Below are 96,985 nucleotides of genomic sequence, written 5' to 3' on the forward strand. Positions count from 1 at the left end.
AATCCCGAACCAGCCCCGAATCCGCTTTCCGCGGCCCTCCAGGCCTCCGGTAGGGATTCCCCTTACGAGCAGAACAGCCGCGATCAAGGCCGCACGGCCTGAGCCTGACGGGCAGCACCCACACTCAGCACCGGCCCGGTCGGCAGCAAATCGAGCAATCGCATCGACACCGCAACCGCCGCCGATTCCGTATAACCCAGCGCGGCAACGGTCTCCGCATCAGCCAAAGGATATTTCTCCCCCACTTCGGTCACCAGATACATCACACCCAAGGACGCATTCGGTGCGGGCACATCCCGGGCGAGAACACCCCTGCCTGCCGATATCGAGACCCGGTCGGAGAAGCCGGAAAGTTCTGTGCACACCGTCCATGGGCCGTCGCGGTGCGACTGAACGTGGACTTCATGAAGTCGACCCTCAAGATGGACGGAGCGCGTCAGCTGGGACCGAGGGGCGACCTCAGCCGACGCGACACTCAGCCGGAAACAATACGGTGAAGCTCGAATTCGAAGTCGATCCAAAGAAACTCTTCGCCACGCGGCACCATGGCATGGCTGCAGTCCAGAAAGTCCTTCAGGTCTTCGGCTCCGATAGTGAAGCTGGCGGCGCCGTCAGGTGTCTTCAGATCGATCCGCACCCCTTCGGGGTTCGTGGTCGACGGGCTGATCCGGACGTCGCCCTCTCCCGAGGGCGCGAGCAGGCCGGCAACCAGGAGTTCACGCGAAAACAACCAGTCGATCTCGTTCGGGGTCTCACGCAGGAAACGCGCCCTGATCGCGAAAGGATCCGTGGTGTCGTAGCGCAGTTCGACATCGACGAGCACATCATCCACGTTCGGAATCGCCCTTACGAAGACGACGTCGTGACTGTGAGCCACGTGCTTGATCGAGACGTTCGCGGACGTTGATGGGGTTACCTCGTTGTTCATGGTCCCCAGTGTTGCCATCGAGACTTCATTTCCCCTAAACACGCCGTTCCTGGCCACGGAACCGCCAGTCGGGTACCGACCCGCTACGCTGAGTAGGTGGCTGCCCCGCTTCGGCGGCCGCGGCGATTCGGACAGGTTGCCGAGGCCCAGGGCGGTCCGACCGCGCCGGACGCAGACACTGAGGCAAAGTAACCGAACGGACAGCCGACGCTGCGGATCATTTGCCTTGCCGAGAGCCATGGTGAACGGTCTGTGCAGTCGAACCGGCGCCGGATTCGGCCAGGTCGGAATGACGAGAGGTGTGCCGACACCGTCCTCGGTGACGGCCTGCGGCCCGGGAAGCGGACGCCGGCCGGATCATCCTCGTGGGGAGGCACGTGTGTCAGGCTGGCGGCAGCGTGAAGGACCCCTCCACTACCTTCAGGGTAGGCAAGTAGGCCTTCACAGACCCGGCGAGCGCGATGTCCAGCACCCCACATGCGCCTTACCCTTCGAGAACTGAGGTTGGGTAAGTATCCGGGTGGCTGTAGCCTGCCACTGCGCCCAAGTCCACGAACGGCCGCCATCGGTCACGGCGACCGAAGACGGGTTCGGGGTGGACGCCGCGGCGAACAATGCCGGGAAGGTGAGCCCCAAAGGCTTTCCGGTGGAAGGCATCGATGCTCGGGCAACTGCGGTGGTGTTCATCGTCCACTCCGTTCGAGCTGTGCGCTCGTGAGCGCCAGGAGTTCGCCCAGGCAGGGTTCGCAGAGCGGTCACCACACGTGTGCGTCGTGGTTCTCGCCCAGTGACGCCAAGTGAAGGTTTGCTGTTCGTGTAGCCGCGCGCTACTTCGTGCGCGTCGGTGTGCCCGAAGGACTCCACGAGTGTGTACTTTTACGCAGCAGCAACCACAGGCCAGTCGCAGGCAGCCTCGGTGCGGATCGCGGTGACCAGCGCGGCGTCGATCGGGTCGGCCGGATGACCTGAGCCCCTGTTCCGTAATCAGGTGGATCACGCTACGACTGTCAGGCAGCTTCCGTGCCCGAAAGTCCCCAGTGTCGAAGTCACCTAGGCGGCCGGATGCTCTACTTGACTTTCTTTGACACTTACCCGGGCGAAGCGTCGATGACTATTCGGCAATACCCGAAGATTGTGCTTTCAAGTGAGCGGGAGGCTGCGGCCCAGTCCGGTTCAGGCCCCTGAAACAGAAAGGCGACTGTGGCGACTCCTGACACCGTTCCCGCGAAACCGGACATGACGTTACGCGTGGACCGGTTGACTCGTTCTTTCATGTACATGCAACATATCTGCGCGCCGACCGACCTTTACTTCGGCGCCCTGCTTCAACTGCGGGGCTTTGCACCCAGCGTGGACATGTTGCGGGCGCTGGTCAGCGAGCACCTCGACACCCCTCCTGTGCTGACTCACCGCCTTGCCTCCACACACGACGGTGATCTGCGCTGGGAGCGCGATCCCCACTTCGACCTGCGAGCGCATGTCGGCGAATTGGCTGATCTGGCGGTGCGGCCCGAGCCTGCGCATATGTGGCTGGAGTCGGATCCGGGCCGGCAACGGCCGCTGTGGCGAATGTGGCTGTTGCCCGGAGACGGCGACAACTGGGGACTCGGCTACGTCGTCCACCACGCCGCGCAGGACGGCACCTCGATGATTCGCACTCTTGAACAGCTCTTCGGGGACAGAAAAACCGCTACCGCGAACGCCGGGCAATCGGACAAGCGTCGATCCCGACCGTGGCGAGCGCTGCGCGCCGTTCCCATCCTGCTGGCGACCCGGAAACCCGCGGCCGGCATCGCCACCTTGCCTACCTTCCCGGGCGCCGGGCGCCACCTGACGTCGCGCACAGTTCCCCTTTCGGACCTGCGCACCATCAGCGCGGCGAGCGGGGCGACGGTCGGCCAGGCGCACTTGGCCGCATTGAGCGGAGCGATCCGGCGGTGGAGCCCGCTGGATTTCACCGGAAGGTCCGAGCGAGACCGCCGTCGTGTGCTGCCTGTGTGCGTCCCGGTGGACACCAGAGAACCAGCAGAGGGAGACGTGACGACCGGGAACCTGATCGGCTTGATGCCAGTCGGATTGCCCTGCGGCGAACCGGACCCTTGGCGTCGGCTGCGGCGGGTGATGTCACGCGCGTCGCGTAACAGGATCGTGACCGGAAAATCCGCGTTGAGGGCATTGACCGATGACGTGCCCGTGCGGATCGCATTCGCCTGCCTGGCTCGGCTCGGAGACCGCCGCACTGTCGCGTTGACCGCATCCAGCTTCCGCTCCATCGCACCGCTGACCGTGGCGGGCACCCCAGTGGACAACGTCATCGCCATCCCGTGGCTGCCACCCCAGCACGGTTGCTTCAGCATTCTGACCCGCTATAAAAACCGGGCGACGCTCTCGGTACTCACGGCTGGTGGTCCAGACACGTCGGCAGCTCTCGCCGACCACTGGGTAGAGGCCGTCAGCGAACTGCGAGAGGCGTGCCGACGGGTGAGCAATGGCACGTAAGCCGGAGAGGTTCGTGCGGTCGTTGGAGCCGGAGAAGGTACAGCGGCTGGTGAAGCCGGTGCCGCGAAGGACAGTGGACGGACCAAACGCGCGAGCGTGAAGGTCCTAATCGGACTCGGAAGAGCCCGGTCCTGGTTCGTGCGGCTTCGGGGCAGAAGCGTCCTCTGCCGAAGGCTCCTACAGGACAGTCTGAGGAGACCAGGCCTCCGCTGGTGGGGATCGGTCACCAGCAGAGGCCCGGCTCGCTTCACTTAATCATGCGCCGGGCGGTGCCAGCAGCGGGACCCCGGGGATTGTCTGATCCTGGGGAAGGACGCCGTCGGCGAGATAGCTGTCGACGATGTCGTCCAGTCGCTTGTTGGGGACAGGGGTGGCCGCGTAGAGGCCGTGGTCACCTTCGTCGGAGACGGTGATCATCCGGGAGCCCTCGAACCCCGCGTGCGCGAGGCGGGCGCCTTCGATCGGCGTCGCCGGGTCCTTCTCCGACTGGATCATCAGGACCGGCGGAACGCCCCGGCCGTTCACGACCTGCGTCGGCGTTCCCTGCTTGTTCCAGAAAATGCACGCCTGGTAGTGCCGCGACGGGCCGAGCAGCATCCACCCCTTGTCGATGTAGCGCTGCGACTCCGCGACGACGCTTTCGCGGTCACCGGGCCAGGGGCCGTCGTTGCACTGGATCGTCCAGAAACTCGCCTGGTACGAGTCGTCGACGACCGCGGCGGGCCGCGGCCCGAGCTGGTCGGCAGCCAAGTTCTGCTCGGCCTGCTTGAGCTGCCGGACAGCCGCGTCCTTCTGCTCGGCCGTGGCCTCCTGACGGGTCAGCTCGCGGATGTTGACCAGCGAGGTGGCCGCCCAGTGGAACCGGTTCTTGTTGTACACCCCGGTTACGGCGAAGGAGCCGAAGTCGTCCGGCGTGATCGTTGTTCCGCCGTACTCGACCGGGCGGGCAGCCACGGCCGCGCGGATGTCTTCGAAGGTCTGCAGAGCCTCTTTGGCGGTGGCGCCCAAGTGGTAGACGTTGTCGTACTTGGCCAACCAAGGCAGGAAGTCCTGCTGCCAGCGCCGTTCGAAGCCGAGCGCCTGCTGGCGGAACATCGCCTCACGCCAGCTGACGGCGGTGAAGTTCACGGCGGAGTCCAGCACGAACCGCCCGACGTGCTGCGGGAACCGCTGCGCGTAGTGGGCGCCCAGCCACGTGCCCGCCGAGTAGCCGACCCAGTTGATCTTCGATCGCTTCAGCAGCAGCCGCAACAGATCGATGTCCCGAGTGGTCTGGTCGGTGTTGATCAGTGGGCCGAGGTCACCGGAGTACTGCTGGCAGGCCTCCGCCGCGCGTTGCTGGTTGTCGAGGGCGCGTCGCAGGTTCGCGGGGGACCGATCCCGTGAATCGACATTCGGGATCGAGGCGGGTACGCCGCCGCAGGAGATCTTCGTGCTCATACCGGTTCCGCGCGGGTCGAAACCGATGATCTCCTGGTTGACCCGCACCCGCTTCTGGTTGCGCAGCCGGGAGATGAAAGACCGGCCGTCCGCGCCGGGTCCGCCGGGGTTGACGAACACCGACTCCGTCGCCGGGCCGGACGACGGAAGCCTGTTGACCGCGATGGTGAGGTCCCGCCCCTCTTCGGGCCGGTACCAGTCCCGCGGAGTCACATAGGTCGCGCACTCCATGTTCTCGGCTCCAGGCGGCGGTGCCGACGGCAGTTCGTCGGCGGCGCATGGATGCCAGTTCAGCTGCTGACTCGCGTATCGCGATGGAACAGGGGTGGAGTTGAGCGCCCCGGCTCCTTCGGCGGGATCCGCGAAGGCGGGCGTCAGCCCGGCCAGCATGGTGCCTGCGATGGCCGGAATGGCCACCGCATAACGGATTCTCTTCATTTTTCGTAGCCCCAGTTTTGGTTGTCGACCCCAGTGAGGACCGCGCTGTCACACGGCCGTACGTAGTGATATCAACATTTTCCTTCGCTGGCAAGCGATTCCGGACGCCCGCCGGACGCTGGGCTTGATCGCGGGCGGGGGGATCGAATCCAACCAGACGCGCGGCGAACACTGCTTGGGATCAAAGGTCTTTGGCGCGTCCCACGATTTTGGCAGCGCGATGGCAGATTCGCCGAACACGTTATCGAGAGCATCGTCGTCCGCGCTGATTGACACGTCGATATCTGAACCGGCAAGGGTGCTGTGTGAGCCGAAAAGGAGGTGTACTGGCTTCCAGAGTCGGAACGTGAATCGTTTGTCCGCCCGCCGGCTCTTCCGACAGTCACGTAGACAGCCATCATGCTGAACCGCAGCCAGAAGTCACGGCCGTCCCGCGGGAGCCAACGTCCACTCTCGCGAACCCCAGGGGCTCCTTGAGTCGGACCCGTCGTCACCACTCACGACCCATCCCGGCCACCGCCGCAGAGGCAAGAATCGCGCCCTGACGGTCCGGCCAGGATGGCCGGCTGCGCCCGTCGAAGTACGATAAATAAGGATGTCCGCCGCCCAGGTGGTGGAAAACGGCCCGCGAATGCGTTTTCGCGACCCGATCCGCTGTGGCCAGGCCGGTTGGCGACAGAGCAGGTAGGCGGGACGAGGGAGAGCATGACCGAACTGGGCAAGCCGGATGATGCGGCGGCCGCGCTTGAAGCAATCGAGGCCGCGCGTAAGGAACGGGCACGGTTGAGCAAGCTGGGCCGATGGTGTGAAGCCAACGAGGCCGCTTTGAGCACCTTGCACCAGGTCCTCTCGATGGGCTCCCCCGACATCGTCGGACCGGACCTGGGTGGGCTGGTCTACGTCGCGGGCAGTCCCCGACCTGGGCCGCAGACCTCCGGCCGGCACGGCTATCCCGTTCCGCCGGAGCGCCTGAGCGCGACGCAAGCGATGTTGCTGGTGAACCAAGGAAACCAACCTCTGGAAGCGGCCGAACTGGCCCACCGGGCCCTGAAGTCGTTCAACTGGCGAGATGTCGGCAGTTTCTGGTATTCTGTTCTGTCGTTTGCATACCTCGACGACGGTGATACGGCTCAGCGCTATTGCGAGCGTGCCACGACACGTTTGGGATGGTCGACTTCGTCGACGCTCACAGTGCTCCGAGCTCGTGTCACGGCTCTCAACGGAGACTCTGTCACCGCCGTGCGACTGCTGCTTCCTGCTATCGCCGACGGTGTCGGGGAGCAATTCACCGAGGTCGCGGTGGCCTGGGCCATCGAGGCCTTGGTCGATCTCGGTGATCTCGATCGTGCGGACGATCTGATGCGCACGCATGGTCTCAGCGGCACCTTGGACGGCGTCATCGATCGCGCTGAAGTCCTCGCGGCGCGCGGTCGCCTGAAGCGGGCGATCGGGCAACCGGAGTCGGCCTTCGAGGACTTCATCGCCTGCGGCCGAGAGCTCGCCGACTGGGGGGTCACCAATCCCGCCGTCATCCCGTGGCGGTCACGCGCGGCGCTCTGCGCCGCCGCGACAGGGCGCGGGACCCTCGCGCTCGCCCTTGCCGAGGAGGAACTCACCCAGGCGAGACGCTGGGGTACCGCGCGCGTCATCGGTACTGCCTTGCGTGCGGTCGGCCTGGTGTCCACCGCGGGCCGGGATATCGAGCTCTTGAAGAAGGCGGCCGGACTGCTGGCTCGCAGTGGTGCGCGGAACACCCTGATGGAAGCCCAGTACGAACTCGCGGTGAAGCTGAAGCTGGAAGGGCGCCACGATGCGGCCCGGACCGCCCTCCTGGACTCCCGGGAAACAGCGATCGCGATAGGCAACAGGGCATGGGAGGTCCGTGCTGACGACGCGATAAGACGGTGGACGGCAGCGGGCGTCACCTCGAAATTGTCTTCGAAAGAACGTGAAGTCGCAAACCTCGCCCAGACCGGGTTGAGCAACGAAGAGATCGCCAAGAGCTTGCGCTTGGCGATCTCGACTGTGGAGTTTCACCTCTCGAATACGTACCGCAAGCTCGCGATCTCCGGACGAAGCGAACTACGTTGCCTCATGGTGCCCATTTTGTAGGCCTCCAGACGTCGGCGGCCGGGCCCTGGTAGTGACCCTTTCAGTGAGGTCGCAGCCCTGGTGGCCGGCGGGACGGCCTGCTGGCTGCGGTGCGACCGGGAGGATCGTGGTCCACGCGGAGTCGGCGTTCTTCACGGCAGTTCAGGACAGATCCGAGTCCCGCACTGAGGCCGACGACCGATCACAAGGTTCAGCGCGTCCCCGGATGTGGAGGGCGAGCATGAGGTTCAGCAGAGCGGCGATGCTCATGATCACGCAGGTGGCCAGAACTATGTCCTGAGCCGGAATTCGCGTCGCGGCGAGCGCGCCTCCGTAGGCCGGGCCGATAATGCCGCCGATGCGGCCGAGCGCGATGACCCATCCGACTCCAGTGGTCCGAAGCGGACCAGGGTACCTCGACATGGCCACGGCCATGAGGCCGTTGATCGAGGCGATCAAGCACATCCCGATACCGGCCAGGGCGATCAGCAGACCGACGTGACTCAGGGGCACCCGCGCCGCGACGAGGAGGAGGCCCGCGCCCAGCCCCGCGGTCGCGACGATCACGGTGGCCGCCGGAAAACGGGTCGTCAGCAGGACCAAGACCGAGCCACCGAGCATACCGCCGAGACCGAATGCGGCGATCGCGAGCGGAGCTTCGGTAGGCCGCAGCCCATAGTCGGTCGCGAGCACCGGCGCCCAGGTGGTGATGACACTGATCGTGGTAACGACCAGCAGGGAGATCGCCCAAAGCCGCAGTGTCACCGGACGAAGGCTTACGACGAAAAGGTTCCGAACCGCCGCTTGGCCTCTCTCGGGTCGCCCTCGCGCACTCTCGGCAGGTTCGCGCATACCCCACCACAGGAATGGCATCAGCAACGCCGGAAGCGCCGCTCCGACCCACAGGACCGACTCCCAGCCATAAGCGCTCATCAGGCTGCCCGCCGTGACCCCCGCGATGGTCGGCCCGACGGCAAGGCCGAGGCTGACCAGCACCGTGATCGTCTCCCGCCGATGGGAGGGACCGTTGTCGGCCGCCAACGAGGTCACCGGTGGCACGATGATCCCGAGTCCCACCCCCGTCAACAGCCGCGCCATCGACAGTGGCGGCAACGTTGTGATGACGGCTGTCCACGCCGATCCGACGGCGAAAAGCGCCGTGCCGGAGAGAATCACGCGACGTCGTCCGACTCGAGCACTGGCCCAGCCTGAACTCGAATACCCGATGACCAGCCCGATGTTCGCGATGACCAGCGGGAGGGTGAAGGCGGCCGCGTCGATCCTCCACTCGCTCACGAGGGTGGGAATCACCAGGCCGAGCGTGACGCCGTCGAAGCCGTCGAGGACGACGACCAAGAAGCCGAGTATCACCACACGCCATTGCACGGCTCCATCGCTCCGGGCAGCCGTTACGCTGGAATCCCGCCTGCGCCAGTCCCCGCTCATTGCACCGAACTGTCCGAGGACGTGAATACTGTCGTCACCCGGGACGGCCGCGACGGCACCGGCCGGGCCAGCCCCGTCCACATCGAACTCCGCTGCATCCCAACCTCTCGAAACCCATGACAAATAACCAGAGAGCCCCTTGACTCACTGCCCGACGATCCCGTGGCCGCAGCACACTACCTTGCCGTGCCTCGACATGCCGCTCGAAGTTCCCGGCGAGACTCGCGAAAGGGCGGCCTGCCGGTTTCCATCGACGCGGCTAGCGGGATGTCTTTATGCGTCTCCCACCGTGAAGTATTCTCTGAGCGCGACGAAATAAGAGGACACAAAGCGGTCGGAGTCCTTTGCCCGAGCTCAATCGTGAAGCGCGCAGGATCATGATTCCCAATCCCACCTTTCTTGGAGCGGTACATCAGGGCCGGACGGCGGCGGCCGGGCACCTACTTCTCCTGCAAGCGGTGACCTTCGGGGCGGGTCTCCAGCGTCTTGTGCATCAACGCGCGTCGACCGGAGATCCGGAGCTTGCGGTATACGTTGGAAAGGTGGAATTCGATCGTGCGCACGGTGAGCACCAACCGTTCCGCGATCTGCTTGTTGCTGTAGCCTGCTTGCGCCATTTCCGCGATCTTCAGCTCCTGCGCGGTCAATGACGTCTGCTGCAGATACTGTGTAAGCTCGCTGAGCATCTTGTCGGCCATTTCCGCGACCTTCGTATTGCCCAGCCGCCGGGCCAACTGTCCGACTCGCTTGAATTGCTCTCTCGCTGCGGTGTCGTCGCCGGATTCCATCAGCCGGACGCCCTGCTCGTAAAGGGTCGCGGCGAGTCCGGCAGGTGACAGGGTGGCGTCCAGCAGGTCGATGGCGTCATTGAGTAGCCTGGACGGTCTATGGGGTTCTTCGACCATGGCGCGCACATACTGCGCCCAGCCGACGTAAGCCAGCCCGCCCCAGCCCCGAGCGGCCTCTTCCTCTTCTTTCGCCAACGCGGAGGCCAACTCGAACCGCCCATCAGCAGCGGCGGCCAGTGCCGCCACTCCCCGGCGACGCACGAGCGAGGAATGGGCGGCCACATCGGAGACGGGGCCCCGCAAGCATGCCAGCATGTCCGTCAAGGCCGCGGCGGGACGACCCGCCACCAGATGGAGCTCTCCCCGGATGGCCAGCAGCAGAGGACGGACGGCGGGCCGTCCTGCGAGCAGCTCATCGAAATCGTACTCATCGAGAACGGCCTCAGCGGCTGCGACTTCTCCGGCTGTAGCAAGCGCTTCGACGAGAAAAGGCATCGCAAGATCATGGGCAAAGCGGTGGGGCGACGAGGAGATGAGCCGATCCAGCAGTTTCCTCATGCCCAGCACGTCCCCGACGTGCTTCGCGTGCTGAGCCCGTAAAAGGGTAACGACATCGTCCAGCGGGTCGTCAGAGAGGTTCTCGAGCTTCCTGAGGTGCGTGTCCGCCCTCATAAGCTCGCCGGCACAGATCAGCACCGACACCCCGTACCAAACGCAGCGTGCGTACTTCGTACAGGAATCGTCGGCGAGCGCGATTTCCGCCTCCCGGACGGCTCCGGGCCGGTCGGTGCACTGAAGCAGTTTCGCGAGGGCGGCCGTAGCCGGGCATCCTTCATGAAGCTTCGGCAGGGGATCCCAGATGGACTCGACTTCGACACGAACCATGGAGTCCCGTACCGCGCGCGGCCCCGTTACCTGCCGGGCCTCCCCGCTCTTCCAGGAGTTCTCCATGGCCAGGACGATAACCGCCCGCGGTCGCTGTTCCCTGACCCAAATGGGACACAACCAGAGCATCACACGATCGTGGTATGGATTTGCGCCAAATGGGTCAACCCGCGGCTCGACCAGTTTACTGTAGGCATAGCCAAGATCGGCATACTCTGAGGACTTGCCCATGCGAGGCGTCGTCTCCTCATCACCGCCCCACGATCCGCATTAAGAACGTCTGGAGACGGGCCGGGCGACCTTTTGCGTATCCTCGTCCGATCGCCAGACCTAGAGGGAAGGTGTGCCGATCATGCCGAGCCCCACACTCTGGCAGGAACCGACCGGGCCGTACCCGAAGTCGTGCTTCTCTCCAGTGGTCTGCTCGCGGTGGCCATGCCGCCGGGCGCGGCGAGCCGCAGGGCACTTCTCGACGGCGACCGACTACTGGACGTAACACCCATGCGGACACCCAGGCACCCGGGAGCCGCACTTTCGCAGGTCGACCGCTGTTACGGGGAGACTGCCACCCGCCACCGTTGACGGATACGAAGGCTTCGCGGATTCGCTCGCCGACCTAGGGTTCGACCACAGTATCCGGCCCTGGTGTTACACCTACCAGACGTAGTCAACAGATCGTTCAACAACACCGGTCCGTGACCATCCGATACGCCATCAACCGCCTGCCGAACTCGAAGGCCGCCCGCCTGAGCGCCCTGGCCGCAATAAGGGGGTTGACCTGTTGGAAATGGCCTGTAACCGCAAGAGCGGCTGGGCGCTGCAGCCCAGTGAGCGGCACCGCGATGTTCGTGACTTTCTGGACGACGTCGTCTACCTGCGCGAGCCCGATACGGCGGATCTCCCACAATTGGTCGGCCGTCGGCGCAGAGGGGTGTCCGATGTCCTGCCCCACCTGATATGCGCGAAGCACCTGGCCTATCGCGGTTTGCGGAAAGCGCGAAGTGGCTGAGACCATATTCGGCAACCTTGGCGTCCGGTGCCCGAAGATCTGATTCACGACTTGAGCCGACTCATCGGCCAGTACGCTGATACTCGCGGTATGACCGGTCATCTGATGGAGATCGACAAGATAAGGTGTGGCGTGCTGGCGGAGCGAAGCGACGAATCCATCGTCGCCACTGCGATCGGGCTGCACCATCCCACCTGGATAGTATTTGTCACCTGTTCTGACGATCATGCCGTGGGCCAGGAGCGCAGCAAGTACCCTGTGCACTGTCGCTTTCGCGAGGCGGTTATGCTGGCTGAGTTGGGTAAGGCTAAGTGGAACTTCGCTTGTGATCAACGACGCTAGGACGACCATCGCCTTGTCCACGGCCGAATGACCTATGCCGCCGGCGAAAGTGTCCTCTTCCGACTTGCTTGCCAAAGACGCGTTCATGGGAAATCCAAGGGATCGGCGATCGACATCTTGTTGCCTACTGGCGACGATCCTAAGTCGATACCTGACCATCACGACCGCGGTCGACTTCGACCGAGTTTTTCGTCTAGTGAATCTGCCTCGACCGCCCAGGCACATCGAGCGATGTTGACATCTCATGGAAGTGCACGCCACCCGCCACGCCGGTCAAACCACGGCAGCGGTTGCTGCACGTGGCTCCGGGACAGACCCGGCCGGAACCCACCGACGTGTCCGACGCCGCCCGGATCGTTCTGGCACCACGGGCCGCTGCGCCGCACGGGACGTCCGCCCGGTGCAGGAGGGTGGCAATCTGGACAGATTCTCCGGTGATATCGGGCAGTCCGCGCATCTCGCGGTGTACACGACTGTCAGCGACGGACATTCTTGGCCATGCACACTGTCGACCAAGCCTCTATGTCCACATCATTCTGAGCCAAAGGGAAAGAAGATCGAATCCCCTGATATGGGCGCGATTTTTCTTCCCTAGGGTTTTGCCCGTGTCGACGACCGGAGCCTGGGTGCGACGGGAACATATTGAGACCTTCGGGGCAGGGACCCGGTCCGCCCCGACTGCTCACTTCCAGTGCACAGGGCAGACTCTGGCAGGCCAGATGTACGGCGAGGGTGCCTGACGAGGATGACGAGCAGCCACGACCGCAAGCTCGGCATGGTGTTCATGTCAGCCAGCAGATGAAAGCGGTCGCCGACCTGAAGGCCTGGCTCACTGATCCGGCATCAATCACCTGACCGCGACGCTCCACGCCGCCTGGGCCTATGGCCGCGTTGCGGCAACGTCCGGTATTGCCGATTTGACGGCGACGGCGTCCTCGCATCGTGACAGATGGCAGAGGTGTGCCGATGGTGATCGCCCCGAGGACGGTAGTAGTGCTGCCCTCGGGGCTCTATCGGGTCGCCAGCCGCGGCCGAGGATCGGCAGAAGCGAGAGGCCGTCGAACAAGACCAGGGAGTGGCGGCCCAGGTTGGGACGCCCTGAAAGATCGTCAGCTCGTACCACTTCTGGATTGAATAGTCAATACTGCGGGGGTGGATTGGCTGAAAGTGGAAAGACCTCAGGGTGAACTCGGGCAGCCCTTGATTGGAGCGCGGTTTGAAGCGGGTTCGTCTGATTGAATCGGCGTCGCGCAGCCAGTTTCTGATCGGCGCTTGGTGACGGGCGGCGAGACACATTCGTTGAGCTGACCGCAATGCGGGCTTCGCTGGTGGAACAACCATGCCTCAGGGAGGAACAGTGCGAAACCAAGGCATAGGTTCCTGGCCTGCCAGACGAGCCCGAATGAGTCCAGCGAACGTGGCGATCTGGTATGAGGATCAAGTCACCACGTTTGCCGAGCTCGATGTGCGAGTCACCACGTTGGCGGGCCGGCTGCGTGCCCTCGGTATCGGCCGGGGCGACCGGGTCGCCTATCTCGGTCCGAACCATCCGTCGTACCTCGAAGTACTTTTCGCGACCGGAATGCTCGGCGCGGTGTTCGTTCCGCTGAACTTCAGGCTCCCCGTCGGGGAACTCGACGAGATTCTTGTGGACTGTGCGGCCAAGATCGTGGTCTACGGCGAAGGCATGGCCGAGAAGATCGCCGGAATCGACCGGGAACGGTGTGGTGTTCGCCCCTTGGCGTGCACCGAACTCGACGGCATCGGCCACGCTGACCTTCCCCCCGACGAGCACGTAAGCCTGGAGGACGTGTGCCTGATCCTCTACACCTCGGGCACCACAGGAAAGCCAAAGGGCGTAATGCTTACGCACGGCAATCTCACGTGGAACTGCTTCAACGCCATCGTGGAAAGCGATGTGGCGAGCGATGAGCGGGCACTGATCGTCGCGCCGCTCTTCCACGCGGCCGCACTGGGCATGACATGCCTGCCGGTTCTGTTGAAAGGGGGCACAGCCTTCCTTGTCGCCTCTTTCGACCCGGACGCGGTGCTCGCATTGATAGAGCGCGAACGCATCACGATGATGTTCGGTGTGCCGACGATGTTCGAAATGATGGCGAGTCGGCCACGTTGGGCGGACGTCGATCTTTCCAGCGTCCGGAGACTGGTGTGCGGTGGCGCGCCCGTACGGTTGACGACGATCCGCCGATATCTCGACCTTGGACTGCACTTCGCCCAGGGATACGGCCTCACCGAGACAGCGGCCGGCGTGCTGATGCTCGACCGCGCGCATCTTCACGTCAAGGCCGGGTCTGTTGGTGTGCCTTCGTTCTTCACCGATGTGCGAGTAGTCGACGCTGATCGACTGGAGGCCCCCAGCGGAGTTCCAGGGGAGATTATGGTCAGTGGTCCGAATGTGATGCCGGGTTACTGGGGACAACCCGAAGCCACTGAGGAAGTCTTCGAGGACGGATGGTTTCGCACCGGAGATGTGGGTGTCGTCGACAAAGATGGCTATTTCTTCATCGTCGACCGAATCAAGAATGTGATCATCTCCGGCGGCGAGAACGTCTACCCCGCGGAGATCGAAGACGTGTTACACGACATGGACGGCATTGCGGCCTGTGTCGTAATCGGTGTGGCGGATGATAAATGGGGTGAAATCGGTAAGGCGCTGGTCGTCGCCGATCCCGATGCCCGCATCACCGAGGCGGCGGTGCTTGCTCATTTGCGACTCCGGCTGGCCAAGTACAAGGTGCCGAAGTACGTGCAGTTCGTCGATGCCTTGCCCACCACCGCGTCGGGCAAGATAGCCAGGTCCGAGGTCCGCCGACGCCACGGCGCCGGCGAGCAGACCAGTTATTCGGCACGCATGCGGAATCGACGTGGTTAGGACAAGACCCGTTTAGGAGTGAGCATGCGCTACACACTTCCCTCGTTGTTCGCCGAATCCGCGGATGCCGGGCGGGACGAGCCTGCTGTGTTCGCCGACGGACGCTACCGTTCCTGGGCACAATGGCATGCGGAGGCGAACGCGCTTGCTCGGGGGTTGCAGGAGTCGGGAGTCGAGCAGGGCGACGTGGTCGCCGTCCACCTGTCCAACTGTTGGGAATTCCTCACTCTTCACGTCGCTATCGCCACCGCCGGCGCGGTGATGCTTCCGCTGCACCTCGGCCTCGGGGTGGCCGAACTTCGCTCGCTGCTCGAACGCACGGGCGCCGGCACGATCGTGCTCCCTGCCGACAACCGAGGGCGATCCGGCATCGAGCTCGGCAGGCAGCTGCTCGCGAACTCGTCGGCGCTCAGGCAGGTGCTGATCTCAGGAGAGCCGGACGGCGTACTCGGCGACTTGCGCCGGCTCGACGACCTGAAACGACGATGGCAGGGTGCGGCACCGCTGCCGGTACGCATTTCGCCGGACGATACGTTCGTCTTGTTGCCCTCTTCGGGGACGACCTCGCTACGCCAGAAGATCTGCGTGCACACCCACGACAGCCTTCTGTCCAATGCCGCCACGACCGCCGCTGATGGCCAGGCACTGGGTACCGACGAAATCATCAGCGCCGGCCCGCTCACCCACCTGTTCGGTCTGCTCTCCGTCCACCTGAGTCTGGTCACCAGGGGCAGGCAAGCGCTGCTGCCCAGCTGGGACGTCGATGACTTTTTGCGATTGACGCGGCAGGTCGATCCGACGGTGCTCTTCGCGGTACCCACCCAGATCCGGGATGTCGTGTCGCGGCTGGACACTGTCGGACACGCGAACGAATGCGCGCTGCGAGAGGTGCGGATCAGTGGCGCGGCGGTGCCTGCCACCCTCGTCGAGCAGACGCGCCGCCTGATGAAGGCGCGGGTGATCGTTCACTGGGGCATGTCCGAACTGGGTGGGGGCCTGTACACCCGGCCTGCCGACCCGCCGGAGACCGCGAGCGAGAGCGTCGGCCGTCCCGTATCCGACGGTGAAGTACGGATCGTCGGGGACAACGGCGGCCGTTGTGGCATCGGACAGACCGGTCAGTTGCAGTTTCGCGGTCGATCTCTGTTCAAGGAGTATTTGGCGGACCCCGAACTGACACGCGCCGCGTTCACCGCCGACGGCTGGCTGCGGACCGGCGACCGGGCCGGCCTGAACGAGGACGGCACGATCGCTTTCCGCGGTCGCGACGCGGATCTGATCAACGTCGGCGGCGTGAAGTTCAGTGCGACGGAAGTCGAGGCGCTGCTCGCGGATCTCCCGGGCTTGCGGCAGGTCGGGGTCGTCGGCCGCCAAGACGATCGGCTCGGCGAGTACCCCTGCTTGGTCGCGACGGTCCGCGACGACGCGTCGGTCACCCTCGGAGACGTCGTCGAGCATCTGGTTGCGAAGGGAACGGCGGAGTACAAGATTCCCGCCGAGCTGATCGTGGTCGAGGAGATGCCTTGCACACCGACCGGAAAGATCGCGAAGAGCCGCCTGGCCGCGATGCTCAGCAGCGGCGATTCAGCCGCGGCGTCGACGTGGTCCCAGCGACTCGTGGCGCTGAGCCCCGCAGAGCGGTTCGCCGCGGCGCTGGAGCTGGTGCGGACGCGGGTCGCCGCGGTGCTCGGAGGCGCCGATCAGATCGGGCCGGACCAGGTCTTCACCGACTATGGCTTACGGTCACTGACCGCGGTCAGGCTGCGTTCGGAACTGGTCGACGCGACCGGGCTCGACCTGCCGACGACCGTTGCCTTCGACCTGCCGACACCTCGCCGGCTGGCTGAGTGTCTGATTAGCCTGGTCGCCGCAGGCCGACCCGGTCCGGACCGGGTCATCGCGCCGCGATCAGCACGTCCGAGCGACGAGGACCCCATCGTCGTCGTGGGTATGGGTTGCAGGCTGCCAGGCGGTATCACGTCACCGGCCGGGCTGTGGGACCTGCTCACGACAGGCGGGGACGCTGTCGGCGACTTGCCCGCCGACCGTGGCTGGGACCTCGGCGCGGTCGCGGCGTACGCCCGCGGCGGTGGCTTCCTGACCGACGCGGCCTGGTTCGACGCCGAGTTCTTCGGTATATCGCCACGCGAGGCCGCCGCGATGGACCCGCAACAGCGGCTCTTGCTGGAAACATGCTGGGAAGCGCTCGAACATGCCCGGATCGATCCGCGTTCCCTGCGCGACGGTGACACCGGGGTCTTCGTCGGCATGATGGCCTCGGACTATCTGCCACGCCCGAACGAGACGACGCAGGGCTTCGACGGCGCCGCGATGACCGGCAACCAGAGCAGTGTCGCGTCCGGCAGGATCTCCTACGTGCTGGGGCTTCGGGGCCCGTCGCTCACCGTCGACACCGCATGTTCGTCTTCGCTGGTTGCCATCCAGCTCGCGGCGCACTCGCTGCGCGACGGTGAGTGTTCGCTGGCGCTGGTCGGTGGCGCCACGGTCATGTCGACTCCGGCCACCTTCGTGGAGTTCGCCGCGCAACAGGCCCTTTCCGCCGATGGACGGTGCAAATCCTTCGCCTCATCGGCGGACGGTACCGCGTGGTCGGAAGCCGTCGGCATGCTCGTCCTCGAACGTCTCTCGGACGCGCGCCGCGCCGGTCACCAAGTACTCGGTGTCATCAAGGCCTGCGCCGTCAATCAGGACGGCACCTCGAACGGGTTGACCGCACCCAACGGTCTGGCTCAGCAACAGGTGATCCGCAGGGCCCTGGCCGACGCCGCGCTCTCACCCTCCGATGTGGACATGGTGGAGGCGCACGGCACGGGCACGAAGCTCGGCGACCCGATCGAAGCAACGGCGGTGCTGGCGACCTACGGACAGGACCGGACTCGCCCACTGCTGCTGGGTTCGGTGAAGTCGAACCTTGGCCATACCCAAGCCGCCGCCGGTGTGGTCGGCGTTATCAAGACGATCCTGGCGATCCGCCATGGCGTGGTACCGATGACCCTGCATGTCGACCAACCGTCGCCCCACGTGGACTGGACCACAGGAGCCGTGCGCCTGGTCACCGAACCGGTGCCATGGCCGGCGACCGGACGGCCGCGGCGCGCCGGCGTCTCGGCGTTCGGGATCAGCGGCACCAACGCGCACGTCATCCTGGAGCAGGCACCAGTCGAGAGTGCTGCGTCCGTCGCGCGGACACCACTGCCGGCAGTGCCGTTGATCCTCTCGGCGGCGACGTCGGCGGCTCTGAAAGATCAGGCTGCGCGGCTGCTCGCCGGCCTGGACGCGGGTGCCGACCCCATGGACACGGGGTATTCATTGGCTACGACACGGGCGAGGCTGGAGCATCGTGCCGTGGTCGTCGGCGCCGATCGCGCCGAGTTGGCCGCACTGGCTCTCGGCGAGCCCGGCGCGGCGGTGACCGGCCGCTCGGACTTGCCTGGCCAGACTGTGTTCGTCTTTCCGGGCCAAGGTGCGCAATGGGTCGGTATGGGGGTCGAACTGCTCGGTTCCGCCCCAGTGTTCGCGGATGCCATGCGCGAGTGCGAGAAGACGCTGAACGAGTTCGTCGGATGGTCCTTGACCGAGGTCATCGCGGACGAGTCCGCGCTGGAGCGCGTCGAGGTCGTCCAGCCGGTCCTGTTCGCGATCATGGTCTCGCTGACCAGGCTGTGGCAGTCCCATGGTGTCCTGCCCGACGCTGTCGTGGGCCATTCCCAGGGTGAGATCGCCGCCGCGCACATCGCCGGTGTTCTTTCGTTGCGCGACGCTGTCCAGATAGTCGTGCGTCGTGCCGTGCTGTGTTCCTCGCTGATCGGTACCGGTCTGTTGCTGTCGGTCGAGTCGACCAGGGACCTCGAGCGACGAATCTCGGGACGGCCCGGTGTGAGCGTCGCCGCCTACAACGGGCCGTCTTCGGCGGTCCTTGTCGCGGATGCCGCCACCATCACCGAGCTGGCCGAGGAATACCGGGCCGAAGGTGTCCGGGCCCGCGTTGTCCCGGCCAGCTTTCCGTCGCACTCCGCACACGTCGAGTGCGTCCGAGACCGGCTACTGGAAGACCTGTCCGGTATCGACCCGCAGCCCGCGGACATTCCTTGGTACTCCACGGTTACCGGCAGGTCGATGCGCGGGCAGGAGGCCGGCGTCGACTACTGGTACGAGAATCTGCGCCAACCGGTGCGGTTCGCCTCGACCGTGGAAACCCTGGTGTCCGCGGGATTCGCTCACTTCATCGAGATAAGCCCGCATCCCGTGCTCCTACCGGCGATACAGGAGACGGTGGGCGAGGCCGGATCGGCAGTCGGAACGTTGCGACGCGACCAGGGCGGTATCCGCCGGTTTCTGACTTCGATGGCCCAAGGCCACGTGCGCGGCTTGGCCGTCGACTGGGCAAGTCTGTTCGACGGCAGCGGAGCACAGCACACAGACCTGCCCACCTACGCCTTCCAAAGTCGTCGTTTCTGGCGTGGCCGCACGACACGGGCGGGTGCGGCTGGGCTCGGTCAGCAGGGCATCACCCACCCGCTGGTCTCGGCCCTCGTCGAAGATCCCGAGCAGGACGGTTCGGTGTTCACCGGCCGGATCTGCCTGGCCGAGCTCGACTGGCTGGGCGATCACCGCGTGGACAACACGGTGGTGATCCCGGGAGCGGCCCTGCTGGAACTGGCGCTCCAAGTCGGTGACCAATTCGGCCACGGGCGAGTGAACGAGCTGACCGTGCTGACCCCACTGGCGGTGCCTGACCACAGTGGTGTCCAGCTTCAGGTTCGCGTTGGCGACGAACGAGACGGCTGCCTCGCGTTCACCATTCATTCCAGGGTCGAAGGTCACGAGTCGTGGACGAAGCACGCGACCGGAGAGCTCGGACCGGATACGGCCGCACCCGGATTCACCCTCGCCGCTTGGCCACCACCGGGAGCCCACGTGGTGGATCCGGACACCATCTATGACGCACTTGCCGGCGCCGGCGTGGTGCACGGGCCGATGTTCCGCGGCCTGCGCGCGGTCTGGCAGCGCGATTCCGAACTGTTCGCCCAGGTTGAGCTGCCGGACAGGCTGCTTGGCGAATCGTCCGCCTTCCGGCTGCACCCGGCGCTGCTGGACGGGGCCCTGCATCCGGCGGCGTTGCTCGGCGACCATTCCGGTGGCCCGCTGTTGCCGTTCTCATGGCGGGGAGTGAGCCTGTTCGCCACCGGGGCGACGGCACTGCGGGTCCGGCTACGACCCGGTGAAGACGCGGCCGGTGATTTCGCCATCGACATCGCCGATGACCGAGGTGTTCCGGTCGCGCGGGTCGAATCTCTGGTCCTTCGCCGGCTGGCGGATGGTCTTTCCCGGGCGGACGCGGCGCGGGAGTCGCTGTTCCGGATCGACTGGACCGCCTTGCGGCAGGATCAGTGTTCGCCGCCCGACCATGCCGTGCTGGATGTGCGGGCGGAACGGGATCTGCGGGCCATCCTCGCCGACGTGGTCACAGCCTTGCGGAACGGTGCGGCCACCGAGACCCGATCGGTGGTTCTGACCAGCCACGCGGTGACCACCGGTAAGGACGAGGACACCGATCCGGTCCAGGCCGCGGTATGGGGTCTGGTCCGTTCGGCCCAGCAGGAGAATCCGGGCTTGTTCGTCCTGGTCGACACAGCTGACCCGGTGACGTTCCCGCCGATCCTCCCCTCGGGGGAACCCGAAGTCGCCCTCCGGTCCGGCTCGATCATGGTGCCCAGGCTCGCCAGGCAACCGGCGCACAGCGGGCCGGTGACGCTGGACCCCGACGGCACCGTAGTGATCACCGGTGGGACCGGCACGCTGGGCCGGCTACTGGCCACGCATCTGGTCGAGCGGTACGACGTGCGTCGTCTCCTGCTGCTTTCCCGCCGGGGGCCGGACTCCCCCGGTGCGGACGTACTTCGCGACGAGCTGAGCCGTCGCGGTGCGACAGTGGAGATCGTCGCCTGTGATGTGGGCGACCGCGCTTCCCTCGCCGAGGTACTGGCCGCGATCTCCCCCGAGCACCCACTGACCGGAGTGGTGCACGCGGCGGGGGTGCTCGACGACGGCGTGATCGGCTCGATGACCGTCGACCGTCTCGACCCCGTGCTTCGAGCCAAGGCCGACGCGGCGTGGCATCTGCACGAACTCACCCTCGACCGCCCACCCGGGCTGTTCGTGTTCTTCTCCTCGATCGCCGGTCTGCTCGGCGGTCCCGGCCAAGGCAACTACGCGGCGGCCAACGCCTACCTGGACGGGCTGGCCGCTCACCGCAGGGCTCGTGGCCTGCCGGCGGTGTCGGTGGCATGGGGCCTGTGGGAATCCGATACCGGCATGACCGGCACGATGACCGCGACGGACCGCGCTCGGATTTCGCGTGCCGGCATCAACGCATTGTCCGATGAGGACGGACTCCGCCTCTTCGACGCCGCGGTCACCGCTGGTCCCGCGCTGCTCGCGGCGATGCGCGTGGACCTGCCCGCGATCCGGCGCGGTTCGGCGCGACCGGTATGGCACGGTATCGTCCGGCCGCCCACCCGGCTGAGCGCCGCGACCAGAGCTGTCGCGGCCACTACGACCGCCTCGGGCTTGTTGAGCGGGGAGCTCGCGGGGTTGGACGAAGACGAGCGGACGCGGCTCGTCCAGAACCTGGTGCGATCCCATGCCGCCGCGGTTCTGGGCTACAGCGATCCGTCCCAGGTGGATCCGAACCGGGACTTCCTGCACAGCGGATTCGACTCGCTCACGGCGATGGAGCTACGAAACAAACTCAACCAGGTCACCGGTTTGAAGCTGCCCGCGATGGCCGTATTCGAGAGCAGGACCCCGAATGGGCTGGCCGCGACGGTGTGCCGTGCGATGGCCGAGCGGCCGGGCATGGGGAAAGCCGCACTGCCCGCACCGGAACCTCGCCACCCGGACTCGGTCTGTTCCTTGATCCGCGGTGCGGTGGATGCCGGAAAGGTCGGCGAAGCCTTCGGCCTCATGCGCGCGGTCGCGGATCTCCGCCCGTCCTTCGCCTCCGTCGACGAGCTGGGGTCGTTGCCTGAGCCGACCACTCTGGCCGATGGGCCGCCCGGCCTTCGGCTGATCACCCTGAGCTCACCGATGGCCGACGGAGGCGTCCACCAGCACGCGCGGCTCGCCGCGCACTTCCAGGGCGTCATGCCCGTATCGGCGATCTCCCTGCCCGGGTTCGGGCCGGCCGAGAAGTTGCCGGCCACTGGCGAGGCCGCGGTACGGGTGGTCGCCGAAAGCGTGCTGCGGGCCGGCGCGGGTGACCCGTTCGTACTGCTGGGGCATTCCTCCGGCGGAGCACTGGCCTACGCCACCGCCCACTACCTCCAGACCAGACGGCAGATCCACCCCTCCGCGGTGATTCTCATCGACACGTTCCGGCTCGACGATCCCTCGGTTCCCCTTGACCAGGTCCTGCGCCGGATGTTTTCGGCCGAGCCGACATTCGGTGCAATCACCGCTGAGCGGTTCTCCGCTATGGGTCGCTGGCTCGCGGTGATGTCTGACCTGCGGTTCGACCCGGTCGCCGCGCCGGTGCTGTTCGTCCAGGCCACCGAACCGTTCTCCGGCGACATGTGCGACGTGTCCCGCTCGCTGGCCGAGCCCGGTGAGCCGGCGCACGCGGTGCGGACCGTGCGATCCGACCATTTCAGCATAGTCGGGACCGAATCAGGTCGGACCAGCCAGGTGATCAGGGAATGGCTCGACGCGACATTGTGACCGGGTTCGTCATCGCCGGCCTGTGGAACGAAGCCGTGGTCCGCGGTCGAAGAATAGGGAGGTTCCGCTCGTGCAATACGAAAACGATGTCGAGAGCAAGGTGCGGACCCTCGCCGCCTTGCTTCGCGATACGGATACCTTCACCGGGACCATCGCCCGCTGGCTGCAGGCCCCGGTCGAATACTCGTCACTGCGCCACGAGTATCGTCCCGTGACAGCGGAGTATGCCTCGCAGCTGGATATTCCCTTGGGTAGCAACGTGGTGTTTCGGCGCGGATACCTCGAAGTCCGATCGCTGGGTACGCGACAGCCGGTGGCCGAGGTAAGTGCCGTCGTGGTCGATCACCGCCTGAGTCGGGACGCCCGACAGGCCCTCGATTCGAAAAAGGTGCCGCTCGGGTTGATACTCAGCCGTCAGGGAGTGCGGCGGCACACCCAGTCTGTCACCCCGTCTTCGGCGATCGACGCCAACGGCCCGCAGGTACTGCGGGTGGCTGCGACGCTCACGGTCGCAGGCGAACCGGTCGCGGCGGTGAACGAAATCGTTTACCGGCAGTTGTTCGACCTTGGGCATCATTCACTCATTTCTCCAACCATCTGATCGCGTTACGCGACGTGATGCGTCAGCTGTCCGGGGCCGGGCCTAGTGCCGCCCTCGCGACGAGATCGACCGCCAGATGGGGATCCGTGTCGTCGTGCCGGGCGACTCGACCTCGAGGCCGCGCTGATCGGTGAACGGCGAGCCACTGTCCGACTCGAACACATCCCGGCACATCCGCAAGCCACACCGCCCCGCGGTGGTGTGACCGTTTCTCAGGGGAGCCCCTAGACGCAGTATCTCGAACGTCTGATCCCGCTCCGGCACTCACCGGTGGCCATGGCCGCGGCCTTGAGCGCGACTTCGGAATGTGACCACGTCGCTTACGAAGAACCGGATCAGCCGAGCTTCGCCGAAGACCCCCTGCGGGAATTCACCTTCTCGAACGCCGACGAGGTGGCTCGCGTCTCGGAGGAACTGTCCGAAGTGGACATCGAGCGATGGCGCGCCTACGGCTGGGCGAAATTCGAGCTGGCCATCACACCGCGAGACGGCACACCGGCCGACGATACGTTGCTGCGGCTCATGATCCCTCGTCGGGAGGTGCGGATCCGGGACGGGATCGCTCGACTGCGCGGTGTCACCGAGGACGACCTGGGCCGGCTGGAACAGCGGTTGATCCCACTGGCGCCCCAGGAGCCCGTGGGACAGGATCTGATGGAGCCGCTCCTGAACGGTGCTTCCGCCGAGGGGTACAAGGCCTTGGTGGCGGAGGGCGTCGGGGCGATCAGGGGCGGCGTCTTCGACAAGGTCATTCTCTCCCGCGTGGTCGAAGTACCCTTCGAGATCGATCTCGCCCGCACCTATTTGGCCGGACGTGAGGGCAACACACCGGCACGGTCCTACCTCCTCTCACTCGGCGGCTGGGAGGTGGCGGGATTCAGCCCCGAAATCGTGACGCGGGTGACCCCGTCGGGAGAGGTGACCGCACAACCTCTGGCCGGTACGCGGGCCTTCGGCGCGGACGAACAGCTGAACGAGCGGAATCGCGAAGAACTTTATCGTGATCCCAAGGAGGTCTTCGAGCACGCCATCTCGGTGCGGCTGGCAGCCGAGGAACTGACCACGGTGTGTACCCCGCCCTCGGTCGCGGTAAAGGAGTTCATGCAGGTGCGTGAGCGCGGCAGCGTCCAGCATCTCGCGTCCCGCCTCTCGGGCATGCTCGCGGCGGGTGAATCGGAATGGGGCGCGTTCGCCGCGCTGTTCCCCGCGATCACCGCGTCGGGCATCCCCAAACGCGCCGCCTGCGACTTCATCGGGCGCTCCGAACCGACGCGCGGGCTCTACAGCGGGGCCGTACTGACACTCGATTTCGACGGCGAACTCGATGCCGCACTCGTGCTGCGCAGTGTCTTCAGGCATGAGGGGCGGACCTGGTTGCGGGCGGGCGCCGGCGTCGTCGGCGAATCGACTCCGGAACGGGAACTGGAGGAAACCTGCGAAAAACTGCGAAGCGTGTCGCGCTATCTCGTCGAGCAACCGGTCGGATGACCGGGACACTGGACCTGCGGAGGAGATAGCGAACTGCTTGCAGTTGTCCTTGAGGGCCAGGTCTGACCGCCTCCGGGCCCAGGCGCTGGTCCGGCTCGGCGGCCATCGCGTGCTGATGAACGGCGGCGAGCAGATCTTGTCGCTCGCCCGCGTCGACACCCAGCGGACCGGCGCGGTCACCCTGCACTGCGCGGTCGGCTCCGTGCGCACGATGCACGCGATCCTGCGGTGCGAGTGGAGGGCGAACCTGGGTGACCGCAGCCTGTTCTCCGTGCCGATCCGCCTTCGACCCGATGAGCGGCCGGCATGAAAGTCGAGCGCGCCATCCGGATCGCGGCCGCGACGACGTGGTTGCCCGACGCGCGTTACCCGGCGGCGAGTGCCGTCGCGGCGGGAGCGATCACCGCCGGACAGGCCGCCGGGGCGGCGTGCTCCGAAGTGCCGGTCGGCGCTGCGGTGCCCGCCTGGTGGATGGGGTCGCAGGCAGCTCGGCAGTGCCTCGGCGAACACGAGGTGGTTCCCGTGGAGATCGACTTCGTCGCCTACGCGGGCATGGCCCCGGGAGAGGAAGAACCCTGGTCACCCGCGCACCGGCTCGCCAGGGTGCTCGGCGCGTCCCGGGCAGTCGCGATCGGGCTGGCTCAGATGTCGAACGGTGGAGCCGCAGGAATCGGCTGGGCCGCCACCTTGATGCAGGCGGATGACAGCGTCCGATACGCGTTGTGCACCACCGCGGGTAACTTCAGCGCGCTCCCGTACGACCGGTGGCGAACGGCTCCTGCCACCGTCTTCGGGGACGGCGCGACGGCCGTTCTCCTGGGACGCGACGAAGGCCCGCTGGTCATCCGTTCCATCGGCTCGGCGGGCCGGCCGCCGGGGCAACCGCCGGCGCGGTCATCGTCGAACGCGAGTAGCCAGGACGGCGAACCCCACGCGACTCAGACTTCCGCGCTGACCGACGCGCGACACGATGTCGTGTCGTGGCGAGAACTCGGCTTCCTCGCGTTCATGGATGATCTCTATCCATCCCAAGTTACGCGAGATCCACGAATTTCCACCGGCTCGGTTCCACCTGGGCATACTCTCGGCGGAGGAGGCCGGGCGTGGTCGTCTCACGGCAGGCATCCGATCCGGGATTGCACATCGCCAGGAGTGCTGACCACTCGCGCTTGCTCAACTGGATCGGCTCATCAGTCATCTCGACAACCGTCTCGCTCGGCTTTCAGCTTGCGGGCTCTGAGGTACTGTCCAAGACCTGGCGAACCATTTCCATCGTGGTTCCCGGGTGCACGAACGCGAATCGGCCGACGACCTCGTTCTCCCAGGTGGTCGGGAGGACGAAGCCGATCTGGGCGGCGAGCAGCTCCTTCGACCAGCGGGAGTATTCGTCTGCCGACCAGCCGCGCCGCCGAAAAAGCAGGCAGGACAGTTCAGGATCGCGAAGCACTTCGAGATGCGGATACTCGGTGCGGATCAGATCGGCCGTCTCCCTGGCGATCGAGATACCGCTCTCGATAGCGCTGCGGTAGGCATCGGTTCCGTGGACCGCGAGGGAGAACCAGAGAGGCATGCCACCGGGAGTGCGGGTGAGCTGGTGAGCGTAGTCCGAAGGATTCCATTTCGATTGTCCGGTGTGGGTCTGCACGACATCGAGATACGGCGCGACCTGGCTGTGCACAGATCTGGCCACCTGGGGCTCCCGGTAGATCAGGGCGCCGGAGCCGAAGGGGCCGAACAGCCATTTGTGCGAGTCGACGATGAAGGAGTCGGCCCTTTCGATGCCATCGAACTTTTGCCGGACCGAGGGGGCGAAGAGCCCGGCCCCGCCGTAGGCGGCGTCCACGTGGAACCACAAATCGTGCGCCTCGGCGACATCCGCTATCCCCGCCAGGTCGTCGATGATTCCGGCGTTGGTGGTTCCAGCCGTGGCCACGACGGCGATCACGGGGCTCGGGTCACGGTCGTCGTCCAGCGCCGCACGCAATGCCGCTCCGGTGAAACGGTGGTCGACAGACGGTACGACCAATGCCTCCACCCCGATGACGTTGAGCGTACTCCCCACCGAAGAGTGCGCCTGGTCACTGACCGCGACCCGGAGCCGGGAACCCACTGGAAGCCCCAGTCGCCGACGGGCTGTGTCACGCGCGACCACGAGGGCCGAGAGATTTCCTGCCGAGCCGCCGGAGACGAAGCAGCCACCGGCTGTCGCGGGAAGTCCGGCCAGATCGGCGATCAGCCGGAGAACTTGGTTCTCCGCTGCGATCACCCCGGCTGATTCCAGCCAAAACGTGCCCAGAAGCGCGTCGCTGGACACCACCATGTCGAACAGTTGGGCCGCTTTGGTCGGCGCGCCCGGAATAAAGGACAAAAATCGAGGGCTTGCCTGGTTTATGATCGTTCGAGACAACTCTCGCTGGTACAGCTTGAGCACGTGTTCCGGATCGTTCCCGGAGGCGCAGAGCAGACCGTCCAATATCTCGCCCAGATCTTCACCCGAGTCCGGGCACTCCAAAGCGATGTCGTCGCTGTGCAACTGTTCGTGCACATGTCCCGAAATCAGGCCGAAAAGTCTTTCGTCGTATCGATGCATGCGCTGATTCATGAATGCACCGCGTCGGCCGGGCGGCAAGCCTCGCGCCAAATCGGCTGCACAAGCTCTCGGCCGTCAAGGGTCACCGGCGGCCCGAATGGGGTGTAACCGTGTCGGGCGAAGAAACCTTCCAGATTCTTGCTCGCGACTTCGCAGTAAAGGTCTTGCCCGCGTTCGTCGAGAATGCGGTGAAAATGATCGAGCAGCAGGGAGCAGGCTCCCTTGCTGCGATCTCCCGCACGGACGGCAACGATCGCACCGTAGTGATGGGGCTTGCTCGGCCGGCGTTCCTGTAAAGCCTTCTCAAGCCGCACGAACCTGTCATAATATGGCCCAGTAGTTTCCTTGAGCCACCTTTCCCGAGCTAAATCCGGTTCGTGCGTGGCGTCGCCGTTGAACATGACCAGAGCGGCAGAGAGATCGGGGAACGTGTAGACGGCGCCGTTGGCCACGGCGTCCCTGACTTCCGCCTCGAAGTATCGCGGAGCGATCCTTTTCCAATCGTCCTGGTCATCGATCAGCCAGCGTGCCAGGTCCAACTGCGCGAATGATTCGGCAACGAGCTCGCCGATTGCCGGAGCGTCGCTTTGTGTGGCGTTCACGATCTGCACGGCTGAACTTCCGTTCCCTGTAGGACTTGGACTCATGGTCGGTACCGACCTCGGCTGCCGACTGACGATGCCGCCGTTGTGATGCGGGAATCACGACCGCTGTACCGTAACCGGACGGCCTTTTGCCGCCGATCGACTCTCACTGAATCAGGGTGAACTTTCCGGCGAAACTGCCCGAAAGGGAAAGGAGTGAACCCGGCGGCGAGTGACGCAGGGGGCCCGGCCCGGCAGCGTCGGCGGGACGCAGGACGCGCCAGGGCCGCGCTCTCCGGCAAGCCAGCCTCGCGGCACCGGTGCCACGGGCACGAAACCCTCTCCCGCGGGCTCCTCCGCCTTGTCGTAGTGAATCGGCCGATCGCACAGCAGTCACACTCGGCCATCCAGGAAGCTGTCAACGCGGGCCTGTCCGCTTCCCCGGCGCCGACGAACCGGCCGGCAACGCCTGCCGTGCGGGCGCCGGCCACGTGGGCAACAGGGCGTCCGCCGTACCCGGTCATCGCCTTTACCCATGCTCCACGTCGGTCACCGCGGCGCCTCACGGATCGACCTGCATTGCCATTCCACGTGACGGAACGTCGCTTGTCCCCCGGCAGATGAACTTCCTACGCTCCCACCATCCGGCACAGCGGTAATCACTCACTTTCCGTACGGCGATGCCGCGCGTCTCTCTCGCCACGCCAAGACCAAACAGGACAAATCGAAGCGAAGTCCCCAGATCTCGTTGTAGTGGACGGTCACGGAACTGGACGCCGGCACCGGAAAGGCGGAGTGAAATGAGCGACCCGGAAGCGGAGCTCGAAGCGTTCATCCAGACCACAGAGTTCAGCTGTCTCGGCGCTCGCGCGGCGTTGAAGAAGGGCTCGATCGTCCACGGCCACTACCCGGCGCTGGGCGATCCGGCATCGGCCCGGGCCCACTACCGTGACATGCTCGGCTACGCCCGCGACATCCGGCCCACGTTGTCGGACACGAGTTTCCGCACGTTCGTGTCCACCTTCGAGGAGCCCGGCGGGATTCTCGACGAGGAAGAGTACGAACGCCTGCTGTGGCGCCACCTCCAGCTCATCCACGACATCGACAGCCGCACCTACGGCCTCGACGAAGGCGCCACCTCGGACCCCGGCGAACCGAACTTCGGTTTCCACGTCGCCGGGCACTCGTTCTTTGTCGTCGGCATGCAGCCGGGCTCCTCCCGGGCGAGCCGCCGGTTCTCCAGGCCGGCGATCGCCTTCAACTCGGCGATGCAGTTCATGTTGATGGGCGACAAGTTCTTCTCGATGCAGGACGCGATCCGCAAGCGTGAGACGACGAACAACGGCTCGGTCAACCCGAGCTTGACCACCTACGAGTACCAAATGCCGTCCCGCCACTTCTCCGGGCGGATGACCGAGGAGGACTGGAAGTGCCCGTTCACCTCGCGGCACGAGCCTTCGTCGGTCAAGTACACCTCGGACATGGTGCAGCGCCCCACCGGCTGACTCCCGGCACCTCGAAGCCCCGGCCGCCTCGGCGACCAGGGGCTTCACCGTGCAGCGGTCCCGGAACTCGCGTGCTTGAAGGCGTGAGAGGACACCGGTTTCAGCCGGATGCAACCGGACAACACGACACCGGTCCCTCACCTGGTTTTCCCTGGCGAGGGACCGGTTTTCGCTGGTTGTTCTGCGTGCCACCGGACAGGCTCCTCCGGGATGCACAGCGGGGAGCACTCTGTCCGCAGTGAACGGGCGGCACTTTCACGATGTACATCGATCACCGAGAAACCGCTGGTTATCAGTGCACGCGTATCGCTGATCATGCGGCGTAGGAAGCCTTCATCGACCTGAACGTGCCCCTACCGGCCAGCACGCGCATCAAGTCTTTAGACCGGACACAACCAGGCGACGCGCCCTCGCTCGACCTGCAATTTCGCCCTCAAAACGCGCTCGGCGTCTCCCGCACCGTCGTCAACGGCGCGACCACCACCTACACCGACGGAAAACTAACCGCAGTCACGGACACCGCCGGCGGACACCACAACGCGATCACCGACAACCAGGGCAGCGTCCTCGCCCTGGTCAACGACACCGGCCAGCTGACCGCCCGCTACGACTACACCCCCTACGGCGCCGCTGGATCGGGACCTGCCAGCTTGCATCGGGGGTCTCCCTGACCGAATCTCGTCACTAAAACCCCGTCTATGGCCGCTTCATCCAACCCGACCCCAACGCTCAGAAAGACAACACCTACGCCTACGCCCAGTGCGACCCCGATCAACAACAATGATTCCGGTGGCACGCTGGCTTGCCCGGCGGGCAAAGAAAGCCACCACGGTCGCGGGAGGAACGCAGACCTGCACAGGAGGAGAGTGGTTCCCGCATGAGAAGAAGTGCTGGTACGCCGGTCTTACCGCCGGTGGACTCGGTGCGATCAAGGGCGGGCCGATCGGGGGCCTCATAAGCGGTGTCGGTGGATGTGTGGGAGCGTTGAACCCTTCTCATGACCCACGCCCAAACACATCCCCGCCGAAGGAGACGCTTGATGGCAAGCAGGAACAAGATTTCACTTCCCAAGTTTCTGCTCATATCGGCACCATTGCTGTTTGTTGTCATCTTTCTTGGGTTCAAATTTCTATTTGACGACACCGCGCCGTCTGCCTTGCTGAATAGTCTGATCATCGTCGCGATATTCACTGTTCTAGTGGCCGTGATCGACCTCGTGCGGAAGAAACTCAATAGAACCAACTAAGCAGACCCGAAGTGCCAGCACCCTCCAGTCGCGATCCGCCCTGGACAGAAACCCAGTTCAGCGCTGGGTGTGCGGTTGCAGCGGGGTTGATGCAGCCCTGTCTTTCCCCTGCACCTGTTTCAAAACGATCTGAAGTCGAGCGCGATCTGCAGGCCAGGCCGCCCGCCGTCCGTCGACCCGGCTAGCGCCAGCAAGCGCTGTCGTCCTTCTCGAAGTGCGTAAGGATGGCCCCGCCTTCGTCGGTCAACGTGGCTAGGACTGACTCACGCGCTATGAATGATGACCAGCTGAGCAGCATGCGAAATCCGTGGCCACTCACGATCTGGTCGTAGCGTTCGGTGCCGAGGTGGCGGGCCAGATTGCCACGGACTACCGACAGCTCTGATCCAAGCTGACCGGTCGAGGTGGATGTCATCGGGTCCCGCACCGCAGTGAGCTGCTTGTCCGGGCGCCCGCGTATGAGCCCGGACAAGCAGTGGAGGGGTTCGACGAGCTCTTCCCGCTCTTCAATCTGGGAACAAGCGGTGGGTTCATGTCTCGTCGTGATCACCGGAGCGACGGCGGCGCCCGGCGATGCGGCGGCGGCCAGGGTTATCCCGGCGGTGCCGAGGTGGGTCATCTCGGTGAGCAGGTCGAGCAGGGTCGTCCAAATCATCGTCGGCTCCCGAGAGTCCGGTGATCAGCGGTTACGCTTACCGTTATCTCGCGAGCCCTGCTGTCTCACCAGATCTGTGCCGTCCCGCTTCTGTCCTGCCTTGGTCCCCTCTGTGGCGGAGTCCGTTGCGTCTGGTGTCCCAGCGGCTCCGGCATCCCGCCACTACGCTGCTGGGACAGCGGAGTCCGGGATGGTGCCAGGTGAGGCGGGGAGCGTGATGGGCGGGCGGCGACAGCGACCGGGAGTGCGTTTCGGGGCAGTTCCCCCGGACACCGTGGTGACAGCGCCGGAGTACAACGCGTGCCTGGAAGAGCTGATGTCGGCGTGCGGACACAGCTACCGCACCATCGCGGCCTATGCCTTCGTACACGGCGACGACCTTCCCAGATCGACGTTCCACCGGGCGCTGCGCACGGCGGCGCTGCCCAAGCAGCTGCTTCCCCGTGACGTGGTGGCCGCGTTCGTGCGGGCCTGTTACTGCCGAGCGGAGGGGCTGCCACTGGAGCTGAACCCGAAGCGCCTGCCCCGGCCGGGCCTGTGCCAGTGCGAACCGCGGAAGTTGCGGCCTGGCTGGCCCGCTACGACGCCACCGCCGAGGTCGACGAACCGATGCTGACCAGCGGCCCCGGCCAGGAGCTCGCGCTGCGCCGCCTCACCATGCCCGCGACCGTGACCATCGAAGAGGACCCGCCCGAGGAGCACACGGCCGAGACAACGTCGCGACGGCAACGAGTGCGGGAATGGCGTGAACGCAAAATCCGCCAAGGCGGATACGGCACCCCTGCTGAGCCCGGTGGTCTATCGGCAGTTCAAGTCCGCCGACGCCGCGCGGACGATGGTCTTCTCGCTGTCTTTCGGATACGGCGCCCAGCAGCTTGCCGCGGACCTTCTGCAGGACAGTGGGCTCCTTGGGCTGGTACGCCGCCCGGCGGGACGACCGCCGGAAGGGCTGCATCTTAACGGGATCCGGTGTAGATCCCGGCCACCACGACCACTGCGGCAGTAGATGGTCGCCCAGAAAGGACCGGTACTTCGCCGGCGTCGTCGGCTCCAGCCGCGGACCGACAGCATCCATGAACTCCTCGGTGACAAGCCGAGCAACGCTCCGATGTCTTCGGCTGTCAGCAGCGCGTCGGGACCGTGAGGCGACCAGGCGTGAGACCCGTGTCGGAGGACCCCACTTGATCAGCTGAAACAACCTTGACATATCAAATTTTGTGCATAATGCTTTCGAATCGCCCCTCCCCTGCCGAGCGAAAGAGGTGTCCATGGCGGCCACCGAGCCCCAGGTGACGAACCGGACGATGCGGCGCATCGCGATAGCGAGCGGAACCGGCACCGTCATCGAGTACTACGACTTCTTCATCTTCGCGACGGCCGCGGCCCTCGTGTTCCCCAAAGTGTTCTTTCCCGCGCTGGGCTCCGCCGCCGGGGTGGTCGCCTCGTTCGCGACGCTCGGCGTGGCCTTCGTCGCCCGGCCGGTCGGCTCGGTTCTTTTCGGGCATTTCGGTGATCGGCTCGGGCGAAAGCGGACATTGGTCACGACGTTGCTGGTCATGGGTCTGGCCACCGCATTGGTCGGCCTGATGCCGACCGCCGAGCAGATTGGCGTCACCGCGCCGATCCTCGTCGTCATCCTGCGGTTCCTGCAGGGACTAGCGGTCGGCGGTGAATGGACCGGTGCGACGCTGATGGCCGCGGAAAGCGCGCCCAAGGCCAAGCGCGGCTTCTGGTCGATGTTCGGCGCGCTGGGTGGATCGATCGGCTTCGTGCTGGCGAGCGTGACCTTCCTGATCATCGGCGAGACGATGTCCGACGAGACCTTCCGCAGCTACGGCTGGCGGATTCCTTTCATCGCTAGTCTCCTGCTAATCGCGATCGGGTTGTTCGTCCGGCTGAAGATCGACGAGACGCCGGTGTTCAAAGGCGAGGTGTCCCAGCGCGGCACCGCCCGGGCCCCCTTCGTGGAGGCGCTCAAGAGCCAGCCGCGCGAGATCGCCTTCGCTTCTGGCGTGCTCGTAATGACCTTCGCCTTCTACTATCTCGCCGTCGGGTACCTGATCAACTACGGCACCACTGTGCTCAAGCTGCCCCGGACGACCGTGCTGCTGATCGGCATCGCGGCGGGCCTGATGTTCGGGCTGGCGATCGTGCTGGGGGCCGCGTACTCGGATCGCGTCGGGCGCAAGAAGGTCATCCTCACCGGGAACGCGGTGGCGGTGGTGTGGGCGCTGGCGTTGTTCCCGATCCTGGACTCGGCCTCGGCCGTCACCTTCGCGATCGGCTCCTGCGTGACGACGCTCATCGCCGGCTTCGCCTACGGGCCGGTCGGCGCGTTCATGCCGGAGTTGTTCCACACGCGCTACCGGTACACCGCCACCGGGTTCAGCTACAACGTGGCCGGAGTCCTCGGGGGCGCCGTGCCGCCGCTCGTCGCGGCGGCGATCACCGCTGCGTACGGCGGCTTCGCCTTCGGGATCTTTCTCACCGTGCTGTGCCTGATCAGCCTCGGCTGCACGCTCGCCCTCCGCGAGACCAGGAACGCGGAGATGAGCGAAGCTGCGAAGGTCCCGGTCCGCTGACGCGGTCTCCGGTGGTTCCGCACAACACCGCGGCCGCGGCCTTGATCGAATCCACCGGCCAGGAGGCCCCCGCCTGGCGCCCGTTGTCCGAAGACACGTACAGGACGGTGCCACGCGAATCGTCGATGTGATCAAAGGGGTTGCGGGCGCTCCAGGCTACGTGAACCCACCATTGTGAGCCCCAGAAGTGCCCAGGTCCGAGGCCTGGTGGACCAGAATGAGCTCGATCAACTGGGTCGCGGTGGGCGGCAACGTGGTGGGAAGACCGCTGCAGGACGCGGCCGTCGCGAAATATTCCCTTGTGCCGGAAGCCATATGTCATCGCACCATATCCGCCGATGGGCAGTCCGGCCACGGCCCGGGTCCGTGTTGTCCACCGCGACCAGGAAAGCCACCGTCACGATCAGCGCGAGCACGGACATCGTCCATCCACAGTGGAGTGTCTGGTCATCCGGATGGCAGATTCCCGTTTCCACTCCACTCTTCGTCGAGTCGGGCGGTGCTTTCCGCTACGACGGTAAGGAGCGGCCCCGTTGCCGGCTGTCCAACTTCTTGGACAGTCACCAGCGGGCAAAGCTCCTTTACTTCGAAGCGAGCCCCGCTCCGCTGATCTGGCTCCACGTCGAGAAGTTCACAACACGGAGGTTTCACGCGCTCATGTCCAGAAACCCTCTTCTCCGCCCCCGTCGCGCGGCGGCCGGTCTCACGGCCGTCCTGTCGCTCCTCGCCGGAGGCCTCCTGGCGTCGTCACCGGCGTACGCCGCCACCGCCACTCCGGACAGGTTCCTGCTCGTGGGTGGTCTGCTTTCCCAGAACGTCGCGGTTCACGGTGTCGCCAAGGACGGCACGCTTTCCAAGGTCTCCGGATCGCCGTTCTCCGCGTCCGCCGGCTTTTCGATCGTCGTCACCCCAGACGGCAAGAAGGCTTACGTCGCAAGCCTGACCGGCTCGTCGATCACCGGGTACCGGATCGGCGCCGACGGCAAGCTCACCCCCATTCCCGGCGGGAAGGTCGGCACCGGCGCCGCCGTCGTCGGCCTCGCCCTCACCCCTGACGGCTCGCGACTGTTCGCGACCATGGGCGGCGAGGAGAACGAGGTCCGGTCCTACGACGTCGCCGCGTCCGGCGCCATCACCAAGACCACCGCGCCCCCGGCCGCGGTTCCCGGTAACAGCGCACTCAGTCTGCCCGCCCTCACCCCGGACGGAAGGTTCCTGTTCGTCACCAGCACCACGCTGTCCAAAGTCACCGGTTTCGCGGTCGCGCCGGACGGCAGGCTCACGCTGATCGGCCAGTACCCCACGGGGAACGTCCCGGCGCTGCCCGCGGTGACTCCCGACGGCAGGTTCCTGTACATCAGCAACGAACAGGGCGCCAGCCTGATCGGGTTCGCGATCGGAGCGGACGGCACGCTCACCCCGACACCGGGTGGCCCGTATCCGACCGGGGGTCTCCCGCACGGTGCGGCGATCACCGCCGACAGCGGCCGTCTGTACGTGCCCACCGCGGGCAGCGGCGCGGTCGAAGGATTCCGGATCGGCGCGGACGGCACGCTCACTTCCCTGCCCGGTTCATCGTACGACGCTCCGGACGGCATGCCGGGCCGCACCATCCTGAGCCCGGACGGGAAGGTGCTGTTCCTGGCCGACGTCTTCTCCCTCGGCGTGACTTCGCGGGTGCACAGCTACAACGTCGGCGAGAACGGCGGCCTGGCACCGACAGGGCTGCCCGCCACGAACACGGGTGTGCTGATGAACGACGGTCCGTCCGCCGTGCTCACGCCGGACCAGGGGCCGACCGCGGCCGTGCGCGTGGTGTCCGCTCAGGGCGGCATCGGCTTCTTCTCCGCGGCGGCGTCGTCCGACCCGGACGGAAGGATCGTGCGGTACGACTGGGACTTTGGTGACGGGCAGCTCTTGACGACGACGGAGCCCGAGGTCGCGCACACGTTCACCGGTGCCGGTCCGCGGACCGTGCAGGTCACCGTGACCGATGACGAAGGTTGCTCGACGAAGGCGGTCTTCACCGGACAGACCGTCAGCTGCAACGGCGGACCGCGGGCGACGGCGAGCGTCACCGCTCCGTAACCCTTCCGGAGAAGCATCGCGGTCCACCGTCCATATCGGACGGCGGGCCGCTTTTCTTCGCGGGCGACCAGGTGGCAAAGATCGCGAAACAGACCAGCAGCAGACGCGAGCGGTTGAGCGGACGCGACGACCGCGAGTCCGTCCAGCGGGCGCTCACGAGCTCACCGCGTTCGTTCGGGTGTGCCTTCCCGCCATCCACCCAGTGTGGCAACGTGCGACCGCGCCGGGGAGGGACTGAGTTGTCCCTCCCTCGATCGTGGTCACTGCCGTAACTTAGAGACATTATATTTAATGCCTGCCCACCGTGTCGAAGGAGTCGCGATGGCAGACCGGATCGCACCGGAGCCGCGTGACGAGACCACTCCGCTGAGCCGGGCGGCGAATCCGGTGCTCGAACGCTTCGCCGCCGAACTCGCCGGATCCCCCGTCGCGCTGGTCCTCGCCGATCAGACGGCGAAGGTCGTCGGCGTGCGCTCCGCGAACAGATCGTTCCATCGGACCATCGAGGGACTCGGTATCGCTCCGGGTGTCTCGTTCGGTGAGGACGAAATCGGGGTCAACGCCGTGGGAACAGCGGCGGAAACGAGGCAAGGGCTGCTGGTCCGCGGCCCCGAACATTCGCTGGTGTCCTTTCACGCGTTCACCTGTTACGGGCACCCGATCGTCAATCCGGTCACCCGCAGGCTCGAAGGGGTGCTCGGTATCGGCAGACCCTCCGGTGAGGACGACCGGCTCTTCCCGCCGCTCGTCCAGCGGATGGTCCGTGACATCGAAGACCGCCTGCAACTGGCTTCCCCCCACGCGCAGCACCGCCTGCTGACCGCGTTCCAGCAGGCCGCCCGACGCCGCGACCGTCCGGTGATCGTGCTCGGTGAAGGGCTTGTACTGGCCACACCCGCGGCGCTGGACCTCCTTCAGCCCGCCGACCACGCCGCCGTCCGGGCCTGTGCCGAACAGGCACCGTCGTGCCCTGGTGAGACACAGCGTCTGGGCCTGGCTTCCGGCCGTACCGTCGCGGTGCACTGCGCCCCGATCGACGGGGTCCACGGGGTACTGGTGGACATCCTCGCGGATGCGCCGGCGCACCGACACGACCAGTTCGACCGTGAGCCGGGCTGGCCACTCCTCGTCGTCGGCGAGCCGGGCAGTGGACGCACCACCGCGGCGAAGGAGGCCGCCGGAGGTGATCCGGTCACCCTCGACGCCGCCGAGATCGTGCGGCAAGGCGAGCAGTCGTGGGCCGTCACCATGGACGACGTACTCGGGAGCCAGGGCCCGGCCGTGATCGTGGACAACGCCCAGCTTTTCTCCGAGCGGATGACCGCGCTCCTGGTCCAGCGCCTGCGCGCCACCCGGCGTGAGGTCGTGGTGGTTTCGACACCAGGTGAGCATCTGGATGGCGTGCACGCGCCCTTGGCCGCGCTGTGCACCGCACGAAGGAACCTGCTTCCCCTGCGACGGCGACGGCACGAGATCCCCCAGCTCGCACAACGTGCGCTGGACGAGGTCGCGGGCCCGGGGCGCACCCGGCTCACCGCCGACGCCTTGAACGTGTTGACCGCACAGCCTTGGCCCGGCAACTTCTCCGAACTGCGGCGGGTCATGCGCGCCGTCGCCGACACGCGCTCCGCCGGAGACATCGTCCCGGCGGATCTCCCCGAGTCCCATCGTGGCAGACCGTCGCCGGGATCCCCGCTGCGCCAAGCCGAACGCGAGGTCATCGTGGCCGCCATCGAAGCGGCGGGCGGGAACAAGCGGAAAGCGGCGACCGCGCTGGGCGTCAGCCGCTCGACGCTCTACAACCGGATACGGGCGCTGCGCATCGACTGAAGTTTCGCAGTGGATCCGCGAGTCCGTGAAGGCCTCCTTCCCTACGCTGAGGGTAGGGAAGGAGGCCTTCACGGACCGGTCACTCATCGCGCTCAGTAGAGCGTGTAACCGCCGTCCACCGCGAGCGTCACCCCGGTGACGTAGGACGCCGCGTCGGAGAGCAACCACATCGCGGCCTGCGCCTGCTCGACCGGCTCACTGCCTCGGCGCAGCGCGTGCGTCGCCTCGACCGTCTTCACGTAGTCCGGGTTGAGCTTGATGTACTCCAGGTACATCGGTGTCATGGACGTCGAAGGACCGATCGCGTTGACGCGGATACCCCGCTCACCGTATTCGGCCGCGGCCGCCTTGGTGAGTCCCATCAGCGCGTGCTTCGACGCGGTGTACTCCGCGGCCTTCGGGATGTAGACGAACGCCCCGACGGACGCGGTGTTGACGATCGAACCCCCGCCGGTTTCGAGCATCGCCGGGATCTCGTGCTTCATGCACAGGAACGGCCCGGTGACGTTGATGGCGAAGATCCGGTCGAAGTCCGCGCGGTCGATGTCGGCGAGCAGTTTGCCCGTGTTCGGGACGCCTGCGTTGTTGAACGCGCCGTCGAGCCGACCGTAGGCCGACACCGCCGCGTCGACCATCGCCTTCACCTGGTCCTCGTCGGTCACGTCCGTCGTGACGAACTGGACCTCGTGTCCCTGGCCCTTCAATTCCTTCGCCAGGGTTTCCCCCGCGTCCTCCGTGAGGTCGGCGACGGTGACCTTGGCGCCGTTCTCCGCGAAAAGCCGCACGGCTGCCTCGCCGATGCCACTGGCACCGCCGGTGACGATGACGGATCTGCCCGCGATTCCGGACATGTTTTGCTCCTTCTGCCTTACCGGGCGGGGGTTCAGACCGCGAGGTCCGTCTCGGGGCCGATGTACTCCTCGGCCTGGACGACCTTGCCGCCCTCGACGGTCGCGATCTGGATGAGGTGGATCTTGACCTCGGGCCCGTCCTCCCCCTGCGACTTGAGCACACCCGAGGTCTGGGCGAAGAAACCCTTCTCGGTCAAGGTCACGCGGGAGTTGATGAATTCCGGAAGGCCGCCGCGGTCGTGCACCGCGTCGATGGCCGCCTTGAGCGACATCCACTTGTCGTCGGCGCTGTGCCACACCCGGCAGTCCGGTGCGCAGATCTCGTAGAAATGATCGACATCGGTCAGGGCCTTGAGCCAGCCCTGGGCGAGTTCTTCCTTGGTGGCTTCGGACATCGTCGTCCTCACTTTCCTGGGGTCACAGGGATCGCTCCGACGATAGGAAGCCGGAGCGATCCTGACTGTCCAAGAACTTGGACACTCAGGACTCGTCCGCGTACAGCACTCCCGCCGTGATCAAGTCTTCGATCTCTTCCTCGGTGAGTACTTCACCGGCCACCGCGCGGGTGTCGGCACCGACCTTCGGCGCGCGGCCGGCGCGGTCGGGGCGTTCGCCGTCGAAGGTCCACGGTGGACGGAGCAGCGCGAGACCGTCGTCCTGACGTTCCACGAGATCCAGATGCCGGACCTGTTCATGGTCGAGGTAGCCGTTCATGGACAACACCGGCGCGAAGGGGACGTCGTGCTCGGTGAGGACCTGTTCCCAGTGTTTCTTCGGCTTGGCCGCGAACTCCGCTTCGACGATGGGGACCAACTCGAAGTAGTTCGCCTCGCGGGGACGGTACTCGGCGAAGCGTGGATCCTCCGTGAGATCCAGCCGGTCCATCGCCCGGCACAGCGAGGTCCAGAACTTCTGCGACGACGACAGATGCACGGCCAGATACTCACCCGTCGACGTCGGCACACAGAAGTTCTGCGCCTGCGGGTGACGGCTGGTGCGGCTGGGATCGTGCCCGAGTTCGAAGGCCTGGGTGACGCCGTCGGTGATGAGGACGCTCACCGCCTCCATGATGGAGGTCTCCATCCGCTGCGGCCGCCCGGTCTTGAGCCTGCCCACCAGCGCGGCCAGCACACCGGTCGCCGTGCTGAGCCCGGTGACCAGGTCGGCGCTCAGCCCGCCGGCGAGTTGCGGATGGTCGCCGTCGCTGAACAACGAGTAGAGGCCGCCGAACGCGTGACCGATCGTGTCGTAGGCGGGACGGTTCGCCAGCGGCCCGGAGGAGCCGAAACCCGTGACGGAGCCGTAAATGAGATCCGGACGCAGGGCCCGGCAGTCGTCGGGCCCCAGGCCCATCGCGGCGACCTTGCCGGGCCGGAGGTTCTCGAGCACGACGTCGAAACGGGGAACGAGCGCCTTCACCACGGCGACACCGTCGGCGGATTTGAGATCGACCGACAGGCTGCGTTTCCCGGTGTTGTACTGCCGGAAATACGGGCTGCGGTCGTTCTGGTGACGGCGGAAGTCCTCGCCGGAGCCGGGGCGTTCGACCTTGACCACCTCGGCGCCGAGCGCGCAGAGCATCGAGGTCCCGAACGGAAGCGCGATGTAGCCGCCGATTTCAAGGATCCGGATGCCGTCGAGCGGCTTGTGCTGCATGCTTCCTGCCTTCCGGAGAATTCTACATATTTTATATAATCTACGGTAAGGTCGGTCAAGGCAGCGAACGACGAAGGAGCCGAACGCGATGAGTGCGCCGACCGAACTTTGGCAAGGCCAATACGACAAGTTGTTCATCGGCGGCCAGTGGGTGACGCCCGCGTCCGACCGCGTCATCGAGGTGGTCTCCCCCGCGAGCGAGCAGACGGTGGCACGCGTACCGGAAGCCGTCGAAGCGGACGTCGACGCCGCCGTGGCAGCGGCGCGCGACGCGTTCGACAACGGTCCTTGGCCCCGGCTTCCGCTCGACGAGCGCATCGCGGTTCTCCGGAAGCTCAGCACGGAACTCGCCGCTCATGAGACAGAGGCCGCTCGCTTGGTGAGCGCCGAAATGGGCTGCCCGATCACGCTGTCGACCAAGATGCAGGCGATGGGCCCGCGTCTGCTGCTCGACGCGTTCCTCGATCTCGCGCCCGCATATCCGTGGTCGGACACCCGGCGGTCCGCCACCGGGCACGCCCTCGTCACCCGCGAGCCGGTCGGCGTCGTCGCGGCGATCGTGCCGTGGAACGCGCCGCTGCTGATCACCATGATCAAACTCGCCCCGGCCTTGCTCGCCGGCTGCACCATGGTCGTCAAGCCGTCGCCGGAGACACCGCTCGACGCTTATCTGCTCGGCCACCTCCTGGAGCGGGCGGGACTGCCCGCGGGCGTCGTGAACATCGTTCCGGCACAGCGGGAAGTCAGTGAACATCTCGTGCGTCATCGCGGCGTCGACAAGGTGTCCTTCACCGGGTCCACGGCGGCGGGCCGCCGGATCGCCGCCCTGTGCGGGAAGGACCTGCGACGCGTGACACTCGAACTGGGCGGCAAATCGGCCGCCGTCCTGCTGGAGGACGCAGACCTCGACGCCGCGATCGCCGCCGTCCGCGCGGTTTCGCTGCGCAACAGCGGCCAGGTGTGCAGCAACAAGACGCGGATCGTGGTGGCCCGCTCGCGGCGCGACGAACTGCACGACCGGCTCGTCGATCTGATCTCCTCGATGCCCGTGGGCGACCCGCTCGACCCGGCCACCGAGGTGGGACCGATGGTGAGCGCGGCCCAGCGGACCCGCGTCGAGGGCTACATCGCCGAGGGCAAGGCATCGGGTTCGAAGGTGCTCGTCGGCGGCGGGCGCCCCGAGGGACTCGGCCGCGGCTGGTACGTCGCGCCGACGGTCTTCGCAGACGTCGACCCGGACGCGAAGATCGCGCAGGAAGAGATCTTCGGCCCGGTGCTCACGGTGCACACCTTCGACACCGAGGCCGAAGCGGTCGCCATCGCCAACAACTCGGAATACGGCCTCAACGGCTCGGTGTTCGCCGCCGATCCGGAACGCGCCCTGTCGGTCGCGCGGCGGATCCGGACCGGGACCGTGGAGGTCAACGGCAATCCGGTGGGCTTCACCGCGCCCATCGGTGGCTTCAAGAACAGCGGCATCGGCCGCGAGGCGGGCCTCGAAGGGTTCGACGCGTACGTCGAGCTGAAGTCCTACGGCCTCCCCCACTGAAAGGCGACAAACATGGGAACACTCGAAACAGCGGCGGCGCGGCTCGTCACCGAACTCACCTACGACCGGATCCCGGCGGACGCGCTCGCCGGTGCCCGCCGTCTCCTGCAGGACCAGCTCGGTCTGCAGGTCGGCAGTGCGGCCCTTCCGTGGAGCCAGGCGATCCTCGACGTCACCAGGGCGGCGCACGTGCCGGGCACCGCGCATGTGACCGCGACCGGCGACGCGATGGGCGCGGCCGACGCCGCCTTCGTCAACGCGACGTTCGGCCACGGCTTCGAGTACGACGACGCGCACCGCGCGAGCTCCTCCCATCCCGGCAGTTGCGTCGTCTCCGCGGCGCTCGCCGTCGGTGAGGAACTCGGGGCCACCCTGCGCGACGTGGTCACCGCCGTCGTCGCCGGGTACGAGGTGTACACCCGCATCGGGAACCTCGCGGCCCCTGAACTGCTGGAGCGTGGCTTCCACCCGCACGGACTGCTGTCGAACTTCGGCGCCGCCGCGGTGACGGCCAAACTGCGCGGGTTCGACGTCGAGACCACGGTGCACGCGCTCTCGATCGCGCTGAGCCACGCCTCGGGCACGACGGAGTACACGTCTTCCGGGGGATCGATCAAACGCGCGCACTCCGGTATCGGGACCCGTAACGGCATCCGGGCCGCGGAGCTCGCCGCGGCAGGAATCACCGGCCCGACGACCTTCCTCAGCGGCCGCAAAGGCTTCTTCCAGACTTTCGCCGGACGCTCGGTGACCGACACCGCCGCCTTCGACCTGGACCGGCCCTTCGAGATCACGCGGGTGTGGATCAAGCCGTACTGCTGCTGCGGGATCAACCACGCCTACATCGACGGCGCGCGACAGATTGAGGCGCGCCCCTCGGAAATCGACTCGGTGCTGTTGGGCATCCAGACCGGTGGCGACGTCGTCATCGGCAACCAGAACGCGAACGCCTACGCGCCGAAGCTCATCGAGCATCTGCAATACAGCCTGCCGTTCCAGTTCGCGTTGTCGGTTTTGGGCTACGGCAACGGCTTCACGACCCATCACGATTACCTGGCCGGACGGCTCGACCTCGGCGAGGACAGCGACGCCGCCGCGATGGCGCGCCGGGTCAAGATCGAGGTCAAGCCGGAACTGGACCGGGCGTATCCGGGCCGCTGGGTCGGCGACATCACCGTCACCTATCGGGACGGCACCACCGAGCACGTGTTCGTCGACAATCCCGCCGGTACGGCGGAGAACCCGATGTCGCAAGAGGATCTGGACGCGAAGTTCCGCGACGTGACCGAGGGCGCGCTGGGGCGGGAGCGGAGTGACGCACTGTTGCGGGCGATCCATACGCTGGACCCTGACCAGCCTGCCGCCGAGTTCGCCGCCTTGCTGAAAGCCTGAAACGCGTTTAGTCCTCTACTTGCGATGAGCCCCTCCCCCGGTTCGGCCGAGGAAGGGGCTCTCGCAAGTAGAGGACTAAACGCGGGGAGCGCGGAAGATCGTTTTGTACTCCAGGTAGGCGTCCACACTCTGCGGACCCAGTTCGCGGCCGATCCCGCTCTGCTTCACCCCGCCGAACGGCGTCTCGATGGGCAGGGTCGAGGTGTTCACGCCGACGCTGCCGCTCACGATCCGCCTGGCCACGTCCGTCGCCCGGTCGAGATCCGGCGAGAACACGCCGCCGCCGAGCCCGTAGTCCGAGTCGTTCGCGATGGCGACGGCCTCGTCGACGCTCTCGTAGGGCATCACCACCAGCACCGGCCCGAAGATCTCCTCTCGCGCGATCCGCATGTCGTTCGTGACCCCGCGGAAGATCGTCGGCTCGACGTAGTAGCCGCGGTCGAGCCCGGCCGGCCGCCCACCGCCGAGCACGAGCTCCGCGCCTTCGGACCGGCCGAGGGCGATGTAGGACTCGACGCGGTCCCGTTGCGCCGCGTTCACCAGCGGTCCGAAGAAGTTCCCGGGATCCGTCGGATCTCCCTGCGGGATCGCACTCATCGTCTCGCTGAGCATCTGGACGATCTCTTCGTACCGCGAAGCAGGCGCCAGCACCCTGGTCAGCGCCCGGCACGTCTGCCCGGTGTTCGGCGCGCAGGCCGACATCACCAGCGGCCGGAAGGCGTCGAGGTCGACGTCGTCGAGCAGGATCCCGGCGGACTTGCCGCCGAGTTCGAGGGTGACGTGCTTCAGCTGCTTCGCGCATTCGACGGCGATCGCCTTGCCCGCGACCGTCGAGCCGGTGAACGCGACCTTGTGCACGCCGGGATGCGCGACCAAGGCTGCGCCGGTTTCACGCCCGCCGGTGACGATGTTGACGACACCGTCCGGGATCCCCGCGGCGGTCAGGATCTCGGCGAACACGAACGCGTCCAGCGAGGTCTCCGGCGCGGGTTTGATAACCGCGGTACAGCCCGCCGCCAGCGCGGGCCCGAGTTTCCACGCGATCAGCGGCTGCGGGCCGTTCCACGGCGTGATCGCGCCGACCACGCCGACCGGTTCGCGTCGCACCACCGCGTCCCCGCTCGCGGTCTCGACGTGGCTCTCCGTCTCCAGTTTCTCCGCCAGCGAAGCGAAATACCGGTAGGTGACGGGAACCTGGCTCTGCATCGCGCGGGTGATGCTGATCGGCGTGCCGTTCTGCCGCGTGACCAGCTCCGAGATCTCCTCGGACCGGGCTTCGAACGCGTCCGCGATCGCGCGGAGGTACCCGGCCCGTTCGGCGGGCGTCCGGGCCGCCCACTGCTCCCCCGCCGCGGTCGCCGCTCCGACGGCGGCGTCGACGTCGGAAGCGTCGCCGTCCACAATGGACGCGAACACCTCCTCCGTCGCCGGGTTCGTGACCGGAATGTGCTTCTTCATGGGGACTCCAAGGGTTCTCAAAACTCGATGACGGCTTTGCCGCCGGTCTGCCGGTCGAAGGCTTCGTAGGCCTTGACCGCGTCGTCGAGCCGCCAGCGGTCGGTGAAGACGCGGTCGACTTCGACTCCGTGCGCCGCGACGAACCGGGCGCAGTCGGCCTGCCCGACCAGGGAGAACGTGTACGAACCGAGTACGGTCAGCTGTTTGCGGATCAGATCCGGGCTGACGTCCAGGGTGACGTTCGAGCCCTCGCCGACGAAGGCGACGGTGCCCCACTTCGCCGCCGACTTCACGGCGGCGGCCCGTGCGGGTGGTGCTCCGGAGCAGTCGAGTGCCTTCGTCACGCCCTTGCCGCCGGTGAGCTCACGGATGGCCTCGACCGGATCGGCGGTGCTCGAGTCGACCGTGTCCGCGGCCCCGAACTCCGTCGCCCGCTCGACTCGTGCCCGCTCGATGTCGACCGCGATCACCCGGGCGCCCATGGCGGCGGCGAGCTGCACCGCCGACTGGCCGACCGGACCCTGGCCGAACACGGCGATGCTGTCCCCGGCGTCGACCCGCAAGCGCCTCAGCGCCCCGAAAGCGGTTCCGGTGCCGCAGGAAATGGCCGCGCCGGCGGCGAAACTCAATTCGTCCGGCAGCGGGACGAGGGTACGGGCGGGCACCTTGAGGAAGTCGGCGTGCCCGCCGTGCGCGGTCGCGCCGTAGATGACGTTGCCGCGTTCGCACAGTTGCGGCCAGCCGGTGCGGCACTGGTCGCAGAACCCACAGCCGTCGTAGTGGTGGACCATCATCCGGTCCCCCACGCGGACCGCGCGGGGGTCGACGTCCGCGCCCACGGCGGCGACCACGCCGCACGGTTCGTGTCCGCCGATGATCCCGGCGTCGTCGCCGGTCAGGCCGAACGCGGCGAGCGCCTGTCCGGCCGGTGCCCGATAGAAGTGCAGGTCGCTGCCGCACATGCCGGACGCCTTGATCTCCAGCACCACTTCGTCGCGGCCCGGAGCGGGGTCGTCGAAATCCTGGATCTCGACGACCCGGTCGCCCTTGAAAACAACTCCACGCATGTCTCGTCCTAGGGGTAGTGAGGGTCAGTGCACGGCGGCGAACATCAGGCTTTCCTCGTCGGCCTCTTCCGGGGAAAACTCGGCGGCGATACTGCCCGCCCGCGCCACGAGCACGCGGTCGGACAGCGCCTGGATCTCCGGGAGGTAGGACGAGATGACCACGACCGCGACGCCGTCGTCGGCGAGCGCACGGATCATCGCGTGGATCTCGGGAATGGTGCCGAGGTCCACGCCACGTGTGGGTTCGTCGATGATCGCGACGAGCGGTTCGCGGGTCAGTCCCTTGGCCAGCACGACCTTCTGCTGATTGCCACCACTCAGTTCCTCGACGGTCGCCTTGCCGGGTTGCAGGGTCCGCACCTGGAAGCGTTCGACGAACCGTTTCGCCACCGACTTGCGATCACCCGGCCGGTAGAAGAAAGGCAGGCGCAGCGCGCTGCACAGGTGCCCGAGGTAGATGTTGTCCGCGATCGTCAGGTGGCTGAAGAATCCCGACGCCTTGCGGTCTTCGGTGATGTAGACGATGCCGGCCTTGCGGGCGTGGCGCGGTGTGCGGAAGCGGACCGGTTTCCCGTTCAGCCGCACCGTTCCGCCGCGCAGCCGTCGCCGTTTCAGCACACCGCTGACGATCATCGCGGTCTCGCTGCGGCCGGCGCCGACCAGCCCGTAGATGCCGACGATTTCGCCCGCGTACGCCGAGAACGCCATGTTGCGCACCACGGGCAGTAGCGTGACGTCTTCCACTTGGAGCGTCGGAACGGGTTCCGGCGCGCGGCCGGGCAGCACGCGTCCCATCTCGACGGTGCGCCCGACCATCATCTTGACCACGCGTTCCCGGGTGAATTCGGGACGCGACAACGTTCCCTGCACGACGCCGTCCCGCAGCACGGTGATGCGGTCCGCCTGCTCGAACGCCTCGTCGAGCATGTGCGTGATGAAGATGACCCCGATCCCACGGCGTTTGAGACTCTGCATCGACAGGAACAACTGGAGGCGTTCCTCGGGCGTGACCGAGGACGTCGGCTCGTCGAGGATGACGAGTTTCGCGTTCCGGTGGACCGCCCGCGCGATCTCGACCATCTGCTTCTGGCCGATGCCGAGCACCCCGGCGGGGACGTCGGGCCGGATGTGGAAGTTGTGCGACTCCAGCAGTTCGCGAGCGACGACGTTGAGGCGCCCGAGGTTGTTGAACACCTTCTCGTCGCCCACGAACAGGTTCTGCGCCACTGTCATCGACTCGACGAGCGAGCCCTCTTGGTAGACCATCGCCACCCCGGCCTCGACCGAGTCGCGCGGCGTCGTGAAGGACCGCTTGCTCCCCTCGATCTCCAGCGTGCCGGAGTCCTGCGCCACCGCGCCCGAGATGATCTTGACCATCGTGGACTTGCCGGCGCCGTTCTCGCCGAGCAGTGCGTGGATCTCCCCCGGCTGGACCTCGAAATCGACGCCGTCGAGGGCGTAGGTCCCGCCATAACGTTTGCTGACGTCGGTCAGCCGGATCACCGGTGTCACGCTCGCCCCTCCAGGAGATTCCCGTAACCACGCGCCGCCGCGAGCACTCGGCCCTCGCGCACGGCCACGCCGGTGACGCCGTGCCGCGCGCTGTCGACACGCGCGTGCGCGCTTTCGGCCACCCGGCCCGCGCCGTCCACCCGGAACACGAGCCCGCAGGATCGCGCGGGCGCCCAGCTCTTGACCACGCCGAGTACGCGCAGCTGTCCCATTTGCATGGTTTCCGTGAACGGGCTCCCGCCGCGCAGACGGGGCACGAACCACTCGGCCGGGCTGATCGTGTCGGTCATCTCGGCGAGCACTTCGGGTTCGTCGAGGAGCATCTCGGTGACCCGGTTGCGGATGTACGGCGCGGCGAACCACCGGCCGGAGATTCTCCCGGGATAGACGGGCAGATTCGCGATCAGTGCCTTGCCCGGCCTACCGAGCGCGTCCACTGGCCGTGTTTCGACCCGGTGGTCGAAACTGAGCGACACCAGCACTTCCCCAGCCGACGCCTCGATCCCCGACGGCCACGCCAAACCCTCGGCCACCACCTCGGCTCGCGGGCCGTCCACCCGCACGATCGCCCCGGACCGGTCTCCGGTGACCAACGCGCGGGCCCAGTCCAGCTCCGTCGTCGATCCGACGGTGACGAGCAGCGAACCATCCGGCGCCACCGTCAGGTCGGTCACGCGGGACGTGACCGATGCGGCGCTGCACACCTCCTTCGAAGAGGTGACCGAGACGATTCCGACGCCGTCCACCGCGGCGAGAATCTCTTCGCTGCGGACAGCGAGAGCCGCGACGCGACCGTCCAACTCGGCGACGCGCACCACGTCGTCGCCGCGCAGGGCGAGGACCTGGTTCTCGCTGCTGAACACCACCTCACCGGCGTCGGTGACCACGACGTCGTCCGGTTCGAATTCACTTGACGGCAGCAGTTCGGCCGCTTCGTCGAGCCGGAGATTCGGCCGCAGCCCGGTGTCCATCGGCGGCACGCCACGGCGCCGGGCCCAGTTCGGGTTGATCAGTTCCTTGAGGGTGGAAAGGCTCATCGGTTCACCTCCGCGACCGGACGCGCGCCCGCCGTACCGGGGACGGCCGAGGGATCGATGTCCCCGATCTCGGCCGGGTCCAGTGCCAGCCGCCCGATCCGGTTGTTGCTGACGCCGCACAGGTACAGGTGGCCGTCGCGTTCCTTGACCGCCGTGACCATCGGGTAGTTCTCCATCGTCTCGTCCCACAGCACCGAGAGGATCTCGCCGCTGTCGCTGAACTTGATCGCGCACGACACGTTCAGCTGCGGCACCACCCAGTTGTCCACGGACACCTCGCGGGTCATCCGTCGCCGCACCGACGGGTACCGGCCGAGCAGATCCGACATCTGGGTCCGCATGGCGCACAACGGCATCCAGTAGTTGCCGTCCGACGAGCGGTTGATGTTGTCCGGATAACCGGGCAGGTTCTCCAGCACCGGTTCGAGCTGTCCTTCCTTCGGCCCGGAGATCCACAGCCGGTCGACGCGGCACAGGCCGGTGCTGGCGATGAGGATCGACTCGCCGTCGTGGGAGGTGCAGACCCCGTTGGGGAACACGTAGTTCGACACGACGACGTCGGTGGTGCCGTCCGGCTTCACCCGGACGATCCGCCCGTTGGGCCGGAACTCGACCAGTTCGAGCAGGAAGTCCGCGGTGTTGGTGCGGGTGGAGAAGTCCGAGGCGTAGATCGACCCGTCGGGCGCTACGTCGAGGTCGTCGATCGCGCGCAGGCCCGAATCGTCGATCAGCGACAGCGGACTGCGTTTGACCTGGTTGGCGACCAGTTCCGGTTCGCCGTCCGGCCCGATCCGGTAGATCCCCATGCCGCCGACGGCGACGACGAGCCTCCCTTCGGCGTCCCAGACGTGCCCGCACGGGAAGCCGCCGGTGCGGGAGAAGACCTCGCCTTCGGTGTCCTCCAGCCCGCGGAACCGCCACACCCAGCCACGCTGGTCGCCGCAGTACACGTTGCCCTCGGCGTCGACCGCGCAGTCCTCGGCGCCGCGGATCTTCCCGAGCCCGACCGGCGGCGCGTCGGTGAGCCGCCGGTTCGGCGACCAGACGGTGCCCGGTTCGGTGACATCGATGAGCGGGCCGAGGGACAGCCGGGCCGGGTCGATCTTCAGCTTCTCGACCGCGCGCTGCCGGTACTTGCCCCATTTCAGGTCCAGGATGGTGAACACGGCGAGCACGGCCGCGAGCACGACGGTGTAGAAGGAGCCCTGTGCCCCGTCCGCGACGGTCGCCTGCTGGATGATCGCCACCACCGCGACCCCGACGGTCGCCCGCAGCACCGAACCGCGGCCGCCCTGGATGCTCACCCCGCCGAGGACGACGGCGGTGAGCACGATGATCTCCCAGCCGTGTCCCACGTTCGGGTCGGTCCTGGCCAGCCGCGCCGAGGTCAGGATCGCCGCCGTACCCGCCAGCGCGCCGGAAAGCACGTACGTCCAGAACGTCACCGCGGTGACCGGGATGCCGTTGCGCCGTGCCGAACGCCGGTCCGAACCGGTCGCGGTGACCCACCAGCCCCAGCGGGACCGGGTCAGCGCCAGATGCACGACCAGCAGCACCACCGCGAAGAGGAACCAGGCGGCCGGGACGCCGATGATCCGGCCGTTGCTCAGGAAGTCCCACACCAGGGAGTCCTTGCTGATGCCGATCTTGGCGCTGTTCGCGTTCTGCAGTACCGAAGCGGCGCCGCCGAAGGCGATCAGCGTGACCAGGGTGGTGATGAACGGGCGCATCCGCAGGATCGCGATGAAGAACCCGTTGACCGCCCCGAGCAGGGCGCCGGTCACGATCGCCGCCGGGACGACCACGGCCGTCGGCCACAGCCACACCCGGTCGGCGACCAGCGCGCCGAGCGCGCAGACCCCGACCATGGAGCCGACCGAGAGGTCGATGCCGCCGCCGACCAGGACGACGGTCAGGCCGATCGCCAGCAGGCCGAACTCGGCCATCTCGTCCAGCACCAGCGGCGCGTTGTCGGCGCCGACGTTTGTGGTCGCCAGCACGTAGAGGCACAGCGCGAGCGCCAGTACCAGCGGGACGGCGCCTTCCATCCACCGTTTCTCGAACAGGTCGGAGATCGTGCGGAACCGCGCGATCCTTTCGGTGGGCCGTCCGCCGGTCATGCCGAAGGCGTCGAGCCCGCGCCGCAGCGGGGAGAACCCGCGAGACGAAGTCGTCATCGGTGCCCGTCCCTACTGGCTCTCGTAGCAGGCGATGGTGGTCTTGTCGATGTTGGTCTTGTCGACGACCGTGTCCGACACGTAGGCGACCGAGTGCGCGCTGCCGGGCTGCGCGCCGTTCATGATCAGGTTCTGCGCGGCGACCGCGCCCGCGGCGCCGATGCCCTGGACGTCATAGGCGGCCGAGGCGGTCACCAGGCCCTGCTTCAGGGCGGCGCACCAGTTGCTGTCCGCGTCGAGGGTGTAGACGCCGACCGAGCCGGGCTGCACCTGGCCGCGCGATTCGGCGGCCTTGACCGTCTGCCCGACGGTGATCGAGTTGAGGTCGAAGGTGACCATGAAGCCGCAGAGCTTGCCCTGTTGCTGCTGGAGCACCGATTCGGCGGCCGCCTGCGCCTGGGCGTTCTGGAACTGCGAGTGGGCGACGAGGACCTTGTAGCCCGCCGGTTCCACGACGTCCTTGATGCCCTGGTTCCACAGGATCGAGGCCGGGTCGTTGCCGGGGCCGTCGATGATCGAGATCGTCTTGGGCGCGTTGCGGCCGTCGCAATCGGACATCGCGCGTTTGGCGATCGACTGGGCCGCGCCGTAGACGTCGACACCGACGAAGGCGTCACCGAGCCGGGCGGACATCATGTTGAGCACCACCGTGTAGATACCGGCCTTCTGTGCCCGGTCGATGGCGTTGTCGAGCAGGCCCAGATCCTGGTTCTGCAGCACCAGTACGTCGGCGGCCTTGCGGGCGATCAGGTCGTTGATGGTGCTGATCATCCGGTCGCTGCTGAAGTTCGAGTCGTACACCTTGAACTCGGCGCCGAGTTTGTCGAAGGTGCGCTGCATCGTCGTGCCCCAGTTCTCCGTGAGCTGATAGCCCTTGAAGAGGATCGGCACGAACGCGATCTTCTTGCCCTTCATCGTGTCGAGCGCCTTCTGTCGCGCGGGCATCAGTTCCACAGTGGACCCGAAAGCCTGGTTCCCGTTACCGGACTGGGCTTCCGACGAACCGCTGTCGACGGAGCAGCTCGCGACGGCGGTGGCCGTCACCGCGGCCAGCGCGAGGGCGACGATCTTCTTGGTGAGTTTCATGGTTCCGTTCCCGTTCACAGTTCGCCGGATTTCTCGGTTTCGTCGTTGCGCGGATGCAGCCACGCGTCGAACGCGATCGCGGCGGCGAGGACGCCGCCCCGGATCAGGTCCTGCACCGCGGTGCTCAACCCGTGCAGTACCAACAGGTTGTTGAGCACGCCGACGAAGAGGGCGCCAGCGAGGACGCCGAGGATGGTTCCGCGGCCGCCGGACAGCGACACCCCGCCGATCACGACCACCGTCAACGCGGTGAACAGGATCGGGGCGAAGGACGTGACCGTGGTCTGCACGCTCCCTTGCAGGGAGACGGTGACGTAGCCGGCGAGCGCGGCCAGCAACGCGGAGAGCACATAGGTGAGGATCTGCAGCGGCCGGACCGGAGCGCCGGTCGACCGTGCCGTCGCGAAGTTGTCCCCCATCGCGCGGATCAGCCGTCCCGGCGAGGTGTAGGCGACGAACAGCCACGCGATCAGGAAGACCGCACCGGCGATCAGCACCGGACGAGGCACCCCGAAGACCGAGCCGCCGCTGAGCTCGGCCAGGAACGACGCGGGCGGCACGCCGTAGACGTTCTCGGTGAGGAACAGGATGTCGATTCCGCCGATGGCGAGCATGCCGGTCGCGAGCGTCACGAACAGCGCGGGCACCTCGAAGAGGGCGACGAGAATGCCGTTGACCAGGCCGATCGCCAGTGCCAGCGCGGTCATCAAAGCGATCGCCTGCCCTTCCGGCATGCCGCGGTCGATGAACGCCAGCGTCGCCTGCGCACACCCCAGACCGATGCCCGCCACGGACAGATCGAGCCCCTTGCCGAGGATCACGATCGCCTGGCCGATGGCCAGGATGCCGAACGCGGCCGAAAGGTTCAGGATGCTGGCGAAGTTGCCGGTGCTCAGGAAGTTCGCCGTGGTCAGGCCGCCGGCGAGCGCCAGCAGGATCGTGATCGCGAGGACCGGATAGGTCTGGTCGTAGCCACCCAGGCGCGCGCGAAGCGACCCGCGTGGCTTCGTTGCCACAGTAGTCATGGAAATCCCGTATTCGGTCAGGAGGGAAGGACCGGGCGGAGCCGTTTCGTGAACTCGGTGACGTCCTCGACGTTCCGCAGGTCGAAGACGGCTTCGATGACGGCGTCCGCGTCGGCGTCGGTGAGGACGTCCTCGACGTTGTGCCGGAACTTGGCGATCAGTTCGTCGTCGGTCATGAACGTCGCCGGGTCGGGCGAAGGACTGCCCTTCGGGTAGGCGCGTTCACCGGTGAAGGTGGTGCCGCGGGCTTGCACCTCGACGCGGGATCGCCGCGCCGCCGGGTTGCCGCGCAGGGCCGCGGTGTAGTCCGGGTGTTCCCGGAAAGTGGCTTTCTTGGTCAGCTCGAGCACGGACGGGTCGATTACCGCTTCCGGTGTCTGCCAGTCCTTGCCCGGCGGGATCCGGTGCGCGGCCATCGCCAAGCCGTGCGTCATGCCGAACTGGGCGTCACGCGGATTCCGGATGTTCTCGTTGACCCACACCGGCTGCAGCACGAAGCTCTCGCCCCACGCGTCGATGGCGTCGATCTCGTCCGGCCGGATGTCGTGGGTCTCGACGATCTCGGTGAGGGCGTCGAACAGTGCGTGCATCACGCGGCAATGCGGATACGGCTTGAAGGACTGGAACGGCGTGAAGGTCCAGTCCCTGCCCAAACCGGCCGTGATCGGTGCCGGCTCCCACCGCGAGGTTCCGATGAAGCACGGGAAGCCGTAGTCACGGTCGTCGAGCATCTCCCGGTCGCCGGTGTGCCCGAGTTCGGCGAGGTTCGCCGCGGTGACCGCCGACAGCGCCATCCCGCCGGCGAGCTGGTACTTGATCGTCGTCGACGGCGCGTGCATCATCCACGCCCGCTGGGTGTTCGTGGGGACCGTGGACCCCATGATCCCGAGCGCGTCGGCCAGGGTCTCTTGGGAGAACCCCTTGACCACACCGATCGCGGCGGCCGCGCCGAACAGCGTGCTGCTGTAGCCGATGACGTCGGGGATGGTGACGACACCGTCCTTGATGTCGCGCAGGTAGTCGGTCGCCTTGCCGATACGGAACGACATCTCGTGCGCGACCGCGATCGCGGTCAGGAGCTTTTCCCCGCTGCCCCGCGAGGATTCCGCTGTCGCCAACGCTCCAGGAAGGACGTACGGCGTCACGTGGCCGGGCGGGAGGACGGCGTCCTGGTCGAGTGCGTTGATCAGTTCCGCGTTGGCGAAGGCCGCACCCGGAACCGATGTCGTGGTCCCCGTACCCAGGATCGACGCGGGTCCTTCGGCGCCACCGAGGTACCGGCCGTAGCCGACACCGCGTTGAGCACCTTCGTCGTCGAGGGAGGCGACAGCACAACCGAGCGAATCGAGCAGGATGCGCTGGGACTCGCTCACCACCTCGTCCGGCAAGTTCCGGATTTCGGTATCTGCCGCGAATTCCGCGAGTTGCTCGATGATCGTCGGCATCTTGTGCGCGCTCCCTCGGTGATCTGTGCCACGTTGCGGGAGACAGTGTGGCCGCCGAACGGATCAGGCCACATCTGCCGCCGGTCGGAGTTCCTTTCTTACCGGCGGCGGATTTCACGGATTGGGCTGGACAGTCGATCGCGCACTACATATGATGCGCGGCCGCTCAATTGGCGTTCATCCGGCGAAGCCAGCGGGAGACCGCCTCGGCCCGGTTGGCGGCGCCGAGTTTACGCAGAATATGGGTGACGTGGGATTTCACGGTCCCCTCGGAAATGAAGAGCCGCCCGGAGATCTGCTGGTTCGACGCCCCCGCCGCCAGCAACCGGACGATCTCGGTCTCACGCTGCGTGAGCCCGAAGTCCTCCCTCGCCGCCTCAGGTGCCCGAATAGACGGACGACCGCCCGGCGCGACGAGTCGCTCGATCCCGGCGGCCACTGTGGACAGTCCATCCAGGATGGTCACCCGGGCGAGGATCTGGCTGAGCCCCTCGGCGAAGAGATTGAGCATCGCTCGGTCGGTCGCGTCGACGTCGCGGCGCTGGTGGTAACAGTCGCCGTGGACCAGTCCGACCACCTGGCCTTGGACCGTCAGCGGCGCGAGCCCGTAGGAACTGCACCCGGAGATCCGGACGAGTTTCCGTTCGACACGGGGATTGTTCTGCACGTCGTACACCAGCCCCGGCCTGGCCTGCGCGACGACGTCGGTCTCGACGAGGTTCCCGTCGAGCGTGGGCGGACTGGCCTTGCCCGCCGCCACCATCTCCTCGGCCATCCGGGGGTCACGGATGATGCACATGGTGTGCAGCTTCCAGACCGAATCCTCCACTCGCGAGACCAGCGCGCGGTCGAAGCCGAGTCCGCAGCAGGCTTGCGGGGCGCGGGTGAGCAGTTCCTCCGCAGTGGTGACGTCGCGGACCTCGGCCAGCGCGGTCCGGACGCGATCGAGCAGCCCGGCCCCGGCGGCGAGCCGGAAGTCGGTGACGGCCGATTCCGCCGACCGGATACGGGCGAGCAGCCCGGTCAACCGCCGCTGACGGGCGGGCGGGACTTGCGAGTCCGCCGAGCGCAAGGTCTCCGTCAGTACCGCGTCCCACATCGCCGACAACGAGCGCAGGGCGTTCGCGGTGTTGCCCGCCGGGCCTCGCGGCGGGGTGAATTCCCGGTCCAGCACCGCGCCGACCTCGGCGGCGAGCTGTTCGAGCCGGACGCCGAGTTCGCCGTCGAGAACGGCACCGTAGGGCAGCCGCCGGGCGGTTGACGATCCCACACTGTCGAGCGTCATTGCTCACTCCACTACCGAGCGGAAAATACACAATATAAATTGTGCTCGCTGGAGGGTCAACCCGGACGCTTCAGTCCCCGATCATGACAACGGTGTCGTCGACCGCGGCGCGTTCCGTGCGGAACCCGTTCACCGGATGGTCCGTGTCCGCGTAACCGAACGAGACGGCACAGACGACCAGGCGATCGTCCGGGAGATCCAGGTACTCCCGGACGTGGTCGGCGTGCATGGCGATCGCCGCCTGGGGAATCGTCGCCATCCCGAGGGACTGGGCGGCCAGCAACAGATTCGCCACATAGCCGCCGCAGTCGATCGCGCCGTAGGTGCCCTGCTCACGATCGGTGGTCACGATCGCGACGTGCGGCGCGCCGAAGAAGTCGAAGTTCTTCAACCGCTGCGCGACACGCGCGTCCCAGTCCTCCTTCTTGATGTCCAGACTGGCGTAGAGGGCGTATCCGGCGGCGCGGCGACGGTCCTTGTAGACACCGTGATACCCGTTCGGCATGCCGAGATCCGGGGCTTCCTCGTGCGTCTTGGCGTGCTCGGTCAAGCTCTTCGCGAACCGCCGCGTCGCATCGCCTTTCATCACGTGAACCCGCCAGGGCTGGGTGTTGCACCAGGAAGCGGTCCGCTGAGCGATCTCGAACATGTCCCGCATGACGTCGTCGGGCACCTGGTCGGGCAGGTACGCCCGGCAGCTCCAGCGCTCCGAGACCAGCTTCCTGAAATCCACGGTTTCCTCCACGGCCGGGTTCCGGCTGCCCGCCGAAACCCGGCGAACTCATCTCATACTACCGAGAATATATTTTATAGGAGATTCTCATTCGCCCGCCAGGTGCTCCTCGAAGAACGGCACCGCCTCGTCGACGGCGCGCTTCACGTACTGCGGGACGTCGTAGAAGTCCATGTGCGCGCCGCCCTCGACGACCACGAGCTTCTTCGGGCTCCGGGCACGGGCGTGGAGTTCGGTGGTGTGCCACAGCGAACCCGCTTCGCTCCCCGCGATGGCCAGCAGCGGCTGAGTCAGCAGGTCCTCGACGAGGTGGAAGGCGTCGAAGGCGAAGATGCGCGTGATGCTCTTGGTGAAGAGCTTCTTGTTCTGCGCGTTGGGGTGCTGAGCCCGGGGCGTCAGGTAGTAGTCGTGCGCCTCCACCATGTCGCGCGGGGTGTTCTCGTCGGTTTCCGCCGGGACGTAAGGGATGTAGGCCGCTTCGGCACCCTGCGACTCGGCGGTGCGCTGCTGCGCCGCGGCGTCGAGGGTGGGAACGGCGGCGGAGTCGGCGTCGGCGCCGAACCAGCCCTTGCGGTAGGCGCTGCCGATGTTGACCGCGCTGACGGTACCGATGGCCTTGATCCGGTGGTCGGTCATGGTGGCGTTGACGGCGTAGCCGCCACCCGCGCAGACGCCGAACACGCCGATACGGTCCGCGTCGACGTACTCCAGGGACTGCAGGTGGTCGACGGCGGCGCGAATGTCCTCGACATGAAGGCCCCTTTCCTTGCGCCTGGCGCAAGGAAAGGGGCCTTCATGTACTTCGAGCGAGCAAAGGCGGCCGCGTGAAGGTCAGGTGTCAGTACGAACGTGGCAGGCCCAGCACCTGCTGTGAGATGTAGTTCCGCACCATCTCCTGTGAGAACGGGGCGTTGCGCAGCAGCCGGACCTCCCGCCACAGCCGTTCGATGTGGTACTCCCTGGCGTACGCGTACCCACCAAGGGTCGAGAACGCACGGTCGCACGCCTCGAAACCGGCCTCCGCGCCGAGGTATTTCGCGGCGGCCGCCTCCGGACCGCACGGCTTCCCTTCGTCGAACAGTTCGGCCGCGCGCATCGCCATGCCCTCGGCCGCTTCCAGCCGGATCCACGAGTCGGCCAGTGGATGGGCGACCGCCTGGTTCTGCCCGATCGGCCGGTCGAACACCACCCGGTTCTTCGCGTACTCCGACGCGAGCTCCAGCGCGGCCCGGCCGAGACCGATGCCCTCCATGCCCACCACGATGCGCTCGGGGTTCAAGCCGTCGAGCAGGTAGTAGAAACCCTTGTCGACCTCGCCGACCAGCCGCTCCTCGGGCACGAAGAGGTCGTCGATGAACAGCTCGTTGGTGTCGATGGCGGCACGGCCCAGCTTGTCGATCTCCCGCACCGCGATGTGCTCACGATCCATGTCGGCCAGGAACAGCGACATCCCCCAGAGCGGCTTGTCGTCGCGGCGGGGCGACGTGCGCGCCAGCAGAAGGATCTTCTGCGCGTTCTGCGCGTTGGTGATGAAGACCTTCTGGCCGTTGACCTTCCAGCCGCCGTCCACCTTGACGGCCTTGGTCTTGATCCGCGAGGTGTCGACACCCGCGTCGGGCTCGGTGACGCCGAACGCCATCAGCAGTTCGCCGGAGGCCAGCTGAGGCAGGAACTCACGCTTCATCTCCTCCGAGCCGTACTTGACGACCGGCGCGGGCGGGAAGACGTAGAAGTGGATGGCCGAACCACCACTCATTCCCGCGCCCGATGACGAGATCTCGTTCATCATGACGGCGGCCTCACGGAGACCGAGACCGATGCCGCCGTACTCCTCCGGGATCATCGCGCCGAGCCAGCCGCCCGCGGCGAACGCCTTGATGAAGTCCCACGGGTACTCGTGCTTGCGGTCCTTGTCCAGCCAGTAGTCGTTGTCGAATTTCCGGGCCAGCTCCCGGGTGGCCTTCCGGACGATCTCGACGGTGTTCTCGGTTTCCGTCATTGCCGCTCTCCTAGTCTTCGTCCGCGAGGACGGGAATGTCCTCCAACGGTGTCGCCGGGTCCAAAGAGGACAGATCGCCGACCGGCGCGCCGGTGAACCGCGATCGGATCGCGCGGCGCATGATCTTGCCGTTCTTGGTCTTGGGCAGGGTCTTCACGACGTACACGGCGGGCGCGAACGACTTGCCCGCGTTCGCCAGCGCCGCAGCGCGCAGGTCATCGAGGTCGACGTCCTCGTGCCGGAGCACGACGAAGGCCACCGCTCGCTGACCGCGGCGTTCGTCGGGAGCACCGATGACCGCGACCTCCGCGATCCGCCCGTCCTTCAGCAGCGCGGCCTCGATCTCGGCCGGACCGACCCGGCGGCCCGCCAGTTTCAGCGTGTCATCCGAGCGGCCGTGGATCAGCCACGAACCGTCCTCGTCCACACTCGCCAGGTCACCGTGGACCCACACGCCGTCGAACCGAGCCCAGTAGGCGTCGAGATACCGTTCCCGGTCCTGCCAGAACGCGTGCGTCATACCCGGGAAGGTGTTGCGCACGGCCAGTTCGCCGATCGCGTCCACGACCGGTTTCCCGTCGTCGTCGAGCACGACCGCGTCGACGCCCGGCAAGGGGCCGGTGAACGCAGCCGGCGCGGCGGGCAGGAACGGGTAACCGACCAGGATGCCGCCACCGACCTCGGTGCCGCCGCTGTAGTTGACGATCGGGATACGCCGCTTCCCGACCTGGTCGAACAGCCACCACCAGGTCGGCTCGTCCCACGCTTCACCGGTGGAGACGAAGGACCGCAGCGTCGAAAGGGCGCGTGCGGGTCGCTCGTCCGCGGACCGCAGGGCGCGGGCCGCCGTCGGGGCGATGCCCTGCACGGTCACGCCATTGCACTCGATCACGTCCCACAGCCGGTCCGCCGTCGGATGGGTGGGCAGCCCCTCGATCATGACGATCGTCGCGCCGAGCTGAAGCGGTCCGGTGATCAGCATGGGGCCGACCAGCCAGCCGAGGTCGGTGATCCAGCAGACGACGTCGTCGGCGTGCACGTCGAAGCCATAGGCGAAGTCGGTGGCGGTCTTCACCGCGAAGCCGCCGTGGGAGTGCACGATGCCTTTGGGCCGCCCGGTCGTTCCGGAGGTGTAGACGATGGTGAGCGGGTCGTTCGACTCGGTGGCCGCCGTCTCGACCGGTGTGGGATCGGTGTCCAGTTCGTCGTAGTAGACGTCGCGGCCGGCACTCATCGGCACGTCGATGCCGAGGTGCCGGAGGACGACGACCGCGCGGACGGACGGCGCGTCGGCGACCGCGGCGTCGGCGGTGGCCTTGAGCCCGATCTCCTTGCCGCGCCGGGTGGTGCCGTCCGCGGTGATCAGCGCGACGGCTTCGGAGTCCTGCAGCCGGGTGGCCAGCGCGTCGGCCGCGTAGCCGCTGAAGGCCGGGACCGACACCGCGCCGAGCATCGCGATCGCCAGGAAGGCGACGACGGCCTCCGGGACCACCGGCATGAACAGCACGACCCGATCACCCCGCGACACGCCGAGCGTGGCCAGGTTCGCGGCGAACCGGCGCACCTGCTCGTCCAGCTCGGTGAAGGTCAACGTCCGGCGGTGTCCCGAGTCGCCTTCGTACACCACGGCGAGCTTCTCGGACCCCGCGTGCCGGTGGGCGGCCAGCTCGGCGACGTTGATCCGGCCGCCGGGGAACCACCGCGGGAACGGTTTGCCCTCGGACTCGTCCAGCACCCGGGTGAACGGCGCGGTGAACTCGACACCGAGGTCTTCGACGACCTCACGCCAGAACCATTCCGGGTCCGCGATCGCCCGGCGGTTCAGGTCCTCCACTCCGGCGAAGCCCCATCGGCGCAGCGCGGCCAGCAGGCGGCTGCGTTCCCGGACCGCGTCGTGCGGGACCCAAGCGATGTCAGGCATGGTCAGTCCTGCTTCACGGGGCGCTTCATCATGAGCCCGGCGCGCAGCGCGTCACAGACGATCTCGTCGCGCTGGTTGATCCCGAAGTGCCGGAACATCACGATGCCGGAGTCGTCGCGGCTCTTGGACTCGCGCTTGCTGACGATCTCGGTGCGCACGTGGATGGTGTCGCCGTGGAACACCGGTTTGGGGAACTTGATCTGCTCGAACCCGAGGTTGCCGAGTGTGGTCCCTTGTGTCGTCTCCGGCACGGTCACCCCGGACACCAGCCCCAGGATGAACAGGCTGTTGACCAGCCGCTGGCCGTAGATCGAGTTCTTGCTGTACTCGGCGTCCAGGTGCAGCGGCGCGAGATTCAGCGTCATCACGCTGAACAGGGTGTTGTCCGCCTCGGTGACGGTGCGGCGGGTCGGGTGGTCGATGACCATCCCGGGTTCGAACTCCTCGAAGTACAGGCCTGCCATCGGATGATCCTCTCAAAAATATTATATATGCTTAATGTCACGCGTGGATCGACAAGGCGTCCGCCAGCTCGATGACGCCTTCAGCCGTCTTCACGTGCGCGATGTCGATGTGCTGTCCCTCGAAGTCGACGGCCGCACTGCCCGCGGCCTCCGCCTCACGGAACGCGGCGATCATCCGGCGGGACTGCTCGACCTGCTCCGGCGACGGCGCGAACACCTCGTTCGCCACCGCGACGTGCGACGGGTGGATCGCGACCAGACCCCGGTACCCGAGCCCGCGGTTGTCCAGGCAGAACCGGCGGCAGCCGTCCAGGTCCTTGATGTCCTGCCACACGCCGGCCACCGGATGATGCAGGCCGTTCGACCGTGCCGCGAGTACCAGCCGGCTGCGCAGGTAAAGCGTCTCCAGTCCGGCCGGAGTGAACTCGAAACCGAGTTCACGTCCGACGTCGGCATTCGGCCCGGTGGCGCCCAGCAGGGACGCGACCCGCGGGCTGGCGGCGGCGATCTCCTCGCAGTGCGCCATCGAGGTGGCCGTCTCGAAGCTCAGGATCAGCTTCACCGAACCCGGTTCGAGCCCGTCGCGCTGCTCGATGTGCGTCAGAACTCCGTCGAGGCGGACGATCTCCCGCGCGGTGAACACCTTCGCGAGGAACAGCCCCGCCAGACCGGGGCGGACGACCGCTTCGAGGTCGGCGCTCAGCAGGCCACTCACCTCGGGGTTGGCGCGCACCCAGAGGTCGGGGCGCACCCCGTCCGCGGTCAGCCGGTCGATCGTGCCGGCGATGGTCTCGCGCGCCTGGTCCTTCTCCGCGGCCGGGACCGAGTCCTCGAGGTCGAGGATCAAGGCGTCCGCCCCCGAGGCGATGCCCTTGTCCGCCCAGGCCGCCTTGTGGCCGGGGACGAAGAGCATCGAGCGATACGGTTTCATCGTGCGTCTCCTTGACTTCCTCGAAGCAGTTCGCCGTCGTTAAATATAAAATATATACTACGGGACGTGCCGAGGCGAGAGGCGACCGAAATGCTCCAAGAGACGACCATCTTCCATGGCGCACACGGGCTCCGGCTCAGCGGCGACCGCTGGGCACAGCCCGGCTCGGAGCGCGGCACCGTGCTGTTGCTGCACGGCGGTGGCCAGACTCGCCACTCCTGGAACCGCACCGCACGCGCTCTCGCCGCGGAAGGCTGGCAGGCCTGGACCGTCGACACTCGCGGCCACGGTGACAGCGAATGGTCACTGGACGGCCGCTACACCCTCGACGACTTCACCGCCGACCTCTACGCGATCGTGGCTCAGCTGGGCACGAAGCCCGTGGTGGTCGGGGCGTCGCTGGGCGGGCGCACCGCCCTCGCCGCCGAGGGTGAACGCCCCGGCACTCTGGCCGGGCTCGTCCTGGTCGACATCACCCATCGCACCGAGCACTCCGGGCAGTCCCGCGTCAAGCGATTCATGACCGGTGCGCCGCACGGGTTCGCCACCCTCGAAGAAGCCGCTGACGCCATTTCCGCCTACCGGCCGGGGCGACCACGTCCCCGCAGCCTCGACGGCCTCAAGCGCAATCTGCGCCGGCGTGAGGACGGACGCTGGTATTGGCACTGGGATCCCCGGTTCCTCGGCTCCACCGCCGACGCCGGGTACTACTCCCCCGAACGGCTCAGGCGCGCTGCGCGCGGGATCGCCATACCGACCCTGCTGGTGCGCGGCCTGCACTCGGACATCGTGACGGCCGAGTCCGCGGCGGAATTCCTCGACCTCGTCCCCACCGCGCGTGAAGTCGGGGTCTCCGCCGGGCACATGATCACCGGCGACGACAACGACGTCTTCACCGCTCACCTCCGGGAGTTCCTCACCCACGACGTGATCTGACCTCCCGGCTGGTGGTCCGCGAAGGCCTCCTTCCCTACTCTCAGGGTAGGGAAGGAGGCCTTCACGGACTTTCGAGAACGCACGTCAGGGCGCATCGAACACTGTGGTCGCCGGGTCCACCGCCGCGCCGCCGCCATCGGCCACCAGCACCTGCCCGGTGATGATCGAAGCGTCCGACGAGGCCAGGAACGCGCACACCGACGCGATCTCCTCAGGCTCGGCGACTCGACGCAACGGGACGTGTTCCGCCACGAGACGGTAGGCCTCGTCGACCGTGATGCCCTCGCGCTCGGCGAGGTAGCTCATCGCGCCCTCCCCCAGCGGCGTGCGGACCCAGCCGGGGCACACGCCGTTGACCCGGACGCCGCGCGGGCCGTAGTCCCGTGCCAGCCAGCGCACCAGGCCGATCACGCCCGCCTTCGCCGCGCTGTACCCCACCGTGCCGGGAGGCCCGGAAAGCAACCCAGCGGTAGACGCGAACAGCACCAGCGAACCACGCCGTTCCACCAGATGCGGCAGCACCTCGCCCGCCAGGAAGTACGAACCGTGAAGGTTCACGTCGAAGGCGCGGAACCACGCGTCGTCCGCCTTGGGACTGGCGGTCCCGGCGACGGCGGCGCCCTGGGTGGCGATCACCGTGTCCAGGCCGCCGAGGTCGGCGACGGCCTGTCGCACTACTTCCGACAGGGCTTCGCGTTGCGTCCCGTCGGCGGGCAAGGCGATCCCGCCGATCTCGTCGGCGACCTCCTTGAGCCGGTCGGCGTTGATGTCGGTCACCGCCACGCGAGCGCCGTCCGCGGCGAATCGGCGCGCCGTGGCCGACCCCACTCCTCCGGCCGCTCCGCTGATCAGCACGTTCATGTCGTCGTCTTCTCTCTGTCCACTTCGGACTCGATGGCGGCGTGGGTCTCCCGCAGCCGGAACTTGAGGATCTTGCCCGAGGCGTTGCGGGGCAGTTCGTCCGCGAACACGAAGTACTTGGGCACCTTGTACCCGGCGAGCCGTTCCCGGCAGAACGCCCGGAGCGCGTCCGCGTCGACGGCCTGGTCCGCTTCGGTGACGACGACCGCGCAGCCGACCTCGGTGTAGCGCGTGTCCGGCACCGCGACGACCGCGGCCTCAAGCACCTGAGGGTGGGTCGCCAGCACCTTCTCGACCTCGGCCGGGTAGATGTTCTCCCCGCCGCTGCGGATCATGTCCTTGGCCCGGCCCGCCAGATGCAGGAAGCCGTCGGCGTTGACGTATCCGAGGTCACCGGTGCGACACCATCCCTCGTGGAAGGTCGTGCGGGTCGCGTCCGGACGGTTCCAGTAGCCCTGACTCACCGCCGGGCCCCGGACCTCGATCTCGCCGACCTCACCGACCGCGGCCGGTTCGCCGAGCGGCGTGACGACGCGCGCCTCGGCGAGCGGCAACGGACGGCCGATACTCTTCGGCTGCGCGAGGAAATCCGCGTCTTCGAGGGTCGTCGCGATAGCGCCGCCTTCGGTCAGGCCGTACACCTGCGTGAGTTTGACGCCGGGCAACCGCCGTTTGACCTCCTCGGCGGTCGACGGCATGAGCGTGTCCCCACCGAGGATGAGCCGCCGCAGTGACGTCGGCAGCCGCTCTTCGAGGTCCTGCCGGTGTAGTAGTTCGTTGAGCATGAACGGGAACAGCAGGCAGTCGGTCACCTGCTCCGTGCGCAGCACCTCCAGGAGCCTGTCGACCGTGAAGTTGCCCGAGGGCAGGAACACCCCGCGGCCGTGCATGAGCAGGGCGGGCGCGACGACCGCCTCGAAACCGCCGGCGTGGTAGATCGGCCCGGGGACGAGCGCGACGGTGTCCTCGGAGAACTGCCAGCGCAGCGCCTGCGCCGTCGCGACCGCGACGGTGTTGCGATGCGTCCAGACCGCGCCCTTCGGCGAGCCGGTGGTACCCGAGGTGTAGAGCAGGCTCATCGGGTCCTGCTCCCCCAGCTCCGGGAGGTCGGCGAGCGGCTCACGACCACGCAGGACATCGAACGGTGACGCCCATTCAGGAACAGGGTCGTCCGTGTCGGGAAGCACCACGTACGTGCCGACGCCCGCTTTGTGCCGCACTGGCGCGACCCGGTCGGCCAAGCTGCCGTGCACGATCACCACCGACGTTCCCGAGTCCGCCAGGATGAAGGCCAGTTCCGCGGGTGCGAGCCGGAAATTCAGCCGCACGGTGATCACTCCGAGCCGCGCGGCCGCGAGGAACAGTGGCACGTACTCGGCGTCGTTGAACAACATCAGCCCGAGCCGGTCGCCTTTGCGCAACCCGAGTTCGCCGAGTGCGCGTGCGTACTGTCTTGTCCGCACGTCCAGCTCGCCGTAGGTCATCCGCACGCGCGTGTCGAAGCTGAACGCGACCCGGTCCTTGTCGGGCGGGGCCTCGAGAATCCAGTTGAACGTCATCTCGTCCCTCCCGGCCCTTGCAGGATCTGCTTGAGCTCGGTGAATTCGAGGATCCCCTCGGGCCCGGCCTCCCGGCCCCAGCCCGATCCCTTCATCCCGCCGAACGGCGCCGTGAGGGCCGGGCCGAACGCGTTGACGGCGACGGAACCCGCCCTGATCCGGCGGGCGTACTCGACACCCTTCGCCCGGTCGGCCGTGTAAACGCTCGCCGACAACCCGTAGCTTGTGTCGTTCGCCAGCCGGAGCCCGTCCTCGGGATCGGTGTAGGTCAGCACGGCCGTGACCGGGCCGAAGACCTCGTTCTGCGCCAAGTCCGAGTCACGGGCGACGTCGGTGACGAGCGTGGGCTCGAAGTACCAGCCACCGTCGAACCCGTCCGGCCTCTTCCCGCCGCTGACGATCCTCGCTCCGTCGTCGACGGCACGCGCGAGGAATCCTTCGGTGCGTTCGACGACCGACGGCGAGGCCAGTGGCCCGAGCTGGGTCCGAGGGTCGAGCGGATCACCGATCGTGAGCCCTTCCCAGGCCAGCCTCAACACTTCGACGATCTCGTCGTGCCGCCGTTCGGGCACGAGGATCCGGGACAGCGCGGCGCAGACCTGGCCACCACCGCTGGTCGCACCCGGCACCAGTGTCTTGAGCACCACGGTCAGGTCCGCGTCGTCGAGGATCAGCGCCGGGGACTTCCCGCCCAGTTCGAGATGGGTGCGGGCGAACCGGTGCCGGGTGGCCTCGATGATCTGCTGCGCGGCCACCCGCCCGCCGGTCAGCGACACCATGTCGACGTACGGGCTCGCCGTCAGGGTGCGGCCGACCTCCGCGTCACCGCAGAGAATGCTCAACGCGCCCGTGGGGAATCCGGCGCCCGCCGCGCAGTCGGCGATGATCCGCATGATCAGCTGCGACTCGATCGCCGCCTTGACGATCACCGGGCAGCCCGCGAGCAACGCCGGAAGCACCTTGCTCGCGATCGTCACGAGCGGGCCGTTGTAGGCGATGACCGCGGCGACGACGCCCGCCGCCTCGCGCCGCAGCACCACGTCACCGAGTGCGGATTCGCGGGAATCGTCGCACAGGACGTTGCGGGCGCTTTCCAGGAGCGTCCGCCAAGCGGCCACGGCGGCGAACCGGTGCAGGGTACGGCTGTAGCGGACCGGCATCCCGGATTCGACCGCCCAGACCGCCCCCATGTCTTCGAGACGCTCCTCCAGCGCCGCGCAGAACCGGCCACAGATCTCGACCCGCTGCGTCACCGGAAGTTCCGCCCAAGTGGACAGTGCTTCGCGGGCGGCCTGGATCGCGGCGAGCGCGTGCTTTTCCGACGGCAGCCCGACCGTGGCGACCGGCTCGCCGGTACTGGGCGAGACGATCTCGCGGCGTCCGCCGTCGGCAGGCACCCAGTCGCCTGCCAGGAACAGCTCTTCCGGGTGCGGCACCGCCACTCCGCCGATGGTCACTTCGCCCCCTTCGCCGGGAAGAACGGGCTCACCGGTCGCAGGAACATCGAGCCGAAGGGCAGCTTCATGAATTCCGGCAGGACCATGTCACCGGAGATCAGCTGCCGTTTGACGTCTTCGCGCATCGGCCCCAGGTCGCCGCTGGTCTCGTAGATCGCCAGGTGGCTCACTTCAGGCGTCACCACGCCCGGCAAGGGCTTGACGCCCGAGGTGACGAACCGCTGCGCCCGGACGAATCCGGGGGCCGACAGCACCTGCGGGATGTGCTCCTCGTCGTACCACTTGTCGTATTCGGCGCTGTCCCCCGGACGATCGCTGAAGACGAGCCAGAGGTGGCGATCGTCGAGATCTTCGAGCTTGTCGAAGCGTTCCGAGTGGTGCGGTTCGCTGACCGGTTCGAGGAACAACGCCTTGAACGGCTGGATCATGAAGTCCGGCAGCACCATGTCGCCGGACATCAGCATCCGCTTGACCTCTTCGCGGAAGCCCGCCGGGCTTCCATCCAATTCGTACAGCGCCGCGTGCCCGTAGTCGATCGGCTCGGTGCCCGACAGCGGCTTGGTGTCGGCGACCACGAACCGCTGCGCGCCCACCATGCCCGGGGAGTCCATCACCTGCGGGATGTGCTCCTCGTCGTACCACCGGTCGAAGGTGGCGCGCTCACCCGTGAACGTCGAGAAGGCGAAGAACAGGGTGCGGTCTTGGAAAGCGGGGATCATTTACCAGTCCTCTTCGTACGGAGTTTCTCGGTGGCCTGTTCGTCGACGCGCAGACCCTCGGGGTCGTGATGTGGATCGCCGGTCACCACGACGCCGTAGTCCCTCATCGCGCCCTCGACGCTGACGTACTCGTTGCGCACGTCGGCGAGCACGCGGGCGGGGTCCCGGTCGAACGGATCACCCCAGCCGCCGCCACCGTTGGTGACGCAGCGCAGGATCGTGCCGGGCGTCGTCTTCCACACCGGTTCGCTGGCGAAGTAGTGGTAGACGCCGATTTGGGGGTCGAGTGCCTTGGACTCCGGGTCGAGCACACCCGCGACCGGGACACTTCCGGCGTAGACGTCGGCATCGGTGCCGAGCAGGCGTCGCTCGTCCTTTCCGGGCGGGAAGAACCACATCGCTCCGGTAGGACCGGCCTGGCCGCCGTTGGCGCCGACACCGCTGGGCACCTTGGTGCGGAAGGGCGACAGGTAGTGGCTCGCGTTGGACAGCCAGAGTGTGTCCTTCAGATTCGCCGCACCGCCGCGGAACGTGCCGGCGCCGCCGGTGTCGATCGCGTGCTCCTTGCGCAGCATGACGACCGGGGAATCGTGCTCGATCGTCTCCGTCGCCGGATCGAGGTTGTTCAGGAAGAACAGCACCGTGTAACTGTCGCCGTCGCCGTCCTTGGTGGCGCCCCACGGACCGTGCTCACCACCGCATTGGGTGGCACTCGTCCAGGGAGTGCCGTCGGCGGTCAGCCCGGAAGCGTTGTGGGTGTTGGTGGAGCCGTAGTCGCCCGCCACGCCTTTCTCGCCCAGCACCGGGTTGAGTGCGTCGAAGATGGCCGAGACCACGGCACCGGAGGCTTCCCAGAACATCATGATCCCGCCGTCCGGCGGCAGTGAGGAGACCAGCGTGCCGGGCGGGGTGACGAGGTCGATGGTGCGCCAGGTCCCCGAGGTGAACGGCACCTCCGGGTCCAGCAGCATCGTCAGCGCGACGCCGACCGCGGTCTTCGTGTCGAGGACTCCGCAGTTGATGCAGGTGCGTGCCTGCGGTGAGGTGCCGTCGAGGTCGACCTCGATGTCCTGTCCGCGTTTGCGCAGGGTCACCTTCACTGTGTAGTCGACGCTGTCGTCCAGGCCGTCGGCGTCGATGACCGCGGAACCGGTGTAGTCGCCGTCGGGGACCGGCGCGATCGCCTCGCGCATCCGTTCGGCGGAGGTGTCACAGGCGTAGGTGAGCGTGCCCAGGTAGGCGTCGAGGCCGTACCGCTCGATGTTCTCCAGCACGAGTTGCTCACCGAGCTTGAGCTGCTGGTGAATGCTCTTGAAGTCCGGCAGCAGCATCCCGCCCCAGCGGGTGTTGTCGAAGATCAAGCTGAAGGTCGACCGCACGGGTTCGTCCTTGGACCACAGCAGGACCGGCGGGATGACGAGCCCGTTTTCGTACACATTGGACTTCGTGGCGGAGAACCCACCTGGGACGGTCCCGCCCATGTCGAGCTGATGGGCACGCATGTTGACGAAGGAGACGAGCTCGCCGTCGGCGAACACCGGCCGGATGAAACAGACGTCGTTGACGTGCGTGCCACCGCGATACGGGTCGTTGCAGATCAGCACATCACCCGGTGCGAGATTCTCCGGCCCGTACTCCTCGACCGTGTTGCGCACCGCGTCACCGAGGGTTCCGAGGAAGACCACGAGGCTGTTGCTGACCACCGCCATCGGGTAGCCGCGGTCGGGCGGGCCGCTGATGGTGCAGGCGAAGTCGTACCAGTCGCGGATGATCGGCGAGAACGCCTCGCGCATGAAGCCGGTGGACATGTGCTCCACCGCGTAGCGCAGGCGATTCAGGATCACCGCGGTGGTGAACCGGTCACTGCCGTAGGCGGCGTTGAACTCGTCGTCGGAGATGTCGCGCAAACGTGTGTCCACTGTGGTCACTTCCTCCGGATGATCAGTTCGCCGTATCGGCCGACGCTCGCGCGCTGCCCCGCACCGAAATGCGTGGTCGACAGGCCTTCGTCCACAATGGCCGGTCCTTCGAGCACGTCACCGGAGCGCAGTGCGGCGCGGTCGTAGACGGCGGCTTCCTGGCCGGCCTCTCCGTCGCCGAGGTAACGCAGCACGGTCGTCCGGACCGGCTTGAGCGGTTCGCCGCCGCGAACCGGGAGTTCCGGGTAGGTCACCTTCGGGGTGTCCAGCACAGCCCGCACGCGGAAGGTCACGCCCTCGACGGGGAGCATCTCGAAGCGGTTGCCCGACCGGCCCTCGTACGTGTCGTGGAAGGCGCCGATCATGGTGGCGATCGCGGTGTCGTCGATCGTGCCGTCCGGCACCGGGACGAACGGCGTCTCCCAGCTCTGGCCGACGAGGTGCGCGTCCATGCTCCGGTGGAAGGTCACGCGGGTCCCGCCGTCGAGCCCTTCTCGCAGCCGCTCCTCCATCTCCGTGAACAGCGCGTCGATCTTCGGCGCCGCCTCCGGGGTGAGGACGAGGTAGGCACTGCGATTGACGGTGAAGACCTGGTCGGCCGACAGCAGGCCCAGCGCGGAGAACAGGCCGGGGTTCGGCGGCACGATCACCTGCTTGCAGTGCACCGTGTCGAGCACCGCGGGCAGCAGCATCGGACCGGCCGCGCCGTAGGCGACGAGGCTGTAGTCACGCGGGTCGACGCCGTTCTTGATGGCGATGTTGAACACGCCCTCGGCCATGTTGTTGACGGCCATCTCGTAGGCGTAGCGAACCCGTTGAGCGAGCGTGAACTCCGTATCGAGGCTCTCGAACGCCTGCTTGGCCAGGGCCGGGTCCAGATCGACCTTGCCTCCGGCGAAACGTTCGGGGTCGATGATGCCGATCATCAGGCAGGTGTCGGTGGTGGTCGGTTGCGTCCCGCCGCGGCCGTAGCAAGCGGGGCCGGGATCCGCTCCCGCGCTGTCCGGGCCCACCTTGACCTCACCGGCGGAGCCGATCGCGACGATGCTGCCGCCGCCCGCCCCGATGCTGGAGATGTCGTTGGCGAGCGCGTTGACGACGAGATCGTGTTCCAGTTCGAAGGACGTGTTGACGAACGGTTCGCCCGCCGTCACGACGCTGATGTCGCACGACGTGCCACCGACGTCGGCGCACAGGAGGTCCCGCTCCCCGATCAGCGCGCCGAAGTGGGCACAGGCCACCGTCCCGGCGGCCGGACCGGAGAAGACGATGCGGAACGGCTGCTCCATCGCGCGATCGGACGGGACGAGCGTGGCCGCGCAGTCGGCGAAGTTGAGCTGCCCGGTGAAACCCAGGTCGGCGAGCCCCTTCTCCAGTTTCGCGGTGTAGTCGGAATAGATGATCTTCATCAGCGTGTCGACCACCGTGGTGGACGCCCTCGCGTACTCCTTGGCGAGTGGAGAGACCTCGCTGGAGATCGAGCAGGGGACGTCGCCGACGACCTCACGGACCAGGTCGCGCAGCCGCAGTTCGTGCACCGGGTTGACGTAGGCGTTGATCAGGCAGATCGCGACCCCGGTGACACCGCACCGGCGGAGCACCTCCAGTTCGGCTCGCGCCTGCGCTTCGTCCAGTTCGAACAAGACGCCGCCGTCGGCGGTGATCCGCTCGCTGATGCCCCGGCGAAGGTAGCGCTCGACCAGCGGACGGGCCGCGTCGCCGAAGCTGCGCCGCCAGCGCGGGTCCAGGATGGCCGACGCGGGCCGCCAGACGCGTCCCATGTCGAGGATGTCGCGGTGGCCCTCGGTGGTCAGGAACCCGATCTTGGGCAGGCGCCGGGTGATCACGGCGTTGAGGCCGTGCGTGCTGGCGTGATTGAACACCTCGGCGTTCTCCACGCCGAGGGTCGCGGCTCCTTCCAGAACCGGCCCGTAGACCTCGGTGTAGGACGTGGACACCTTCGCGGTGCGGATCTCCCCGTCCCGCAGGGCCACCACGTCGGTGAACGTGCCGCCGACATCGACTGCGATCATCGTTGATTCCTCCGCTACAGCAGGTCGGACAGGAGCTGGATCGGGCCGAGCCGTGACCACGGCGTGCGCTCGATCGACAGCAGGCAGTTCTGGCATTTGACGACTTGGAACCAGCCACCCTCGGAAACGACGGGGTAACGGCGGAGTTCGGCGGCCCCGCAGCGAGGGCAGGGGCCGTCCACAGGGGTCCGTTCGAGGACCGGCGTATTGTTCTGTTCACTCATGTCGCACAACTCCACTGGTGTGCTCGGTGCTGCACTGGTGTGGAGAAAGTAAGCCTGCGTGGCGGCCGTCACCATCCCGTGAGCGAAGTGCAGGCATCCACTTTTCGCAGGTCGAGGCCTCGCTGGTCTAAATATGATATATTTGAGCAGTCGCAACGAGGCGCGAGGAGGACGTCATGCGCCCGCTCAACTTCCGCACCGGCGACCTCGACGTCGCCCACGAGCAGGTCACGAAGACCTTCGCCAGCCACGAGGTGCACGTGGCCGAAAGCCGCGACCTGAAGTTCCGGCTCGACCTCGCCCCGTCCTTGCGGCTGACGATCGCCCGGATGTCCTACGGCGCGGACACCACCATCGTCGGCCCCGCGATGCGGCTCTGCTACCACGTCAACCTACCGGTCACCGGGCACAGCACGGTGGAGCAGAACGGCGTGGAGCGCAGTTTCGCCGCGGGCGAGGCCGGCGTCGCCTTCGTCCCCGAGGCCCCGGTCATGGTGCAGTGGAGCGCCGACTCGTGGCAGTACCACGTCAAGCTGCCGAAGGACCTTCTCGAGGCGCACGCCGCGAAGCTGATCGGACGGCCGGTGGACGAGGAAATCGCCTTCGACCTGACGTTTCCCTTGGAATCCAGTTCGGCGCAGGCACTGCTCGCGACCGTCGGCTTCCTCTACACGGAGCTGAGCCGCGAAGGCGGAGTCGCGACCATCCCGGCCGCCTGCCACGAACTGGAATCGGCCCTGATGAGCCAGCTGCTCATGACGGTGCCCAGTCAGCTGAGCCCGGACCTGCACAGCAAGCCCGCGCACAGCAGGCACTCGAAGATCCGGGAGATCATCGACCACATCGACCGGTTTCCCGAGGAGGAGCTCACGACCGCCGATCTCGCGGCGAAGGCCGGGATCAGCGCTCGTGCCCTCCAAGCGGGGTTCCAGGAGGTGGTCGGCATGTCCCCCACCGCGTACCTTCGCGGCGTCCGTCTCGACCGGGTCCACCTCGAACTGGTGTCGGACACGCGCTGGTCGGTCACCGAGATCGCGGCGCGATGGGGCTTCTTCCATCCCGGACGGTTCGCCCACCAGTACCGCGAGCGCTTCGGGATGCTGCCGTCGGAGACTGCGCGGCTGACCAAGCGCTGATCAGCTTTTCCACGTCCAGCACGTCCGCCACCGGCGGCCGCGGCTCGCGAGCGGGCGTCCGCCCCAGCCGGGGCGCGGGCTTCGGATGCAGCACGCCGCCGACCCGGCGGAAGACCTCACGTTCGGCGTTGTGCGGATGCTCCGCGGCTTCGTCGAACGTGAGCACCGGCGTGACGCAGGCGTCGGTACCTTCGAAGATCCGAGCCCACTCGTCACGATCCTTCGCCGCGAACGCCTCGGCGATCAGTTTTCGCAGGCGCGGCCACTCCGCGCGGTCGTCTTGTTCGGGCCATTCGGAAAGGTCGACGTCGAGCCGCGAGACGAACTCACGGTAGAAGTCGGGCTCCAACGCTCCGACCGCGACGTATCGCCCGTCCGCGCATTGATAGGTGTCGTAGAACGGCGCGCCGGAATCGAGGTAGTTGGTGCCGGGCTCGTCGCTGTAGCGACCGGCGGCGCGCAGCCCCTGGAGCTTGGCCGTGAGCAGCGCGACGCCGTCGAGCATCGCCGCGTCGATCACCTGGCCACGACCCGAACACCGGGCTTCCAGGACGGCGCACACGATCCCGTAGGCCGCGGCCAGCGCGCCACCCGCGTAGTCGCCGAGCAGGTTGATCGGTGGCCGCGGGGCCTCCCCCGCCCTCGCCATCGCGTGCAGGGCACCGGACTGCGCGACGTAGTTGATGTCATGACCCGCCTGCTGCGCCAACGGCCCGGTCTGGCCGTACCCGGTCAAACGGGCATACACGAGCGCGGGATTGCGCCGGAGAAGCGCCTCCGGCCCGAGGCCGAGTCGCTCGGTCACCCCAGGCCGATATCCCTCGATGAACACGTCGGCGCCCTCGACGAGGCGGAGCACCGAATCGACTCCGGCGGCACTCTTGAGATCGGCCTCGACCGTGCCCACCCCGCGATTGGCGAGGTCGTGCTCGGGCGCCATCCCTTCGGTCTGCCCCAGCGCGCGCCCCCGGCGGTTCGCCGGACGGGCCACCCGCACGACCTCGGCACCCATGTCCGCCAACAGCATGCTCGCGAACGGCGTCGGCCCCATCCCGGCGAGCGCGATCACCCGCACCCCGGTCAACGGCCCGCTCACCTCGGTCGTCATCGCATTCCCTCCACGAAATATTATGTTTCAGCCGGAACGATCGGCGGTGGACGCCATGCCATAATCGACAGAACGTTGTATATGATGTTCGCAACCGAATTGGGGAGGTGCCGGGTGGCCGACAACTCGATCAGGCTCCGGAGCAGTGAAAGCCGGCAGCAGCTGCCTGAGGAGGTCGCCACCTACGTGCGCGAGCTCATCATGTCCGGTCAGGTCAAACCGGGCGAGTTCCTGCGCACCGAGCCGATCGCGGAAGCCGTGGGCGTCAGCAACACACCGGTCCGCGAAGGCCTGCTCTCCTTGCGCAGCGAAGGATTCGTCGAGCTGGTCCCCCGCCGCGGTTTCGTCGTCGCCCCGGTTTCGCGGCAGGACATCCGGGACCTCTTCTGGGCGCAGGCCCAGTTCTCGTCCGAGCTGGCCGCCCGCGCCGCGAAGAAGATCACTCCCGATCAGATCACGCGGCTCGAAGCCATCAACGAGGACTTCGAGAAGGCCGTCGAAGCCGGCGACCAGGAAACCCTCGCTCGTCTCGGCCACGACTTCCACCGGCAGATCAACCTCGCCGCCGACTCGCACCGGCTGACGCTGCTGCTCAGCTCGGTGGTCAAGCACCTGCCGAACCGCTTCTACGCCTCGATCGAGGAGCACGTCACCGCCACCCGCAACGACCACGCGGAACTGGTCCAGGCCCTGCGGGGACGGCACGTCCGCAAGGCGCGGACCATCGCGGAGCAGCACATCCTCGAAGGCGCCGACAGCGTCATCAAGGTGCTCGAGGAGCGCGGCCTCTGGGCCGACGAGGAGTAACACTCGCTGGTCACGAGCGGGGCGACGACCTTTCCGGCCGCCGCCCCGCTCGCCGTCTTCTTCGGTGTTCACGCCGCTTCGCCCATGATTCCGGCCGCCGCCGCGGTCAGCCGGGCCTGGACGCGATGCCCGACCGGCCCCGGCCGCGCTGGGACGATCAGGGCGCGATGCGCAAGCCCGTGCGCGGTGTACTGGTCGCAGCACGGCAGCCCGTCGATGAACAGATCTGGCTCACTGCTGCACGTGATCTCCGCTCGACCGGAGGCCACCGCGCGGAGGATCGCCAGCTCCCGGAGGCTCAGTTCGTGATCCGGGGTCATGGCGGCCTCCTGTGTCGATTAGTTAATATTTTATATTATGCTTGCTCTAGCTTCGAGGTCAAGGAGAGCAGCGTCAACGGGATCGGGCTGAGCACGCGGGCCGCGACTAGGCAACCCGAAACCGCCGGTCGTGGTCGGCACCTCTGCTGCGATGCGCGTTCCCCCGGAGCCGGCGTCGCAGCTCGGTCGCGAAAGCCACTTTCAGGACACCACATGCCCCGAAAGTGGCTTTCGCGACACGGCACTGCGGCTCAAAGGAGCCTTCAGGACACGCCACGTTCGCCTTGAACCCGAATCGCCACTCATGGCCGCTTGAAGATCCGGTACGGTCGCGCCCAGGCCGACCTTCAGAGGACTAAACGCGGTCCCAGAATCCTTGCGCTTCCAGCAGGGCGACGGCCCGCTCGGCGCCGTCGGCGAAGTGCCTCTCCACCGCCGTCCGCGCACGATCGCCGGAGCGCGCCAGCAACGCATCTACGATCCGACGGTGATCTTCCCGCGCCTTCGCGGGCCAGTCCTCGTGAGCTTCGTAGAACCCGTGCGAGACCGTCTTCCCGAGGATGCCGAGGATCGAAATGAGCCTGCGCGAAGCCGAACCGTGATTGATCCGCCGATGGAACTCGAAGTTGAGCCGCTCCTGCTCGATGGGATCGACGCACGATTCCGCACGGTCGGCGAGGTCGACCAGCGCCTGAAGACTCTCCGACGACAGACTCTTCGCGGCACGCTCGGCCGCCAGGCCGGACACCAACCCGAAGACACGGTACTGGTCCCGGATGTCGTCCCGGGTCAGCTCGGCGACGTACGCGCCCCGCCGGGCGATGTGCTCGACGACGCCCTCGTGGTCGAGCGTGATCAGCGCTTCGCGCACGGGCAGCTTGCTGATCCCGAGCTCCTCCGCGACAGCTTCCTGGTCGATTTTGGTGCCAGGTCGCAGCTCCCCCGCGAAGATCCGCCGCCTGATCTCCTGGGCGGCGAGCGCCTTCAGATTGCCTCGGCTCACCGGAAGACGTTAACCCGCGAACTGTGATCCACACCAGAACTTGATAAAATATATTTTGTGCTCGTCGCCGGGATGATGCATAGTGTGGAGCATGTCAGCCGTGACCCCCGAGGACTTCAAGCCGATCCTGACCCTCGTTCGCGACTTCGTCCGCGCGAAGGTCGTGCCGCGCGAGCGGGAGATCATGGACACCGACGCGATCCCGGACGATCTGCGCGAGCAGGTGGCCGAGATGGGCCTGTTCGGTTACGCGATCCCCGAGGAGTGGGGCGGCCTCGGCCTCGACCTGACCCAGGACGTCGAACTCGCCATGGAGTTCGGCTACACAGCGCTGGCCCTGCGGTCGATGTTCGGCACCAACAACGGCATCGCCGGGCAGGTGCTGGTGAACTTCGGCACCGAGGAGCAGAAGGCCGAGTGGCTGGAGCGCATCGCCTCGGGCGAGGTCGTGGCCTCGTTCGCACTGACCGAACCGGGCGCCGGATCGAACCCTGCCGGCCTGCGCACCAAAGCGGTCCGCGACGGTGACGACTGGGTGATCGACGGCGAGAAATGCTTCATCACCAACGCACCCATCGCCGGATTGTTCGTGGTGTTCGCCCGCACCCGTCCCGCCGACGCGTCCGGGACGGGGATCGCCGTCTTCCTGGTCCCGGCGGACACCCCCGGCGTCGAAGTCGCCGCCAAGGACAAGAAGATGGGCCAGGAAGGCGCCTGGACCGCGAACGTCTCGTTCACCGGCGTCCGGGTACCGGGTTCAAGCCTGGTCGGGGGCGACGAAGACACCGGTTACCGCGCCGCGATGACGTCGCTGGCCCGCGGTCGCGTCCACATCGCCGCGCTGGCGGTCGGTACCGCCCAGCGCGCGTTGGACGAATCGGTCACCCAGGCCACGACGGCCACCCAGGGTGGCACACCGATCGGTGACTTCCAGCTGGTGCAGGCGATGCTCGCTGACCAGCAGACCGGGGTGCTGGCCGGGCGGGCGCTGGTGCGCGAAACGGCGAAGCGGTACGTGTCCGGCGAGGACCGGCGGATCGGGCCGTCCGCGGCGAAGCTGTACTGCACTGAGATGGCGGGCAAGGTCGCCGATCTCGCCGTGCAGATCCACGGTGGCAGTGGCTACATGCGCGAGCTCCCGGTCGAGCGGATCTACCGCGATGTGCGGCTTCTGCGGCTTTACGAGGGCACCAGCGAGATCCAGCGGCTGATCATCGGCGGCGGTCTGGTGCGCGGAGCCCGGCGATGACCACGCGGGCCGAACGCCTGGTGAACCGGGTGCGGGACGCGGCCACGCTGCTGTTCGTTCCCGGCGATCGTCCGGAGCGCTTCGCCAAGGCGGAGCGCGCCGAAGCCGATCTCGTCGTGCTGGATCTCGAAGACGCCGTCGCGCCCGAGCGCAAGGTCTACGCGCGTGAGCAGGTCGTCGCCTGGCTGGGCGAACACGCGCACTGCGCGGTGCGGGTCAACGCGGCGGGCACCCCTTGGCACGACGAAGACCTCGCCGCGCTGGCCAGGTTCCGGTGCGTGGTCATGGTGCCCAAAGCCGATCCGGTCAGCGCCCGCACCGCCGCGGGCGAGTTGGGCGTATTGCCTGTCCTGATCGCCTTGATAGAAACCGCCCGAGGCGTACTCGACGCGCGGGAGATCGCGTCCGTGCCGAACGTGCACCGGCTGGCACTGGGCACGTTCGACCTGGCGGCGGAACTGGGAGTCGATCCCGCGGACATCGACGCGCTCGCGCCCGCACGAGGAGCGCTCGTTCTCGCGTCGGCGGCGAGTGGTCTCCCCGGTCCAGTGGACGGCGTGACCGGCGACTTGCGGAACAGCGAGCGCCTTGCCCATGACGTCCGCTACGCACGCCAGCTGGGGTTCACGGGGAAGTTGTGCGTGCATCCGCTGCAGGTTTCGGTCGCCGCGGCGGCGCTTCGCCCGTCTCGGGAAGAAATCCGCTGGGCTCACTCGGTGGTCACCACGGCCGGGGACGGCGCGGTCGCGGTGGAGGGGCAGTTGGTCGACAAGCCGGTGCTGGATCGCGCGCGGCGCGTCCTCCGGCAGGAAAGGGAAGGGTTGCGGCGATGACGCTGTCCGACGACGAAAAGCAGATGGTGGCCCTGGTGGCGGAGTTCGTCGACGAGCGGGTCCGCCCGCGCGTCCGCGAGTTCGAAGAGGACGACGTCTACCCGGCCGAGTTCATCGACGAGATGAAGAAGCTCGGCTTCTTCGGGCTGCTGGCTCCCGCCGAATACGGCGGTGTCGACGTCAGTACGGCGTGCTTCGCGCGAGTCACCGAAGAACTCGCCCGAGGCTGGATGAGCCTGGCCGGTGCGATCGGCGGCCATTCCGTCATCACCTACCTGATCAAGACCTTCGGCACACCCGAACAGCGTGAGAAGTACCTGCCCGCGATGGCCGAGGGCACGATCCGCGCCACCATGGCGCTCACCGAACCCGCCGGGGGCAGTGATCTGCAGGCGATGCGGACCCACGCCGCCCCCGACGGCGACGGGTACTCGATCACCGGCTCGAAGACCTGGATCTCCAACGCCGCCCACTCGGGGCTCATCGGGCTGCTGTGCCTCACCGACCGCGACGCCTCCCCCAGCCATCGCGGGATGAGCGTCCTCCTCGTCGAACCCGGCGACGGGCTGACGATCTCGAAGAAGCTGCCGAAGCTCGGCTATCGCGGTGTCGAGGCCTGCGAGATCGTCTTCGACGGCCGCCGGGTCGGCGCGGACGCCGTGCTCGGCGGGACGCCGAACCAGGGCTGGGCGCAGATGATGCGCGGCCTGGAGGTCGGCCGGATCCAGGTCGCCTCCCGCGCGCTCGGCGTCGGGCAGGCCGCGTTGAACGACGCCGTCCGGTACGCGCAGGAGCGGGAATCGTTCGGCAAGCCGATCTGGAAACACCAGTCGGTCGGAAATCTGCTCGCCGACATGGCCACCAAGATGCGTGCCGCGCGCCTGCTCACCCTCGACGCCGCCGAGAAACTCGACGCGGGCGAACGCGCCGACATGGAAGCCGGAATGGCCAAGCTCTTCGCGTCGGAGTCCGCGATGCAGGTCGCCCTCGACGCCATCCGCGTGCACGGCGGCTACGGCTACTCCAAGGAATACGACGTCGAACGCTACTTCCGTGACGCGCCGCTGATGATCGTCGGTGAGGGCACCAACGAGATCCAGCGCAACGTCATCGCCGCCCAGCTCATCGCCCGCCACAAGATCTGAGGAACCCACACCATGTCTTTGCTGACCGATCGGACCGCGGTCGTCACCGGCGGCGCCCAAGGCATCGGGTACGCCATCGCCGAACTGTTCGCCGCCGAAGGCGCCCGCGTGGTGCTCGGCGACCTCGACGGCGACGCGGCCGCACGCTCCGCCGAGAAACTGGGCGGCGTCGGTGTCCGCTGCGACGTCACGAAGGCGTCCGATGTGGACGCACTGCTGGCAGCTGCCCCCGCGCCGGTGGACATCCTGGTCAACAACGCCGGGATCACCCGCGACGCGACTCTCCGGAAGATGACCGAAGACCAGTTCGACCAGGTGATCAACGTGCACCTCAAGGGCAGCTGGAACGGCGTCCGCAAGGCCGCGGCGATCATGCGCGAACGCGGCCGCGGCTCGATCGTGAACATCTCCTCGCTTTCGGGCAAGGTCGGCATGGTCGGCCAGACCAACTATTCCGCGGCCAAGGCAGGCATCGTCGGACTGACCAAGGCCGCGGCCAAGGAACTCGCCCATCACGGTGTCCGGGTGAACGCGATCCAGCCCGGGCTGATCCGCACCGCGATGACCGAAGCGATGCCCGCCAAGGTGTGGGACCAGAAGATGGCCGAGATCCCGATGGGCCGGGCCGGTGAGGTCGGCGAAGTCGCCTCCGTCGCCCTCTTCCTGGCCTCGGACCTCTCGTCCTACATGACCGGCACGGTGCTGGAAGTGACCGGCGGAAGGTTCATGTGATGGAGCAGTGGGCTCCACACACCGTCACCACCCGGGAGCTGGTCGATCCGGCGCCGGTCGCGGCGCTGGCCGCTCTGTTCGACGACGGGCTGCCCGCCCTGCTGACCGGCGACGACCTGCCGCCGCTGTGGCACTGGGTCGCGCTCCCCCGTTGGCCGGTCTCGTCGGAGCTGGGTGACGACGGGCATCCGGCTCGCGGCACGTTCCTGCCGCCGGTGGACCTGCCCCGCCGGATGTTCGCGGGCGGCGAAGTGAGGTTCCACGCCCCGCTGAAGGTCGGCGACACCGTGGTCCGCGAATCCACTGTGGACTCGGTGACGGAGAAATCCGGCCGATCCGGTCGTCTGGTGATCGTCGTCGTGCGCACGCGTCTGTCCACAGAGGATGGACCGTTGTGCCTGGAAGAGCGCCAGGACCTGATCTACCGCGACCGAGGCACGCCCGCCGAGCCGAAACCGGCCGACTTCGACCCCGTCGGCGCGCCGGTCCGCCGCGCCGAGGGGGGCACGTGGGACTTCGCCACCGATCCGACCCTGCTGATGCGGTTCTCCGCGGCCACCGCGAACCCCCACCGCATCCACTACGACTGGCCCTACGCCACCCGCGCCGAGGGCTACCCCGGTCTGGTCGTGCACGGCCCGCTGATGTCCCTCGCGCTCGCCGAGGTCCTGCGGCTGGACCGGCCCGGCGCCCGGGTGAAGCGCTTGAGTCATCGCAACAAAGCACCGCTGTTCTGCGGCGAGCCCGCGCTCCTGCGCGCGGACGGCTCCGTGCTGGAGCTGGTCGGGCCCGGTGGAACGCCACGGACCAGCCTGGAAGTCGAACTGTACGAGGAAGGCACTCCCCATGCGTGACGCCGTCATCTGCGAACCCGTCCGGACCCCGATCGGCCGCTTCGGCGGCTCGCTCAAGAGCGTCCCTGCCGCCGACCTCGCCACCATCGCGCTCACCGGACTGCTCGAGCGCACCGGGATCGACCCCGAAGCCATCGACGACGTCATCCTCGGCCACTGCTACCCCAGTGCGGAGGCGCCCGCGATCGGCCGCGTCGCCGCCCTCGACGCCGGTCTGCCGGTGACCGTGCCCGGAATGCAGGTCGACCGGCGGTGCGGCTCCGGGCTGCAATCCGTGGTCCAGGCCGCCCTCCAGGTGCAGGCCGGGGTCAGCGACGTGATCGTCGCGGGTGGCGCGGAGAGCATGAGCAACGTGATCTTCTACGCCACCGACCTGCGCTGGGGTGCCAAGGGCGGCGGGGTGATGCTGCATGACGCGCTCAACCGCGGCCGCGCCACACCCGGCGGCAAGCACTACCCCGTCGCGGGAGGAATGCTGGAGACCGCCGAGAATCTCCGGCGCGACTACGGGATCACCCGCGAAGAGCAGGACCGGCTCGCCTTCACCTCGCACCAGCGCGCGGTCGCCGCGCAGAAGTCCGGGGTGTTCGCCGAGGAGATCGTCCCGGTCCCGGTCGAGACAAAGAAGGGCACCGTCGTCGTCGACACCGACGAACACCCGCGCGCCGACACCACCCCCGAGACCCTCGCCAAGCTGCGCCCCGTTCTGGGTGAACAAGACCCCGAAGCGACGGTGACCGCCGGCAACGCCAGCGGCCAGAACGACGCGGCGGCCGTCTGCGTCGTCACCCACCCCGAGCGCGCCGCCGAACTCGGTCTGCGCCCGCTGGTGCGGCTCGTCTCCTACGGCGTCGCCGGGGTCGCCCCGAAGATCATGGGCATCGGCCCCGTCCCCGCCACCGCGGCGGCACTCGCCAAAGCGGGGCTGAAGTTCGCCGACCTCGACCTCATCGAACTCAACGAGGCGTTCGCCGCCCAAGTCCTCGCCTGCACGCGCGAATGGGGCTTCGGCGAGTCCGACTTCGAACGGCTGAACGTGCACGGCTCCGGTATCTCGCTGGGTCACCCCGTCGGGGCGACGGGTACTCGGATCCTCGCCACGCTGGCGCGTGAACTCCACCGCCGGGACGCGCGCTACGCGCTGGAGACCATGTGCATCGGCGGCGGTCAGGGGCTGGCCGCGGTGTTCGAGAAGGTGACCTCGTGACGCGGGTTTTCGCCTCGGCGGACGACGTGCGGGCCGTACTCGGCGAAGAGTTCGGCCCGACCGGCTGGCTCACCGTCGACCAGGCGCGGATCGACGCGTTCGCCGAAGCCACCGGCGACCACCAGTGGATCCACACCGACCCGGAACTCGCCGCGACCGGCCCGTTCGGCACGACGATCGCGCACGGGTTCCTCACTCTGTCGCTCATCCCGCACTTCGCCCGGGAGCTGTACCGGCTGGACTTCGGCACGGCACGGATCAACTACGGACTCGGCAAGGTCCGCTTTCCCGCGCCGGTCCCCGTCGGCTCCCGGCTGCGTGCGTCCGCGACCTTCACCGAGCTGAAGCCAGGACCGGCCGGGGTCACGGTGACGACCCGGTATGTCGTCGAACTCGACGGCGCGGCCAAACCAGCCTGCGTAGCCGAGACCCTCGTGGTGGTGAGCTGAAATGGCGGCCACCCCGTTCTCCGCACGGCACTGGAGTGCGGTCGAAACCCTCTCCCCCGCCGTTGCCCGCGAGGTACAGAACGAGCGTCTGCGTGAGCAGATCGCCTATCTCGCCACGCACAGCGCGTTCTATCAGGCGAAGATCGGTGCCGATCTCACGAAGATCCGGACGGTGGACGATCTCGCCGGGCTCCCCTTCACCGAGAAGCAGGAACTGCGCGACAGCCTCGCCGCCGCCCCGCCGCTGGGCACACACGTCGCCGCGGAGATGTCCGACGTCGTGCAGATCCAGGCGTCGTCCGGCACCACGGGCAGCCCGTCCTACGTCGGCCTGACGGCGAGCGACCTCACCACCTGGTGCGAACTCGGCGCGCGAGCGTTGTACGCCAACGGTTTCCGGCCGGGTGACCTATTGCTGCACGGCTTCGGCATGAGCAAAGGGTTCGTGGGCGGGCTGCCGATCGTGCAGATCCTCCAGTACATGGGGATCGTCGACATCCCAGTCGGTGCGGAGGCCGGCGCGGAAAGGCTCCTGCGCGTCCAAGCCGATCAGCGCCCCAACGCCTTGATCGGTACGCCATACTTCCTCGCCCACCTCGCCGAACAGGCACCGAAGATCGTCGGCCGTCCAGCACGGGACCTCGGTGTCCGCGCGATCAGCGTCGGCGGCGAACCCGGCGGCGGGCTTCCCGCCGTTCGAGAGAAGCTCGAATCGCTGTGGGGTGCGACGTCGCGGGAGATGCTGGGCGGCACGGACATCGCCTGCACGTACTGGGGTGAATGCGAAGCCGCCGACGGGATGCACTTCCTCTCCCCCGACTTGATGATCGCCGAACTCATCGACCCCGACACCGGCGAACAGATCGCCCCGGTCGAAGGCGCGCAAGGCGAACTCGTCTACACCGCGTTGCGGCGCCAGGCGTCCCCGTTGCTGCGGTTCCGCACCCGCGATCACGTCGTCGTCACCGGGACCGGTTGTTCCTGCGGCCGCACCGGCTACAAGATCCGGTGCGTCGGCCGCACCGACGACATGCTGATCGTGCGCGGGATCAACGTCTTCCCTTCGGCGATCAAGCAACTCGTCGCCGAACTGACCACCGGCGAGATGCGGATCCGCGCCGACTTCGAGGGACATTCGACGCAGCGTCCGCTTCCGGTCGTCGTGGAGGACACTGGTCTGACTCCCGAGCAGCAGACCGGACTCCGCGCGACCATCGAGCAACGGATCCGCTCCGCCCTCAACGTCAAGACAGTGGTCGATTTCGTCCCCGAGGGCAGCTTGAAGCGCCCTGACCACGTCAAGGTCGATCTCGTCGAACGAGTGCCCTCATGACCGACTTCTGCCGCTTGGACGAGGCGATCACGCGGCACGTCCGCGCCGGTGACGCCGTGCACGTGATGATGGGTCACAGCCGCTGGAGCGCGCTGGTCCGGGAACTGGCCCGGCAGCACTGGGGGAAGCCCTCGAAGTTCACGCTGATCATGGCGAGCCTGTCGTCGCTGGGCGCGGTCCTGTTCCGCTCCGGGTGCGTCGAGAAGGTCGTCACCGTCTACTCCGGTGACTCGTTCCCGGTGTTCACGCCGAACCCGGTGTTCCAAAAGGCCTACGCGGACGGTTCGGTCGAAGTCGAGAACTGGTCGTTCCTGAGCTACATCCAGCGTTTGCGGGCCGCGGCCACCGGCGTGCCCGCCGTCGTCACCGGGTCCGTGCGGGACTCCTCGATGGGCGGGAACGAGGGCTACGAGGAGGTCGACACCCGGTTCGGCCGGGTGGGCCTGGTCTCACCACTGGTGCCGGACGTCGCGCTGGTGCACGCCGCGGTCGCCGACCGGCAAGGCAACCTCGCGATCGCTCCCCCGATGTTCGAGGGTTCGATCGGCGCGTTCGCCGCCCGTCGTGGCGTCCTCGCCACGGTGGAGAAGGTCGTCGACGATCTCCGCCCCTGGTCGTCGCTGGTCCGCGTCCCCGCGCACCGGGTGCTCGCCGTCGTGGAGGCGCCGTTCGGTGCGCATCCCGGAGGGGTCTTCGCCGGTCCGGAAGGCACACGGCTGCCGGTGGAGGGCTACGCCGAGGACGTCGCGTTCTGGATCTCCGCACGGGAAGCGAGCCGATCGCCGGAGTTCGACGACTGGATCCGTCAGTGGATCCTCGAGCCCGCCGACCATGACGCATACCTCGCGAAACTCGGCAAGGCACGGCTCGACGCGCTCGTCCACTCCAGCGGTGAGCCGACACCGCCCACCGGCCGGGGCGAGCACAGCGGCCCCGCGACGCCGGCCGAACGCGCGGCCACCTGGCTGGCCGGTCTCGTCCGGGCACGGATCGCGGAGACCGGCGCCGACGCCGTCCTCGCCGGTGCGGGTCTGGCGAACCTAGCGGCCTGGGTGGGTGTCGAGACGGCCAAGGCCGACGGCCACCGTGTCGCGCTCGCCGCCGAACTGGGGCTCTGGGACTACACGCCGACACCGGGCGACCCGTTCATCTTCAGCTTCGCGAACTTCCCGACGTCGTCGATGCTGCTCGACACCGAACAGGTGCTCGGCACGGTGGTGAACGGGCCGTTCACGCGGTCGATCGCCTGTGTCGGCGCGGCCGAGATCGACCGGCTGGGCAACATCAACACGACCCGGATCGCCGGCGGGCCGTACCTCGTCGGATCGGGTGGCGCGAACGACGTGGTCACCAACGCCGACGAGACGCTGGTCGTCGGGACGATGAGCCCACGCCGGTTCGTGGAGCGCTGCGATTACGTCACCAGTCCGGGTGCGCGCGTACGAGCCGTGGTGACCGACGTCGGGATCCTGACCCGAAGCGACGGCGAGTTGGTGCTCGCCCACATCGCACCGGGTCCGGAACCACTCGCCGATCGGGTGGAGCACGCCCGTTCGCGCTGTGGCTGGGAACTCGCGGTGGCGGACGATCTCGAGGAACTGCCCGAGGTGTGCGCCGACGACCTGGCCCGGCTCCGCAAGTACGACCACGAAGGCTTGTTCCTCGGCCAGAGCAAGAAGGGAAGCGCATGAGCCGCTACGCACGTTTCGAGAACCTCCGGGTGGACGGCCCGGACGACGCGGGCGTCGTCGAACTCGTCCTGGACGCGCCGAACCTCAACGCGGTCAGCGAGGCCGCGCACGCTGATCTGGCCGACATCTGGCGGGAGTTCGACCGGGATCCCGCCGTCATGGCGATCCTGCTGCGCGGTGAGGGCAAGGGATTCTCCGCCGGTGGTTCGTTCGACCTGGTCGAGAAGCTGTCGAACGACTACGACACCCGAACCCGCACGATGCGGGAGGCACGTGCCCTCGTCTACAACGTCATCGACTGCTCGAAGCCGATCGTGTCGGCGATCCACGGCCCCGCGGTCGGCGCCGGGCTCGTCGCCGGTGTGCTGGCCGACGTCTCGGTGGTCACGAAGACCGCCAAGATCATCGATGGGCACACGCGCCTCGGCGTCGCGGCCGGTGACCACGCCGCGGTGTGCTGGCCGTTGCTGTGCGGCATGGCCAAAGCGAAGTACTACCTGATGACCTGCCGTCCGCTTACCGGCGAGGAAGCGGAGCGGATCGGCCTGGTCTCCCTCTGCGTCGACGAGGACGCCGACCTGCTGCCGACCGCGCGAGAAGCCGCGCGCGAGTTGGCCCTCGGCGCCCCGAACGCCATCCGCTGGACCAAGCAGAGCCTGAACGCGTGGTACCGGCAGGTCGCGGGCGCGATCTTCGATTCGTCGCTGGCGCTGGAGTTCTACGGCTTCGGCGGGCCGGAAGTCCGCGAAGGCCTCGCCTCCCACCGCGAACGCCGCAAGCCCGTCTTCACCCGACAGCAAGGGAAAGACGATGCCTGACGCAGGTCCCGCCTTGCTCAAGGGGCTGCGAGTGGTCGAGATCTCGAGCTACGTCGCGACCCCGTTGTGCGGCCTCACCCTGGCCCAACTCGGTGCCGACGTCATCCGGGTCGAACCGCTCGGCGGCGCGGCCGACCGGACCCGGTGGCCACTGGCGGACTCCGGCACGAGTCTCTACTGGTCGGGGCTGAACAAGGGAAAGCGCGCCGTCGCCATCGACCTGGAGTCCGAAGTGGACCGTAAACGGGTCGTGGACCTGATCGTCCACGGTGGACCGTGCGTCGTCGTCAGCAACACCGACCGGCATCCCGATCTCGGCTACGCGGAACTGTCCGCTCGTCGCCCTGACGTCATCCACGTGCTCCTCGAAGGCCGTCCCGGTGGGGGCGCCGCGGTGGACTACACCGTCCAGGCGGGCAGCGGTTTCCCGCTGATCACCGGCTCCGCCGAAACCCCCGCACCGGTCAACCACGTGCTGCCGGCGTGGGATGTCGCCGCCGGTCTTTACCTGGCGATCGGCCTGCTCGCCGCGGAACGGCACCGCCAGGAGACCGGACAGGGCCGCGCGATCCGCGTCGCCCTCGAAGACGTCGCCCTGGCCACCGCGGGAAACCTCGGTTACCTGGCGGAAGCGCAGGTCACCGACCACGACCGCGCCAAATCCGGCAACGACGTCTACGGCACCTACGGCCGCGACTTCCTCACCTCCGACGGGGTGCGCGTCATGCTCGTGGTGCTGACCGAGCGCCACTGGACGAAGTTGCTGACAGCCACCGGACTCACCGCCGCGTTCACCGCGCTGAGCGAGTCTTTGGGCATCGACTTCTCGCGGGAATCCGCCCGCTACGAACACCGTGACGTGATCTCGACGCTGCTGGCCCGCTGGTTCCGGAGCACGACGTTCGACGAGGCCGCCGCCGCGCTGGATCGCCACCGCATCCTGTGGCAGCGCTACCGCACATTCGAGGAACTGGGCCGTGGCGCCCTGCGCGACCTGGACCTGTTCGATGAGATCGACCAACCCGGCGTCGGCCCCCACCTCGCCCCGAAGTCGCCGATCCTCGTCGACGGCGGCCGCCTCGCTCCCCTTACGGCGCCTTCGGTCGGTCAGCACAACGACGACCTTCTGTAGCTCGGTCTCAGTGCTTGGCGGCGGAGTCGGGCCCGGTCGCGAATGGCAAGTCATGTTCTGTTGACAAGCAGGGAAAATATGACGTGGTCGAACTAGGCCGGGCCTGCGAGTCGTGTTCGCGGCAGCGACCCGACACTGTTCAGTGTGTCCACAAGAGACTGACGACGCTGTTTGAATGCCTGATTTTTCTTTCCTTATATGGGCACCTTGCGTCGAGGTCGCGAGTGGCAATGGTCGTTCTATCGAGGGGTAAGGTAAAGTTGTCGCGGCCGGGCCTTTTGCAGTGCGCGTTGCCTCGAAGTCGGCGCCCACTGTTCATGTCCCGAAAGTGGCTTTCGCGACACGCTTCCGCTGCCCCCACGTGGAAGCTCTTATGTCCTGAAGGCCGCCTTTGAGACCTTCAACGTCTCAAAGAGAACCTTCAGGACACGCCATGTTTGCCTTACCTCTCTATAACCCTCATTGCCACTCACGCCCCCGGACGACCCCTCACCCGTCACATCAGCCACTCCACACCGCCCAGACCGATAGCCGACACCCACCCGCCCGGATCCGCCAATGGGCTCTCAGTGATCCACCGCTGAGCGATCCTCACTCGCCGCCCATGACGACAGGAATCTGAGGCCGTCGTGTGCGGCGGTGCCGGGCTCGGCGGTCCAGACGATGAGCTGCTGCTCGGGGTCACTCGTACAGGTGAGCGCGTCCCAGTCGAGCGTCAGCTCACCCGCGACAGGATGACGAAGGGTCTTGCTGCCCCGCTCACGAGCGGTGACGCGATGATCACCCCACCAGGAGCGGAAGTCCTCGTCCTTCATCGACAGTTCACCGACCAGGGCGGCCATCCGCTGGTCGTGCGGGTTGCGGCCGGCTTCCATCCGCAGCATCGCCACAGCGGTGCGGGCCATGGCTTCCCACTCCACGTGCAAATTCCGGAACGCAGGGTCGGAAAACATCAGCCACACGTAATTCCGCTTCTTTTCCGGAATCGCCGCGAAATCGACCAGCAGCGCGGAAGCCATCCGGTTCCAGGCGAGAATGTCCATTCGCCTGCCCAGTACGAGCGCGGGGCTCGTGGTCAGTTCATTCAGCACCCGCACCAACTGTGGTGACACCTTCTGTGCGGATTGGCGGCGTGGCCGTTCGGCGTCTTTTCCGGCGAGTTCGAACAGGTATTCACGTTCGTCGTCGTCCAGGTGCAACACTCGCGCCAGGACGTCGAGCACCGGCGCGGACGCCTGCCTGCGTCCCTGCTCGATGCGCGTGTAGTAGTCGGGGCTGATCGAGGCCAGGAGCGCGACCTCCTCACGGCGCAGTCCCTTGACCCGCCGTTTGGCGCCGGTCTCGGGCAGCCCGACCGTTCGGGGACTCACCTCGGACCTGCGGGCCTTGAGGAACTCCCCCAGTTCGTTGGCGTGGTCGTCGCTGCTCATGACCCCATTGTCGCAACAGGTGCAACTCGGGAGCCTGGGCCAATTGTGTCCCTGGACAGTGGTGTGCGGGGCTGGAACCGTCCCATTGTAGGAGCACGCGACGCGTGTGAGTCTCGAATACGAGGCCGAACGGAACGCCCGGCCGAACAAAAGCCGAAAGAAAGATCCTCAAGATGAAGACGAATGTCACCTTCCCGAGCGCCGGGCTCGCGCTGGCCGGTCTCCTGTTCACCCCGGACGACCACACCGGCGCCCCGCTGCCCGCCGTCGTCGTGTCCCACCCCGGCGGTGGCGTGAAGGAGCAGACCGCCTCGATCTACGCCGAGCGCCTGACCCGCGAGGGGTACGCCACCCTGGTGTTCGACGCCGCGTACCAGGGCGAGAGCGAGGGCCTGCCCCGCGGCCTGGAGAACCCCTTCCAGCGCGCCGAGGACGTCCGGGCCGCGGTCACCTACCTGACCACCCGCGACGACATCGACCCGGCCAGGATCGGCGCGCTGGGCATCTGCGCGTCCGGTGGTTACGTGCCGTTCGCCGCGCAGACCGACCACCGGATCAAGGCCGTCGCCACGGTCAGCGCCGTCGACATCCGCAGCCTGCTGGTCGAAGGCCTCGGCCGCACCCAGGGCCCGGAGGTCCTGCAGGCCATGCTCGACCAGGCGGGCGCGCTGCGTACCGCCGAAGCGCGGGGCGAGGCCCCGGCCGTGCAGAACTGGGCGCCCGAGAGCCCCGAGGGCCTGGAGGAAGCTCCGACCCTGTACCGCGAGGCCCAGGACTACTACCGCACCCCACGCGGCGGACACACCAACTCCACCAACGAGTGGCCGCTGCGCAGCATCGACCAGATCGCACAGTACGACTCCTACGCGATGATCAAGCTGATCGCGCCCCGGCCGCTGCTGATGATCATCGGCTCCGACGCCGACACCGGCTACTTCAGCCGCGAGGCCATCGAAAAGGCCGACGAGCCCAAGGAACTGTTCGTCATCGACGGCGCCACCCACGTCGCCCTCTACGACCAGGACGAGCACGTCACCCCCGCGGTCACCAAGCTCACCGGCTTCTTCGGCGAGCACCTGACCTCCTGAACGAGAGGAGAACATCCATGGAATCCGTGACCTTCAAGAACCGCGCCTGGGACGTCGCCGCCGACGTCCGCTTCCCGGATGGCTTCGACCCGGCCAAGAAGTACCCGGCGATCATCTGCGCCCACCCGATCAGCAGCTGCAAGGAGCAGACGTCCGGCAGCATCTACGCCGAGCGGCTGACCGAACTCGGCTACGTGACCCTGACGTTCGACGCGTCGCACCAGGGCGCGAGCGGCGGCGAGCCACGCTACCTCGAAGACCCCGCCACCCGCGTCGAGGACTTCCGCTGCGCGATCGACTACCTGGTGACGCTGGACTACGTCGACGAAGACCGCATCGGTGTCGTCGGAATCTGCGGTGGCGGTGGCTACGCCGCGAACGCCACGATGACCGACCACCGGATCAAGGCGCTGGGCACCGTCGTCGCCGCCAACTACGGACGGCTAATGCGCGAAGGCGATCTGAGCGCCAACGCCGCGGTCGCCACGCTCGAGGCGATCGGCAAGCAGCGCACGGCCGAGGCCCGGGGCGCCGAGCCGCACATCACGACCTACATCCCCACCTCGGTCGAGGAGCGGGAAAAGGCCGGGATCACCGACATCGACATCGTCAACGCCGTCGAGTACTACACCACCCCCAGGGGACAGAGCGCCGGCTCTCCCAACAAGCTGCGCTTCTCTGGTCTCGAAGCGGCGGTCGGCTTCGACGCCTTCCATCTGGCCGAGGTGCTGCTGACCCAGCCGCTGCAGGTCATCGTCGGCGACGTGCCGGGCGGCTTCGGGTCCTACCGGGACGGATTCGAACTGTTCGACCGGGCCCGCTCGGAGAAGAAGGACATCTTCGTCGTCCAGGGCGCGAGCCACTACGACCTGTACGACCAGCCGAAGTACGTCGACCAGGCGTTGGCGAAGCTGGGAAGCTTCTTCGAAGAAAACCTCTGATCAGACAGCGAAGGAGGGGCGACCGCCGAAGCGGTCGCCCCTTCGTCGTCCTCACCGCGGACATCGCGCAGCAGAGGACCCGGGCGGCCTCAGTCCTCGAAGAGTCCGACAAGGGTGTGCGAACTGCGAAGCATTCTTATCCTCCCAGTTGATTGAGCATGCGAAACATGACCGTGCGGTGATGATGGTCGGAATGGGACGCGTCTTGGGTGTTGCCGGGTCGCCGATCGCTGTGTTCGCTTCGATGACCCCGCGCCGAGCGTCTCCTCGCCGGTCCTGTCGATCATGAATCGACCGTGGCCCGGTTTCGCTACCAGCCCAGGTTCGCCCGCGGGCTCAGAGTCGGTGGCGGCACAAACACTAAGGAGTTCGATGTGCTCAGCCGACGTAGTGAACGCAGATATCCGTGGGTGCTGCCGCCCCCGTATGGATCTTGACCTGCACGGCGTTGTCCTTGACGGCGGTGCCTTCCGCGTAAATTCGGTAGGCGCCGAAGAATTCCTGGGTTGGGTTGCCCCCGCCTGCCTCCACCGCGGAGGCGACCACGGGTTGTCCTACGCTCACCGGGGCGCCGTACCACGTCACGATGGTCCCGTCTGTCACCCCGCCGTAGCACCGGATCTGGGCAAAAGACGAGGTGGTACTCGCCTTGCTCATGCTTTGTGACGCAGTGCCGGCCGAGGCGATCGACGGGCCGACCGAGAGGCCAACGACGGTGGCCCCGATGGCCAGCGCCCCGGCGATGGTTCGTTTGGTTTGAACAGACATCGACATGGTGGAGAATCCTTCCGATTCGCAAGAGAAAGTCGCTGCTGGGACAGCGGATTATCCAGGGCGGTTCCGACCGGTCAGTGGTCTCTTACTGAGTGAACCCGGTGTGCATTTCCAGACAATTGATCGAGCAGCGGGCAGGCGTCCCGCTGTGCGGGCGCTGGCTGCCCTCCCACCAGTGCCTATGATCCGAGCGCAGCGCGCCCCCGGGAATGCCCGTCACCATTCCCGCCCGTCCTCAAAACCAACGATCGCAGAACCAGCGACACGCGTCCATATCCTTCGGGCACCCCTAAAGGCAGGAGGATTAGCCCACGTGAGCGACCTGCCGACCGTTGACAGACCGAGAATAGGTGTGATGGGCCAGAAACGGCCGGCGATTGCAGGACCCGCTGGTCAGTGGCCGGGAACGAGTGACCGACATCGGCGGCCAGCGTACGTGCCGTTGGCGACGGTGACCGTCGGCATGGCATCGCAGGTGAGGATGGGCTGGTCGCCGCCGGGTCGGTCGAAGTGCAATTGGACGTAGTCGTACACGAAGTTCACCGAGGACAGCCGCGACCCGACCAGCCTGCCCAGCAACTCGTTCGGCAAGTACCCGTCCTCTGACATACCGTCATCTTGCCGTAGCGACCTCGGGTCATAGGCATGATCGCGCTTGCGCGCCTGTGGACCACCCCGCAGCATGAGCGGACGTCTGCCTTTGGAGAGGAGCGGAGGGACGATTCGGTGTCCGCCACCATTGGGTCTGTGGATGTCGCATGGTCGGAACGGCGCAAGGATGTGGTCTCGGCATTCATCGCCCACGCCCGGCTGGACCTCGGCGAGCCGGAGGCGGCGAGGGAACTGGCCGACCTGGCGGTGCGGATCGCGTCGAAACGGGGACGGCGGCTGCCCGAAGAACGAGCGCGGGCACTGGCGCTGCTGCTCGCGTGAGGCTCACTCCGCCAGGCGGTGCAGCAGGAAGATCCCGTTCAGCAGCGGCCGGTCGAGCCGTTGATGGTCGGTGGCAACGTACTCGTCGAGGATGTCGAGGATGCGGTTGTCGAGTTCGGCGACCTCCTCGGGCGTGAGGTGCAGCGCGAATCGCTCGACCATCCGCACCGACCCCGGACCCGCTTCGCGGAGCTCGTCCTGGAACGCCTCTATCGGGCCGAACCGGGTGTCCTCGTCCTCGTCGTTGAGAGGTCCGTTCAGCCACCAGGACTTGCCCACGCTGCGGTAGGGCTTCTCGAGCGCGCCGCTCGACCCGGTTCGCACCGGCGCCGGCTCCAGAAGACCGGCTTCGGCCAGCTGTCGCACGTGGTAGAGCACGGTGCCGGGATCCTTGCCGAGCCTGTCGGCCAGTTCCTTGTTGGTCAGCTCCTGCTGCCCGCAGAGCCGGAGGATGCGCAGCCTCAAGGGGTGCCCGAGTGCCTTGGCTTCGCGTGCCGTCGCCTCACGCCGCCGGTCCGCGACCCTGGCGGCGACCTGTTCGTCCATCACCGCAGCGTAGCCGATTGATGGATAAACCCAACATCGATGGAGTTTTCTCCATCGATGTGCGATTCTCGATCGATGACCTCGCTGGGGACCGTTTACTGGCGGCTGTGGAGCTCGTCAGGGCTGTCGAATCTGGCCGACGGGATCGTCAAGGTCGCGCTCGGCCTGGTGGCGATCCAGTTCACCCGGTCACCGGCGCTCATCGCGGGACTGGCGTTCGTGTCGTCGCTACCGTGGCTGCTGTTCGCCCTGCACGCCGGGGTGCTCGCCGACCGCGTCGACCGCCGTCGCGCGATGCTCACCGCCAACGTGTTCCGCGCGGGCCTGCTCGGCGCGCTCGCGATGGCGATCGCACTGGGCTTCGGATCGATCTGGCTGCTCTACGTGGTCGCGCTGGGGCTCGGGATCGCCGAAACGGTCCACGACACGGCCGCGCAGGCGATCCTCCCCCAGATCGTCGGCCGCGATCGGCTGACGCGGGCCAACAGTCGCCTCTACGCAGCCGAACTCACCGCCAACGAATTCGCTGGACCGCCGCTGGGCGGCGTCCTAGTCGCCGCGGGTGCCTTCACAGCGTTCGCGGCGCCCTCGGCACTCTGGATCGTCGCGATCGTCGCGCTCTTCTTCGTCCCGGGATCGTTCCGCACCGTACGAGCCCGCGAAACGAGCGTGCGCGAAGATCTCGTCGAAGGACTGCGTTTCGTTTGGGAGAACCGGATTCTCCGGATTCTGGCGATCATGGTCGGCGGGTTCAACTTCGCCACGAGCGCCGTGATCACGATCTTCGTGCTTTACGCGGTGGGCCCGTCGTCGGCAATGGGATTGACGGAACAGACCTACGGCTTCCTGCTGTCCACCATCGCTCTCGGCAGTTTCGCGGCGTCGTTCGCGGCCGAGCGGATCGAACTCGCGCTCGGCCGCACCCGGGCCTTGATCCTCAGCCTGTTCACCGGCGCCGCGCTCGCCGGAATCCCCGCGGTGACCACGAATCCGTACGTGATCGGCGCCGTGTTCTTCCTCGGCGGCGCCGGGGTCGTGGTGTGGAACGTCATCGTCGTGTCGCTGCGCCAGCGGATCATCTCGGATTATCTGCTCGGGCGGGCCACCAGCGGCCACCGGCTCGTCGCCTGGGGCACCAGACCACTGGGGGCGATGGCGGCAGGACTCCTCGCGGAGGGCGTCGGCCTGCGGTCGGTATTCGCGGGAGCGGCGGCGGTGATCCTGGCGCTAGTGCTGCTCACCCCTCGTGAATGGGGGTCGTGAATGGCAAGTGGTCCTGAAGCACGCACACGTTCGAGCACGCACTTACTTACCAGGCCACCACATTCAGCCGCGTCCCGGAGTGATCGGCTTTGCCTCCATGCTCGCTCCGCGGCATGAGAGGGCATTGGTGGTAACCATATGGGGCAGCGGGCACCGTTTGACTTCGGGAGGGTCAGCTGATGGCGCTGGAGCTCACCTGAGTGAACGGTCGCGCAGTGTAGGGACCCCGTCCCCGTGGAGTTCCTCGCAGAACCTGGTGCGGCCGGTCATGGCCATGATCAGTGCGAGGGTGCGGCCGGACACCAGGGGGCCTTCTCCGGAGGTGAAGGGGCCATCGGTGGCTACGAGGCGCAGGCCTTTGACTCGCTTCTTGGCTATGACCACTTGGTCCGTGCCGCGGTAGTACTCGGCGACCCGGGTGAGCGTCGCGATCGGGGGCTCGTAGTAGATACCCAGCGGATGGCGGATGTCCTCCCCATGGACGATCGTTTCGCCGAGCATCGCGATGACCGGCAGTGGCGGCTTGGTCTTGCTGGTGACGGCGCGGTGGAACCGTTCGCGTGTCTCGGCTGGACTGTCGCCGAGCTGTTCGGTCAGGCGCATGACCACCTGTTTGTCGAAGTCAAAACGGCAGCGCACCACCCCGGTGAACCAGCGGAGACCGTTCAGATTCGCCCCCGCGGTCAGATGGGCCAGCACCTCCCGCACGGACAGGTCGCTGCACAACGAACGGGTGGCCCACTGCTCGTCCGTAAGGTGCATCACGTCGGTCGCGAGGGCGGCGCGTTCGGCGTGCACCAGCGGCCAGATCTCGGCGGGGCGGAGCCTGTGAGGGGCGGTCATGGTGGTCCTTCCTGGCGGATCAGGGCTGGCATCGGGTGAGACCGGCGCCATCGGGCAGAATCGTCGGTGATGGACAACACTCTTTGCACGCAGGCCACCGACCTCGAGCGCGCGCGCGACGGCGACGAAGCGGCGTTCACCCGCCTGGTGGCGCCGCTGCACACGGAGTTACGCGCGTACTGCTACCGCATTCTCGGCTCGGTTCACGACGCCGACGACGCCCTTCAGGACGCGCTAGTACGGGCATGGCGTGCGTTCGGGCGGTTCGAAGGCCGCAGTTCCCTCCGCACTTGGCTCTACACCGTCGCCACCCGCACGAGCCTCGATCTGGCCGACGCGCGGGGCAGGCGCGCCTTGCCAATGGACCTTGGCCCGGCCAGCGAACGAGCGATGATCGAGGGCAACGACCCGGTCACCGACGTAGCGTGGCTCGGCCCGTACCCCGCGAACGCGTCCGACGACCTCGGCGACCGATACGTCTACCGCGAGTCCGTGGAGCTGGCATTCGTCGCCACCCTGCAGCACCTGCCCGGCAACCAGCGCGCGGCACTGGTTTTGTTCGAGGTGCTCAGCTTCTCCGCCGCCGAGATCGCCGAGATCATGAGCACCTCCACATCATCGGTGAACTCCGCCATCGCCCGAGCCAGGATCACGCTCGGCGCGAAGATGCTCAGGTCCTCACAACCATCGACCGACGACGGCCGATTGCGCCACCTTGCCACCAGCTTCGCCGACGCCCTGACCAACGGCGATCCCGACGCCCTCGTCGCACTGCTGTGCGAGGACGTCACCTGGACCATGCCCCCGCTGCCGCACTGGTACCGCGGTCGCGACGCCGTCGTCGACTTCGCCGTCGAGGTCCCCATGACCCGCTGCCCCAGCTGGCGCTACCTCCTCACCACCGCCAACGGACTACCCGCCGTCGCCTTCTACCTCGGCGAGCACCCGAACGCTCGCCATGACCCGTGGTCCATCACCGCCTTCACCGTCCACCACGGCCTGATCACCACGATCACGTCCTTCATCGACGCCCACCACTTCACACCGTTCGGGCTTCCCGCCGCACTTTCCTGATCAACACCGCTGCCCTCGGCCCCACCACTGCCATGAGTGTCGCCGTAAAAGCCACGGTCGGTGGTAGGCCCTTGCTGACACGATTGCGCGGGGAATAAGCATTCCCCGGCACTCTTCGCACCCGGAGGTTGACCGGCTTCAGCGGGCGGGTCTATCCCGTGATCGGTGTTTCCGGCGTTGTTGATCAGTAGGTTTCGGCTCCCGGCCAGCGGCGCCCAACGACGGTGTGCCGCTGCCCGGAGGCCGGGCCGCCGAGTCAGCTGTCAGGGTGCTCTCCACATCAGGGCCCGTTCCGCTGCCCGGAAGAGCATCCAACGATGCTGCGCGTGACGCGGCGTCGTTGATGATGGCCCGCGCCCTCTCGATCATTTCGAGGGGTTGCCCTTGGTTTCCCCAGAGGGCCGTTGTGCTGGTGTCCCACAGCCGTCCGGGCACTGTGGAGGGCGTGAGCATGACGCCAAGCGTGCAGTGCTCCCAGTCGCCGATGGCGGTGCTGTAGTCGTGGTGCAGGACCTGTAGCCGGATCATCAAGGCGTCGCGGGCCTCCTCGGACAGGCGTGAGGCGACGACGAACCGCAGTGGCGTGAAGTCGCCAGGGGCCGGGATGGCCGTGCGGCTATGGGTGAGGGTGCCGGGTTTGGTGTGCTGGGCCGCGGACTTCATGAACCTGATCAAGGTGCGGCCGAGTTCGGTCCGGTGCTCGACTGGCAAGCCGTCCAGTGCGGCGAGGATGAGCAGGAGATCCGCGTCGCGTCCCTCCGGAACCGGGGTCTCCGCCACGTCTTCCATGATCATACGGAGCATGAGGTACGGCTCCTGTGCGTCGTGGCCTGCTGCGTGCAGTGGTGCCCGGGCCACCGAGATCGTCTCCGACGGTCTCGCGCCCAGCACTGACACCACCGCCGGATGAACTGGATCGGGCCTGGCTTCGATGTCGGCGAGGGCGTATTCGTGGTAGCGGCGTGGCTGGCTCGTCGCCGAGTTCGGCGGCGTCGCCACCGGCTGCGCGCATGAGGTAGGCCAGCACGGCTCGGGTCGAGCGCAGATGGCCGAACAGGAACTCCCAGTCCCGCCGGAGGATCACGATCGTGGGAACCCCGGTCGGCGCCGCGGGAGGCAGGTACCACGGGGCGGATCCGCGTGGTCGATCACCACGACCGTCAGCCACTCGTAGTCTTGGCCCGCGACGTGGATGGTCCGCCCGCGCGCGTTGGTCATCGCCGCGGCGGCGAACTTGAGGCGGATAGCGTCCTCGGCCGCGTATCCCTGGGTCGCGGCTTCCGGCAGCGGGGAGGCGTCCGGGATACGCCGG

General features: G+C 67.1%; 78 protein-coding genes and 2 pseudogenes. 36 read left to right on the forward strand and 44 right to left on the reverse strand.

Annotated elements, in window-relative coordinates; genetic code table 11:
* Positions 1–83: 83 nt before the first annotated feature.
* Both AVL48_RS38460 and AVL48_RS22640 read right to left on the reverse strand, forming a co-directional pair.
* Entirely contained in the window at positions 84–521 is a 438-nt protein-coding gene (locus AVL48_RS38460; protein WP_244162673.1) for a type VII secretion protein EccB, read from the reverse strand.
* Complete coding sequence (locus AVL48_RS22640) at positions 476–928, reverse strand: SsgA family sporulation/cell division regulator (RefSeq protein ID WP_061988598.1); 453 nt, start codon at positions 926–928, stop codon at positions 476–478. Before AVL48_RS22640 ends, AVL48_RS38460 begins: the two co-directional genes overlap by 46 nt.
* 1,200 nt (positions 929–2,128) lie before the next feature.
* Here AVL48_RS22640 and AVL48_RS22645 point away from each other — a divergent pair.
* Positions 2,129–3,427 (forward strand): wax ester/triacylglycerol synthase domain-containing protein, encoded by a 1,299-nt coding sequence (locus AVL48_RS22645; RefSeq protein ID WP_143178243.1) that lies wholly within the window; start codon positions 2,129–2,131, stop codon positions 3,425–3,427.
* Positions 3,428–3,682: 255 nt separating this feature from the next.
* Here AVL48_RS22645 and AVL48_RS22650 read toward each other — a convergent pair whose 3' ends face one another.
* Positions 3,683–5,305 carry an alpha/beta hydrolase gene (locus AVL48_RS22650; protein WP_061988593.1) on the reverse strand — a complete coding sequence of 541 codons (1,623 nt, stop codon included), beginning with the start codon at positions 5,303–5,305 and terminating at the stop codon, positions 3,683–3,685.
* Between the two features lie 705 nt (positions 5,306–6,010).
* Between AVL48_RS22650 and AVL48_RS22655 the strand changes: the two genes are divergently transcribed.
* Entirely contained in the window at positions 6,011–7,417 is a 1,407-nt protein-coding gene (locus AVL48_RS22655) for a helix-turn-helix transcriptional regulator (protein WP_061988591.1), read from the forward strand.
* A gap of 141 nt (positions 7,418–7,558) precedes the next feature.
* Here the strand turns inward: AVL48_RS22655 and AVL48_RS22660 are convergent, their stop codons facing one another.
* From AVL48_RS22660 to AVL48_RS22670, 3 genes are all read right to left on the reverse strand, one after another.
* The gene (locus AVL48_RS22660) at positions 7,559–8,782 is read right to left on the reverse strand and encodes an MFS transporter (protein ID WP_244162672.1); all 1,224 of its coding nucleotides are present in this window, start codon (positions 8,780–8,782) and stop codon (positions 7,559–7,561) included.
* Positions 8,783–9,282: 500 nt separating this feature from the next.
* Positions 9,283–10,581 (reverse strand): helix-turn-helix transcriptional regulator, encoded by a 1,299-nt coding sequence (locus AVL48_RS22665; protein ID WP_244162671.1) that lies wholly within the window; start codon positions 10,579–10,581, stop codon positions 9,283–9,285.
* Between the two features lie 613 nt (positions 10,582–11,194).
* Positions 11,195–11,953: a helix-turn-helix domain-containing protein gene (locus AVL48_RS22670; protein WP_244162670.1), complete on the reverse strand. Its 759-nt coding sequence runs from the start codon at positions 11,951–11,953 to the stop codon at positions 11,195–11,197.
* A gap of 1,315 nt (positions 11,954–13,268) precedes the next feature.
* Here AVL48_RS22670 and AVL48_RS22675 point away from each other — a divergent pair.
* The 6 genes and pseudogenes from AVL48_RS22675 to AVL48_RS40860 all read left to right on the forward strand — a co-directional run.
* Positions 13,269–14,759 carry an acyl-CoA synthetase gene (locus tag AVL48_RS22675; RefSeq protein WP_279626674.1) on the forward strand — a complete coding sequence of 497 codons (1,491 nt, stop codon included), beginning with the start codon at positions 13,269–13,271 and terminating at the stop codon, positions 14,757–14,759.
* A 24-nt stretch (positions 14,760–14,783) separates the two neighbouring features.
* Complete coding sequence (locus AVL48_RS22680; RefSeq protein ID WP_074038326.1) at positions 14,784–22,499, forward strand: type I polyketide synthase; 7,716 nt, start codon at positions 14,784–14,786, stop codon at positions 22,497–22,499.
* 70 nt (positions 22,500–22,569) lie between these two features.
* The gene (locus AVL48_RS22685; RefSeq protein WP_061988586.1) at positions 22,570–23,100 is read left to right on the forward strand and encodes a hypothetical protein; all 531 of its coding nucleotides are present in this window, start codon (positions 22,570–22,572) and stop codon (positions 23,098–23,100) included.
* Positions 23,101–23,388: 288 nt separating this feature from the next.
* Positions 23,389–24,588: a salicylate synthase gene (locus AVL48_RS22690; RefSeq protein WP_244162668.1), complete on the forward strand. Its 1,200-nt coding sequence runs from the start codon at positions 23,389–23,391 to the stop codon at positions 24,586–24,588.
* Between the two features lie 49 nt (positions 24,589–24,637).
* Positions 24,638–24,898: a hypothetical protein gene (locus AVL48_RS22695; protein ID WP_143105031.1), complete on the forward strand. Its 261-nt coding sequence runs from the start codon at positions 24,638–24,640 to the stop codon at positions 24,896–24,898.
* Between the two features lie 335 nt (positions 24,899–25,233).
* A pseudogene (locus AVL48_RS40860) lies at positions 25,234–25,410 on the forward strand (3-oxoacyl-ACP synthase); the annotation flags it as partial.
* Positions 25,411–25,810: 400 nt separating this feature from the next.
* On the opposite strand, the gene AVL48_RS22700 reads toward AVL48_RS40860, so the two are convergent.
* Positions 25,811–27,190 (reverse strand): pyridoxal phosphate-dependent decarboxylase family protein, encoded by a 1,380-nt coding sequence (locus tag AVL48_RS22700; RefSeq protein ID WP_143105033.1) that lies wholly within the window; start codon positions 27,188–27,190, stop codon positions 25,811–25,813.
* Positions 27,187–27,789: a GNAT family N-acetyltransferase gene (locus AVL48_RS22705; RefSeq protein WP_061988579.1), complete on the reverse strand. Its 603-nt coding sequence runs from the start codon at positions 27,787–27,789 to the stop codon at positions 27,187–27,189. The genes AVL48_RS22700 and AVL48_RS22705 overlap by 4 nt, the downstream gene beginning before the upstream one ends.
* Positions 27,790–28,562: 773 nt before the next feature.
* Here AVL48_RS22705 and gntA point away from each other — a divergent pair.
* The 3 genes from gntA to AVL48_RS39110 all read left to right on the forward strand — a co-directional run bounded on the left by gntA (position 28,563) and on the right by AVL48_RS39110 (position 30,404).
* Positions 28,563–29,267, forward strand: a complete 705-nt coding sequence (gene gntA / locus AVL48_RS22710) for a guanitoxin biosynthesis heme-dependent pre-guanitoxin N-hydroxylase GntA (protein WP_061988577.1) — start codon at positions 28,563–28,565, stop codon at positions 29,265–29,267.
* A gap of 347 nt (positions 29,268–29,614) precedes the next feature.
* Positions 29,615–29,938: a hypothetical protein gene (locus tag AVL48_RS22715; protein WP_061988576.1), complete on the forward strand. Its 324-nt coding sequence runs from the start codon at positions 29,615–29,617 to the stop codon at positions 29,936–29,938.
* A 118-nt stretch (positions 29,939–30,056) separates the two neighbouring features.
* Positions 30,057–30,404 carry a hypothetical protein gene (locus AVL48_RS39110; protein WP_143105034.1) on the forward strand — a complete coding sequence of 116 codons (348 nt, stop codon included), beginning with the start codon at positions 30,057–30,059 and terminating at the stop codon, positions 30,402–30,404.
* A gap of 290 nt (positions 30,405–30,694) precedes the next feature.
* Here AVL48_RS39110 and AVL48_RS22725 read toward each other — a convergent pair whose 3' ends face one another.
* Positions 30,695–31,168, reverse strand: a complete 474-nt coding sequence (locus AVL48_RS22725; protein WP_061988572.1) for a hypothetical protein — start codon at positions 31,166–31,168, stop codon at positions 30,695–30,697.
* A 190-nt stretch (positions 31,169–31,358) separates the two neighbouring features.
* On the opposite strand from AVL48_RS22725, the gene AVL48_RS22730 reads away from it, so the two are divergent.
* The 4 genes from AVL48_RS22730 to AVL48_RS22745 all read left to right on the forward strand — a co-directional run bounded on the left by AVL48_RS22730 (position 31,359) and on the right by AVL48_RS22745 (position 37,668).
* Positions 31,359–31,784, forward strand: a complete 426-nt coding sequence (locus AVL48_RS22730; RefSeq protein WP_143105035.1) for a hypothetical protein — start codon at positions 31,359–31,361, stop codon at positions 31,782–31,784.
* Between the two features lie 652 nt (positions 31,785–32,436).
* Positions 32,437–33,750: an MFS transporter gene (locus AVL48_RS22735; RefSeq protein ID WP_061988567.1), complete on the forward strand. Its 1,314-nt coding sequence runs from the start codon at positions 32,437–32,439 to the stop codon at positions 33,748–33,750.
* Positions 33,751–34,407: 657 nt separating this feature from the next.
* On the forward strand, positions 34,408–35,838 hold the full coding sequence (locus tag AVL48_RS22740) for a beta-propeller fold lactonase family protein (RefSeq protein ID WP_158070241.1): 1,431 nt from the start codon (positions 34,408–34,410) through the stop codon (positions 35,836–35,838).
* A 321-nt stretch (positions 35,839–36,159) separates the two neighbouring features.
* Entirely contained in the window at positions 36,160–37,668 is a 1,509-nt protein-coding gene (locus tag AVL48_RS22745; RefSeq protein ID WP_061988565.1) for a helix-turn-helix domain-containing protein, read from the forward strand.
* Positions 37,669–37,760: 92 nt separating this feature from the next.
* On the opposite strand, the gene AVL48_RS22750 is transcribed toward AVL48_RS22745, so the two are convergent.
* The 3 genes from AVL48_RS22750 to AVL48_RS22760 all read right to left on the reverse strand — a co-directional run bounded on the left by AVL48_RS22750 (position 37,761) and on the right by AVL48_RS22760 (position 40,175).
* Positions 37,761–38,519: an SDR family NAD(P)-dependent oxidoreductase gene (locus AVL48_RS22750; RefSeq protein ID WP_061988563.1), complete on the reverse strand. Its 759-nt coding sequence runs from the start codon at positions 38,517–38,519 to the stop codon at positions 37,761–37,763.
* 32 nt (positions 38,520–38,551) lie between these two features.
* On the reverse strand, positions 38,552–38,914 hold the full coding sequence (locus AVL48_RS22755; RefSeq protein ID WP_061988561.1) for a hypothetical protein: 363 nt from the start codon (positions 38,912–38,914) through the stop codon (positions 38,552–38,554).
* A gap of 85 nt (positions 38,915–38,999) precedes the next feature.
* Positions 39,000–40,175: a CaiB/BaiF CoA transferase family protein gene (locus tag AVL48_RS22760; RefSeq protein WP_061988560.1), complete on the reverse strand. Its 1,176-nt coding sequence runs from the start codon at positions 40,173–40,175 to the stop codon at positions 39,000–39,002.
* Positions 40,176–40,263: 88 nt separating this feature from the next.
* Here AVL48_RS22760 and AVL48_RS22765 point away from each other — a divergent pair, with 88 nt between their 5' ends.
* The gene (locus AVL48_RS22765; RefSeq protein WP_061988558.1) at positions 40,264–41,724 is read left to right on the forward strand and encodes an aldehyde dehydrogenase; all 1,461 of its coding nucleotides are present in this window, start codon (positions 40,264–40,266) and stop codon (positions 41,722–41,724) included.
* 12 nt (positions 41,725–41,736) lie between these two features.
* On the forward strand, positions 41,737–43,116 hold the full coding sequence (locus AVL48_RS22770; protein WP_061988556.1) for an MmgE/PrpD family protein: 1,380 nt from the start codon (positions 41,737–41,739) through the stop codon (positions 43,114–43,116).
* Positions 43,117–43,191: 75 nt separating this feature from the next.
* On the opposite strand, the gene AVL48_RS22775 is transcribed toward AVL48_RS22770, so the two are convergent.
* The 15 genes and pseudogenes from AVL48_RS22775 to AVL48_RS22845 form a co-directional block, all read right to left on the reverse strand.
* Entirely contained in the window at positions 43,192–44,574 is a 1,383-nt protein-coding gene (locus AVL48_RS22775; protein ID WP_061988554.1) for an aldehyde dehydrogenase, read from the reverse strand.
* 17 nt (positions 44,575–44,591) lie between these two features.
* Complete coding sequence (locus AVL48_RS22780) at positions 44,592–45,641, reverse strand: zinc-dependent alcohol dehydrogenase family protein (protein ID WP_061988552.1); 1,050 nt, start codon at positions 45,639–45,641, stop codon at positions 44,592–44,594.
* Positions 45,642–45,665: 24 nt separating this feature from the next.
* Positions 45,666–47,153 (reverse strand): sugar ABC transporter ATP-binding protein, encoded by a 1,488-nt coding sequence (locus AVL48_RS22785; RefSeq protein ID WP_061988550.1) that lies wholly within the window; start codon positions 47,151–47,153, stop codon positions 45,666–45,668.
* Positions 47,150–48,190: an SMP-30/gluconolactonase/LRE family protein gene (locus AVL48_RS22790; protein ID WP_061988548.1), complete on the reverse strand. Its 1,041-nt coding sequence runs from the start codon at positions 48,188–48,190 to the stop codon at positions 47,150–47,152. The genes AVL48_RS22785 and AVL48_RS22790 overlap by 4 nt, the downstream gene beginning before the upstream one ends.
* Entirely contained in the window at positions 48,187–50,367 is a 2,181-nt protein-coding gene (locus AVL48_RS22795; RefSeq protein ID WP_061988546.1) for an ABC transporter permease, read from the reverse strand. Before AVL48_RS22795 ends, AVL48_RS22790 begins: the two co-directional genes overlap by 4 nt.
* Positions 50,368–50,379: 12 nt before the next feature.
* Entirely contained in the window at positions 50,380–51,453 is a 1,074-nt protein-coding gene (locus AVL48_RS22800; protein WP_143105037.1) for a sugar ABC transporter substrate-binding protein, read from the reverse strand.
* Between the two features lie 14 nt (positions 51,454–51,467).
* On the reverse strand, positions 51,468–52,478 hold the full coding sequence (locus tag AVL48_RS22805) for an ABC transporter permease (RefSeq protein ID WP_082857734.1): 1,011 nt from the start codon (positions 52,476–52,478) through the stop codon (positions 51,468–51,470).
* Positions 52,479–52,495: 17 nt separating this feature from the next.
* On the reverse strand, positions 52,496–53,923 hold the full coding sequence (locus tag AVL48_RS22810) for an MmgE/PrpD family protein (RefSeq protein ID WP_061988540.1): 1,428 nt from the start codon (positions 53,921–53,923) through the stop codon (positions 52,496–52,498).
* A 166-nt stretch (positions 53,924–54,089) separates the two neighbouring features.
* On the reverse strand, positions 54,090–55,208 hold the full coding sequence (locus AVL48_RS40195; RefSeq protein ID WP_061988538.1) for a response regulator transcription factor: 1,119 nt from the start codon (positions 55,206–55,208) through the stop codon (positions 54,090–54,092).
* A 70-nt stretch (positions 55,209–55,278) separates the two neighbouring features.
* Positions 55,279–55,941 carry a nitroreductase gene (locus tag AVL48_RS22820; RefSeq protein ID WP_244162667.1) on the reverse strand — a complete coding sequence of 221 codons (663 nt, stop codon included), beginning with the start codon at positions 55,939–55,941 and terminating at the stop codon, positions 55,279–55,281.
* A gap of 87 nt (positions 55,942–56,028) precedes the next feature.
* Positions 56,029–56,688 (reverse strand): annotated as a pseudogene (locus tag AVL48_RS22825) (alpha/beta hydrolase); the annotation flags it as partial.
* Between the two features lie 91 nt (positions 56,689–56,779).
* A complete protein-coding gene (locus AVL48_RS22830) occupies positions 56,780–57,940 on the reverse strand; it encodes an acyl-CoA dehydrogenase family protein (protein WP_061988534.1) in 1,161 nt (386 codons plus the stop codon).
* A gap of 10 nt (positions 57,941–57,950) precedes the next feature.
* On the reverse strand, positions 57,951–59,861 hold the full coding sequence (locus tag AVL48_RS22835) for an AMP-binding protein (protein WP_061988532.1): 1,911 nt from the start codon (positions 59,859–59,861) through the stop codon (positions 57,951–57,953).
* Between the two features lie 2 nt (positions 59,862–59,863).
* Complete coding sequence (locus AVL48_RS22840; protein ID WP_037347224.1) at positions 59,864–60,325, reverse strand: MaoC family dehydratase; 462 nt, start codon at positions 60,323–60,325, stop codon at positions 59,864–59,866.
* Between the two features lie 37 nt (positions 60,326–60,362).
* A complete protein-coding gene (locus tag AVL48_RS22845) occupies positions 60,363–61,256 on the reverse strand; it encodes an HpcH/HpaI aldolase/citrate lyase family protein (protein ID WP_061988530.1) in 894 nt (297 codons plus the stop codon).
* A gap of 66 nt (positions 61,257–61,322) precedes the next feature.
* Here AVL48_RS22845 and AVL48_RS22850 point away from each other — a divergent pair, with 66 nt between their 5' ends.
* On the forward strand, positions 61,323–62,192 hold the full coding sequence (locus AVL48_RS22850; protein WP_244162666.1) for an alpha/beta fold hydrolase: 870 nt from the start codon (positions 61,323–61,325) through the stop codon (positions 62,190–62,192).
* 84 nt (positions 62,193–62,276) lie between these two features.
* On the opposite strand, the gene AVL48_RS22855 is transcribed toward AVL48_RS22850, so the two are convergent.
* From AVL48_RS22855 to AVL48_RS22885, 7 genes are read right to left on the reverse strand one after another with little or no spacing between them, the layout of a single operon-like run.
* On the reverse strand, positions 62,277–63,053 hold the full coding sequence (locus AVL48_RS22855; RefSeq protein ID WP_061988526.1) for an SDR family NAD(P)-dependent oxidoreductase: 777 nt from the start codon (positions 63,051–63,053) through the stop codon (positions 62,277–62,279).
* A complete protein-coding gene (locus AVL48_RS22860) occupies positions 63,050–64,612 on the reverse strand; it encodes a class I adenylate-forming enzyme family protein (protein WP_061988524.1) in 1,563 nt (520 codons plus the stop codon). Before AVL48_RS22860 ends, AVL48_RS22855 begins: the two co-directional genes overlap by 4 nt.
* A complete protein-coding gene (locus tag AVL48_RS22865; protein ID WP_061988522.1) occupies positions 64,609–66,069 on the reverse strand; it encodes an aldehyde dehydrogenase family protein in 1,461 nt (486 codons plus the stop codon). Before AVL48_RS22865 ends, AVL48_RS22860 begins: the two co-directional genes overlap by 4 nt.
* The gene (locus AVL48_RS22870; RefSeq protein WP_061988520.1) at positions 66,066–66,788 is read right to left on the reverse strand and encodes a hypothetical protein; all 723 of its coding nucleotides are present in this window, start codon (positions 66,786–66,788) and stop codon (positions 66,066–66,068) included. The genes AVL48_RS22865 and AVL48_RS22870 overlap by 4 nt, the downstream gene beginning before the upstream one ends.
* Positions 66,785–68,707 (reverse strand): hydantoinase B/oxoprolinase family protein, encoded by a 1,923-nt coding sequence (locus AVL48_RS22875; protein WP_143105038.1) that lies wholly within the window; start codon positions 68,705–68,707, stop codon positions 66,785–66,787. The genes AVL48_RS22870 and AVL48_RS22875 overlap by 4 nt, the downstream gene beginning before the upstream one ends.
* Before the next feature lie 5 nt (positions 68,708–68,712).
* On the reverse strand, positions 68,713–70,740 hold the full coding sequence (locus tag AVL48_RS22880; RefSeq protein ID WP_061988516.1) for a hydantoinase/oxoprolinase family protein: 2,028 nt from the start codon (positions 70,738–70,740) through the stop codon (positions 68,713–68,715).
* 14 nt (positions 70,741–70,754) lie between these two features.
* Positions 70,755–70,964: a hypothetical protein gene (locus AVL48_RS22885; protein ID WP_061988514.1), complete on the reverse strand. Its 210-nt coding sequence runs from the start codon at positions 70,962–70,964 to the stop codon at positions 70,755–70,757.
* Between the two features lie 176 nt (positions 70,965–71,140).
* On the opposite strand from AVL48_RS22885, the gene AVL48_RS22890 reads away from it, so the two are divergent.
* Complete coding sequence (locus tag AVL48_RS22890; RefSeq protein ID WP_061988513.1) at positions 71,141–72,100, forward strand: AraC family transcriptional regulator; 960 nt, start codon at positions 71,141–71,143, stop codon at positions 72,098–72,100.
* Here the strand turns inward: AVL48_RS22890 and AVL48_RS22895 are convergent.
* Complete coding sequence (locus AVL48_RS22895) at positions 71,988–73,208, reverse strand: CaiB/BaiF CoA transferase family protein (RefSeq protein ID WP_244162665.1); 1,221 nt, start codon at positions 73,206–73,208, stop codon at positions 71,988–71,990. The two genes, AVL48_RS22890 and AVL48_RS22895, sit on opposite strands and share 113 nt — an antisense overlap.
* Before the next feature lie 114 nt (positions 73,209–73,322).
* Between AVL48_RS22895 and AVL48_RS22900 the strand changes: the two genes are divergently transcribed.
* Positions 73,323–74,015 carry a GntR family transcriptional regulator gene (locus AVL48_RS22900; RefSeq protein WP_208616303.1) on the forward strand — a complete coding sequence of 231 codons (693 nt, stop codon included), beginning with the start codon at positions 73,323–73,325 and terminating at the stop codon, positions 74,013–74,015.
* Positions 74,016–74,083: 68 nt separating this feature from the next.
* Here AVL48_RS22900 and AVL48_RS22905 read toward each other — a convergent pair whose 3' ends face one another.
* Both AVL48_RS22905 and AVL48_RS22910 read right to left on the reverse strand, forming a co-directional pair.
* Positions 74,084–74,335, reverse strand: a complete 252-nt coding sequence (locus AVL48_RS22905; protein WP_061988511.1) for a hypothetical protein — start codon at positions 74,333–74,335, stop codon at positions 74,084–74,086.
* Positions 74,336–74,690: 355 nt separating this feature from the next.
* A complete protein-coding gene (locus tag AVL48_RS22910) occupies positions 74,691–75,338 on the reverse strand; it encodes a GntR family transcriptional regulator (protein WP_061988509.1) in 648 nt (215 codons plus the stop codon).
* Between the two features lie 91 nt (positions 75,339–75,429).
* On the opposite strand from AVL48_RS22910, the gene AVL48_RS22915 reads away from it, so the two are divergent.
* From AVL48_RS22915 to AVL48_RS22965, 11 genes are read left to right on the forward strand one after another with little or no spacing between them, the layout of a single operon-like run.
* The gene (locus AVL48_RS22915; protein WP_061988506.1) at positions 75,430–76,587 is read left to right on the forward strand and encodes an acyl-CoA dehydrogenase family protein; all 1,158 of its coding nucleotides are present in this window, start codon (positions 75,430–75,432) and stop codon (positions 76,585–76,587) included.
* Positions 76,584–77,420: an HpcH/HpaI aldolase/citrate lyase family protein gene (locus AVL48_RS22920; protein WP_061988504.1), complete on the forward strand. Its 837-nt coding sequence runs from the start codon at positions 76,584–76,586 to the stop codon at positions 77,418–77,420. Before AVL48_RS22915 ends, AVL48_RS22920 begins: the two co-directional genes overlap by 4 nt.
* Positions 77,417–78,565 (forward strand): acyl-CoA dehydrogenase family protein, encoded by a 1,149-nt coding sequence (locus AVL48_RS22925; RefSeq protein WP_061988502.1) that lies wholly within the window; start codon positions 77,417–77,419, stop codon positions 78,563–78,565. Before AVL48_RS22920 ends, AVL48_RS22925 begins: the two co-directional genes overlap by 4 nt.
* A gap of 12 nt (positions 78,566–78,577) precedes the next feature.
* Positions 78,578–79,297 carry a 3-oxoacyl-ACP reductase FabG gene (gene fabG, locus AVL48_RS22930; RefSeq protein ID WP_061988500.1) on the forward strand — a complete coding sequence of 240 codons (720 nt, stop codon included), beginning with the start codon at positions 78,578–78,580 and terminating at the stop codon, positions 79,295–79,297.
* Positions 79,297–80,151: an HTD2 family dehydratase gene (locus AVL48_RS22935; RefSeq protein WP_061988498.1), complete on the forward strand. Its 855-nt coding sequence runs from the start codon at positions 79,297–79,299 to the stop codon at positions 80,149–80,151. Before fabG ends, AVL48_RS22935 begins: the two co-directional genes overlap by 1 nt.
* Entirely contained in the window at positions 80,144–81,358 is a 1,215-nt protein-coding gene (locus tag AVL48_RS22940) for an acetyl-CoA C-acetyltransferase (RefSeq protein WP_061988495.1), read from the forward strand. The genes AVL48_RS22935 and AVL48_RS22940 overlap by 8 nt, the downstream gene beginning before the upstream one ends.
* Entirely contained in the window at positions 81,355–81,807 is a 453-nt protein-coding gene (locus tag AVL48_RS22945) for a MaoC family dehydratase (protein WP_061988493.1), read from the forward strand. Before AVL48_RS22940 ends, AVL48_RS22945 begins: the two co-directional genes overlap by 4 nt.
* Before the next feature lies 1 nt (position 81,808).
* Positions 81,809–83,140, forward strand: a complete 1,332-nt coding sequence (locus AVL48_RS22950) for a phenylacetate--CoA ligase family protein (protein WP_061988492.1) — start codon at positions 81,809–81,811, stop codon at positions 83,138–83,140.
* Positions 83,137–84,831 (forward strand): CoA-transferase, encoded by a 1,695-nt coding sequence (locus tag AVL48_RS22955; RefSeq protein ID WP_061988490.1) that lies wholly within the window; start codon positions 83,137–83,139, stop codon positions 84,829–84,831. Before AVL48_RS22950 ends, AVL48_RS22955 begins: the two co-directional genes overlap by 4 nt.
* Positions 84,828–85,649, forward strand: coding sequence for an enoyl-CoA hydratase/isomerase family protein (locus AVL48_RS22960; protein WP_061988488.1), 822 nt, complete (start codon positions 84,828–84,830; stop codon positions 85,647–85,649). The genes AVL48_RS22955 and AVL48_RS22960 overlap by 4 nt, the downstream gene beginning before the upstream one ends.
* The gene (locus AVL48_RS22965) at positions 85,642–86,781 is read left to right on the forward strand and encodes a CoA transferase (protein WP_061988486.1); all 1,140 of its coding nucleotides are present in this window, start codon (positions 85,642–85,644) and stop codon (positions 86,779–86,781) included. Before AVL48_RS22960 ends, AVL48_RS22965 begins: the two co-directional genes overlap by 8 nt.
* A gap of 566 nt (positions 86,782–87,347) precedes the next feature.
* On the opposite strand, the gene AVL48_RS22970 is transcribed toward AVL48_RS22965, so the two are convergent.
* The gene (locus tag AVL48_RS22970; protein ID WP_061988484.1) at positions 87,348–88,211 is read right to left on the reverse strand and encodes a helix-turn-helix domain-containing protein; all 864 of its coding nucleotides are present in this window, start codon (positions 88,209–88,211) and stop codon (positions 87,348–87,350) included.
* 173 nt (positions 88,212–88,384) lie between these two features.
* On the opposite strand from AVL48_RS22970, the gene AVL48_RS22975 reads away from it, so the two are divergent.
* Both AVL48_RS22975 and AVL48_RS22980 read left to right on the forward strand, forming a co-directional pair.
* Complete coding sequence (locus tag AVL48_RS22975; RefSeq protein WP_061988482.1) at positions 88,385–89,299, forward strand: alpha/beta hydrolase; 915 nt, start codon at positions 88,385–88,387, stop codon at positions 89,297–89,299.
* A 17-nt stretch (positions 89,300–89,316) separates the two neighbouring features.
* Complete coding sequence (locus AVL48_RS22980; RefSeq protein WP_061988480.1) at positions 89,317–90,240, forward strand: alpha/beta hydrolase; 924 nt, start codon at positions 89,317–89,319, stop codon at positions 90,238–90,240.
* A 378-nt stretch (positions 90,241–90,618) separates the two neighbouring features.
* On the opposite strand, the gene AVL48_RS22985 is transcribed toward AVL48_RS22980, so the two are convergent.
* Both AVL48_RS22985 and AVL48_RS22990 read right to left on the reverse strand, forming a co-directional pair.
* Positions 90,619–91,014, reverse strand: a complete 396-nt coding sequence (locus AVL48_RS22985; protein WP_061988478.1) for a hypothetical protein — start codon at positions 91,012–91,014, stop codon at positions 90,619–90,621.
* 393 nt (positions 91,015–91,407) lie between these two features.
* A complete protein-coding gene (locus AVL48_RS22990) occupies positions 91,408–91,623 on the reverse strand; it encodes a hypothetical protein (RefSeq protein ID WP_061988477.1) in 216 nt (71 codons plus the stop codon).
* A 138-nt stretch (positions 91,624–91,761) separates the two neighbouring features.
* Between AVL48_RS22990 and AVL48_RS22995 the strand changes: the two genes are divergently transcribed.
* Positions 91,762–91,947 (forward strand): hypothetical protein, encoded by a 186-nt coding sequence (locus AVL48_RS22995; protein ID WP_061988475.1) that lies wholly within the window; start codon positions 91,762–91,764, stop codon positions 91,945–91,947.
* Between the two features lie 3 nt (positions 91,948–91,950).
* On the opposite strand, the gene AVL48_RS23000 is transcribed toward AVL48_RS22995, so the two are convergent.
* A complete protein-coding gene (locus AVL48_RS23000; protein WP_061988473.1) occupies positions 91,951–92,493 on the reverse strand; it encodes an ArsR/SmtB family transcription factor in 543 nt (180 codons plus the stop codon).
* Positions 92,494–92,568: 75 nt separating this feature from the next.
* On the opposite strand from AVL48_RS23000, the gene AVL48_RS23005 reads away from it, so the two are divergent.
* On the forward strand, positions 92,569–93,756 hold the full coding sequence (locus AVL48_RS23005) for an MFS transporter (RefSeq protein WP_244162664.1): 1,188 nt from the start codon (positions 92,569–92,571) through the stop codon (positions 93,754–93,756).
* A 192-nt stretch (positions 93,757–93,948) separates the two neighbouring features.
* Here AVL48_RS23005 and AVL48_RS23010 read toward each other — a convergent pair whose 3' ends face one another.
* A complete protein-coding gene (locus tag AVL48_RS23010) occupies positions 93,949–94,599 on the reverse strand; it encodes a maleylpyruvate isomerase family mycothiol-dependent enzyme (protein ID WP_061988469.1) in 651 nt (216 codons plus the stop codon).
* A 69-nt stretch (positions 94,600–94,668) separates the two neighbouring features.
* On the opposite strand from AVL48_RS23010, the gene AVL48_RS23015 reads away from it, so the two are divergent.
* On the forward strand, positions 94,669–95,673 hold the full coding sequence (locus AVL48_RS23015; protein WP_061988467.1) for an RNA polymerase subunit sigma-70: 1,005 nt from the start codon (positions 94,669–94,671) through the stop codon (positions 95,671–95,673).
* Between the two features lie 138 nt (positions 95,674–95,811).
* On the opposite strand, the gene AVL48_RS23020 is transcribed toward AVL48_RS23015, so the two are convergent.
* Both AVL48_RS23020 and AVL48_RS39625 read right to left on the reverse strand, forming a co-directional pair.
* On the reverse strand, positions 95,812–96,672 hold the full coding sequence (locus tag AVL48_RS23020) for a hypothetical protein (RefSeq protein WP_143105039.1): 861 nt from the start codon (positions 96,670–96,672) through the stop codon (positions 95,812–95,814).
* An 81-nt stretch (positions 96,673–96,753) separates the two neighbouring features.
* Positions 96,754–96,985 (reverse strand): hypothetical protein (locus AVL48_RS39625; protein ID WP_169812903.1); only part of this gene is annotated, 232 nt, incomplete at its 5' end.

This window comes from Amycolatopsis regifaucium (assembly GCF_001613935.1).
GTDB classification, from domain to species: Bacteria; Actinomycetota; Actinomycetes; order Mycobacteriales; family Pseudonocardiaceae; genus Amycolatopsis; species Amycolatopsis regifaucium.

What these genes read in the sequence shown, in the direction of transcription:
- AVL48_RS22640 (WP_061988598.1), bottom strand. Translation starts at nt 928, where the DNA reads ATGAACAACGAGGTAACCCCATCAACGTCCGCGAACGTCTCGATCAAG.
- AVL48_RS22650 (WP_061988593.1), bottom strand. Translation starts at nt 5,305, where the DNA reads ATGAAGAGAATCCGTTATGCGGTGGCCATTCCGGCCATCGCAGGCACC.
- AVL48_RS22655 (WP_061988591.1), top strand. Translation starts at nt 6,011, where the DNA reads ATGACCGAACTGGGCAAGCCGGATGATGCGGCGGCCGCGCTTGAAGCA.
- AVL48_RS22665 (WP_244162671.1), bottom strand. Translation starts at nt 10,581, where the DNA reads ATGGAGAACTCCTGGAAGAGCGGGGAGGCCCGGCAGGTAACGGGGCCG.
- AVL48_RS22670 (WP_244162670.1), bottom strand. Translation starts at nt 11,953, where the DNA reads ATGAACGCGTCTTTGGCAAGCAAGTCGGAAGAGGACACTTTCGCCGGC.
- AVL48_RS22675 (WP_279626674.1), top strand. Translation starts at nt 13,269, where the DNA reads ATGAGTCCAGCGAACGTGGCGATCTGGTATGAGGATCAAGTCACCACG.
- AVL48_RS22680 (WP_074038326.1), top strand. Translation starts at nt 14,784, where the DNA reads ATGCGCTACACACTTCCCTCGTTGTTCGCCGAATCCGCGGATGCCGGG.
- AVL48_RS22700 (WP_143105033.1), bottom strand. Translation starts at nt 27,190, where the DNA reads ATGAATCAGCGCATGCATCGATACGACGAAAGACTTTTCGGCCTGATT.
- gntA (WP_061988577.1), top strand. Translation starts at nt 28,563, where the DNA reads ATGAGCGACCCGGAAGCGGAGCTCGAAGCGTTCATCCAGACCACAGAG.
- AVL48_RS22725 (WP_061988572.1), bottom strand. Translation starts at nt 31,168, where the DNA reads ATGATTTGGACGACCCTGCTCGACCTGCTCACCGAGATGACCCACCTC.
- AVL48_RS22730 (WP_143105035.1), top strand. Translation starts at nt 31,359, where the DNA reads ATGGTGCCAGGTGAGGCGGGGAGCGTGATGGGCGGGCGGCGACAGCGA.
- AVL48_RS22735 (WP_061988567.1), top strand. Translation starts at nt 32,437, where the DNA reads ATGGCGGCCACCGAGCCCCAGGTGACGAACCGGACGATGCGGCGCATC.
- AVL48_RS22740 (WP_158070241.1), top strand. Translation starts at nt 34,408, where the DNA reads ATGTCCAGAAACCCTCTTCTCCGCCCCCGTCGCGCGGCGGCCGGTCTC.
- AVL48_RS22745 (WP_061988565.1), top strand. Translation starts at nt 36,160, where the DNA reads ATGGCAGACCGGATCGCACCGGAGCCGCGTGACGAGACCACTCCGCTG.
- AVL48_RS22750 (WP_061988563.1), bottom strand. Translation starts at nt 38,519, where the DNA reads ATGTCCGGAATCGCGGGCAGATCCGTCATCGTCACCGGCGGTGCCAGT.
- AVL48_RS22755 (WP_061988561.1), bottom strand. Translation starts at nt 38,914, where the DNA reads ATGTCCGAAGCCACCAAGGAAGAACTCGCCCAGGGCTGGCTCAAGGCC.
- AVL48_RS22760 (WP_061988560.1), bottom strand. Translation starts at nt 40,175, where the DNA reads ATGCAGCACAAGCCGCTCGACGGCATCCGGATCCTTGAAATCGGCGGC.
- AVL48_RS22765 (WP_061988558.1), top strand. Translation starts at nt 40,264, where the DNA reads ATGAGTGCGCCGACCGAACTTTGGCAAGGCCAATACGACAAGTTGTTC.
- AVL48_RS22770 (WP_061988556.1), top strand. Translation starts at nt 41,737, where the DNA reads ATGGGAACACTCGAAACAGCGGCGGCGCGGCTCGTCACCGAACTCACC.
- AVL48_RS22775 (WP_061988554.1), bottom strand. Translation starts at nt 44,574, where the DNA reads ATGAAGAAGCACATTCCGGTCACGAACCCGGCGACGGAGGAGGTGTTC.
- AVL48_RS22780 (WP_061988552.1), bottom strand. Translation starts at nt 45,641, where the DNA reads ATGCGTGGAGTTGTTTTCAAGGGCGACCGGGTCGTCGAGATCCAGGAT.
- AVL48_RS22790 (WP_061988548.1), bottom strand. Translation starts at nt 48,190, where the DNA reads ATGAGCCTTTCCACCCTCAAGGAACTGATCAACCCGAACTGGGCCCGG.
- AVL48_RS22795 (WP_061988546.1), bottom strand. Translation starts at nt 50,367, where the DNA reads ATGACGACTTCGTCTCGCGGGTTCTCCCCGCTGCGGCGCGGGCTCGAC.
- AVL48_RS22800 (WP_143105037.1), bottom strand. Translation starts at nt 51,453, where the DNA reads ATGAAACTCACCAAGAAGATCGTCGCCCTCGCGCTGGCCGCGGTGACG.
- AVL48_RS22805 (WP_082857734.1), bottom strand. Translation starts at nt 52,478, where the DNA reads ATGACTACTGTGGCAACGAAGCCACGCGGGTCGCTTCGCGCGCGCCTG.
- AVL48_RS22810 (WP_061988540.1), bottom strand. Translation starts at nt 53,923, where the DNA reads ATGCCGACGATCATCGAGCAACTCGCGGAATTCGCGGCAGATACCGAA.
- AVL48_RS40195 (WP_061988538.1), bottom strand. Translation starts at nt 55,208, where the DNA reads ATGACGCTCGACAGTGTGGGATCGTCAACCGCCCGGCGGCTGCCCTAC.
- AVL48_RS22830 (WP_061988534.1), bottom strand. Translation starts at nt 57,940, where the DNA reads ATGACGGAAACCGAGAACACCGTCGAGATCGTCCGGAAGGCCACCCGG.
- AVL48_RS22835 (WP_061988532.1), bottom strand. Translation starts at nt 59,861, where the DNA reads ATGCCTGACATCGCTTGGGTCCCGCACGACGCGGTCCGGGAACGCAGC.
- AVL48_RS22840 (WP_037347224.1), bottom strand. Translation starts at nt 60,325, where the DNA reads ATGGCAGGCCTGTACTTCGAGGAGTTCGAACCCGGGATGGTCATCGAC.
- AVL48_RS22845 (WP_061988530.1), bottom strand. Translation starts at nt 61,256, where the DNA reads ATGAAACCGTATCGCTCGATGCTCTTCGTCCCCGGCCACAAGGCGGCC.
- AVL48_RS22855 (WP_061988526.1), bottom strand. Translation starts at nt 63,053, where the DNA reads ATGAACGTGCTGATCAGCGGAGCGGCCGGAGGAGTGGGGTCGGCCACG.
- AVL48_RS22860 (WP_061988524.1), bottom strand. Translation starts at nt 64,612, where the DNA reads ATGACGTTCAACTGGATTCTCGAGGCCCCGCCCGACAAGGACCGGGTC.
- AVL48_RS22870 (WP_061988520.1), bottom strand. Translation starts at nt 66,788, where the DNA reads ATGATCCCCGCTTTCCAAGACCGCACCCTGTTCTTCGCCTTCTCGACG.
- AVL48_RS22880 (WP_061988516.1), bottom strand. Translation starts at nt 70,740, where the DNA reads ATGATCGCAGTCGATGTCGGCGGCACGTTCACCGACGTGGTGGCCCTG.
- AVL48_RS22885 (WP_061988514.1), bottom strand. Translation starts at nt 70,964, where the DNA reads ATGAGTGAACAGAACAATACGCCGGTCCTCGAACGGACCCCTGTGGAC.
- AVL48_RS22890 (WP_061988513.1), top strand. Translation starts at nt 71,141, where the DNA reads ATGCGCCCGCTCAACTTCCGCACCGGCGACCTCGACGTCGCCCACGAG.
- AVL48_RS22895 (WP_244162665.1), bottom strand. Translation starts at nt 73,208, where the DNA reads ATGACGACCGAGGTGAGCGGGCCGTTGACCGGGGTGCGGGTGATCGCG.
- AVL48_RS22905 (WP_061988511.1), bottom strand. Translation starts at nt 74,335, where the DNA reads ATGACCCCGGATCACGAACTGAGCCTCCGGGAGCTGGCGATCCTCCGC.
- AVL48_RS22915 (WP_061988506.1), top strand. Translation starts at nt 75,430, where the DNA reads ATGTCAGCCGTGACCCCCGAGGACTTCAAGCCGATCCTGACCCTCGTT.
- AVL48_RS22920 (WP_061988504.1), top strand. Translation starts at nt 76,584, where the DNA reads ATGACCACGCGGGCCGAACGCCTGGTGAACCGGGTGCGGGACGCGGCC.
- AVL48_RS22925 (WP_061988502.1), top strand. Translation starts at nt 77,417, where the DNA reads ATGACGCTGTCCGACGACGAAAAGCAGATGGTGGCCCTGGTGGCGGAG.
- fabG (WP_061988500.1), top strand. Translation starts at nt 78,578, where the DNA reads ATGTCTTTGCTGACCGATCGGACCGCGGTCGTCACCGGCGGCGCCCAA.
- AVL48_RS22935 (WP_061988498.1), top strand. Translation starts at nt 79,297, where the DNA reads ATGGAGCAGTGGGCTCCACACACCGTCACCACCCGGGAGCTGGTCGAT.
- AVL48_RS22940 (WP_061988495.1), top strand. Translation starts at nt 80,144, where the DNA reads ATGCGTGACGCCGTCATCTGCGAACCCGTCCGGACCCCGATCGGCCGC.
- AVL48_RS22950 (WP_061988492.1), top strand. Translation starts at nt 81,809, where the DNA reads ATGGCGGCCACCCCGTTCTCCGCACGGCACTGGAGTGCGGTCGAAACC.
- AVL48_RS22955 (WP_061988490.1), top strand. Translation starts at nt 83,137, where the DNA reads ATGACCGACTTCTGCCGCTTGGACGAGGCGATCACGCGGCACGTCCGC.
- AVL48_RS22960 (WP_061988488.1), top strand. Translation starts at nt 84,828, where the DNA reads ATGAGCCGCTACGCACGTTTCGAGAACCTCCGGGTGGACGGCCCGGAC.
- AVL48_RS22965 (WP_061988486.1), top strand. Translation starts at nt 85,642, where the DNA reads ATGCCTGACGCAGGTCCCGCCTTGCTCAAGGGGCTGCGAGTGGTCGAG.
- AVL48_RS22970 (WP_061988484.1), bottom strand. Translation starts at nt 88,211, where the DNA reads ATGAGCAGCGACGACCACGCCAACGAACTGGGGGAGTTCCTCAAGGCC.
- AVL48_RS22975 (WP_061988482.1), top strand. Translation starts at nt 88,385, where the DNA reads ATGAAGACGAATGTCACCTTCCCGAGCGCCGGGCTCGCGCTGGCCGGT.
- AVL48_RS22980 (WP_061988480.1), top strand. Translation starts at nt 89,317, where the DNA reads ATGGAATCCGTGACCTTCAAGAACCGCGCCTGGGACGTCGCCGCCGAC.
- AVL48_RS22985 (WP_061988478.1), bottom strand. Translation starts at nt 91,014, where the DNA reads ATGTCGATGTCTGTTCAAACCAAACGAACCATCGCCGGGGCGCTGGCC.
- AVL48_RS22990 (WP_061988477.1), bottom strand. Translation starts at nt 91,623, where the DNA reads ATGTCAGAGGACGGGTACTTGCCGAACGAGTTGCTGGGCAGGCTGGTC.
- AVL48_RS23000 (WP_061988473.1), bottom strand. Translation starts at nt 92,493, where the DNA reads ATGGACGAACAGGTCGCCGCCAGGGTCGCGGACCGGCGGCGTGAGGCG.
- AVL48_RS23005 (WP_244162664.1), top strand. Translation starts at nt 92,569, where the DNA reads ATGACCTCGCTGGGGACCGTTTACTGGCGGCTGTGGAGCTCGTCAGGG.
- AVL48_RS23010 (WP_061988469.1), bottom strand. Translation starts at nt 94,599, where the DNA reads ATGACCGCCCCTCACAGGCTCCGCCCCGCCGAGATCTGGCCGCTGGTG.
- AVL48_RS23015 (WP_061988467.1), top strand. Translation starts at nt 94,669, where the DNA reads ATGGACAACACTCTTTGCACGCAGGCCACCGACCTCGAGCGCGCGCGC.